Raw genomic sequence first — 113939 nt, 5'->3', positions numbered from 1 at the left:
GGTCGCGGCGGGGGCGCTCCTCGCCATGCCGTTCGTCGGCGAGCTCTGGCTGCTGGTCGTCGCCCTGTGCGTCTACGGTGTCGCGGCGGCCTTTCTCGGGACCGCTCCGGCGGCGGCCGTCGGAGACGCCGCTGGTGGTCGGGGAGGCCGGGCCGTCGCGGTCTTCCAGGCGACGTCCGATCTCGGCGCCATCGTCGGCCCGCTGGTCGCCGGCGCACTGCTCGACGCCTTCTCGTTCCCCGCGGCCTTCGGTTCCGCGGTCGTGCTCATGCTGCTCGTCCCCGTGCTCGCGGCCCGCATGCCGCGGGAGCACCGGAACCAGCCGGCGACCACCTAGCGGGACCGGAGTCGCAGACCCACCGAGGTGGTGATGCCCTCGCGCTGACCGCCGGAGTGCACGAGCTGCTCGCCGTCGACCGTCAGCTGGCTGGCGTGTTCCGCGAGTGCCGCGGCGACGATCGGGAGGCGGTGATCGAGTGGGAACCACACGGCGTCGTCGCCCAACGGTTCCAGGTCGGTGCGGTGGTGCACGAGTTCCGCGAACGGCACCCCGCTCCTCCGCGCCGCGACGATCGCGGCCTCGTGCATGCGGAGGTGGTCAGGGTGCCCGTACCCGCCACCGTGGTCGTAGCTGATCACCAGGTCCGGCGAGACGTGTCCGATGAGCGCGACGAGGTCGTCGGCGACGAAGTCGAGCGGAGCGAGTGAGAACGCGCCGGGGGAGACGTCGTCAGCGGGGCCGGCGAGTCCCTCGCGCACCCACCGCATGCCAGAGTCCACGTACCGCGTCGACGTCCCCGGCCGGGCCGCCGGACCCGTCCCCAACCAGAACTGCTCGGCCACGCCGAGCGTCCGGCAGGCGGCGGCGAGCTCCGACTCGCGGTGGGACGCGAGTGCAGCGGAGCCGGCGAGGGACCGGAGCGGGCCGTCGACGACCTCGCCGCGCTCGCCTCGCGTGGCCGTCACGAGGACGACGCGAGCCCCCTTGTCGACGAGCTCGGCGATGAGCGCACCCGAGGCGAGCGTCTCGTCGTCGGGGTGCGCGTGGGCGAACAGGACGGTGCGCCCGCTGTCGACGAGCGGGAGGAGTCCGCGGTTCACGAGACGGAGGTCGCCGGAGCGGTGGCGGCGGCCGGAGTGGTGTCGAGCAGGGTCCGGTAGACGTCGACGAGGGCGTCTCCCGAGCGCTGCCAGTCGAACCGCTCTGCCCGACGTCGCGCTGCCGAACCGAGTTGCGCGAGCCGCTCCGGGTCGCCGAGGATGGACGAGACCGCGGCGCCCCAGACCTGCGGGTCGCGGGAGTCGATGACGATGCCCGTCTCGCCGTCGACGACGGCCTCCCGCAAGCCGCCCGAGGCCGCCACGACGGTGGGCACGCCGCTCGCCGCGGCTTCCAGTGCGACGAGACCGTACGTCTCCGAATGGGAGGGGACGAGCACGAGCGTGCTCTCGCGGAATAGCGTGGCGAGCCCGACGCGCGACTGCGGCCCGACGAATCGGACGTCGTCGGCGACGCCGAGGTCGCGGGCGAGGGCGGCGAGTTCCTCAGCGTAGCGGTCGTAGTCGACCGAGACGTCCCCGGCGATGACGAGTTCGGGGCGGAGCTCGGGCGCGACCGCGGCGATGGTCTCGATGGCGAGGTCGAAGCCCTTCAGCGGGTGCAGGCGACCGGCGACCACCGCGGTCGGACGACCTGCACGAGGACCGTCGAGCGGGTGGAACAGCGTCCCGTCGACACCGGGTGGCACGATCGACACCCGATCGGGGCGGGCTCCGAGCCGGGTGATCGCGGTGTCGGCCTCGGCCGCGCTGATCGCGACGACTGCGTCCGACTCCGCGGCGAGCCGTGCCTCGCCGGCCAGGCGCCCGGGGGACTCGGCGCGCTCGCCGTGCGAGAGCGGCGTGGTGGACTCGGCGGCGATGCTGTGGAAGCTCTGCACGTGCGGGATCCCCAGCTCCCGCGCGAGGGGAAGTGCGGCCATGCCGGAGAACCAGTGGTGGGCGTGTAGGACGTCGTATCGCGGCAGTCGGGCGAGTTCCGAGCGGAAGTCCTCGACGAATTCCTCATGCCGACCCTTCGCGACCGGCTCGACGGGACCGGCGTCGAGGAAGCGCAGGGTCACGCCGGGGGCGAGGGAGGCGGCGGACGGCTGGTCGGCCGAAGACCGCCGGGTGATGACGTCGACCTCGTGGCCCGCTGCGCCCATCGCGACGGCCTGATGACGGACCACGACGTTCATCCCGCCGGCATCACCGGAACCCGGCTCGTCACCGGGACTGGTGTGGAGCGAGATCATCGCGATGCGGAGGGGCTGGGGTTGCGAGGGCACCAGACGAGCCTAGTAGCCGTGGGCGTCCCGGCCCCTCGTGACGGAGACACCGGAACGTGCTCGCGCATCCGACGCCGGAGCGTGAGAATGTCGCGAGACGAGCGCGACGATGCGCCCGCCCAGGCGAAAGGGACGATCATGACGACGCTCAACCCGTACCTCGGCTTCCGCGGGACAGCCCGCGAGGCGATGGAGTTCTATCAGGGGGTCTTCGGCGGCGAGCTGCTGCTCTCGACCTTCCGTGACTTCGGTGCCGAGGTCGAACCGGACGAGCTGGATCTGGTCATGCACGCCCAGCTCACGGGTGATGCTGGTGTGGTCTTCATGGCGTCGGACACCCCGAAGCACATGGACTATCGCGAGGGCAGCAACTTCTCGATGTCGCTGAGCGGGCCGGACACTGACGAGGCCCGACTCCGCGAGTACTTCGAGCGGCTCTCGGATGGCGGCACCGTCCAGCAGCCGCTGAGCGTGGCCCCCTGGGGCGACTCCTTCGGCATGGTGCAGGACCGCTTCGGGGTCGCTTGGATGGTGAACATCGCCGCGCCGGCAGCCGCGTAGCCGGGGAACCCTTCCAGCTGGAGACGCCCGGCGAGGGACCTCCCGTTCCGGTGATCTTCTCCCGGTCCCTGAGCTTGTCGAAGGGCTCGCGTAGGCACTTCGACAGGCTCAGTGACCGGGAGAAGTGCACTCGCATTCACTCCGTTCGCCGAGCAACCCTCTCCGGTCCCTGAGCCTGTCGATGGGCGCGCCAGAGACCCCGCGAAGCCGGTATCTCTCTTCCGGTCCCTGAGCTTGTCGAAGGGCGCACGAGCAACCTCCTGCTCCGGTGATCCTCTCCCGGTCCCTGAGTAACCTCTTCCGGTCCCTGAGCCTGTCGAAGGGCACACGAGCGACCTCCAGCTCCGGTGATCCTTTCCCGGTCCCTGAGTAACCTCTTCCGGTCCCTGAGCCTGTCGAAGGGCACACGAGGGACTTCCACAACCGGAACCACTTACCATCTGGAATGTCAGTGGTCCATGGTGAACTTGTTCCATGACCGAGACCACCTCCGCCGCCGCGATCCGCGCTGGCGACGAGTACGCCGCGCAGCTGGCTGAATTCTCGGACGAGTGGGCGGAGCTCCACCGGCAGCAGGCCGTCCTGGACGCGCGGAAGGCGTGCCTCCTTGCCCGCTCCGCCGCCTATGCCGACGCGTTCGCGGACGCCACGGTCCCGGCCATCTTCCCGCCGGCTGAACGTCAGGCCCTCTCCCGCCGGTCGACGTGTGCGGCCCTCGCGATGGCGACCCGAATACCGGAACGGACGATCCAGCGTGCGACGAACGACGCCGAACGCCTCGTCAACGACGCTCCAGCCGTGCTCGAATCACTCGAGGCCGGTCGCATCTCCGCCCGGCACGCCCAGGTGATCACCGACCAGCTCTGCGACGTCCCGACCGCTGGCCGGGCGGTGTTCCTCGAACAGGTTCTCGTCGTCGCCGAGCGCACCACTGTCGCTGGCCTCCGCACGAGCGCCCGCGTCCTGCGCGAGCGCCTCCACCCCGAATCCATCACGACACGCGCAACCCGCTCCGAGGCTGACCGTCGGGCGGAGTTCGAGCCCGCAGCGGACGGTATGGCCTGGGTGCACCTCTTCACCACGGCGCCGATCGCCCAGGGGCTCGTCGAGCGGGTCGAAGCCGCCGCGGCGGAGTCGCGCGCTGCCGGCGACACCCGCACGTGCGCGCAGCTGCAAGCGGATGCCCTGGCGGCACTCGCCCTCACCGGCGTGACCCCGGACGACGTGATGTCGAGCCCGGTGCTCCCGCACCCGATCGAGGTCCAGGAGCACATCAAGCACCGTGCAGATCACCGTCCCGGCATTGAGCATGGCCGGTGTCAGCGACGCCCCGGCCACTCTCGACGGCTATGGCCCGATCGACCCGGAGACCGCCGCACGTATCGCGGTGAACGCGCCCAGCTTCACCCGGGTCCTCGTCCAACCGGAAACCGGTGCGGTCCTCTCCGTCGGGCGGAATCAATACCGGGTCCCGGCCGATCTGCAGCGCGCGGTGCGGCTGCGGGACGGCACCTGTCGGGCACCGGGCTGCGGCAGGCGCACCAGGGCCTGCGATCTCGATCACTCGGTCGCGTGGGAAGACGGCGGGACGACAGATGTCGGGAACCTCGCCTGTCTCTGTCGGCATCACCACCGGATGAAGCATCTGCCCGGGTGGAACCTCGACCACGGTCCCGGCGGCGTGCTCGACTGGACGACACCCGACGGGAAGCACCACCGGACGGAACCGGATCCCGCACCGTTCTGACTTGCCGCGGCGTACTCAGATCGAAGGGTTCCTCGTGGGCACTTCGACAAGCTCAGTGAGCGGGAAAGGTGCGCCCGGAACGATGAGGCGTCCTCGTGGGCACTTCGACAAGCTCAATGACCGGAAGAAGTTCACCGTGAACGTTTCGGTCCCTGAGCCTGTCGAAGGGTTCTTCGTGGGCACTTCGACAAGCTCAGTGACCGGGAAACGTCTGTCCGCACCGCTTCGGTCCCCGAGCCGACACCTGTCTCGGACAGCTGTCCGAGAAGTCGTGGTACACTGGTGGGAATGCCTCGCACATCAGGAGTTCCCGCCCTCGGTGTCGAGCAGTCCACCACTGAACGTCCCGCTCCGCCGTCGCGCGTCGAGCGCTTCGCTCCCGTCCTCCGAGTGACGGGCGACCCACGTGCCGAGCGCACCAGGCAGACGATCTTCGACGCCGTCGCCACCATCCTCGCCGGTCGGCCGGAACGCGTGTCCGTCGGCGACATCGTCCGGGTCGCCGGCATCAGCCGCAGCTCGTTCTACGCACACTTCTCCAGCCTCGACGACCTCACCGCGGCCTACCTACGGGTGCAGTTCGCCGGCCTTGCCGCGTCCGGTGTCTCGGTGCGTCCCGCGGGCGAGTCGCTGGGCAGCGCCGAGCGCGCCCGCGAAGCCTACCGACGCCTCGTCGCCCAACTCCTCGAAGACGCACCGCTCTACTCGAGCGTGCTCGAGCTCCCCGTCGCCCGCAGCGCGTTCGACGACCTCGTCGGCGAGCACGCCGACCACCTCATCGGCTCGCTGCTCGAGCGCACCGAGGTCCCGGTCGGCATCCCGGCGGGCCTCGTCTCCGCCTATGTCGCTGGTGGCACGCTCTCCCTCGTCGACGGCTGGCGCCGCGGACGCATCGACGTCTCGGACGACGAACTGGTCGAAGCCCTGGTCGCCCTGCTGCCCGCCTGGTTGCTCGACGAACGACCCGTCGGCGCGTCACCGCCACCACCGACCCCTGAGCCATCCGGCCGCTGAGCCGCCGGAGCACGACGACGCCGGTGCGCGAGTACCGGTGACGACCTGAGAAGAGAAGAGGAACCATGCAGTTCATCGTTGGAGAGACCCTGGTCTACCCGCACCACGGAGCGGTCACCATCACCGAGTTGTCGAAGGTGACGATCAAGGGTGTCGAGCAGGACGTCATGACGCTTCGCGTGCACACGTCCGAGCTCACCATCAAGCTGCCGATCGCGAACGCCGACCTCGTCGGTGTGCGCGACGTCATCGACCACGACGGCGTCCAGGCCGTCTACGGCGTGCTCCGCGAGCCGTTCGTCGAGGAGCCCGGCAACTGGTCGCGTCGGTACAAGGCCAACCAGGAGAAGATGGCCAGTGGTAACGTCCACCGCGTCGGCGAGGTCGTCCGCGACCTGTGGCGTCGCGACCAGGACAGCGGCGTGTCGGCCGGCGAGAAGCGCATGCTCCAGAAGGCGCGCCAGGTGCTCGTCTCCGAACTCGCGCTCGCGCAGTCGATGACGGACGAAGAGGCGTCCGCGGGCCTCGACGAGGTGCTCGCCTCGTCGANGGGGCGCTCCTCGTCGTCGTGGAGGGTGCCTCAGCCCCCGGTGTTGCCACTCACGATCGCCAGCACGCCGACGACCGCGATGGCGATGATGGGACCGAACGACAGGGCGGCCTTGGTGACCGTCCAGGCACGGCTCTCGCGTTCCGGTGCCGGCAGTTCGGCGGGCGACACGTAGACCGGGGCCTGCCCACCGTCACCGGAAGCGCCGCCGCTGAGCTGCAACACCCGCGTGTCCGTCCACGCTCGTCCGTCGAAGTGGACCTGGCGTTCCTCGTCGGTCGGGTGCGGGTACCAGCCCGCGGCTTCGGCCTGCGACGGCTTGTCCCGCTGGAACCGCAGCACCCTCGAGTCGCCCCAGGTCTCGCCGTCGAAGTGGAGTTCCTTCGTCGGGTCGTCGGGGTGCGGGTACCAGCCTGCGGTCGTAGCCATCCCTCAAGTATGACAGCGGGATCGGGGATGCCGAGACCGTCCGATGGGCGGCAGAATGGAGACAATCATGACGACGACACCGCGACCTCGAGCCCCACGTCCACAGATCATCCTCGAGGTGGTCCGCAGTTCCTGGGTCACACCGCACCTCGTGCGCCTCACCCTCGGCGGTCCCGGCTTCGCCGACTTCCAGCCCAAGGACGCCACCGACAGCTACGTGAAGATCTCCTTCGCCAAGCCCGAACTCGGCCTCGAGCCGCCGTACGACCTCGCGGCGCTCCGCGAGACGCTGGCACCCGCCGACCTCCCGGTCACCCGCACCTACACGGTGCGACGCGTGGACCAGGCGGCGGGCGCCATGGACATCGACTTCGTGGTGCACGGTGTTGAGGGGATCGCCGGCCCGTGGGCCGCTGCCGCGCAGCCGGGAGACCGCGTCGTGCTCGCCGGACCCGGCGGTGCCTACCGACCCGACCCGACCGCCGACTGGCACCTCTTCGCGGGCGACGAGTCGGCGATCCCCGCGATCGCCGCCGCCCTCGAGGCGCTCCCGGCGGACGCGAAAGGGCTTGCGTTCCTCGAGATCGGTGGCCGGGACGACCTCGTCGACCTCGACCACCCGGCCGGGGTGCAGCTCATCTGGGTCGGCCGTGCGGCCCGCGACGAATCGACGGCTGCGCTCCTCGCGACAGCCATCAGCGGACACCCGTGGCCCGACGGACGCGTGCAGGTCTTCGCCCACGGCGAGCGGGAGTCGATGAAAGCACTGCGCGAGGTGTTCCTCACCCAACGAGGGCTCGACCGCTCCCAGCTGTCACTGTCCGGGTACTGGGCCTACGGACGCACGGAGGACCGCTTCCAGGCGGAGAAGCGCGAACCGATCGGGGTCGTCCTGCCGACGTCGTGACGCTTCGCCCCGCCCCGGCGCCGCGCTGCGGGCGGGCGCGGGACTCAGTGCGAGGGGTCGGCCGGCTTGCTCCGCGTCCGGCGGACCCGCGACGGACGCTCGACGCGCGCGCGGATGTCCGGTGGAACGAGGTCGAGCAGCTGATCGCGCCGCAACGGGAGGTCGAGCAGGCTGAGTTTCATCCGGCCCTTGCGCGAGTGCCGGCTCGGGTCGAGACGGACGACGTTGGCTGCGTCGCGCACGAGCCGGACGGTCACGACCGCGCCACTTGCAACATCGGCGAGGACCTGGCCGTCGATCTCGACGGCGGCCTGCTTGGTCGCCGTCCCGATCGAGAACTGCAGGCGCTCCGCCGGCCCGAGGATGAAGGAGCGGTCGATGCCCGACATCGGGGCGACCGGCGTCACGACGGTGGCGGCGACGGCGGGGGAGAGCACCGGTCCGCCGGCCGCGTAGTTGTAGGCGGTCGATCCGGTCGGGGTGGCGATCACGATCGCATCGGCTTTGAAGTACCCGTAGGCGGTGCCGTCCACGGCGAGGTCGGCCATGACCACGCCGGTTCCCGGGCGCCGGGCGATGGAGACGTCGTTGAAGGCGAGGAGATGGGCGACCTGCTCGCCGGTGGTGATCGTCACCTCGAGGCCGTGGTGCGGTTCGAGGGAGAACTCGTTGTCGCTGACCCGTTGGAGCGCCTCCGCGAGTGCGGCCGGTTCGACCTCCACGAGGAAGCCGACGTTGCCGTAGTTGACGCCGAGCACCGGTGCGGACCGGCCGGCGAGCAGCCGCATCGCCCCGAGCATCGTGCCGTCGCCGCCCATCGCCACGGCGACGTCGACCGACGACGCGAAGGCGTCCTCGTCGAGCAGTTCGACGTCGTCGCCGAGCCGGTTGGCCTCGGCGCGGAGTCCGACGAGGCGCGCGCCGTGTTCGAGCTGCCATGAGCGGAGGATGCGGACGGAGTCGTCGATGTTCTTCGTCGGGTGCGTGATGAGGCCGATCGTCATCGACGGCCCGGTGGGGTGCTTCGTGCGAGTGGTGGTCACCCGTCGAGCATAGGCCGATCGCCTGACAGCGCGACCGGGACTCGAGCGCCCAGCGGGCAGCAGCGTGGCTCGCGACCGACGCGCGCCGGACCCGGTTTGGGATACTGGAGGGAGCCGGTCCGCCGTGATCCTCGCGGGGCGCCGAGCGTGGAGGAACGACATGAGCGATGTGACCGAGCACCCTGGCCGACCACGGCGGGCGGGGCGGCTGAAGCCGATCCTCATCGGAATCCTCTGTGCGGTGCTCGTCGTCGTCCTCGGGTTCGTCGTCTGGACCCAGATCGTCATGCAGGGCACCCGTCCCGCCGCACTCGCGGTGTGGGAGGACCCCGCGGTCTCCGTCACCGACGTCGGCGACGCCGTGGTCCTCGCCCCGACCGCGGACGCCGAGCGTCCTGCCTCCGGTACCGGTCTCGTCTTCATCCCCGGGGCGAAGGTCGACCCGTACGCCTACCTGTACAAGCTGTCCGGCGTCGTCGAGGAGGCCGGCGTGACCGTGGTCATCACGAAGCCGTCGCTCAACCTGGCGTTCTTCGACCAACGGCCGCTGGAGACGTTCACCGCCGCCGCCCCGGACGTCGACACCTGGTTCGTCGGTGGCCACTCACTCGGTGGGGTGCGCGCCTGCCAGCTCGCGGAGGATCCCGCAGTGACGGGTCTCGTCCTGTTCGGGAGTTACTGCGCGAACGACCTCTCCGGCTCGTCCCTCGAGGTGCTGAGCCTCGCGGGGAGCGACGACGGACTGAGTACCCCGGAGAAGGTCGCCGACGCGCGCGTCCGGTTGCCCGCTGACGCGACGATGATCGAGATCGAGGGGGCGAACCACGCGAGCTTCGGTGACTACGGGGTGCAGCCCGGCGACGGTACGGCGACGATCTCCACCGATGAGGCCCGCTCCGAGATCACGCGGGATCTGGTCGAGCTGCTCGGCTGAGCGTAGGGGTTGGCCCCGGCGGTCCGCAGGGACCCTGGCGATCAGCCCTTCGGGACAGGCGGCCCGACGACGAGCAGGGCCGTGAAGACGGCGACGACCACGAGGCCGCCGACGACCACGAGCAGGATCGGGTGTCGGACGAGCCAGCGCGTCAGGCGGTCGAGCACGCGCTGGTCGCGCGGGTCGGCGCCCGCCTCGCGGCGCCACGCCCCGTCGAGTCGGCCGGTGCGGTCCGCCCAGAGGTCGAAGGGGATGGTCGCGTACGGGACGACGGCGCTCACGAGGCCCGCAAGGATCGTGCCGATGGGCCAGCGCTGGTTGATCCCGATGAGCAGGACCGTCGCGCCGTACACGAGGAACACGAAGCCGTGCAGCGCGCCACCGATGCTCACGCCGAGGTCGGTCGTCTTCGTGACGTACTTGAGGATCATCCCGATGATGAGCAGGGTCCAGGTGATCGCCTCGGCGATCGCGATCAGGCGGAAGAGGCGGCGCGGCGACACAGGGGCTCCAAGGCTCGGGGTGCAGGTCTTCCAGCTTGCCAGGGACGGCTGAGAAGGCGCTCCCAGCCGGCGTCCGGTTCTGCCACCCTGGGTGGATCGGGAATACCCGTCGCAGTGACGGGGTTCACCGATATGTATGCAAACACATACAATCGCCGTGACAGCTCGCGGCGAGCCACACGACGTTGGAGAACCCCATGACCACACCCCTCGAGTTCGGCATCGACACCTTCGGTGACGTCACGGTCGACGCCGACGGCGCGCCACTGTCCCAGGCGCAGGTCCTGCGCAACGTCGTGGAGCAGGGCGTCCACGCTGAGGCGGTCGGCCTCGACTTCATCGGCGTGGGGGAGCACCACCGCGAGGACTTCGCGGTCTCGTCACCCGAGGTCGTGCTGGCGGCGATCGCGGCCCGCACCGAGCGCATCCATCTCGGTTCCGCGGTCACGGTGCTGAGCTCCGACGACCCGGTTCGGGTCTACCAGCGGTTCGCGACGCTCGACGGCATCTCCGGAGGGCGGGCCGAGGCCATCCTGGGCCGCGGATCCTTCACCGAGTCGTTCCCGCTCTTCGGGTACGAGCTGTCGCAGTACGAGGAGCTCTTCGAGGAGAAGCTCGAGCTGTTCGTCGCACTCCTCGAGCAGGAACCGGTCACCTGGTCGGGCAAGACGCGCGCGCCGCTCCGGGAGCAGTCGGTCTACCCCCGAGTGGAGCACGGGAAGCTGAAGACGTGGGTCGGTGTCGGCGGCAGCCCCGAGTCGGTCGTGCGGACCGCCCGGTACGGCCTGCCGATGATGCTGGCCGTGATCGGTGGTGGGCCGCTGCGGTTCGCCCCCTTCGTCGACCTCTACCACCGCGCGCTCGCGCAGTTCCAGCTGCCGACCCAGCCCGTCGGCATGCACTCGCCCGCGCACATCGCCGAGACCGATGAGCTCGCGCAGGAGCAGCTCTGGCCGCACTACCGGGCTATGATGGACCGGATCGGCCGCGAGCGGGGCTGGAGCCCGATGACGCGCGGGCACTTCGAGCAGGAGGCCGGCCCGGAGGGTGCGCTGTTCGTCGGTTCGCCCGAGACGGTCGCACGGAAGGTCGCGACCGCGGTCGACGGCTTGGGGCTGTCCCGCGTGGATCTGAAGATCAGCAACGGTTCGCTGTCGCACGAGCACCTCATGGACAGCATCGGTCTGTACGGGTCCGCGGTCGTCCCTCGCGTCCGTGAACTGCTCGCCGAGACCTCGACCGCCTGATCCGGCTCAGCGGATGGCCGGCGCACGGTAGGGCATCGTCAGGGTCAGGACGGTGCCGCCGGTCTCGTCGTCGGCTGCAGGGCCGACCCTGAGGGACCCGCCGAACGCGTCGGCCCGTCGATCCAGTTGCAGCAGGCCGCCGGAAGGTTCGGCGTCCTCGCGGAGACCGGAGCCGTTGTCGACGACGCGCAGCTCGACGGTGCCCGCCATCGCCCCTCGCCGCTCGGTGGCGGGCGACGAGACCCGGAGGTCCACGACGAGTCGGTCGGCCGCCCCGTGGGTCAGTGCGTTCGTCACGGCCTCCTCGAGCGTGCGGACGACGACCGCGCGCTCCGCGGTCGTGAAGACGTTGTCGATCGGGTCGTCGAGCAGCCGGAATACCGGAGAGACGTCGAGACTGGTGGTGATCGACGGGGGGAGCCGCTGCAGGATCGCGCGGATGCTCGGTGCGATCCCGACCTCGAGCAGCGGCGGTGACAGGAGCCGGCTGAGTTCGCGCACGTCGCGCTCGCGCACGGTGCGGAGTTCCTCGCCGAGCGACCGCAGGGTCCTGGCCGCATCCGACCCGACGTCCGGGCCGCCCTGCTCGAGGGCCGTGGTGACGGATGCGAGCTGGGCGCTGATGAGGACGAGGTGCTGCTGCAGGGTGCCGTGCAGGCCTTCCGCGACCTCCCGCTTCACCCGCAGCTCCTCACCCTGAAGGGACTGGAGGGCGAGGTCGGCCCGGTGTCGCTGATCGGCGTGCGCACGCTCCTCCTCGCGGGCGCGTCGCCGGGCGGCACTGAGGCTGAACCCGAACGTCGCGCAGACCGCCAGGGCGAGCGTCGTCGTCCCGGCTTCGACGAGGACCGTCTGCAGGCTCGGGTCGCGGTACACGCCCAGCAGGAGCTGGAGTCCGCTGCGCAGCAGCCCCGTCAGCATCGCCACGAGGAGGACACCCGCGAGCACTTTCGGGCGCCACCACTCGTGCAGCGACGGACCCCACCTCGACCACAGCAGGAGTGCGAGCACGAGGATCGCCGCGCTCAGCGAGACGAGGTTCGCGGTGACCCGTTCGGCGAGCATGCCACGCGTCCCGCCCGGGGCGACCCAGGTGTAGATGTAGACGCTCTGGAACGACACGGCGAGTCCGAAGACCGCTGCCATGGCGCCACTGGCCGTGATGAACGCCCGGCTGTCGCTCCAGCGCTCAGCGCGAGGGGTCCGGGCCTCCTGGGTCATGGGTCCATTCTGACCTGCCGTGCGCGCCACCGCCGACATCGACGTGCGGCCCGTCGGGAGCTTCCCCCTCGGTCGTTCCCCGGTCGATCCGGGATACTCGGAACATGCACCACCAGTCGCACTCCGACCCTTCGCCCGCCGCGCTGTCCACGGTCGGTGACGCGACGACGGACGCCGCGACCACCAGGCCGCTGCGTGTCGGGGTGATCGAGGATCAGCCGCTGCTCGGCGGCATGCTCGCCGAGCTGCTGGACGGGGCGCCAGGCGTGGAGTTCGTCGGGCGTGCCGGTACGGTCGCCGAGGCCCGCAGGCTCTTCCTCCCGGGAACGGTGGACGTGCTGACCATGGACATCGAGCTGCCCGACGGCAACGGGGTGAGCCTCGGCGTCTCCCTCCGCCGTGCGCAACCCGGCCTCGGTGTCGTCCTGCTGTCCGCCTACGACCTCATGGACATGCTGCTCGAGATGCCGGCGGACGTCCGCGACGGCTGGAGCTACCTGTCGAAGACCTCGTCACTCACGCGCGAGATCCTGCTCGAGGCCATCCGGGTCTCCGCTCGTGGCGAGACGATGCTCGATCCCGAACTCATCGACCGGACCCGGCCCAGAGCGGGGTCGAGTCTCGAGTCGCTCACCGATCGGCAGTACGCCGTGCTGCAGCTGCTCGCGACCGGTCGCTCGAACACGGGGATCGCGACCAGGCTCGGGATCGCGGAGAAGTCCGTCCAGAACCACCTCACGGCGATCTACGCCGCACTCGGGATCGAGCACGACACCTCGAGCAACCCTCGGGTCTCGGCCGTCCTCGCCCTCCTCGCCGAATCCGGCCGCTTGTCCTGACGGGACGTCCGCGGTCGATGCGCGGGCTCAGCGTCCGCGGTCCGGTGCTTCGAGGTCGTCCACCGTCCGATCAGGGCGCCACCCACGCCAGACCGGGTGCCTGAACCGTCCGTCCGGTGTCCACTCGCTGAAGCGGACCTCCCCGATGAGGACCGGTTCCACCCAGTTGGCGTCGGCCGCGTCGGCCGGCGGGACACCCACGAGGGCCGTCGATGCCCGGCCCAGCCGTTCGAAGCGGAGCGCGGTCGCCGCCAACTCCCGATCGCTGAAGCCGCTTCCGACCCGTCCCGCGTAGTGCAGCAACCCGTCCGAGCCCGGCACCCCGAGCAGGAGCGACCCGATCCCACCTGAGCGCCCGCCCCGACCGGGACGCCAGCCGGCCACGACGACCTCCTCCATGCGTTCGTGCTTGAACTTGACCCAGGTGCTGCTGCGCCGACCCGGGCGGTAGCGTCCGTCGAGCTCCTTCGCCATCACCCCCTCCAACCGCAACCCCCGACTCACCTCGAGCGCATCGTCGAGCGAGCCGTCGATCGTCGGTGGCACCTGGACGACGGTCCCGGATCCGATCGTCCGCTCGAGCAGTTCGCGACGCTCCCGGTAGGGCAGCTCCGTCCGATCCGTGTCGTCCAGCGCGAGCAGGTCGAACAGCAGCAGCCGGACCGGCGTCCGACGGCGCTCCCGTTCGACGTCCCGCTCCGCGGTGAGCTGCATCCGACGCTGCAGCAGCGAGAAGTCGGGACGGCCGTCAGGACCCGACGCCACGATCTCGCCGTCGAGGACGACCGCACGGCCGGCGAGCGACGCCGCGAGTTCCTCGACCACCTCCGGGTACGCCGCCGTGAGGTCCTTGCCGTTCCGGCTCGACAACCGCACCCGCCCCGTCGAGCCGTCGACGCTCGCGATCGCACGGATGCCGTCCCACTTCATCTCGAACGCCCAGGATCCGTCGTCGACCAGCTCGCCGGGTGCCGCGACACTCGCGAGCATGGGGGTGGGGATCCCCCGAGGCCGTGCGACCGGGGGAGCCGGCGGGTCGCCCGGGGCGCGCATCCGGTGGATGAGCCACGACGGCGCCTCCCGTCCCGTCCCGCCCGCGGTCCGGATGAGCGCGAACCGCATCGGCCCGCCGAGCGCACCTCCCGCCCGGCCGTGCAGGGTCCCGATGACCTCGTCGTCGCGCCACTTCTCCAGCTCGTAGGTGCCCGCGTCCCAGATGGTCACCTCACCGGCCCCGTACTCACCAGCAGGGATCGTGCCCTCGAAACTGCCGTACTCGATGGGGTGGTCCTCCGTGCGCACCGCCAGATGGTTGCTGCTCGGATCCGTCGGCACCCCCTTCGGCAGGGCCCAGGACACCAGCACGCCGTCGTGCTCGAGTCGGAAGTCATGGTGGAGTTTCCGGGCCTCGTGCCGCTGGATCACGAACGAGGGCGGCGTCCCGGCAGCGGGAGGCGCCGGCGGTCCTTCCGGGACGGGCTCGGGCGTCCGCTCCGCGTCCCGCTTCCGCCGGTACTCCACGAGCCGGTCCTCGTGTTCCGACGGGCGGATCGTGATCGACGGACGCGGGTCGCCGAGCACCCGCAACGGGTCCTCACCGTCCGCCAGCCGCTCGAGCACCGCAGGGAACTCCAGCTGCGCCAGCCCGGGATCGTCGAGCTCCTCCCACCGGCGGGGAGCCGCCACCGTCGGCCGTGACTGACCCCGCAACGAGAACGGCGCGATCGTCGTCTTCGACCCGTTGTTCTGACTCCAGTCGACGAAGACCCTCCCCGTGCGTCGCTGCTTCGACATCTCGCTCACCACGAGGCCCGGCTCGTCCGCAGCCAGCGCCCGCGCGAGCTCATGCGCCACGAGCGACACCTCCGCGGAACTCTGCCGACCGTCCAACGCCGCATACAGGTGGATCCCCTTGCTCCCACTCGTGAGCGGTACCGGATCCAACCCCATGTCCACCAACACCGCCCGCGCCAGGCCCGCGACCCCCGCGCACTCGGCGAGGGACACCCCCACACCCGGATCGAGGTCGAGGACGAGACGGTCGGGCGGTCGGCGCTCGCCGGATCGGTCGAACCGCCACTGCGGCACGTGCAGCTCGAGCGCACCCAGCTGCGCCAGCCACGTGAGTGTCGCGAGATCGTCGACGATCGGGTACTCGTTCGTGTGATCGCTGTGCTCGATGGGGAGCCGTTGGACCCAGTCGGGAGCCGAGGCGCCCAGGTCCTTCTGGAAGAACCCCGACTCCGGCGACGCAGCCGTGCCGACGCCGTGCACCCAGCGTTTCCGAGTCACCGGCCGATCGGCGAGGTGCGGGAGCAGGTGTTCGGCGACCGCGGCATAGTAGGCGAGGACCTCGGCCTTCGTCGTGCCGGTCTCGGGGTACAGCACCTTGTCGAGATGGGTGAGTTGGATCCGGCGTCCGTCGACGTCGACCCACTGCGTCTGCCCGCCGCCACCGCTCGTCCTCGCCATGGCGATCAGCCTGCCGCCCAGGGGCGTCAAGGGCTAGCCCTTGACGATGTTCCGGGTGTCTACTGGTCACCACGACAGCGCGGGCGGATCCGCCCGCGGACGGGAGCGGTCATGCGCGCGATCTGGAAGGGTGCGGTCACCTTCGGTCTGGTGAACGTCCCGGTGAAGGTGTACAGCGCCACGGAGGACCACGACCTCTCGTTGCACCAGGTCCACGACGCCGACGGCGGACGCATCCGGTACCAGCGCAAGTGCGAGGTCTGCGGGAAGGTCGTCAGCTACGACCACATCGACAAGGCCTACCAGGACGGCGAGCAGACGGTGGTCCTCACCGCCGACGACCTGGCGTCACTCCCCGAGGAACGCAGCCGCGAGATCGAGGTCGTCGAGTTCGTGCCGAGCGACGACCTCGACCCGATCATGTTCGACCGCAGCTACTTCCTCGAACCGGACTCCTCCTCGTCGAAGGCCTACGTCCTCCTCCGGCGGACGCTCGAGGAGACCGACCGCACGGCCATCGTGCGGTTCGCCCTCCGCCAGAAGACGCGTCTCGGTGCCCTCCGGGTGCGCGAGGACGTCATCCTCCTGCAGACACTGCTCTGGGAGGACGAGGTCCGGGAGGTGCGGTTCCCGGCCCTCGAGGAACGCGTCCGCATCTCCGCCAAGGAACTCGAGATGTCGGAGGCGCTCGTCGAGTCCTTCTCGTCCCGCTTCCGCCCGGACGCGTTCGTCGACGAATACCAGGCACAGCTCCGGAAGCTCATCGACGCGAAACTCGAGCAGGGCGACGCACTCGACACCGCCGCCACCTTCGGCGAGCAGCCCGAACCCGACGACGACACGGGCGCCGAGCCGATCGACCTCATGGAGGTGCTGCAACGCAGCATCGAACGGCAACGTGGCACGACCGGCGCGAAGACGGCGAGTGGAGCGAAACGGTCCGGCACCGCCAAGCCCGCCGCGACGAGCAGCTCGGCGAAGACCGGTACCGCGAAGACCGGTACCGCCAAGACGAGTGGCGCGAAGACCGCTACCGCCAAGACCGCGGCGTCGAAACCGTCGACCGCGACGAAACGCAAGAAGAGCGCCTGAGCGACGACGCCCGGGCTGAGAGGGAGCACGACATGATGGAGCACCGCGTCACCCCGTTCCTCTGGTACGACTCGCAAGCCGAGGAGGCGGCGACCTTCTACGTGTCACTGTTCCCCGACTCCCGGATCACCTCGGTGAGCCGCTACCCGGAGGGCGGACCCATGCCGGCCGGCCAGGCGATGGTCGTCGAGTTCGAGCTCGAGGGACTCCCCGTCAGCGCGATGAACGCCGGGCCCATCTTCTCGTTCACCGAGGCGTTCTCCTTCTCCGTCAGAGCCGACACCCAGGACGAGATCGACCGGCTCTGGGACGCCCTCATCGCCGACGGCGGCGCCCCGAGCCAATGCGGCTGGCTCAAGGACCGCTGGGGACTGTCCTGGCAGATCGTGCCAGGCATCCTCGCCGAACTGCAGAACGACCCCGACCGGGAACGCGCGGCACGGGCCATGCAATGCATGATGGGGCAGACCAAGTTCGTCATCGCCGAACTCGTCGCCGCAGCGGACGGTCGATAGCGGCTCCTCCACAACCGACCAACCGACGGGACACCGCCCCTCCGAGACGCCAACGCAGTCCACCGTCAGCAGCTCCTGACAGACTTGCCGCATGTCCCACCCCAGCGCGCCCACCCCCGCCCACCCCGAACCGACCCCCACCGGATCGGTCGCCGAGGCGACGGCGGCGCTCGCCGCACTCACGGGCGTTCCGGGGGCCACGTTCCACGACGGTCAACTCGAAGCGATCCTCGCGCTCGTCGACGAACATCGTCGTGCGCTCGTCGTCCAGCGCACCGGTTGGGGCAAGTCCGCCGTCTACTTCATCGCGACCGCCCTCCTGCGCCGACGGGGCGCCGGGCCGACGCTGCTGGTCTCGCCGTTGCTCGCGCTCATGCGCGACCAGGTGGCGGCCGCCGAGCGCGCCGGCGTGCGCGCTGTGGCGATCAACTCGGCGAACGCACACGAATGGGACGACGTCCGGGCGCGCCTGGAGGCCGACGAGGTCGACGTCCTGCTCGTGTCACCCGAGCGGCTCAACAATCCACGCTTCCGCGATGAACAGCTCCCGACCCTCGTGGCCCGCACGGGCATGCTGGTGGTGGACGAGGCGCACTGCATCTCCGACTGGGGACACGACTTCCGACCCGATTACCGGCGGCTCGCCGAACTGATCGGACGCCTCCCGGCCGAGGTCCCGGTTCTGGCGACCACCGCGACGGCCAACGCACGCGTCGTCCGCGACATCGCCGAGCAGCTCACCGCACCCGGCGCCGCAGGCTCCCACGGAGCCGAGGTGCTCACCATCCGCGGCTCGCTCGCGAGGGCGTCCCTCCGGCTCGGCGTGCTCCGGCTGCCGGAGTCCCGGGACCGCCTCACCTGGCTGCTCAGCCACCTCGGCGGGCTCACCGGGTCCGGCATCATCTACACGCTCACGGTGTCCGCCGCGGAGGACACCGCGCGGCTGCTGCGCGAGGCCGGTCACGAGGTCCGGGCCTACACGGGCCGGACCGATCCCGATGAACGCGAGGAGTCGGAGCGGCTCCTCAAGGAGAACCGCTTGAAGGCGCTGGTCGCGACGAGCGCGCTCGGCATGGGGTTCGATAAACCGGACCTCGGGTTCGTCGTGCATCTCGGCGCTCCGTCCTCGCCGGTCGCGTACTACCAGCAGGTCGGTCGCGCCGGCCGCGCCACCGAGCATGCCGACGTCCTGCTCCTGCCCGGGGCGGAGGACGAGGAGATCTGGCAGTACTTCGCGACCGCGTCGATGCCGGATGAAGCGCGGGCCACCGCGGTGCTCGACGCACTCGACAGTCAGCCGCGGTCCACGCCCGCGCTCGAGGCGCTCGTCAACCTGCGTCGCACACCCCTCGAACTCCTCCTCAAGGTGCTCGACGTCGACGGCGCGGTGCAGCGGGTGGCCGGGGGATGGGTGTCGACCGGGCAGCCGTGGGTCTACGACCGGGAGCGGTACCGGCGGATCGCCGAGGCCAGGGTGGCGGAGCAACAGGCGATGCTGGCTTACGAGCGGGGCGACGAGTGCAGGATGCTCGTGCTGCAACGTGAGCTCGACGACGCGAGCGCGGTGCCCTGTGGCCGGTGCGACCGCTGCGCCGGGCCGTGGTTCCCCACCGAACTCGACAGTGCGGCGGCCGCCTCCGCGTCGGAAGCGCTCGGTCGGGTCGGCGTGGAGCTCGAACCGCGGGCGCAGTGGCCCACGGGAGCCGACCGCCTCGGCGTCACCGCCGACGGCGCAGCGGTGAAGGGACGCATTGCGCTCGACGACCGCCTCGAGGCCGGGCGTGCGCTCGCTCGGCTCACCGACCTCGGCTGGGGTGGTGTGCTGCGTGAGCTCTTCGCCGCGGGTGCACCCGACGCTCCCGCCTCCCGCGCGGTCATCGACGCGAGTGTCCGCGTCCTGGCGGATTGGCCGTGGACGCAACGGCCGGCCGCCGTGGTCAGTGTGCCGTCACGGTCGCGTCCGCAGCTCGTCGACTCGGTGGCGAGGGGCATCGCGTCGCTCGGGCGACTGCCGTACCTCGGGGAGCTCGACCTCGTCGGCGACGGCCCGCGCGGTGGTCCCGGCGGCAACAGCGCCTACCGTCTGGCGGGCGTCTGGGACGCCTTCACCGTCGGATCCGAACTCCGGGCGCAGCTCGCAGCGCTCGAGGGCGCGCCGGTCCTGCTCGTCGACGACCGGGCCGACAGTCGGTGGACGCTCACCGTCGCCGGTCGCGCGCTCCGCCGCGCCGGATCCGGCCCGGTCCTCCCGTTCGCGCTCGGGATCGTGGGCTGATCGCCCATCAGCCCTCGTGGAGGCTGGAGCGGGTGTCCTTGGCCAGGTGCCGCGGCAGCAGGATCGTGCAGACGAGTCCGACGACGGCTGCTGCAGCGCAGATCGCGAAGCTCAGACGGAAGGCGTCCGCACTGGGTGTCGTGACAGCTCCGTCGGTGACGACCTGGGAGGCCAGGATGGCGCCGATCACCGCACTCGCGATCGTGGAACCGAGCGTCCGCATCACGGAGTTGAGTCCGTTGGACGCCGCCGTCTCGCTGGGCGGGACGGCACCCATGATGAGCGTCGGCATGGCGGCGTAGGCGAACCCCACCCCGAAGCCGACCGCGGTGGCTGTGAGCACGGTGTGCCAGACCTCGGTCATGAGTCCGATCGCGATCGCGTAGCCGACCGCGATGATCGTGATGCCGATCAGCAGGCTCAACCGGGCGCCCTTGGCCGCGGTCAGTCGAGCGGCGACCGGCGACATCGCCCACATGATGAGACCGCTGGGCATGAGGCAGAGGCTCGCGATGAGCATGTTCTGCCCGAGACCGACCCCGGTGCCGAGCGGCGCCTCGAGGATGCCCGGGAGGACGACCGTGCTGCCGAAGAAGGCGAAGCCGACCGTGATGGATGCGAGGTTCGTGAAGAGCACCGTCCGCCTGGCGGCGATGCGCAGGTCGACGAGCGGGCTGGAGGACCGTACCTCGAACCACCCCCAGAGCAGGAGCACGACGACGCCGCCGATCAAGCAGCTGAGGGTCCCGACGCTCGTCCAACCCCACTCGTTGCCTTTCGAGACGGCGAGGAGGATCGGGACGAGGCCGGCGGCGAGACCGATCGCGCCGATCCAGTCGAAACCGCCTTCGCTCCGGAGGGTGCTCACCGGGACGAAGCGCGCGACGAGGACGAAGCCGATGAGCCCGAGTGCACCCGCGACCCAGAACAGCACATGCCAGTCCAGGTACTGCGAGATCACGGCGGAGATCGGGAGACCGACGGCACCACCGATGCCGAGGGTGGCACTCACGAGCGCGACCGCGGGGCCGAGCCGCTTCGCGTGGAGCACGTCGCGCAGGATGCTGATGCCGAGCGGGATCACGCCCATCGCCATCCCCTGGAGGGCACGGGCGACGATGAGCGGGACGATCGTGGACGAGAAGGCGGCGAGCACCGATCCGGCCATCATGATCCCGAGCAGGATGAGCACCATCCGTCGTTTGCCGTAGAGGTCGCCGAGCCGACCGGCGATCGGGGTCGCGACCGCGGCCGACAGGAGCGTGGCCGTCACGACCCACATGCTGTCGGAGGCGTGCACGCCGAGGATCGTGGGAAGCGTCGGCACGAGTGGGGTGACGAGCGTCATCATGAACGCCGCGACGAGACCGGTGAACGCGAGGCTCGTGACGACCGCCCGCTCCGGAAGTGGTTTGCGGAGTGCCGCCCGCTCCTCGTCGCTGAGCCAGGGGCGCTCGGCCCCAGGCTGGTCCTCGTCGTGGTCGTCGGGCTGCGCTGAATCCTGCGTCACGGGTCCTGTTCCTGTGGAGAGTCGATGCGGCCGAGGCCACTCGGAGTCGAACACCGTCCGTCGGTGCGGTATTCCCGGCTCGGCCGGGCCGATGTCGTCCGGCCTCGTCGTCGACTCAGCGCGGGAGGCGGGGGATCGCCGCGATGAGCTGCTTCGTGTAGGCCTCGGCGGGATCGTGGAGGATCTGAGCGGTGGCGCCGGCCTCGACGACCTGCCCGTGGCGAAGGACCATCGTGCGTTCACACAGCGCTGCGACCGTGCCGAGATCGTGCGAGACCATGACGAGCGCCAGACCGTTCGAGGCCCGCAGCTCGGCGAGGAGCTCGATGATCTGGATCCGGGTGCTCATGTCGAGAGCACTGACAGGCTCGTCGGCGAGGAGGAGTCGGGGGTTCGGGACGATTGCGCGGGCGATGGCGATCCGCTGCCGCTGGCCGCCCGAGAACTCGTGCGGGAACCGCGACGCCGCGTCGGCGGGCAGTCCCACCGCCTCGAGCGCCTCGGACGCGCGGACGGCCGCCTGCTCGGTGGTCGCCAGACGGAGGGATCGCAGCGGTTCAGCAACGATGCGCCCGATGCGCTGCCGAGGATCGAGCGAGGAGTACGGATCCTGGAAGACGGCCTGCACCGATGCGCGGAACCGACGGACCCGTGTCCGATCGCGGGGGTCCAGTGCGCCACCGTCGAACCGGACCGAGCCCGTGGTCGGCCGGTCGAGGCCGAGCAGCAGCCGGAGGAGGGTGCTCTTACCGGCGCCGGACTGACCGACGATCCCGACGGCCTCTCCTGCGCCGACGGCCAGCGACACGTCGTCCAGGGCCTCCTGACCGCCGCGGTACCGGAAACCGACCGCATCCAGCTCGAGGATCGGCGTCGTCGTGATCGGTGCATCGGTCATCGTGGGTCCTCCAGCGCGTCGTCGAGCGCACGTGCGCTGGTGACCAGACGACGGGTGTCCACGTGCTGCGGTGCCGTCAGCACCTGCGCCACCGCGCCGCGTTCCACGGCCCGACCCTCGCTCAGCACGACGACCTCGTCGACCATGGTCGACACGACGGCGAGGTCGTGACTGATGAACAGGAGGGCCATGCCGCGTTCCCGGACGAGCCGGTCGATGAGCGCGAGCACCTCCGCCTGGACGGTCACGTCGAGCGCCGTCGTCGGCTCGTCCGCGATGAGGAGCTGCGGGCGACCGGCGAGCGCGATGGCGATCGCGATGCGCTGCCGCTGCCCGCCGGACAGCTCGTGGGGGTAGGAGGCGGCGATGCGCGCAGTGTCGGTGAGGGACACCTCGACGAGGGCTGCTTCGACGGCCTCCTTGAGCCGTTCGCCCCGGAGTCCCAGATGGCGACGCAGGGGCTCGGCGAGCTGAGCGCCGACCCGCATGAGCGGGTCGAGTGCGGTCAGCGGCTCCTGGAAGACGAGTCCGGCAACCCGACCGCGGAGTGGCCGCAGCGCGCGGTCCGGGGCACCGATCACCTGGGTGCCGGCCAGTTCGACGCTGCCGCTCGCGCTCAGCTGTTCGCCGAGCAGCCCGATCACCGCGAGGGAGGTCAAGGACTTCCCGGACCCGGAACCGCCGATGAGTCCGAGGCGACCCCCGGCGGCGATGGTCAGGTCCAGCCCGTCGAGGAGCGGCTGGTCAGCGCCGTCGGAAGCACCGCGCCGGACGCCTCGGGTGATGGTCAGTCCGGAGATGTCGAGGAGATCGCTCATGCGCCGCGCCTCCTCGTCGGATCGCCGAGGTCCCGCAGGCCGTCCGCGATGAAGTTCACGCCCACCACGAGCATCACCACGGCGACACCCGGAGCGATCGCGCCGACCGGTGCCGTCGTGACGGTGGCCTGGGCCTCCTGCAGCAGGCGTCCCCAGGAGGCGTTCGGCGGTGGCGCGCCGAGGCCGAGGTACGACAGGCTCGCTTCGGCGAGGACGGCGATGCCGAACTGCAGCGCGAGGTTGACGCTCAGGGTGGGCCAGATGTTCGGGAGCACATGCTGGCCGATGACACCGGCCCAGCTCGTCCCGGCAGTCCTGGCCGCGACCACGTACTGCTCGCTGAGGACCCGCTTCGTGAGGATCCGGGTCAGGCGGGCCACGATGGCCGACATGGCGAGTCCGATCGCGATGATGGCGGTGCCGAGTGACGCGCCCTGGGCTGCCACGATGAGCATGGCGAGCAGGAGCACCGGGAAGGCGATCACGACGTCGAGCGCGGCGGAGATCGTGTCGTCCAGCCAGGCCGACGCGAAGGCCGCAGCGAGTCCCACGGCGATACCGATGATCGCGCCGACCGCGACGGCCCCCGCCCCGGTCGCGAGCGCGATGCGCGCACCGATCATGAGCTGGGTCATCAAATCGCGACCGAGCTTGTCCGTACCGAGCCAGTGGGTGCCGGTCGGGCCTTCGAGACGACCGCCGGAGGTGTCCGTGGGGGCGAAGGGCAACCACACGAGCGAGACGGCCGCCAGGACGGCGATGACGCCGACGAGGACGAGTCCGACGGTCAGCGTCGCGGACCGGGCGCGGCGCCGCACCGGGCGTCGGTCGGCGAGCGCGGTCTGGGCGTCGACGGCGCTCATCGGAGCCCGTTCCCCGAGATCGAGGTGCGCAGACGCGGATCGATGAGCCGCTGCGCGATGTCGGCGACGAAGCCCGTCAGGAGGACGACGAGGGTCGAGACGAGGAGGATGCCCTGGATGTTCGGGTAGTCGTGCTGCTGGATCGCCGTCAGGAGCATCGACCCGAGGCCGGGCAGACTGAAGACGCTCTCGACCACGACGGCGCCGAGGAAGGTGGTGGCGAGCTCGATGCCGAGGATCGCCACGACGGGCACCGCCGCGTTCCGGGCGCCGTGTCGGAGCAGGGCCTCACCGAAGCCGGCTCCCTGCGCCCGTGCCGAGCGCAGATAGTCGCTCCCGACCACGTCGAGCGTGGCGGAGCGGACGTATCGGGTGATCGACGCACTCATGACGATGGCGATGGTGATGACCGGGAGGGCGAGGCTCGTGAGTGCCGCGGCAGGATCTGCCCAGTCGTCGCGAGGGAAGCCGCCGGACGGGAACAGTCGGAGCGTCACCGCGAACACGCTGACGAGCAGGATGCCGACCCAGAACACCGGCACGGCGATCCCGAGCTGCGAGAGGCCGGACAACGCGATGCCGTACCAGCGGTCGGCCCGGAGTGCGGACACGACACCGGCCACGAGGGCGAGCACCACGGCGAGGAGGAAGGCGAGGAGCGTCAGCGGCACGGTGACCTGGAGGCGCGACGCGATCTCGGGTCCGACCGGGAGCGAGCTCACGAACGAGGAACCGAGGTCGAGGGTGAGGACGCCGCCGAACCAGGCGGCGAACTGCTCGCCGAGCGGCCGGTCGGCTCCCACCTGCTCGCGCGCCGCGTCGATCTGCTCCTGCGTGGCGTTCACCGAGAGCAGGGCGTTCGACGGGTCGCCCGGCAGCAGCCGGAGCAGCACGAACAGCACCGTCATGGCGACGAGGAACGACACCACGAGGAACGCGGATCGGCGCAGCAGGTAAGCGAGCATGGTGGACCTCAGCGTAGCGAGGCCCGGGCCGACCGGGCGGTGCCGGTCGGCCCGGGCGACGACTACTTGCGGACGATGTCCGCCACGAAGAACTGCGAGTTCAGGCCGTTGACGCCGTACCCCGAGACGTCGCTCGCGGCGACGACGATCTGCGGGTAGAGGTAGAGCCACACGCTCGCCGCGTCCTCGGCGATCTGCTCGTTGACGAGCTTCAGCTTCGCCGTCTGCTCCTCGGTGGTCGTCGCCTGCTCGGCCTCCGACACCCACTGGGTCACCTCGGGGTTGTCGTAGCCCCAGTAGAAGTCCGGGTTGCCGTACCAGACGACGTCGCGGTCGTTCACGTGCTCCTGGAGTGTCGCCTGGAAGTCGCGTTCCTTGAACACCTTCGAGTACCACTCGTCCGCGCTGATCGTGTTGATCTCGACCGTGATGCCTACCTTCGCGAGTTCACTCTGGAGGAACTCGGCGACGGCCGGGTGCGGGTCGTAGCTCGGGGTGTCGAGGGTGAAGGTGAAGCCGTCGGCGAAGCCCGCTTCCGCGAGCTGCTGCTTGGCGAGCTCGGGGTCGTACGGGTTCACCTGCGTGAGGTCCTCGTACCAGGGGTCCGTCGGCGGGACCATCGACCCGATGAGCGTGCCGTAGTCGCCCCAGATCGACGAGAGCAGCTTCTTGGTGTCGATCGCGGAGTACACGGCCTTGCGGACGAGCGCCTGGTCGAACGGGGCGACCCGGTCGTTGAAGGCGAGCAGCTCCTTCGTCGTGGAGTCGCCGTCGGAGACGACGTAGTCCGCGTTGTCGGTGAACTGGCTCAGCTGGTCGGGGCTCTGCACGCTCGTGATGATGTCGATCTGCTTCGTGACGAGCGCATTGCTGAGCGCGGTCGCGTCGGTGAAGTAGGTGAAGACCACCTCCGCGTTCTTGGCGGGCTCACCCCAATAGTCGTCCCAGCGCTCGAGGCTCAGGGTGCTGCCGCGCTTCCAGTCGCCGAGCGTGTACGGACCCGTGCCGTCCTCGGTGGTCTTGAGGTCCTTCGCCGCGTCGTTGACGATCCAGACGTAGCTCAGGTTGTAGATGAAGGAGATGGAGCGCTCGGAGAGGGTGATGACGACGGTCTTGTCGTCGGGGGTCGCGATGCCGGAGATCACCGCGAAGCTGCTCTTCCGTGCCGACTGCGAGTCCTCGGCGGTCACGGCTTCGATGCTCGACTTCACGTCCGCCGAGGTGAGCGGGTCGCCGGAGTGGAAGGTGACGCCGTCCTTGAGGGTGAAGGTGTACGTCAGGCCGTCGTCGCTCACCGTGCTGTCGGCGGCGAGCACCGGTTCGACCTCGCCGTCGTCCGTGAGGCGGTACAGGCCCTCGTACACGTTGCCGGTGAAGGCCTCCGTGACGCCTTGGCCGCCGCCGCCGGTGTTGCTGAGGTTCTGCGGCTCGTAGAGCGAGCCGACGGCGATGGTCGCGTCGTCGCCCGTCGCCGAACTGCCACCACCACCGGCGCAGCCGGCGAGGGCGACGGCGGCGGCGACGGACAGGGCGACGAGCCCGATGGTTCTCTTCACGGATACTCCTGTGGTGTGGGGGTGATGATGCTGGTGCAGGCTGTGGGGTGCTGGGGGTCAGACGGCGTAGAGGTCGAAGCCCTCGCGGAACCGGACGATCCGTTCTCCGGCGAGGACGTCTCCGGCGAACCGGTTCTGCGGCGGCGGCATCGGACAGTTGTACTGCACGGAGAAGCCGCAGGGCGGCACGAACGCGCGGTTGAAGTCGAGGACGACCTCGCCCGCCGTGCCGAAGCCTCCGTCGTCGGTCCGCTGCACGAACAGGAACCGGCCGGCGCCGTAGGTGCCCGACTCGTCATCTCGGCCGTTCGTCGCGTCGCCGAACACGAGGAGGAGCGTGCCGCCGTCGTCGAAGGCGCTCATCGTGTACTCGACGCCGTCCCGAGTGAACGCGATGTCGCCGGGGACGACGAGCTCCCGTGATCCTCCGTTGTCTCGGATGTGCTCGAACGGCACGGTCCGCGAGCCGTCGACCGGCGTGAACCGCGCCGTCTGGACCCACGCGGCGTCGTACGGGAAGACCTCGATGCCGTCGAACGCGCGGATGGCGGGTGCGTTCGCGTCCCATCGGCGGATGCCGACCTCGTCCTGGCCCGTGTCGAGGTGGGTGCGGCGGAGCGTCGTCACCGTCACGCCGCTCGGCTGCTCGGCGGCGATGGCGGCTGCGGCTGCATCGACGGTGGCCGGCGTCTCCTCCGCGAGCCACCGCGTCTCGACGAGGGCGAGGTTGCCGAGTGGCGCGGTCACGGCGGCTCGACGGTCGTCGCGCCAGGCGTCGTGCTCGGCGATCGCGTTCGGCTGCGGGGCGGTGTGGATCGGCATGTCTCGATTCTCCGGATGACGACGGGCGGATCCCAATCGTGTGTCCTTCGGAGTCCAGCTCGTTTCGGGCGGGAACTATTCCCGAGCCCGGCGACGACCCGGCGCAGGACGGCGAGCGACGGGGTCGCGACGTTCTGGGAGGATGTCCTCATGAACGCCACGCTCGTCCGCATGCCCGCCGATCGACTGCGGGGGTGGATGCTCGCCGCGAACGCGCAGTACCGCCTCGAACGCATCGAGGCGGGGGAGACCGAGGCAGAGGCGACGGCGAAGGCTGCACAGTCCCTCGCCGAGACGTTCCCGGCCGGCCGACTCCAGGTCGGACACCTCGTCTTCGAGGTGGTCCTCGACGAAGCCGCGGTCGGCGTGCTCTGGATCGGACCGCGGAGCACGAGCCACCCGGACGAGTGGTGGGTCTGGGACGTGGAGATCGACGAGTCGTTCCGCGGGCGTGGGCTCGGCCGGCAGGCCATGCAGCTCGCCGAGACGGCGGCCAAGGAGCAGGGCGCGAAGACGCTCGGGCTGAACGTCTTCGGATTCAACCGGATCGCGCGCGGCCTGTACGAGTCGCTCGGCTACGAGACGATGGCCGTGCAGATGCGCAAGGCGCTCTAACGCGGGTCCAGCCCGTCGATCAGCTCGGTCATGACCCGGTCGGCGAGTGACGGAGGCTTCGGGTGCCCGTCGGCGGTGGTCCGCGAGGTCGTCGCCCGGTCGAGCGCGAGGACCTCACCGTGGAGGTGCTCCATCTTCGCGTCGAGCCTGGAGGCAGCCTCGGCGGCGTGCTTGAGCTCGGCGAGCAGGCTGTCCGGCACGGCCTTGTCGTACTTGTAGTAGATCTTGTGTTCGAGGCTCGCCCAGAAGTCCATGGCGATCGTCCGGAACTGGATCTCGACGGGCACCTGCACGACGCCGTCGGACATGAACACCGGAACCTCGACGATCACGTGGAGGCTCTGGTACCCGTTCGGCTTCGGGTTCGCGATGTAGTCCTTGACCTTCACCACGGTGATGTCCTGCTGGCTCGTCAGGAGTTCGAACACCTTGTACGTGTCGGAGATGAAGCTGCAGGTGACGCGGATGCCCGCGATGTCCGTGATGTGTTCGCGGATGTCGTCGATGTCCTGCCCGTACTGCTTGCGCTCGATCTTGCCGATGATGCTCTCCGGCGACTTCAACCGCGAGCTGATGTGCTCGATCGGGTTGTAGTCGTGGATCTGCGTGAACTCCTCCTTGAGGATGTTGAGCTTCGTGGTGATCTCGTCGATGCCGAACTTGTACAGCATCATGAACCGCGTGAACTCGTCCTTGAGGCGCTTCAGCTCCTCGAGGTTGTCCGACGACGTTGGTCCGGTCATGGGCGTGCGCTCCAGCTCTGTCTCCGACGGGCCGACGGCCCGCTCGCACTCTACTGAAGCGGCCTTGGAACGCCTCTCAGCCTCCTGTGAATCAGGACCGTCGCGAGCAGTTCAGTGCTGCAGGGCCGCGCGGCGACGTGACGAGGCCTGGAGCCGGCGGGCGCGCCCGGCGGTCAGCATCAGACCGAGGACGACCCCGGCGACGGCCCCGGACGTGTTCGCGAGGAGGTCGCGGGGATCGCTCACGCGTCCGGGGATCGCGAGTTGCGCGGCCTCGATGCCGACCGTCAGCGTGGCTGCGACGAGGATGGCGAGCCACCAGCGCCGCCGTCCGAGCAGGAGCAGGAAGAAGACGCCGATCGGGACGAACATGGCGATGTTCGCTCCGAATTCGAGGCGCTCGTAAGTGACCCACGCCGTCGACTCCCACCGGGCGAGGAGGTCGACGAGTCGGTACACGAGGGACTCGGTCCGGCCGTCGAAGGGCCGTGGGCCGAGGGTGATGGCCGCCACGAGCGCGAGGTATACCACGGTGAGGGTGCTGAGCACGGGATGGCGGCGGAACATCGGCCCAGCATGCCCGAGCCACCTTGGCGGCGCTTGAGTGTTCCCTGGACGGGGACGATGCGTCGCCGATGAGGCCGGTCGGGTCGTCAGCAGCGCGTCAGCGCCCTCGCAACCGCTCGATGTCGCGTCGTTCACGCTTCGTCGGTCGACCGGCGCCCCGGTCTCGGACGGCCACGACCTGCCGTTCCGCCGGCGTCGGCAGCGGGGGAGAGCGGTCGATGAGACATTCCGCCGCGACGTCCGCCCCGACCCGTTTCGCGATGAGGCGTCGGACCTCCACGACCCGGTCGAAGCCCGCCACGCGGAGTCGGACCTCGTCGCCGATCCTGACGGCCTGTGCCGGCTTCGCCCGCTCGCCGTTGACCCGGACGTGGCCGGCTCGGCAGGCGGTCGCGCCGGCCGAGCGGGTCTTCGTCAGCCGCACCGCCCAGATCCATGCGTCGACGCGCACGCTCGACGGGCTGTCCATCCTCCGATGGTAGAGCAGCCCATCGGTAGACTCGACCCGTGACTGACGGGGCGGGGCGCGGGGTTCGACGGACCGGTGAAGACCGCGTCGTCACCCTCCCCAATGCGCTCAGCGTCTTCCGGATCCTCCTCGTCCCGGTCTTCCTGATCCTCCTCGTGCAGGGGCAGGACCTGTTGGCTCTCGCGACGCTCGCGTTCTCGGGCGTCACCGACCTCCTCGACGGGTGGATCGCGCGACGGTTCGACCAGATTACGAAGCTCGGTCGACAACTCGATCCGGCCGCCGATCGCCTCTACATCCTCGCAGCGTTGATCGGTCTCGCGGCCCGCGGACTCATCCCGTGGTGGTTGCTCATCGTCGTCTTCGCCCGCGACCTGCTGCTCGTCGGGCTCGCCGTCGTCCTGCACCGGTCCGGTACGGGCGTGCTCCCGGTCATCCGCGTGGGGAAGTGGGGCACGGCACTCCTGTTCATCGGGCTCCCGGTCCTCATGCTCGGTCAGGCGTTCCCAGCCGTCGCGATGATCGCGACGCCGCTCGGTTGGGTGTCGGTGATCGCCGGAGCGACGCTCTACTGGTGGGCCGGCATCCTCTACCTGCTGCAGACCGTGCGCATCTCGGGGGATGCCCGTTCGAAGCAGCGGGAACGGGCCCGATCCGACGGATCACCCTCGACCGGGCGGCTCGACAGTGACGCCACATCGGATACGCTTGACGGAGAGGAGGTCGACGGTGGCTGAGCACGATGAGAAGTATCCCGCGACCGGGGCGTACACGCCGGGAGCTGTCGATGACGGTGCCCCGACGAGCGGCTCGGGCGATCGGGAAGTCGACACGACACTCACCTTCGGTGAAGACCTCGGAGCGGCCCTCGCGGCGATCGACTCCGACGTCACCGCTGAGGAGCACGAGGCGATCGCGGCCCTGCCGTCCGGTTCAGCGCTGCTGATCGTCCGTCGTGGTCCGAACGCCGGTGCGCGGTTCCTCCTCGACGCCGACGTCACCACCGTCGGACGTCACCCCGAGGCCGACATCTTCCTCGACGACGTCACGGTGTCGCGTCGGCACACCGAGTTCCACCGTCACGGGACCGCGTTCGAGATCCGCGATCTCAACTCCCTGAACGGCACGTACTTCGACGGTGTCCGCATCGACAAGGCGATCCTGCGCGACGCCGCCGAGGTGCAGATCGGCAAGTTCCGCCTCACCTTCTACGCGTCGCGGATCGACCTCGCCTCCCAGCTGGGAAGCTAGTGGCGGCAGCCAGCGCGAACGCGCGAAGCGACGGTGCTCCGCTGCTGAGCATCGGGCAGGTCCTCGCACGCCTCACTCCGGAGTTCCCCGAGCTGAGCAATTCGAAGCTCCGGTTCCTCGAGGAGCAGGGGCTGGTGTCCCCGGCACGGACGAAGTCGGGGTACCGGAAGTTCTCGAGCGATGACCTCGAACGCCTGCGGCTGATCCTGTCGATGCAGCGAGATCACTACTTCCCCCTCAAGGTCATCCGCACCTACCTCGTCGAGGTCGACGCGGGACGGTCGCCGCTGTTCCCTGGCAGTGGGCAAGCCGTCGGCGCGCCGTCGATCCACCCCGGGGTCCGCAGATTCTCGCGGAACGAGCTGATCCGCGAAGCCGGCGCCACCCCGATGCTCTTCAACGACGCCGTGAGCGCGTCGCTGATCCTGCCCGCCGAGAACTACGGCGAGGACGTCGCGTCCCTCCTGCGGATCCTCGTGGAGCTGCAGCGCTCCGGCATCGAACCACGGCACCTCCGCGGGTTCCGCGCCTCGATCGAGCGCGAGGTCGGGCTCATCGAGAGCGCGTTGAGCGCCGTCGCCAAGCGGAACGACGCCGCCGGCCGGGCACGTACCGCCGACCGGGCGCTGGAGATCGCCGCACAGCTCGAGGGTGTGCGGTCGAACCTCGTCCGCTCGGCACTCGAGCGACACCAATCCTCCTGATCGACCTCCCAGGGCGTAGACTGCCCTCATCCATCACGGCCAGGTCACAGTTCGATCACTCGTCACGACACGCCGTCCGTTTCGAACGGATGTCGCAGCGTTGACCGGGGCGGATCGGTAGCGTGGTGGGAGTGGTCAAGCCGGCTCGACGCCCCCGTCGAGACCGTACCGACCGTGCAGCGAACATCGAGGAGAAGCAGACATGAGTGAACTCAGTCGCGACGGGGCGTCACGGTACGGTGACCTCGGGCTGCTGTTCACCGACGGGCTTCCAGAACTCGAAGAGGGCCAGGGCTACCGCGGAGCGGTCGCCGCCCGTGCAGCCGGCATCAGCTACCGCCAGCTCGACTACTGGGCCCGGACGGGTCTGGTCGAGCCCACCGTCCGCGGTGCATCCGGATCCGGAACGCAGCGTCTCTACGGCTTCCGCGACATCCTCGTCCTCAAGCTCGTCAAGCGCCTGCTCGACACGGGCATCTCCCTGCAGCAGATCCGCACGGCAGTCGACCAGCTCCGCGAAGCGGGCATCGTCGACCTCGCCCAGACCACGCTCATGAGCGACGGCGCCAGTGTCTACCTCTGCACCTCGAACGACGAGGTCATCGACCTCGTCAGCCGCGGACAGGGCGTCTTCGGCATCGCCGTCGGCAAGGTGCTGCGCGAGGTGGAGTCCACGCTCATCGAGTTCGACGCACAGTCGGCCGACCCCATGGACGAGCTCGCAGCACGTCGCTCCGCTCGCAGCGCCTGACCCGAGCCGAAGGCGCCGGTCCCTGAGTCTGTCGAAGGGCTCACCGACGCGCGCCACACATTCCCTGAGCGCGCATCCCGGGGTACTGGGTGCTCCTGCCGGTCCTGGAGCTCCGGCCGGTCCATGAGCGCGCCTGCCGGTCCCTGAGCCTGTCGAAGGGCGACCCGAGCGAGCGCCTGGTCCGTGAGCCGACCGAACGGTCTCGCCGCGACCTCAGCTGTCGGTGGAGGGTGCCTCGACGGCAGCGGGACTCGTGACGGCAGCCGGCTCCGGGGGAGCGCCGTCGGCGTACTCGCCGACGCGGCCCGTGCGCAGCACGCGGTCGAGGAGCGAGTCGAAGTTCTTCGCCATCTCCTGCGCCGTGTCACCCGGCCACACGTGGACGGGCTTGGCGGCACCCTGAGCCTGCTGGAGTGACGTGCGCTCCAGCAGCTGCGGGTTGAGGATGAGGGGACCGAACATGTCGCGCAGTTCCTTGATGCGGAACTGGTGCTCCATCGACTGCGGACGCACCCGGTTGACGATGATGCCGAGCGGCTGCAGCCGGGGGCTCAGCCCACGACGGATCTCCTCGACGGCGCGGAGGGCGCGGTCGGCTGCGGAGACCGAGAACAGGCCCGGCTCCGTGACGACGGCGACGCGATCGCTCGCCGCCCAGGCGGTGCGGGTGAGCGCGTTGAGCGAGGGGGCGCTGTCGATGAGGACGAGGTCGTACTCCTCCTCGACGTGCGCGAGTGCCTCTTCCAGGCGCCAGATGTCGCGGATGCTGGGGTGCGGGCCGTCGAAGTTGATCGCAGACGGGCTGCCGATCATGACGTCCATCTTGCCCGGGTGGATCTTCGTCCAGCCGCTCGCCACGATCGCCTGCTCGACGATCTTCTTCTTCGGCGAGGTCAGCACGTCCGTCACCGTGAGGTGCCCTGCGACGTCGACGGCCATGCCGGTCGAGACGTCGGATTGGGGGTCGAGATCCACGACCAGCGTGCGGATGTCCTTCGAGAACGCGGCGGAAGCCAGGCCAAGGGTGACGGTGGTCTTGCCGACGCCCCCCTTCAGGGAGCTAACGCTGAGTACATGCACAAGGCTCAACGTTACCGTGACTAGGCTAGGGAATCTCAACGTTTGCTGAGTTGGCTGTTGTGGGAAGGGTTCCATGTTCAGGAAGATTCTTGTCGCCAATCGCGGAGAGATCGCCATCCGGGCGTTCCGTGCCGCGTACGAGCTGGGGGCGAAGACGGTTGCGGTGTTCCCCTATGAGGACCGCAACTCGATGCATCGGCTGAAGGCCGATGAGGCTTACCAGATCGGCACGGAGGGTCATCCGGTGCGCGCCTACCTCGACGTCTCGGAGATCATCCGCGTCGCGAAGGAGTCGGGCGCCGACGCGATCTACCCCGGGTACGGCTTCCTCTCCGAGAATCCGGAACTGGCCGAGGCCGCTCGAGCCGCCGGCATCACCTTCATCGGTCCGCCGTCCTCCGTCCTGGAGATGGCCGGCAACAAGGTGACCGCGAAGGAGCACGCCATAGCGGCCGGGGTCCCGGTCCTGAAGTCCACGCCGGCCAGCCGCGACATCGAAGAGTTGCTCGCCGGTGCCGCCGACATCGGGTTCCCGATCTTCGCGAAGGCGGTCGCCGGTGGTGGTGGACGAGGCATGCGCCGCGTCGACAACGCCGAGGACCTCCGCGGCGCCCTCGAGGCCGCCATGCGTGAGGCGGACAGCGCCTTCGGCGACCCGACGATGTTCCTCGAGCAGGCCGTCGTCCGCCCCCGGCACATCGAGGTCCAGATCCTGGCGAGCGCCGACGGCGAGACCATCCACCTCTTCGAGCGCGACTGCTCGGTGCAGCGCCGGCACCAGAAGGTCGTCGAGATCGCGCCGGCCCCGAACCTCGACGAGGACACTCGTCAGGCCATGTACCGCGATGCCATCGCGTTCGCCAAGTCGATCGGCTACGTCAACGCCGGGACGGTCGAGTTCCTCCTCGACACCGCGGGGGAGCGGGCCGGACAGCACGTGTTCATCGAGATGAACCCGCGTATCCAGGTCGAGCACACCGTGACCGAGGAGGTCACCGACGTCGACCTCGTCCAGTCGCAGATGCGCATCGCCGCCGGCGAGTCGCTCGGCGACCTCGGCCTCACGCAGGAGTCCCTGCACCTCCGCGGCTTCGCGCTCCAGTGCCGCATCACCACCGAGGACCCCACGGCTGGCTTCCGTCCAGACACCGGGAAGATCACGACCTACCGCTCTCCGGGCGGCGGCGGCATCCGACTCGACGGCGGCACGGTCGCCTCCGGTGCACAGATCAGTCCCCACTTCGACTCGATGCTCGCGAAGCTCACCTGCCGTGGGCGCACCTTCGAGGCGGCCGTCACGCGAGCCAAGCGCGCCCTCGCCGAGTTCCGCATCCGCGGCGTCTCCACGAACATCCCCTTCCTGCAGGCGGTCCTCGAGGACGCCTCGTTCGTGGCCGGCGACCTCAGCACCTCCTTCATCGACGAGCGTCCGCAGCTCCTGCGCGGGCACGTCTCGAAGGACCGCGGGACGAAGATCGTCAACTGGCTCGCCGACGTCACGGTCAACCAGCCCAACGGGTCGCGTCCGTCCGGCGCGGACCCGGGCGACAAGCTGCCCGCGATCGACATCACCACCGACGCCCCGGCCGGCTCGCGTCAGCGACTGCTCGAGCTCGGCCCGAAGGGCTTCGCTGACGCCCTCCGCGCTCAGACCGCCCTCGCCGTGACCGAGACCACCTTCCGCGACGCCCACCAGTCGCTCTTGGCCACGCGCGTCCGGACGAAGGACCTCCTGGCGGTCGCACCGTTCGTCTCCCGGCTCACCCCCGAACTGCTGTCCGTCGAGGCCTGGGGTGGCGCGACGTACGACGTGGCCCTCCGCTTCCTCGGTGAGGAGCCGTGGGAGCGACTGGCCTCGCTGCGGCAGGCGATGCCGAACATCGCGATCCAGATGCTGCTGCGCGGCCGGAACACCGTCGGCTACACGCCGTATCCCACGGAGGTGACGAACGCCTTCGTGCGGGAGGCCGCCGACACCGGGATCGACATCTTCCGGATCTTCGACGCCCTCAACGACGTGTCGCAGATGCGCCCCGCCATCGATGCGGTCCTGGAGACGGGGACGACCGTCGCGGAGGTCGCCGTCTGCTACACCGGTGACCTGCTGAACCCGGCCGAGAACCTCTACACCCTCGACTACTACCTCCGTCTCGCCGAGAAGATCGTCGAGTCCGGTGCCCACGTGCTCGCCATCAAGGACATGGCGGGGCTCCTCCGTCCGTCCGCGGCGGCCAAGCTCGTCGCGGCGTTCCGCGAGCGGTTCGACCTGCCGGTCCACGTGCACACGCACGACACCCCTGGTGGACAGTTGGCGACCCTCCTCGCGGCGAGCAACGCGGGCGCCGACGCCGTCGATGTCGCGAGCGCGCCGATGGCCGGCACGACGAGTCAGCCGTCCGCGTCCTCGCTGGTCGCCGCGCTGGCCCACACGGAGCGCGACACCGGCATCTCCCTGCAGGGGATCGCCGACCTCGAGCCCTACTGGGAGGCCGTCCGCGCGATGTACCGGCCGTTCGAGTCAGGACTCGCGGGCCCGACCGGTCGCGTGTACACGCACGAGATCCCGGGCGGTCAGCTGTCGAACCTCCGCCAGCAGGCGATCGCCCTGGGACTCGCAGACCACTTCGAGCTCATCGAGGACATGTACGCGGCCTCCAACAAGATCCTCGGTCGGGTGCCCAAGGTGACCCCGTCGAGCAAGGTCGTCGGCGACCTCGCGCTCCACCTCGCCGCCGTCAAGGCGGACCCGGCCGACTTCGAGGCCAACCCCGACAAGTACGACGTCCCGGACTCCGTCGTGGGGTTCATGGCGGGCGAACTCGGGGAACTCCCGGGCGGATGGCCAGAGCCGTTCCGCTCGAAGGTCCTCGCCGGTCGTTCGGTCGACATCGGGATCACGCCGATCTCCGCTGAAGATCAGGCCGCACTCGACGGCGAGTCCGCCGAGCGCCGCTCGACCCTCAACCGGTTGTTGTTCCCGGCGCCGACCAAGCAGTTCGAGCAGCAGCGCGACCTGTACGGCGACCTCTCCGTCGTCGACACCGCCGACTACCTGTACGGCCTCGAGCCGGGCATGGAGCACGTCGTCGAGATCGACAAGGGCGTCCGGCTGTTCGTCGGGCTCGAAGCGATCGGTGCGGCCGACGAGAAGGGCATGCGCACCGTCATGGCGACCCTCAACGGTCAGTTGCGACCGGTGTTCGTCCGCGACCGCAGCATCGAGGTCGACTCCCGCGCTGCCGAGAAGGCCGACACCTCCGTCCCCGGCCAGGTGGCCGCGCCGTTCTCCGGCGTCGTGACCGTCAAGGTCGCCGTCGGCGACCGCGTCGAGGCGGGCCAGCCGGTCGCCTCGATCGAGGCCATGAAGATGGAGGCGGCGATCACGACCGCCGTCGCCGGCATCGTCGAGCGCCTCGCCATCCCGGCGACCCAGCAGGTCGAGGCGGGCGACCTGCTCGTCGTCGTGAAGCCGAGCGCCTGACTCTCCCGAGACCGGCCGCGTCCCTCCTCGAGGCGACGCGGCCGGTCTCCGCGTCCACCACACCTGTCCCGCCCGGAAGGATCCAACCCGTGACGACACGACCCATCAGACACTTCGGTGACCCGGTCCTGAAGGCTCCGACGGCCGAGGTCGTCACGATCGACGACGACATCCGCAGCCTCGTCCGCGATCTCGTGGACAGCGTGGAGCTCCCCGGTCGTGCCGGCGTCGCCGCCACGCAGATCGGCGTCGGACTCCGCGTGTTCAGCTACAACGTCGACGGCGTCATCGGGTACCTCATCAACCCGAAGCTCGTCGAGGTGCGCGGTGAACTCGAGGAGATCGGCGAGGGCTGCCTGTCGGTGCCCGGGCTCTGGTTCCCGACGCCGCGCCATCCCTACGCGCGTGCCGTCGGCATCGACCTCGACGGGCAGGAGCTCGTCGTCGAGGGTGAAGGACTCCTCGCCCAGGCGCTGCAGCACGAGACCGACCACCTCGACGGCATGCTCTACCTCGACCGATTGTCGAAGGAGCACCGTCGCGAGGCGATGAAGCAGGTCCGCGAGAGCGACTGGTTCTAGACGCCGGTCGACGGGCCCGGCGGTCGTCGACCGACCGCCGAGCCCGTCGAGGCGCTACTTCAGGGACATCCCCTGGGTCTCGGGCGAACCCGCTCCGAGGTACATGCCCTCGATCGTCTCCGCGAAGTCCTTGAGGATCACGTTCCGCTTGATGCTGAGCTTCGGCGTGAGGTGACCGCTCGCCTCCGTGAGCTCGTCGTCGAGGATGACGAACTTGCGGATCGACTCCGCGCGGGACACCTTGGTGTTGGCCTCGTCGATGGCGCGCTGGACGGCGGCGAGCACTGCGGGGTTCCGAGCAGCCTCGGCGGCGCTCATCGACGCGTCCTGGCCGTTGTTGGCGAGCCATGACGGCAGCATCTCGGTGTCGAGCGTGATGAGGGCGCTGATGAACGGCTTCTGATCGCCGACGACGACGACCTGTCCGACGACCGGGGTCGCGCGGATCGGGTCCTCGAGCGCCGCCGGGGCGACGTTCTTCCCGCCGGCGGTGACGATGATCTCCTTCTTCCGCCCGGTGATCGTGAGGAAGCCGTCGGCGTCGAAGGACCCGATGTCGCCGGTGCGGAACCAGCCGTCGTCGAAGGCCTCCGCCGTCGCCTCGGGGTTCTGCCAGTACTCCTTGAAGACGTTGATCCCACGCACCTCGACCTCGCCGTCGTCGGCGATGCGGAGCGAGACGCCGGGGAGTGCCGGTCCGACCGTGCCGATCTTCGACTTCTGGGCGAGGTTGACCGTTGCAGGCGCGGTGGTCTCGGTGAGGCCGTAGCCCTCGAGGATCACGATGCCGAGCGCGTGGAAGAAGTGGCCGAGTCGCGGACCGAGTGGAGCGCTGCCGGAGACCGCGTAGCGCACCCGGCCGCCCATGGCCGTGCGGATCTTCGACAGCACGAGGCGGTCGAGGACCCGGAACTTCATCTTCAGGCCGAACGGCACGGAACCGCTCTCCAGGGCCTTCGAGTAGGCGATCCCGGTCTCGGCGGCTGCGCGGAAGATCTTGCCCTTGCCGCCGGCCTCGGCCTTCTGCTCGGAGGAGTTGTAGACCTTCTCGAAGACCCGGGGGACCGCGAGGAGGAACGTCGGCTTGAAGGTGCCGAGCGAGGGGAGCAGCTGCTTCGTGTCCGGCTGGTGGCCTGTCTTCACGCCGGAGTGCACGCACAGCACGGCGATGAAGCGCGCGAAGATGTGCGCCGTCGTGATGAAGAGGAGGGTGGAGGCGCCGGGAGCGGACACGACGTCCTTGAGTGCGACGGCCGAGTTCCGCGACAATTCGACGAAGTTGGAGTGGGTGAGGACGCAGCCCTTCGGCCGGCCGGTCGAGCCGGAGGTGTAGATGAGGGTCGCCATGTCGGAACCCACCGCGAGGTTGCGGCGGCGTTCGATCTCCTCGTCGGGGACGTCGACGCCGGCGGCCGCGATCTTGTCGAGGTCTCCGAGGTCGATCTGCCAGACCCGTGCCACATCGGGGAGGTCGCCGTGCACCTCGTCGAAGCGGGCGAACTGGTCGGGCGTCTCGACCAGCACGCTCGTCGCTCCCGAGTCGCTGAGGATCCACTGCACCTGGCTCGGCGAGCTGGTCTCGTAGATCGGGACGAGGAGTGCTCCGGCGAACCACACGGCGAAGTCGATGAGGGTCCACTCGTACCGGGTCTTGCACATGAGCCCGATCTTGTCGCCGGGTTCGATCCCCGCGGCGACGAGCCCCTTCGCCAGGGCGACGACCTGGGCGTGGAACTCGGCGGTGGTCACGTCCACCCACTCCGACCCGCGGGGAACGGCGAACAGTGCGGCGTCGGGCGCAGCAGCCAGGCGCTTCACGAGCAGATCGGTCGCATTGGCGGATGGGTCTGCTGCGACGACTGCAGGGACGTCGAACTGTTCCACGGCAACTCCTTCGGTACCAGGTCGGCAAGATGTGGCTCCATCCTAGAGCACGGGTGTTTGCGCGGTTTCTGTGGCGCGCAGACGCTCAGTAGACTCGACTGCGGCGCGCGGGCGACCGACTCTACTGACGGTCGGTCACACGCCGCTGCCGGTATCGGCGACATCAGGACAGGGAGACGGCACCGTTATGGCAAACGCGATCGGCATCGACATCGGCGGGACGAAGATCGCGGGCGGGGTCGTCGACGACGACGGCCGGATCCTCGCGGCCGGGCGCACGCCGACGCAGGCCTCCGATCCCGACGCCATCATCGACGACGTCGTCGCCATGGTCCGGTCCTTGGACGACGGCAGCATCTCGAGCGTCGGCGTCGCCGCCCCCGGGTTCTTCGACGCCACTCGCTCGACCGTCTACTACTCGCCGAACATCGCCTGGCGGAACGAACCCCTGCAGGCCCGGCTGGCCGCGCGGTTGCCCGACAAGGTCGTGACCATCGAGAACGACGCGAACGCCGCGGGTTGGGCCGAGTTCCGGTTCGGTGCGGGGCGCGAGGAACGCAGCATGGTCATGGTGACGATCGGCACGGGTGTCGGCGGAGCGATCGTCCTCGACGACCGGCTCCTCACCGGTGGCTTCGGCAGCGGTGCGGAACTGGGACACATGCGCCTCATCCCGGACGGTCTGCCCTGCGGCTGCGGCGCGCGTGGCTGCGTCGAGCAGTACTGCTCGGGGAACGCGTTGCTCCGACTCGCGAACGAGGCAGCGGACGCCGGTGGCGACGGTGCCGCCCTCGCCCGAGCCCGGGTGGCGGCCGGCGGGCTGCTGAACGGACACCACGTCTCCGCCCTGCTCGAGTCCGGTGATCCCGGCGCCCTCCGGTGCCTCAACGAGCTCGCCGATCTGCTGGGGCAGGCCCTCGCGAGCATGTCGGCCATCCTCGACCCCAACATCTTCGTGATCGGCGGCGGCGTCGCCCAGGCCGGCGACCTCCTCCTGGACCCCGTTCGTGAGGCGTTCCTGACGCACCTCCCGGCGCGCGGGTTCCACCCGGAGCCGTCCTTCAGCATCGCGCAGCTCGTGAACGACGCCGGTGTCATCGGCGCCGGCGATCTCGCCAGGAGCGCCCTCGTCCTCGGCTGACGACGACGGCAAGACGGAGGAGCACGATGTTCTACTGGTTCATGAAGTACCTGGTCGCCGGCCCGATCCTGAAGTCGATCTTCCGGCCGTGGGTGATCGGCGCCGAGAACATCCCGGAGCACGGCGGCGCGATCATCGCCAGCAACCACCTGTCCTTCATCGACTCGGTGATCCTCCCGCTGTGCGTCGATCGGCGGATCTCCTTCCTGGCCAAGAGCGAGTACTTCCGCGGCAAGGGCTTCGGCGGCTGGGCCACGAAGACCTTCATGCTCGGCACGGGGCAACTCCCGATCGACCGGTCGGGAGGCAAGGCCTCCGAAGCCTCGCTCAACACCGGACTCGCGGTCCTCGGCGGCGGTCACCTGCTCGGGATCTACCCGGAAGGCACGCGCAGTCCCGACGGGACGATGTACCGAGGCCGCACCGGGGTCGCGCGGATGGTGCTCGAGGCCGGGGTCCCCATCGTCCCCGTCGCGATGATCGACACCGAGAAGGTCATGCCCATCGGCACGAAGCTGCCCCGGATCCGTCGGATCGGGATCGTCATCGGCAAGCCGCTCGACTTCTCGCGGTTCGAGGGTATGGAGGGGGACCGCTTCATCCTCCGCAGCGTCACGGACGAGTTGATGGTCGAGCTCCGCAAGCTCTCGGGCCAGGACTATCGCGACGTCTACGCCACGAGCGTCAAGGAGCGCGCCGCGTCGGCGTGACGCTAAGCTGAAAAACCGGGCCGCGATCGCGGTCCGTTCCCCCTTCCGGGCGGGCTCCGGAGCGCGTCCGGTCGAAGAGAAACAGGAAATCCGTGTCCCACGCTACAGAACCAGTCGTCATGGCCGAACCCTCGGTGATCGCCGGACTGGACTATTGGCGTGAGCTGCCGATCAAGCAGCAGCCGTCATGGCCGGACCAGGCCGCGGTGGCGCGTGCCTCCGCCGAACTCGCGACGCTCCCTCCGCTCGTCTTCGCCGGCGAGGTCGACATCCTGCGCGACCGGTTGGCCCGGGCGGCGAGCGGCAATGCATTCCTGCTCCAGGGCGGCGACTGCGCGGAGACCTTCGCCGGTGCGACGGCCGAGCAGATCCGCAACCGTGTGAAGACGGTCCTGCAGATGGCCGTCGTGCTCACGTACGGTGCGTCGATGCCGGTCGTCAAGATGGGCCGGATGGCCGGGCAGTTCGCCAAGCCGCGCTCCAACGACTCCGAGACGCGGGGCGACGTCACCCTGCCCGCCTACCGCGGCGACATCGTCAACGGCTACGACTTCACCCCGGAGTCGCGCACGGCCGACCCCGCTCGGCTCGTCAAGGGTTACCACACCTCCGCATCGACGCTGAACCTCATCCGGGCGTTCACCCAGGGCGGGTTCGCCGACCTCCGCGAGGTCCACAGCTGGAACAAGGGGTTCGCCGCCAACCCGGTGAACCACCGGTACGAGGGACTGGCGCGCGACATCGATCGTGCGATCAAGTTCATGGAGGCGGCCGGAGCCGACTTCGACCAGCTGCGCGGTGTGGAGTTCTACTCGAGCCACGAGGCGCTGCTCATGGACTACGAGCGACCGATGACGCGGATCGACTCGCGGACCGGGACGCCGTACAACACCTCGGCCCACTTCGTGTGGATCGGTGAGCGGACCCGTGAGCTCGACGGCGCGCACGTGGACTTCCTGTCGCGCGTGCGCAACCCGATCGGCGTGAAGCTCGGCCCCACCACCTCGGCCGACGACATGCTGCGTCTCATCGACAAGCTCGACCCCGAGCGCGAGCCCGGGCGCCTGACGTTCATCACGCGGATGGGTGCGGGCAAGATCAGGGACGCCCTGCCTCCGCTGCTCGAGGCGATCAAGGGTGCCGACGCGACGCCGCTCTGGGTCACCGATCCGATGCACGGCAACGGACTCACGACGCCCACCGGCTACAAGACGCGTCGCTTCGACGACGTCGTGGACGAGGTCAAGGGGTTCTTCGAAGCCCACCGCGCCGCAGGGACGCACCCCGGCGGCATCCACGTCGAGCTCACCGGCGACGACGTCACCGAGTGCCTGGGCGGCTCCGAGCAGATCGACGAGGCCACCCTGGCGACGCGGTACGAGTCGCTGTGCGATCCTCGCCTCAACCACATGCAGTCGCTGGAGCTCGCCTTCCTCGTGGCGGAGGAGCTCGCCGCCGCGAAGTAAGTCTCACACGACGAAGCGCCCATGCCGGGTTCGGCATGGGCGCTTCGTCGTCCGCGACACCTACGCCTGGGAGATCCTGACCAGGTTGCCCGACGGGTCGCGGAACGCGCAGTCGCGCGCGCCCCAGCCCATCTCCTTCGGTTCCTGGAGCACGTCTGCGCCGGACGCGCGGACCCGTTCGAACGTGGCGTCGAGGTCGTCGGCTCGGAAGACGAGCATCGGCAGCACCCCCTTCGTGAGGAGGGCCTGCAGCGCGTCCCCGTCAGCCTGCGAACGACCCGCGTGCGGTTCGGAGACGACGATGTCGAGGCCGGGCTGCGCGTCGCTGCCGAGCGTCACCCACCGGAAGCCGCCGTTGGCGACGTCGTTCCGGACCTCGAGTCCGAGTGCGTCGGCGTAGAAGGCGATGGCCTCGTCCACGTCGTTCACCGTGATGTTGCAGTACTGGAGCGAGATCGTCATGACGACGACGTTACGCCGGGCGCTGGAGGCCCGCTTCTCCGATCCTGCTCGATCCACTCGGACCGGACACCCGGCGATGGGCAGGCCTCGTGGTCGTCTTGGCGACGCAGTCCGGCATCGCGTCGACCGCATGATGTTCGCGCCGACGGTACGCGCTCGGCGTCTCGCCCGTGATGGCGGTGAAGGCCGAGCTGAACGATCCGAGCGAGGTGGCCCCGACGGCAAGAGCGGCGTCCGTCACCGAGCTCCCCGCCCGGAGGAGCGCCATCGCCCGTTCGATCCGACGGGTCATGAGGTGGCCGTACGGCGTCTCGCCGTAGACCGCACGGAACCGCCTCGCGAAATGCGACGGCGACATGTGCGCCGTCGATGCCATCAGCGGCACGTCGAGCGGTTCGGCGTAGTCGCGGTCGATCAGGTCGCGCGCCCGTCGGAGGCAGGCGAGTTCGGCGAGGTCCTCCGGGCTCATGCGGCGAGCGTAGCAGGACGGCGGCGGCTCGTTCCGACGAGCGGATGAGCGCCGTCCGACCGGGTCACAGACCGAAGTCGGTGATGTTGACGGTCGAGCCCTTCTTGACGGACTTGCCCGCCGGGGGATCGGTCTTCTTCACCTTGAAGATGTCGCGGAAGGCCTCTGCCACGGCGATGTCGCCGACGGTGAATCCGGCGTCCTGCAGTGCTTTGATGGCTTGATTGATCGTCTGGCCGGTGGTGTCGGGGACGGCGACCAACTCGACGCCCTTGGACACGATCAACGTCACGTCGTCGCCCGGGATGAACGCCGTCTCGTTCCCGTCCGCATCGGTCTTGGCCTGGATGCCGATGACCTGCCCCGCGGGGATCGTGTCGTCGAACGCCTCGTCGGAGGTGCCCACGCCGAGCCCGACGGATTCGAGGGCGTCGCGCGCCTGGTCCGGTGTCATCCCCGAGACCGAGGGCACCTGTCCGGCCGACACGAGCAACGTCACCGTGGAGCCTTGAAAGGACGGCCCGCCCTGGCTGTAGTCGGCTCCCGAGGTCGCGTCGGTCGCCGCGAGCACGATGTCCTTCGCGATGCTCGGGTCGAACTGCTGGTTCACGGTGCCGACGGCGACGCCGAGCGCGTCCAACTGCTGTTCGGCGTCGGACTGTGCGAGCCCGGCGAGGACCGGGATGTCCACCGGCTGCGGTCCCTGGGAGACGAGGACCGTGACGGAGCTGCCCTTGTCGATCTTCGACCCGGACGGCGGATCGCTGCCGGCGACCGTGCCGGCCGGGACGGTGAGGCTGAACGTCGCGCCTTCGACGGGCACGAAGCCCAGCTCCACGAGTTTGGCGGACGCCTGGTCGAAACTCCCGTCGGCGACGTTCGGGACCTCGACGAGCGAGCCGGGGCCCTGGCCGAAGTACCATCCGGTCCCACCGGCGAGCGCGGCGAGCATGAGGACGATCGTGAACAGCGCGACGCCCACGCGGCTGCGCTTGCGCGCCTTCGTGGCGAGCTTGCCCGGACCGTCCGTCGCGTCGGCGCGCACCGGGACCTGCTGCGGTTTGGTGTTGCGGCCGATGACCTGGGTGACGTCGTCGGCGTGCTCGCTCGAGTAGGAGGCCGGCATGACGATCGTGGGTTGCGCCCCGGTGGCGACCGAGGTGAACCCGAGACTGGACTCGATGGACCGCAGGCGCTCGAGCATCTCGCCGGCGTTCGACGGACGATCGTCCGGTTCGCGCTCGGTGGCCCAGAAGACGAGGTCGTCGAGTTCCTTCGGGACGGCGGGGTTCTTGGCGCTCGGTGCGGGGACCGATTCGTTGGCGTGCTGGTAGGCGATCTGCATCGGCTGCTCGCCCTTGTAGGGCTGCTCGCCGGTGAGCATCTCGTAGAGCATGATCCCGAGCGCGTAGATGTCGCTCCGCGCGTCGGCCTGTCCACGGGTGACGAGTTCGGGGGAGAGGTAGGCGATCGTGCCGAGGAGCGCTTGGCCGGTGGCCGTGTTCGCGCTCGCGGCTCTCGCGAGGCCGAAGTCGCCGATCTTGATTCGTCCGTCGTCAGCGAGGAGGACGTTCTCCGGCTTGACGTCGCGGTGGACGATGCCGGCGCGGTGCGCGGCGGCGAGTCCGGACAGTACGGCGTCGAGGATGTCGGCGGCCTGCCGAGGGGTCAGCGTGCCGTTGTCGCGGATGAGGTCGCGGAGGGTGATCCCCGGCAGGTGCTCCATGACGAGGTACGCCATGTCGGAGTCCTGGCCCTGGTCGAACACGCTGACGACGTGCGGGTTCGCGAGCCGCGCGGCGGAGCGCGCCTCCTGGATGAAGCGGTTCTTGAACGTCGTGTCGTCCGAGAGGTGGCCGTGCATGACCTTGATCGCGACGCGCCGTTCCAGCCGGAGGTCCGTGGCGAGGTAGACCGTCGCCATGCCGCCACGGGCGATGCGTGAGCGCACCTGATATCTCCCGTCGAGGAGACGGCCGATCATCGGATCGGTCTGCTGGTTGCTACTCACCAGTCGAGTGTATGGAACGTCGAGCGCGAAGAGCTGTCAACACCCCGGGAGGGCGGCGAGGCGCCTGGATCGTTACCCGAACGCGATCCGACGGCGCCGATCGGAGCGTGGTCGTGGCAGACTGCTGTGCGTGACTGAGCAGAATTCCGAACTCGTGTGGTTCACCCTTCCCGATCTGGCGACCGAACTCGGGCTGCCGATCCGACGCATCCGCCAGTACCTCGAGGAGCGCGACCTCCTCGCCGTCCGACGTGACGGCGTGCTGCAGGTGCCGTCGTCGTTCATCGCGGACGGTGGGCCGGTGCACAACCTGCGCGGCACGCTCACGCTGCTGTCCGACAACGGCTTCGACGACGAGGCCGCGATGGTCTGGATGCTCGAGGACGACGACGCGATCGGGACCTCGCCGATCGAAGCCCTCCGCGAGGGACGTCGGTCCGAGGTTCGCCGGGTGGCTCAGGCGCTGGCCTGATCCCACGCCGTCCGAGCCGGACCGCTCAGGTCTCGCGGCGTGCGACCGCGACCGCGAGGCCGCGCAGGTGGGCCCGGGCGTCGTCGTTGATCGGAGCCTCGCCCAATGCGGAGAGCGCCCGTGCGACGTGGTCCTGGATGAGCTTCTCCACCTGGTCGACGGCCCCGCTGTCGCGGATGGTCGCCTGGAGCAGGCCGATCTGGTCGTCGTCGAGTTCGGGATCCCCGAGCAGTTCGTCGAGGATGGCGCGCGCGCCCGGCTGGAGGGCCTCCCGCGTGAGCGCGATGAGGATGGTGCGCTTCCCCTCGCGGAGGTCGTCGCCACTCGGTTTGCCGGTGACGGCGGGATCGCCGTAGACGCCGAGGAGGTCGTCGCGCAGCTGGAAGGCGATGCCGAGGGGGAGGCCGTACCCGCGGAGCGACGCGAGCTGCTGCTCGTTCCCGCCGCCGAGGAGCGCCCCGAGCGCGAGCGGGGACTCGATGCTGTACTTGGCCGATTTGAAGATCAGGACGCGCTCGGCCCGGCGGCGGTGTTCGTCGTCGGCGGCGTCGCGCCAGGCGCGCTCCTCGAGGATGTCGAGGTACTGGCCGGCCGTGACCTCGGTTCGCATCCGGTTGAACTCGGCCCGCGCTGCGCGAGCGGCGGTGCGGTCGTCCAGCTGGTCGAGTCCGTCGTCGAGGAGTTCGTCGCTCCAGCCGAGGAGCAGGTCGCCGAGGAGTGTGGCGGCTCCGGTGCCGAAGGTGGTCGGGTCGCCGTCCCATCGGCTGCGACGGTGCAACTCCGCGAAGGAGACGTGAGCCGACGGTGCACCCCGGCGGGTGTCGGAGTTGTCGATGATGTCGTCGTGGACGAGCGCTGCGGCGTGGAACAGCTCGAGTGCTCCACAGGTCGCGATGACGGTCTCGAGGCCGCCCTGACCGCTGGCGTGCCTCCCGGTCGAGACGGCCTGCCAGCCCCTGAAGCAGAACTGTGCTCGGAACCGCTTCCCACCGCTGAGAAATTCCCGGGAGAAGTCGAGGAACGGGGAGAGCTCCGGGCCGATCTGCGCGACAATGGAGCTTCGCGAGGAGAGAAAGTCGGAGAGCCCGCGGCCCACCAGGGTGGCGAGTTCATTGCTTTCGATCACGCACCTAGCCTAGTCATGCTTCGGTGGCTAGACTCGATCAACAACGTCGCGTCGTGTGACCTTGAGGGGAATCAGATGCCACTTTCAGAGCAGGAGCAACGGCTCCTCGATGAGATGGAACGCCACCTCTACCGCAGCGATGCCGATTTCGTCTCCAAGGTCAGCGCTGGCGCGGGCAAACCGAGTTACCGCGGAATCGCGCTCGGCTCCCTCATCGCGGTGGTCGGGGCGATCGGCCTCGTGCTCGGAGTCGTGATCCAGCAGCCCATCGTCGGTCTGCTCGGGTTCGCGATCATGCTCACGGGCGTGCTCGTGGCGACCAAGCCGACCCGGGCTCCACTCGAACAGCCGCGTCCTCGTCAGGCTGCTCCGGCCGGCCAGAAGTCCTCGCGTCTGATGGACCGCTTCAACGACCGCTGGGACAAGCGTCAGTCGGGCGACGAGCGGTAACGATGCCAGGTCTCCCGGTCGCTCCGCGGCCGGCCACTTGACTCCACTTCCCTCCCTCGCGGCGGCGCCGCGCCACGACTCCAAACGGGGCCGATCTTCGGATCGGCCCCGTTTCGTCGTTTCAGGCCCTCCCTGATCGTCCCGGGTATGGCAAAGCCCCTCCATTTCCCTCCACCCCGCAGAGTCTTGACTTTGCGGGGTTTTTTCATGGACAAATTGTCCGATGTGGAGGAATGTGCTGCATTGGTGGGGCAAAGTGGAGTAAAGTGGAGCCCAACCAAGATGTTGGCCAGAACGATTGGGGGCGGGGGCGTATGTTCCTCGGTAGTCACGCCCCCAAACTCGACGAAAAAGGCCGCATCATCCTGCCGGCGAAGTTCCGCGATGAGCTCTCCGGCGGGGTCGTCATGACCCGAGGCCAGGAGCACTGCATCTACGTCTTCAGCACGCGGGAGTTCGAGGCGCTCCACGAGAAGATCCGCCAGGCTCCGGTCACCAGCAAGCAGGCCCGCGACTACCTGCGCGTGTTCCTCTCCGGAGCGAGCGCCGAGACCCCCGACAAGCAGCACCGCGTGACCATTCCGTCCAACCTCCGCCAGTACGCCGGGCTCAGCCGCGACCTCGTGGTCATCGGCGCCGGCAGCCGCGCGGAGATCTGGGACGCCGAGGCATGGGAGTCCTACCTCGCCGAACAGGAGAGCGTCTTCTCCGAGACTGCCGAGGAGGTGATCCCCGGACTCTTCTAGTGCCCTGCCCCCTGACTCCCAGCCGTCCCGCCCTGACACACTTCCCCGGTGCCAGGTCGGAGCCCGCCCTGACACACTTCCCCGGTGCCAGGTCGGAACGGATGGGGATCAGGGGTCAGGGACCGTCCGGATTACGCATATGGCCATCAACGACATCCACACCCCGGTCCTCCTCGAGCGATGCATCGAGTTGCTCGCCCCCGCCGTGTCCCACGAGGGTGCGGTCCTCATCGACGCCACGCTCGGCATGGCGGGCCACGCCGAAGCGATGCTCGAGCGGTTCCCGCAGTTGACCCTCATCGGGCTCGACCGCGACCTCGATGCACTCGACATCGCTCAGGAGCGGCTCGAGCGCTTCGGGTCGCGAGCCCGGTTCGTCAAAGCCGTCTACGACGACATCGACGAGGCGGCCGAGGAGCTCGGGTTCCCACAGGTGGACGGGATCCTGTTCGACCTCGGTGTCTCCTCACTGCAACTCGATCGGACCGAACGCGGCTTCTCGTACTCGCAGGACGCGCCCCTCGACATGCGGATGGACGCCTCGAGCGAGCTGACGGCGGAGACGATCCTCGCCACCTACGACGAGGTCGCGCTTCGGAAGATCTTCTGGGAGTACGGCGACGAGAAGTTGGCGCAGCGCTACGCACGCCGCATCGTCGAGGAACGCCAGCAGCGACCCCTGACGAGTTCCGGTCAGCTCGTCGAACTCATCGATCGAGCCACTCCGGCGGCCGCACGTCGCACCGGACACCCGGCCAAGCGGGTCTTCCAGGCACTGCGCATCGAGGTCAACGCGGAGCTGTCGGTCCTCGAGGCCGCCGTACCCCGCGCCCTCGACCTGCTGCGGGTCGGAGGCCGGATCGTGTTCCTGTCCTACCAGTCGCTCGAGGACCGGATCGTCAAGCGCGAGCTTCAGGCGCGGGCGAAGTCGACCACGCCGGCGGGGCTGCCCGTCGAGCTCCCGGAGCACAGCGCGGAGCTGAAGCTCCTCGTCAAGGGCGCCGAACTCGCCACCGAGGCCGAGATCGACGAGAACCCCAGAGCGAAACCCGTGCGACTCCGCGCGGCTGAACGGCTGAGGAGGCCAGCATGAGCGGAGCGACCGCAGCACTCGATCTCGCACCTGAACGGCTCGGACGCGCTCGGCCACAGCCGACCCGGACGGCCCCCGAACGGCAGCACATCCGTGCGGTCACGACCGGGGCACGCTCGAAGCTCCGACCACGGCCGATGTACGCTGTCGTCGTCGTCGGTGCGGTCGTCGCCATCGTCGTCGGCCAGTTGCTGCTCAGCGTCGGGTTGAGCCAGGGTGCGTACCAGATCCAGCAGCTCGAGGGGAAGCAGGTCGAACTCGGCCGCACCTCGGCCGCGCTGGCCGAGGACCTCGACCGCCTGGCCTCCCCGCAGTACCTCGCCGTGAACGCGCAGGCGCTCGGCATGGTGGGCAACTCGCTCCCGACCTACCTCCGGCTCTCCGACGGTGCTGTGCTGGGGACGCCCACGCCGGCGTCGGCGAGCACGAGTCCGATCTTCAACGCCGCCCTCGTGCCGAACGCACAGGCCGCGACGCTCCCGCTCGTCGGCGGACAGAACGCCGCCGCCGCAGACGGCGCGTCGAGCCAGGAAGCGGTCACCCCGCCCGTACCGTTGCAGGACGGGCTGCCGTCGCCGACCACACGATGACCGGACGGCTCACGGTGGAGGACGACGCCCTGCTCGGAGGTGCGACGTCGGGAGAGGACGCGGTGCGGGCATCATGGTGAGACACACGAAGACCACGCGCCGACGCCTCGCGTTCACCATCGTCGCGGTCTCCATCGTGATGACGCTCTTCGTCCTCCGTCTGGTCGACATCCAGGTGGTCCGCGCGAGTGCCTTGAGCGCCGAATCCCTCGAGAAGACCGAGACGGGCGACACGATCCTCGCCACCCGCGGCAGCATCCTCGCCTCCGACGGTTCGGTGCTCGCCGAAGCCGTCATGCGCTACAGCATGGCGGCATCCCCGAAGGACGCAGGCCCGTTCGAGCGCGACGTCGACGGCAGCGAGCAGACGATCACCCTCGAGCAGGCGACGAACGAGATCGGCGCGATCATCGGGAAGCCCGGTCCGGAGGTCCTCGCGCTCATCACGGACGCCCTCGCCGCGGACAAGGACTCGCTCTACGCCCTCATCGCCAAGAAGCTCACGCTCGACCAGCTCCGAGCGCTCAAGGCACTGGAGATCCCGTGGACGACCTTCAAGGAGGAGCCCTACCGGGTGTACCCGAACGGTGCTGTCGCCGGCAACATCGTCGGCTTCGTGGGCGAGGAGGGCGAGGCCCAGGCGGGCGTCGAACTCATGGAGAACTCCTGCCTCGCCGGCAAGGACGGTCGCACGACGTACGAGAAGGGCAGCGGCGGTCTCCCGCTCCCCGGCACCACGGTGACGAAGCCGGCGAAGGACGGCGGCGACGTCGTGCTCACGCTCGACAAGGACATCCAGTGGTTCTCGCAGCAGTCGCTCGCCGCGCAGGCCGAAGCGGTCGGTGCGAGCTGGGGCGTCGTCACGGTGATGGAGGTCAAGACCGGCAAGCTCCTCGCCGTCGCCGAGTACCCGGCCGTCGACCCCGGCAACGTCAGCGCGACGCCGTCCGAAGACCGAGGCTCACGGGCCTTCGCCGCGCCGTTCGAACCGGGATCGACGTACAAGTCGCTCACCGCCGCGGCGCTCATCGACCAGGGTGTCGCGAACCCGAACTCCCAGGTGGTCGCTCCATTCCGGTACAAGCCCTCGAACGGTGCCGACATCAACGACAGCGAGTTCCACGCGGATCTGAACCTCACCCTGTCGGGTGTCATGGTCGAATCGTCCAACACGGGGATCTCGCAGTTCGGCGAGAAGATGAGCGCCGACACCCGCTACGCCTACTTCCAGAAGTTCGGTCAGCTGCAGAAGACCGAGGTCGGCTTCCCGAGCGAGTCCGGTGGCCTCATGGCGGACCCAGCGGACTGGGACAACCAGACGGATTACGCGACCATGTTCGGTCAGGGCTTCTCGACGACCGCGATTCAGGGCGCCAGTCTGTACCAGACGATCGCGAACGGCGGTGTCCGCATGCCCGTCCAGCTGGTCGAGGGTTGCCGGAACGCCGACGGCACCATGACCGACGTCCCCGACGCGACCGGAACCCAGGTCGTCTCCGCCGACGCGGCGAAGCAGGTCAGCGACATGCTCGAGATGGTCGACCAGGAGAGCTGGGTGGCCAAGAACGTCGACGTCCCCGGCTACCGGGTGGCGATGAAGACCGGCACCGCACAGCAGCCCGACGGCGATGGAGGCTACAGCTCGAGCTACCTCGTCTCGATGGCCGGTTTCGCTCCTGCAGAGGCGCCGCAGTTCGTCGTTTCGGTGAACCTGGCCGACCCGGTTAAGATGAATTCATCGGCTGCAGTCGCTCCCATCTTCCGGGATGTGACCACCCAGGTGCTGAAGAGCAGGGGAGTGCAGCCGTCCACGGAGCCGGCACCGAACCTGCCGCTCAGTTTTTGAACGACCTCATGAAGGATGGGCTCAGCGTGAACAATCAGGGCCCGATCAGCCTCAGGCCGGAACATCCGCAACGGCGGGCGCTCTCGCAGCTGGTGACCGAATTCGACCTCGACCTGCACGGCTCGGCCGACGGCGTCGAGATCAGCGGTGTCAGCCTGAGCTCCGGTGCCGTCGAGCCCGGTGACCTCTACATCGGCATGCCGGGTGTCCGCGCCCATGGCGCCGCATACGCCGAGCAGGCGAAGGAACGCGGCGCCGTCGCGGTGCTGACGGACGACGCCGGACGAGACCTGGCCGCAGCGGCCGGCCTGCCGATCATCGTCGTGCCCGAGCCGCGTGCCGCCCTCGGGCACCTCGCAGCCTGGGTGTACCGCACCGCCGAGGAGCCGCCGACGCTGTTCGGTGTGACCGGCACCAACGGCAAGACGAGCGTGGTCTACCTCCTGAGCGGCATGCTCGCGCAACTCGGGATCGTCTCCGGGCTGAGCTCCACTGCGGAGCGGCGCATCGGCGAGCTCGCGGTGACGAGCTCCCTCACCACGCCGGAGGCCAGTGAGCTGCACGCGTTGCTCGCACGCATGCGCGAGTCCGAAGTGCGCGCGGTCGCCATCGAGGTCTCCGCCCAGGCGCTGACCAGGCACCGCGTCGACGGCATCGTCTTCGACGTCGTCGGCTTCACCAACCTCAGTCACGATCACTTCGACGACTACGGCGACTTCGACGAGTACTTCGCGGCCAAGCGGGAGCTGTTCGAACCCGATCGCGCACGACGTGGTGTCGTCACGATCGATTCCGAGTGGGGCGGCCGACTCGTCGAGCAGAGCCGGATCCCGGTGACGACCCTGACGACCCGCCCGGAGGTCGACGCCGACTGGCGCATGACGATCCTCGAGGAGACCGCCGGCTCCACGACGTTCCGACTCGACGGCCCCGGCGACCGGGTGCTGGTGACGAGCGTGCCCCTGCTCGGCTGGTTCATGGCGGCGAACGCCGCGCTCGCGATCGTGATGCTCGTCGAGTCCGGCGTGGAGTTCGACATGATCGCCCAGGCCCTCGAACGGGACGGTGGGATCGACGCCTACATCCCCGGGCGGGCCGAGCGGATCAGTGGCGACCGCGGCCCGGTCGTGTACATCGACTACGGGCACAGTCCCGACGCGTTCCTCAACACCCTCGCAGCCATCCGCGCCGTCACGCCGGGCCGCGTGATCATGGTGTTCGGCGCCGACGGAGACCGCGACACGACGAAGCGTCGCGACATGGGTGCGATCGCTGCACGGGGTGCCGACGTCGTGGTGGTCACCGACTTCCACCCACGGAGCGAGGACCCGGCGTCGATCCGACGCGTGCTCCTCGAGGCCGCCCGCGAAGCCGCGCCGCACGGCGAGCTGCACGAGGTCGCCGATCCGGCGACCGCCTTCCGCACGGCGCTGGCGCTTGCCGGTCAGGGCGACACCATCCTGTACGCCGGACCGGGGCATGAGGACTACCACGAGGTCGCCGGTGTGAAGCTCCCGTACTCGGCGCGCGACGACTCGCGTGAGGCGCTGCGAGAGGCAGGGTGGCTCTGATGATCGACCTGACCCTCACCGAGATCGCTGCTGCGACCGACGGCCGACTGATCCCCGGTTCGGCGGACCCCGGCCTCGTCGTGTCCGGCCTCGCCGACACCGACTCCCGACTCATCACGCCCGGCGACATCTTCGTCGCGAAGCCCGGCGAGGAGACCGACGGACACCTGTTCGCGGATGCGGCGGTCGCGAACGGCGCCGCCCTGCTCATCGTCGAACGGGAACTGGCCGTCGCCGTGCCGCAGATCGTCGTCGAGCACTCCGTGACCGCGCTCGGCGCCCTCGCCACCGAGGTCATCTCGAGGGTGCGCGCGCTCGGACGACTCCGGATCGTCGGCATCACCGGATCCAACGGCAAGACCACGACCAAGAACCTCCTGGCCGCGGTCCTCGAGCGGGTCGGCGAGACGGTCAGCCCGAAGGCCTCCTTCAACAACGAGGTCGGTGCACCGATCACCATGCTGCGCGTGACGAACGAGACGCGGTTCCTCGTCGCGGAGATGGGTGCCAGCGGCATCGGCGAGATCGCCCGACTCATCCGCATGGCGAAGCCCGACATCGGCGTGGTCCTGAAGGTCGGACTCGCCCACGCGGGGGAGTTCGGTGGGATCGAAGCGACCGTCACGGCGAAGACCGAGATGGTGTCCGAGCTGCTCCCGGAGGACGTCGCCGTCCTCAACCTCGACGATCCACGGGTGGCGGGCATGGCCGACGCCACCCGGGCACGCGTGCTCTGGTTCGGCCTCGACGGTCGCGCCGCCGTTCGCGCGACCGACATCGTCGCGACGGCGTCCGGAACCGCGTTCACGCTGCACCTGCCCGACGGTTCCTCTGCGCCCGTCCGCTTCAAGGTGCTCGGCGAGCACCACGTCATGAACGCCCTCGCCGCGGCCGCAGCCGCCCACGAACTCGGTGGGGAGATCGACCTGATCGTCGACGCCCTCGAGAGCGTGAGCCGGGCGGAGCGCTGGCGGATGGAGCCCCTCGGTGGACGCGACGACGTGTCCATCATCAACGACGCCTACAACGCCAGCCCCGACTCGATGTCGGCCGCCATCCGGACCCTCGCCCAGATCGGTGCTGAACGCGGCCGGACCATCGCGGTCCTCGGCGCCATGAGCGAACTGGGCGACTGGGCGGGCGAGGAACACGACCGGATCGGGCTCCAGGTCGTCCGGCTCGGCATCGGCCGCCTCGTCGTGGTCGGCCCCGAGGCCCGCCGCATGCACATCACCGCGATCAACGAAGGGTCGTGGGACGGGGAGTCGGTGTACTTCGCGACCGCGGACGAGGCGTTCGCGTACTTGAGCGCGGAGATCGCCCCGGGCGACACCGTGCTCGTCAAATCGTCGAACGCGGCCGGACTCCGGTTGCTGGGCGATCGACTGGGGGAGTTGTACGCATGAGAGTCCTGTTGGCCGCGGGAGCGATCTCGCTGGCGTTCTCCCTCTTCCTGACCCCGCTCTTCATCAGAGCGTTCCGCAAGCTGGCCTGGGGCCAGTTCATCCGCGACGACGGACCGCAGAGCCACCACACGAAGCGCGGGACCGCGACGATGGGCGGCGTCATCATCATCGTCGGCACCCTCGTCGGTTTCTTCGCGAGCTATCTGATCTTCCAGGAACAGGTCGGCGTCTCGGCGCTCCTCGTCCTGCTGATGATGGTCGGTCTCGGCATCGTCGGGTTCATCGACGACTTCCTGAAGGTGCGGAAGAAGCAGAGTCTCGGCCTCGGCGGGTGGGCGAAGGTCGCCGGACAGCTCATCGTCGCGACGGTCTTCGCCGTCCTCGCGATCAACTTCCCGAACACCGAGGGGTTCACCCCGGCGTCGACCAACATCTCGATCATCCGCGACATCCCGATCAACTTCATGGCGATCGGCATCCCGGTGATCGGCATCCTGCTCTACATCCTCTGGACCTCGGTGATCGTGGCTGCGACGTCGAACGGTGTGAACGTCACCGACGGGCTCGACGGGCTGGCCACCGGCGCCTCGATCCTCGCGATCGGCTCGTACATCATCATCGGGTTCTGGCAGTTCAACCAGTCGTGCTTCAGCTCCTCGCTCGCCTCCGACGTGGCGTACAAGTGCTACGACGTCCGGGACCCGCTCGATCTCGCCGTGGTCGCGGCGGCGATCGTGGGCGCGCTCATCGGGTTCCTCTGGTGGAACACCTCGCCGGCGCAGATCTTCATGGGTGACAGCGGTTCGTTGGCGCTCGGTGGAGCGCTCGCGGCTCTGGCCATCCTCAGCAAGACCGAGCTCCTCCTGGTGCTCGTCGGTGGGCTGTTCGTGATCGAGGCCGGTTCGGTGATCGTGCAGCGCGCCTACTTCAAGGTCACCCACGGCAAGCGCATCTTCCTCATGAGCCCCATCCACCACCACTTCGAACTCAAGGGTTGGGCCGAGGTCACCGTCGTCGTCCGATTCTGGATCATCGGTGGTCTGCTCGTCGCCGCGGGTGTGGGTTCCTTCTACCTCGAGTGGTTGAGCCGTTGAGCGCCGAGCGCCTCGACGGACTCCGGAGCTGGCACGCCGACTGGCGGGGACTCCGGGTCGCCGTCCTGGGGCTCGGGATGACCGGGTTCTCCGTCGCCGACACGCTCACCGAGCTCGGCTCGGAGGTACTGGTCCTGGCAGGCGAGGCCGCGGACGAACGCGCCGAACTCGTCGGCGTCATCGGTGCGCGGCTCATCCAGCGGGACCTGTCGACCGTTCCGTCCGAGCTCGTCGAGTTCGCTCCGGAACTCGTCGTCGTCTCACCCGGATTCCACCCCGACCACTCCGTCGTCACCTGGGCACAGGCGACCGGGGTCGCCGTCTGGGGCGACATCGAGCTCGCCTGGCGGGTCCGCGACAAGGTCGGCACCCCGGCCGAGTGGATCTGCGTCACGGGCACGAACGGCAAGACCACGACCGTTCAGCTGACGGCGTCGATGCTCGTCGAGGCGGGCTTCCGCGCGGCGCCCTGCGGCAACATCGGCGTCCCGGTCCTGGACGCCGTCCGTGATCCGCAGGGCTTCGACTTCTTCGTCGTCGAGCTCTCGAGTTACCAGTTGCACACCCTCGGCCTGCAGGGCGGTCGGAGCATCGTCTCACCGCTCGCCAGCGTCTGCCTGAACCTCGCCGACGACCACCTCGACTGGCACGGCTCCGCCGAGGCGTACCGGGCGGCGAAGGCCGTGGTGTACGAGAACACGAAGGTCGCGTGCGTCTACAACCGCGCTGACGCGGCGACGATGTCGATGGTCGAGGAGGCCGAGGTCGTCGACGGTGCCCGCGCCGTCGGGTTCGGCCTCGACGTCCCCGGACCGAGCGACTTCGGCGTCGTGGACGGCATCCTGGTCGACCGCGCGTTCCTCGACGACCGTCGGACGAGCGCCCTCGAGATCACGACGGTCGAAGCGCTCGCCCAGCGCGGGCTCGCCGCCCCGCACATCGTCGCCAACATCCTGGCGGCAGCGGCACTCGCCCGGGCCGCCGGCATCACGGTCGAGGCCGTGCGCGACACCCTGCTGTCGTTCGGTCTGGACGCGCACCGGATCCAGCTCATCGCCCGGAGGCTCGAGGTGGACTGGATCGACGACTCGAAGGCCACCAACCCGCACGCCGCCGACGCATCGCTCGCCGCCTACCGTTCGGTGGTGTGGATCGTCGGAGGCCTGTTGAAGGGCGTCTCGATCGATCGTCTGGTGGAGCGGCACGCCGACCACCTGCGCGCGGCCGTCGTGATCGGCGCCGACCGCTCGGAGGTCCTCGCGGCATTCGCGCGACACGCGCCGACGTTGACCGTCATCGAGGTCGACGCAGCGGAGACTGAACACGTCATGCCGGAGGCCGTTCGCCGGGCCGCCGAGGTCGCGCAGGCAGGGGACACCGTGCTCCTCGCTCCTGCAGCCGCCTCGATGGACCAGTTCACGGACTACGGGCACCGTGGTCGCCTGTTCCAGGCCGCCGTCGAAGCAGAGCTGGGAGGTGAGGCGGATGATCGATCCGCCTCGCGCTGACCCGCGCCGCGTGCGGTCGTCGTCGTCCCGGATGATGGGGACCGCCTCAGGTAGTGGGACACCCGACGCGCCGACGTCGCCGAGAGGCATGTCGAGTGCGCGGATCTCGCTGGGCAAGGTGCTGCGTCCGGAGTCGAAGAACTACTTCCTCCTGCTGGGTGTCACCCTCTTCCTCGTCGGGCTCGGGCTCGTCATGGTGCTGTCCTCGTCCTCCGTCGAGTCCTACGAAGCCGGCGACGGGTATTTCGGGCTGTTCTGGCGCCAGGCGACGTTCGCGATGATCGGTGTCCCGCTCATGCTGATCGTGAGCCGCTTCCCGGCACGGTTCTGGAAGAAGTGGGCGTGGGTGTTCCTCCTCGTCGCGATGGGCCTGCAACTGCTCGTCTTCACACCGCTCGGCTACGAGATCGGCGGCAACCGCAACTGGATCGAGATCGGCGGCTTCACCGCGCAGCCCTCGGAAGCGGTCAAGCTCGCGCTGGTCGTGTGGCTCGGGCTCGTGCTGACGATCAAGCAACCGCGTCTCCTCGAGTGGAAGCACGCCCTGATCCCGGTCATCCCCTTCGCCGGTCTCTCCATCGGCCTCGTCCTGCTCGGTGGCGACCTCGGTACCGTCGTGATCATGGCCCTCATCGTGTTCTCGGCGCTGTACTTCGCCGGAGTGCGACTGCGCTACATCGCGATCCCGGTGGTCGCTGGGGCTGTGCTGTTCCTCATCATGGCCGTCACGAGCGCCAACCGCATGCAGCGCATCATGGCGTTCTTCGGCGACGGCAAGGGCGACTACGAGAACGCCGACTGGCAGTCGACCCACGGCACGTGGGCGCTGGCGAACGGCGGCCTCTGGGGCGTCGGTCTCGGCAACTCGCGCGCGAAGTACGGGTGGCTGCCGGCGATCTCGAACGACTTCATCTTCGCGGCGATCGGCGAGGAGCTGGGCCTCATCGGCGCCGTCCTCGTCCTCGGGCTGTTCGTCTTCCTCGCCGTCATGTTCATCCGGGTGATCCGTACCAGCGACGACTCCTTCGTCCGGATCACCACCGGCGCCATCATGGCCTGGATCATCGGCCAGGCACTCGTGAACATCGGCGTCGTCCTCGGAGTCCTCCCGGTGCTCGGCGTGCCGTTACCACTCCTGTCCTCGGGCGGCACGGCGCTGCTCACCACCCTCGTCGCGATCGGGATCGTCCTGTCGTTCGCCCGGGAGCGGGGGCGCCCCGCGTCCCAGCAGTCCCGTCGGTCACCCGCTCGACGTCCCCAATCCTCCGGAGTCACCCGATGACCACCTACCTTCTCGCCGGCGGCGGCACCGCCGGCCATGTCAATCCGCTGTTGGCGGTGGCCGACGGACTCCGCGCCAGAGACCCTGAAGCGACGATCCTCGTCGTCGGCACGGCGGAGGGCCTTGAGGCTCGACTCGTCCCGGAACGCGGTTACGAGTTGCTCACGATCCCCAAACTGCCCTTCCCCCGCCGTCCGAACATCGACGCACTCCGCTTCCCCAGTCGCCTCCGCCGGGCGGTCGCAGCCGTCGTCGCGATGATCCGGGAGCACCGCGTGGACGTGGTGATCGGTTTCGGTGGCTACGCGGCCGCGCCGGCGTACACGGCGGCCAGGCGCGCCGGCGTCCCGCTGGTCATCCACGAAGCGAACGCGCGTCCAGGCCTCGCGAACCGACTCGGTGCGAGGTACACGCCCTACGTCGGTGTCGCCTTCCACCACACGCCCATCCGCAACGCACGCTTCGTCGGCATGCCGCTGCGTCGCGAGATCGAGGAGTTGGACCGCGAGACGCTCCGGCCGGCGGCCCTCGCCGAGTTCGGCCTCGTGTCGGACCGACCGCTGCTGCTCGTCACCGGCGGTTCGCTCGGCGCGAGACGGATCAACGCGACGATGAGTCAGAGCGCCGAAGACGTCGTCGCGGCCGGCTGGCAGGTGCTCCACATCACGGGTGCGAAGAGCGAGATCTCGGATCCGGGTGTCGACCACTACCACCTGCTCGAGTACTGCTCCCGGATGGAGCTCGCCATCGCCGCAGCCGACTTCGCGGTGTCGCGTGCGGGCAGCGCCACGGTCAGCGAGCTGTGTGCGGTCGGGCTGCCGGCCGTCTACGTGCCCTATCCGGTCGGCAACGGTGAGCAGCGCTTCAACGCCGCCGACGTCGTGCGTGCCGGGGGAGCGGTTATGGTAGATGACGCGCAGTTCGTGCCGGCCTGGGTGCATGAGCACCTCGTCCCGTTGCTGAGCGATCGGCACCGGGTCGACGACCTGGCCGCCCAATCCATGAGCGTCGGTGTCTCCGACGGCACGGCTCGCGTCATCGCCCTCATCGATGAGGCGCTCCAACCATCGGTGCAGCGCGTGCGCGGCCGGTGATCCAGTCTTCCCAGAAAGCGTGACACCGTGATCAAGCCAGACCCCACCGTCGAGATCCCCGCCGACCTCGGCGTCGTGCACTTCGTCGGCATCGGCGGCAGCGGGATGAGCGGCATCGCACGGTTGTTCGTGAGCGCCGGATCACGCGTGACCGGCTCGGACGTGCGCGAGTCGAAGAACATCGACGCCCTCCGCGAACTCGGGGTCCCGGTCGCCATCGGCCACGATGCGCAGAACGTCGGTGATGCGGACACCCTCGTCGTGACCGGAGCGCTGTGGGCGGACAACCCCGAGTACCTGCTCGCGAAGGAACGGGGTCTGACGATCCTGCACCGGTCGCAGGCGCTCGCGTGGCTGACCTCCGGTACGCGACTCATCTCCGTCGCGGGGGCACACGGGAAGACGACGTCGACCGGCATGATCATCACGGCGCTCCTGGAGCTCGGTGCCGACCCCAGCTTCGTCAACGGTGGCGTGATCGAGTCCCTCGGGCTGAGCTCGGCCCGCGGCGCCGGAGAACTGTTCGTCGTCGAGGCGGACGAGTCCGACGGTTCGTTCCTGCTCTACGACACGGCCGTCGCGCTCATCACGAACATCGACCCCGACCACTTGGACCACTACGGCTCGCTCGAAGCGTTCGAGCAGGCGTTCGTGACCTTCGCCCAGCAGGCACGCGAACTCGTCGTCATCTCCTCGGACGACGCCGGCGCGGTCCGGATCACCCCGGCGCTCCGCGCGGCCGCCGACGGCAAACGCGTGCTGACCTTCGGAGAGGCCGCCGACGCGGACGTCCGACTGCACGACGTCGGCTCCACCGGCCCGGTCTCGTTCCAGCTCAGCTACGAGGGCACCAGCTACGCGGCGACACTCCGCGTGCCCGGGCGCCACAACGCCATCAACGCGGCCGGCGCCTTCGCGGTCCTCGTCGGTGTCGGGTTCGACCCGGCGGACGCGCTCCGAGGTATCACCGCCTTCGGCGGGACGCAGCGTCGATTCGAACTGCACGGTGTCGTCGACGGTGTGAGCGTCTACGACGATTACGCGCACCACCCCACCGAGGTCGCCGCCGCCCTCGCCGCAGCGCGCACGGTGGTCGGCGACGGACGCATCATCGCGGTCCACCAGCCGCATCTGTACAGCCGGACCCGCCTGTTCGCCCAGGAGTTCGCCGACGCCCTCGAACGGTACGCCGACCACACGGTCGTGCTCGAGGTCTACGGCGCGCGCGAGGACCCCGAGCCCGGTGTGACCGGTGCGACCGTGTCGACCCGGTTCTCCGACGCGGACCGCGTCGCATACATCGACGACTGGCAGCGCGCCGCGGACTACACGGCGACGGTCGTGCGACCCGGCGACTTCGTCATCACGCTCGGATGTGGCGACGTCTATCGGATCGTGCCGCAGCTCCTCGAGGCCATCGCCGGTCGCGAGTCCGTCTGATGGGCGTCCGGTGAAACGCCCGGACGGCTTCGACCCCGCGGCCAGCCCGCGCCCCGAGCGTCAGACGCGACCGTCGGCGTCCGCGCCGGTGGACCGCGCCGGCGCGCCTGCTGAGCCCGTCGCCGAGCAGGAGACGGACGTCATCGAACTGGACGCCGCGCGGCTCCGGCCGAAGCGGTCGGGTGCCGGCGCACCGTCCCAGCCGTCGGGCTCGAAGTCGAAGGCGAAGTCGAAGTCGGCCTCATCGACGCCGGCACCATCGTCGAAGGTCGACGCGAAACCGGCGGCGGCGTCCTCCGCCTCGGCGACGGCGACCCTGGAGCGCCCGGACGAACCGGAGGATGAGGCGTTCCTCACCCCGCGTGAGGCCGCCAAGCTGCGACGTCGTCACGAACGCCAGGAGATCCGTCGGTTCACGGCCCGCAAGCGCGGCCGCCACCGTCCGTGGGTGATCGCGGCCGCGATCCTCGGCGTCCTGATCGTCGTCTCGCTCGCCGGAGCCTATTCGCCGCTGCTGGCCGTCCGGTCCATCGAGGTCGTCGGTGCGAGCCGGGTGAACCAGGCCGAGATCACCGAGGCGCTCAGCGACCAGCTGGGTCGCCCACTCGCACTGGTCGACGCGGGAGCCGTCAAGGCGGTGCTCGTCGGATACCCGCTCATCGCGAGTTACTCCCTCGAATCCCAGCCCCCGAGCACACTCGTCGTGCGGATCGTCGAACGCGAACCGGTGGGTGTGCTGCAGTCCGGATCGGTGTACACCCTGGTCGATGCAGCCGGGGTCACGATCGAGCGCAGCGACCAGCCGATCGCCGGGTATCCGACGCTCATGGTCACCGGCGGCCCGACCTCCAAGGGCTTCGTCGCCGCGGCCGCGGTGATCCGGGCGCTCCCGACGGATCTCCGCGCCCGCGTGGCGTCGGTCTCGGCGTCGACCGCGGACGACGTCACCCTCACGCTCGTGGACTCGCCCGCCGAGGTCGTGTGGGGGAGTGCGGAGGACTCGGTCCTGAAAGCGCGGATCCTCGCGACCACGATGGCGGCCACCGACCCGTCCCAGGTGAACCAGTACGACGTGTCGTCGCCGTCCGCCGCGATCGTCCGCTGAGGAAGCGCACCGGGATATTCCCGTCGATGTGCCGACACGCCCGGAAGCGTCCCGACACGGTCGGGGCTGGGCCCTAACGTCGTGCTCAGGACAGAAAATGCATACGCAGCATAACTTTAAACCTTAACTAGAGGTTGAGAGTTCTCACGGAGGCCTGAAGTGACTACAAACCAGAACTACCTCGCCGTCATCAAGGTCGTCGGTATCGGCGGCGGCGGTGTCAACGCGGTCAACCGCATGATCGAGCTCGGCCTCCGAGGCGTGGAATTCATCGCCATCAACACGGACGCGCAAGCGCTGCTGATGAGCGATGCCGACGTCAAGCTCGACGTCGGCCGCGAGATCACCCGCGGCCTCGGCGCCGGTGCCGACCCCGAGGTCGGACGCCGTGCGGCGGAGGATCACGCCGAGGAGATCGAAGAGGCCATCGCCGGCGCCGACATGGTGTTCGTCACCGCCGGTGAGGGTGGCGGTACCGGAACCGGTGGCGCACCCGTCGTGGCGCGGATCGCGAAGTCGATCGGTGCGCTGACCATCGGTGTCGTGACGAAGCCGTTCGGTTTCGAGGGTCGTCGCCGTCAGGCCCAGGCCGAGCTCGGCGTCGCCCGCCTGAAGGAGGAGGTCGACACGCTCATCGTCGTGCCGAACGACCGCCTGCTGGAGATCAGCGACCGCGGGATCAGCATGCTCGAGGCGTTCGCGACCGCCGACCAGGTGCTCCTCGCCGGTGTCCAGGGGATCACCGACCTCATCACCACGCCCGGCCTCATCAACCTCGACTTCGCCGACGTCAAGTCGGTCATGCAGGGAGCCGGCTCCGCCCTCATGGGTATCGGCTCCTCGCGGGGCGCGGACCGTGCCATCAAGGCGGCTGAACTCGCCGTCGCCTCCCCGCTGCTCGAAGCGAGCATCGAGGGCGCCCACGGTGTCCTGCTGTCCATCCAGGGTGGCTCGAACCTCGGCATCTTCGAGATCAACGACGCCGCCAAGCTCGTCCAGGAGGCCGTGCATCCCGAGGCGAACATCATCTTCGGTGCGGTCGTCGACGACACCCTCGGCGACGAGGTGCGCGTGACGGTCATCGCCGCCGGATTCGACGGTGGCGAGCCCCTCACCAGGACGGCTGCTTCACCGGCCGACGCGGTCATCTCCGGCGGCGTCATGAGCACCTCGGACGAGGCGCCCAGCGCTCCGATCAGCACCTCGGCCAACACGGCCTCCGAGTCGTCCGAGCACCGCTCGGCGCCTGCTGCGGCACCGGTCGCCTCGGGTGGCGACTGGGGCTCCAGGCAGAACGCGTCCTCGCCCTTCTCCGGTGCGACGCACCGTCAACCCGATGCGGTCGTCGAGACCGCCGTCGTCGACCCCTCGTTCGACGACGAGGGTGAGCTGGACATCCCCGACTTCCTGAAGTAGTGGGCGACACGATCACCCCGGCCGGGTCGGGCTCTTCGGAGCCCGATCCGGCTCTGCTCGATCGCCTCGCCGCGATCCGCGGCCGCGTCGCAGACGCTGCCCGTGTAGCCGGGCGCGCCGACGAGCCGACACTCATCGTCGTGACGAAGTTCCATCCGGTCGCACTCGTGGAGCAGCTCGCGGCCGCGGGGGTCACCGACGTGGGGGAGAACCGACACCCGGAGGCCCGCGACAAGGCCGAGGTGGCCGCCGGACTCGGGTTGCGGTGGCACTTCATCGGCCAGTTGCAGACGAACAAGGCCAAGCAGGTGCGCCGATACGTCGACGCCGTGCACTCGGTGGACCGTCCCGAACTCCTGCGCGCGCTGTCGTCACCGGACCGCCTCCTCGAGGTGTTCCTCCAGGTGAACCTGACCGACGACCCGGGTCGCGGCGGTGTGGTCGGCGACGAGGCGCTGGAAGCGCTCGCCACGGAGGCGCTCGAAGCCGAAGGCGTCCTCCTGCGAGGCGTGATGGCCGTCGCCCCGCTCGACGAGCCGCCGGCCGCCGCGTTCGCGCGGGTCGTCACGGCGTCCGCGCGGGTGCGATCCCTCGCTCCGCAGGCCGACGGCCTGTCGATCGGGATGAGCCACGACTACGTCGAGGCGATCGAAGCGGGCGCGACACACCTACGCATCGGCACGGCAATCACCGGGAATCGTCCGGTGTGACGTTAATCTCGAAGGTGCAAGGACCGCAGATCACGGAGGAAACGATGTCGAACCCACTGAAGAAGACCATGGTGTACCTCGGGCTCGCCGACGATGATCTCGAGTACGAGCAGCAGCACGCTGCCCAGGCCGAGCCCACGCAGCAGGCCGAGCCTCGCCGGGCAGAACGTCCCGAGCGCGCAGAGCGTGTCGAGCGCGTCGAGAAGGCCGCTCCCGTGACCCCGCTGCGCAAGCCGGTCCCGGTCCGTCAGCCGGTCGCCCCGAGCTCCGACCTCAACGAGATCCTCACGGTGCACCCCAAGCAGTACCGCGATGCTCAGATCATCGCCGAGAGCTTCCGCGACGGTGTCCCGGTCATCATCAACCTCTCCCAGATGAGCGACGGCGACGCCCGACGCCTCATCGACTTCGCCAGTGGCCTCTCGCAGGGCCTCTACGGGAAGATCGAGCGAGTGACGAGCAAGGTCTTCCTGCTCTCGCCCGAGCACGTCGCCGTTTCCGGCGACAACGGGCAGGGCGCACCGGAAGCGACCGAGGCGACCTTCTTCGCTCAGTCATAATCGAGGGGTGGCTTCTCTCATCTCCGTGATCGGCACGATCCTCTATCTCGCGCTGCTCCTGTACTTCTTCGTCCTTTGGGCGCGGTTCATCCTCGACCTGGCTCGGGTACTCCGCCCGCAGTGGCGACCGTCGGGCGTCGGCCTGGTCCTCGCCGAGCTCAGTTTCACGGTCACCGACCCGCCGATCCGGTTCTTCCGACGTGTCCTGCCGCGCGTCGCGGTCGGTCCCGTCGCGCTCGACTTCGGTTGGACGCTGACGATGCTGTGTTGCATCATCGCGATGACGCTCGTCCAGCTCCTGTAGCCGCCGACGTCGGAGCCCGCGCAGGGTTCGCGACGATTGTGCGGCTACGATAGAACGCCCGTCACCTGACGGGAAGCTCCGACGCTGACAACATGTCTCACCCACTGGGTCAGACTTTGCTAGCGTGGGGGCGTTGTACACAGATTTTCGATTCGACAGTGAAGGTGGTTCGCTATGGCGCTCACTCCCGAAGACGTGGTCCAGAAGCGGTTTCAGCAGACCAAGTTCCGCGAAGGCTACGACCAGGACGAGGTGGACGACTTCCTCGACGAGGTCGTCGTCGAACTGCGTCGCCTCATCCAGGAGAAGGACGAGGTCCAGCAGAAGCTGACCGCGGCCGAGGCCAAGGTCGCCGAGCTGCAGAAGGGCGGCTCCTCCGCTCCCGCCGCGCTCGCAAAGGCTGAGCCCGCTCCCGCACCGGCTCCGGTCGTCGCACCCGCAGCGGCTCCTGCCGCCGAGTCGACCGACAACACGGCCGAGAGCTCCAACAACCTCCTGCAGCTGGCCCGCCGTCTGCACGACGAGCACGTCGCAGAGGGCGCTCAGCGTCGCGACGCACTCATCGCCGAGGGTCACGCGACCGCGGCACGTGTCGTCGCCGAGGCCGAGGCCAAGCAGCGCGCACAGATGCAGATCCTCGAGCAGGAGCGCTCCGTGCTGGAGCACAAGATCGACGAGCTGCGCAACTTCGAGCGTGAGTACCGCTCGCAGCTCCGCGGCTACATCGAGGGTCAGCTGAAGGACCTCGACGCCTCGTCGTCGAGCTCCGCACCCGATGCGAAGTCCGGCGTCACCGCCGACAGCGCAGCGGTCTAGCGCAGACACCCGGTTGTCTCCCGCATCACCGTCGAAGGCCAGCGCCAGGACTCTTGCAGTCCTGGCGCTGGTTGCCGTCGTGGCCTATTCGGCCGATCAGTTCACGAAGTTCCTCGTCACCACCAACCTGACGGTCGGTGAGTCCGTCCCCGTCTTCGGACAGGCGCTGGTCCTGTACTTCGTCAAGAACTCGGGTGCCGCCTTCTCGCTGGGGGCCGGCTACACCTGGATCTTCTCGATCCTCGCCGCGGTCGTCGTCGTCGTCATCGTCTGGTTCGCGCGCCGCATCCGTTCGCGTGCGTGGGCGATCGTCTTCGGTCTGCTCCTCGGCGGCGTGCTCGGCAACCTGACCGACCGCCTCTTCCGAGAGCCGTCCTTCGGCCTCGGCCACGTCGTCGACTTCATCTCGACGCCCTGGATGCTCCCCGCGATCTACAACGTGGCCGACATCTGCATCGTGGTCAGCATGGCGCTGTTCATCCTCCTGACGCTCTTCGGTGTCAACCTCGACGGCACGCGCACGACGCGAGCGAGTGAACGGGCCGCCCAGGAGGCGGAGGACCGCGAGGCCGAAGCCGACGCGGCCACCCTCGATCCTGCGGAGCCTGGCGACGCGAGCCCGGACGCAGGTCGCCCGTGAACGAGTCCCGCAGCCTGTACGTCCCCGACGGACTCGACGGCGAGCGCGTCGACGCCGGACTCGCCAAGCTCCTGGGCTTCTCGCGCAGCTACGCAGCCGAGGTGGCCTTGGCCGGCGGTGTGACCATGAACGGGAAGTCGGTCGACAAGTCCGATCGCCTGCTCGGCGGCGCCTGGCTCGAGATCGAATGGACGCCTCGACGGGAGGCCGTGATCGTCCCGATCGCCGTCCCCGACCTCGGCATCGTCCACGACGACGACGAGATCGTCGTCGTCGACAAGCCTGCGGGCGTCGCGGCGCATCCCTCGGTCGGTTGGGAGGGACCGACGGTGCTCGGCGCCCTCGCGGCGGCGGGCTTCCGCATCTCGACCTCGGGAGCCGCCGAGCGCGCGGGCATCGTCCATCGGCTGGACGCAGGGACGAGCGGCCTCATGGTCGTCGCGAAGACCGAGCGGGCCTACACCTGGCTCAAACGGGCCTTCCACGACCGCGAGGTCGAGAAGATCTACCGCGCTGTGGTGCAGGGGCATCCCGATCCACTCGCCGGCACCATCGACGGACCGATCGGCCGCCATCCACGTCACGACTGGCGGTTCGCCGTGACCGCCGACGGCAAGCCGTCGATCACGCACTACGAGACGCTCGAGGCGTTCCCGTACGCCTCGCTGCTCGAGGTGCACCTGGAGACCGGCCGCACCCACCAGATCCGCGTGCACATGGCGGCCCAGCGGCACCCCTGCGTCGGCGACGCGATGTACGGAGCAGACGCTGCGCTCTCAGCGCGGCTGGGGCTCACCCGCCAGTGGCTCCACGCCACGAAGCTCGGGTTCGCCCACCCGGCCACGGGGGAGTTCGTGCGGTTCGAGGCTGCCTATCCGGCGGACCTCCAGCACGCCCTGTCCGTGCTCGAACTCGACTGAACCGACGCCCAGCCCTCCCGGCGCCATGCGTGACGACGTCGCCGGAGCCGACCGTCGGCGGTGACGGTTAGGCTGGATCACAGACCACCTCGGCGTCCGCGCCGAACCCCACAGCACGATCCCCGGAGGCGCCGTCCGTGCCCACGTCCACCGATTCGTTCGTCCATCTGCACGTCCACAGCGAGTACTCGATGCTCGACGGAGCAGCCCGCGTGAAGCCGCTCATCCAGGCCGCGGTCGAGCAGGGGATGCCCGCCGTCGCCGTGACCGACCACGGCAACATGTTCGGCGCCTTCGACTTCTGGCGTACGGCGACCGATGCCGGTATCAAGCCGATCATCGGCACCGAGGCGTACATCACCCCGGGGACCGCGCGCGGCGACCGGACGAGGATCAAGTGGGGCGACGGCGGGGGAGACGACGTCTCCGGCGCCGGCGCCTACACCCACATGACCTTGCTCTCGGAGACCACCGAGGGGATGCACAACCTCTTCCGGCTCTCGTCGAAGGCGTCGATCGAGGGGTACTACTTCAAGCCACGCATGGACCGCGAGATCCTGAGCCAGTACAGCGCCGGCCTCATCGCGACGACCGGCTGCCCGAGCGGCGAGGTGCAGACGAGACTCCGTCTCGGTCAGTACGACGAGGCGGTCAAGGCCGCGGCGGACTTCCGCGACATCTTCGGCGCGGAGAACTACTTCTGCGAGATCATGGACCACGGGCTCGGGATCGAGCGCAGGATCATGGCCGACCTCATCAGGCTGTCCAAAGACCTCGGTCTCCCGCTCCTCGCGACGAACGACCTCCACTACACGCACGCCGCGGACGCCAAAGCCCACGCCGCCCTCCTCTGCGTGCAGTCCGGCTCCACCCTCAACGACCCGAACCGGTTCAAGTTCGACGCCGACGAGTTCTACCTGAAGTCCGCGGACGAGATGCGCCGACTGTTCCGCGAGTACCCCGAGGCGTGCGACAACACCCTCGCGATCGCCGAGCGGTGCGACGTCGCCTTCGACACCTCGGCCAACTACATGCCGCGGTTCCCCGTGCCGGAGGGCGAGAACGAGGAGAGCTGGTTCATCAAGGAGGTCGAGACCGGGCTGAACCTGCGGTACCCGAACGGGATCCCAGCCGACGTCCGGGAACGGGCGAACTACGAGACGCGCGTCATCGTGCAGATGGGTTTCCCCGGGTACTTCCTCGTCGTCGCCGACTTCATCCAGTGGTCGAAGCGCAACGGCATCCGCGTCGGTCCCGGTCGTGGTTCCGGTGCGGGCTCCATGGCCGCGTACGCGATGCAGATCACCGACCTCGACCCGCTCCGCCACGGGCTCATCTTCGAGCGGTTCCTCAACCCCGACCGCGTGTCGATGCCCGACTTCGACGTCGACTTCGACGACCGCCGCCGCGGCGAGGTCATCAAGTACGTCACCGAGAAGTACGGCGACGAGCGCGTCGCGCAGATCGTCACCTACGGCACCATCAAGGCCAAGCAGGCGCTCAAGGACTCGTCGCGCGTCCTCGGCTTCCCGTTCGGCATGGGCGACAAACTGACGAAGGCCATGCCGCCGGCGGTCATGGGCAAGGACATCCCGCTCGAGGGCATCCTCGACACCAAGCACCCGCGGTACAAGGAGGCGGTCGACCTCCGTGGCATCCTCGACACCGACCCGGAAGCGCGGACCGTCTTCGAGACCGCGCTCGGCATCGAGAACCTGAAGCGCCAGTGGGGTGTCCACGCGGCCGGCGTGATCATGTCGAGCGACCCGCTCATCGACATCATCCCGATCATGAAGCGCGAGCAGGACGGCCAGATCGTCACGCAGTTCGACTACCCGGCGTGCGAGTCCCTCGGATTGATCAAGATGGACTTCCTCGGGTTGCGCAACCTGACGATCATCAACGACGCCCTCGACAACATCAAGAGCAACCGCGACATCGAACTCGTCCTCGAAGACCTCGAACTCGACGACCGCGGTGCGTACGAACTCCTGTCCCGAGGCGACACCCTCGGGGTGTTCCAGCTCGACGGCGGACCGATGCGCGCGCTGCTGCGCCTCATGAAACCCGACAACTTCGAGGACATCTCGGCGCTGATCGCGCTGTACCGGCCAGGGCCGATGGGCGCGAACTCGCACACGAACTACGCGCTGCGGAAGAACGGCCTCCAGGAGATCACCCCGATCCACCCGCAGCTCGAGGAGCCGCTCTCCGAGATCCTGTCGACGAGCTACGGCCTCATCATCTACCAGGAGCAGGTGATGGCGATCGCGCAGAAGGTCGCCGGCTTCTCCCTCGGGCAGGCCGACATCCTCCGTCGTGCGATGGGCAAGAAGAAGAAGTCCGAACTGGACAAGCAGTTCGAGGGCTTCTCCGGCGGCATGGTCGCGAACGGCTTCTCGATGGAGGCCGTCAACAAGCTGTGGGAGATCCTCCTCCCGTTCTCGGACTACGCGTTCAACAAAGCGCACTCCGCCGCCTACGGGGTCATCTCCTACTGGACGGCGTACCTCAAGGCGCACTACCCGGCCGAGTACATGGCCGGTCTGCTGACGAGTGTCGGCGACTCCAAGGACAAGATGGCGCTCTACCTCAACGAGTGCCGCCGCATGGGGATCCAGGTCCTGCCGCCCGACGTCAACGAGTCCATCGGGTTCTTCGCCGCAGTCGGGGAGGACATCCGGTTCGGTCTGGGTGCCGTCCGCAACGTCGGTTCGAACGTCGTGGAGCTCATCCGGCAGGCACGCGAGCGCGAGGGCAGGTTCACCTCCTTCCACGACTTCCTCCGCAAGGTGCCGCTGCCGGTGGCGAACAAGCGGACCATCGAGTCGCTCATCAAGGCCGGCGCGTTCGACTCCATGGGCGACAGCAGACGTGCGCTCTACGAGATCCACGAGGACGCCGTCGACTCGGTCGTGAAGGACAAGCGTGCCGAGGCGTCCGGGAGCATCGGCTTCGACTTCGACAGCCTGTTCGCCGAGGTCGGCGAAGTGCCGCTCGCGAGCGTCCCCGCGCGTCCTGACTGGAGCAAGCGCGACAAACTCAACTTCGAACGGGAGATGCTGGGGCTGTACGTCTCGGACCACCCGCTGGCCGGACTCGAGATCGAGTTGGCGAAGCACGCCACGACGACCATCACCGACCTCATGACCTCCGAGGGCATGGACGGCGAGACCGTCGTGATCTCGGGGCTCGTCACGAGTGTCCAGCACCGGATCGCCAAGGCCTCCGGCAACCAGTACGGCATGATCCAGGTCGAGGACTTCGGCGGCGAGATGACCGCCATGTTCATGGGCAAGGCGTACCAGGAGTTCGCATCCGAACTCGTCGGCGACTCGATCGTGGTGGTCCGCGGACGGGTCAGTGTCCGAGACGACGGGATGAACCTCCACGCATACAGCATCTTCTCGCCCGAACTGCCCGAGGCCGGTGCCGACCGTATGCTCCAGCTGTCGATGGCCGACGCCCGGGCGACGACCGAGACGGTGACCACGCTCAGCGACGTGCTGACGCGGCACGCTGGATCGACCGAGGTCCGACTGAAGCTCATCCGAGGCGAGATCGCGCGGGTGTTCGAGCTGCCCCATCGCGTCAGCCTCTCGTCCGGACTCTTCGGCGAGCTGAAGTCCCTGCTCGGCCCGAACTGTCTCGGCTGACCCCGCCCGGACGCGGGCGGCAGCCGGGACGGACCGCTGCGGACGATAGGCTGTGACGGCCATGATCACCACCATTGACCTCAGGGGAGTGCGGCCGAGCCGCACCGAGCTCCTGGACATGCTGCCCCGTCCCGTCGTCGACATCACCGCGGCAGCGCATGCCGCTCAGGCGCTGATCGACGACGTCCGAGCGGACGGTTCCGAGGCGCTCTCGGCGCAGGCAGACCGGTTCGACGGGGGACGCCCCGAGCGGATCCGCGTCCCACAGGCCGAGATCGACGCGGCCGTCACAGCGCTCGAGCCGGCCGTGCGCGCCGCGCTCGTGGAGGCCATCGACCGGGTCCGGACCGCCACGGGAGCGCAGGTCCCGCCGGAGCGCACGACCGAGCTCGCCGACGGCGCGACCGTCGTGCAGCGCTGGGCCCCGGTCGGCCGTGTCGGCCTCTACGTCCCGGGCGGGAAGGCCGTCTACCCCTCGAGTGTCGTCATGAACGTCGTACCGGCCCAGGAGGCCGGCGTCGGCTCCGTGGCGCTCGCTTCGCCCCCGCAGCGCGAGTTCGGCGGCCGCGTCCACCCGACGATCCTCGGCGCCGCCGGGCTGCTCGGGGTGACCGAGGTCTACGCCATGGGCGGCGCCGGAGCGATCGGTGCGTTCGCCTACGGAGTACCCGACCTCGCCCTCGACCCGGTCGACGTCGTGACCGGCCCGGGCAACATCTTCGTGGCGGCCGCCAAGCGCCTCGTGAAGGGGCAGGTGGGGATCGACGCCGAAGCCGGGACCACCGAGATCCTGGTCATCGCGGACGCCGGGGCCGATGCCCGGCTCGTCGCAGCCGACCTCGTGAGCCAGGCGGAACACGACGAGGCGGCGGCATCGTTGCTCGTCACCGACAGTGCGGCGCTCGCCACCGCGGTGGAGGAGTGGCTGCAGCGGTACGCCGCAGGCACCCGTCACGGAGCGCGCGTCGTCGAGGCCCTGGGCGGGCCGCAGTCGGCCATCGTGCTCGTCGACGACCTCGAGGCGGCCGTGGCGTTCAGCAACGCGTACGGGCCGGAGCACCTCGAGGTGCAGACCCGCGACCCGGAGTCGCTCCTCGGCGCCATCACCAACGCCGGCGCGATCTTCCTCGGCGACCACACCCCGGTGAGCCTCGGCGACTATCTGGCCGGGTCGAACCACGTCCTCCCGACGGGCGGCCAGGCGCGGTTCTCCTCGGGCCTCGGAGCCTTCACCTTCCTCCGGCCGCAGCAGGTCGTCCGGTACGACGAACCGGCGCTCCGTCAGGTCTCGGCCCACATCGTCGCCCTCTCAGGCTCGGAGGACCTGCCGGCGCACGGCGAGGCGGTGACGGCCCGCTTCGGGCTCGTCGATGCCGAGATCCGTGCTGCGGACGACACCACCGCCCCCACCACCCCCGAGGGAGCCCGCTGATGTACTGCCCGTTCTGCCGCCACCCGGATTCCCGTGTGATCGACTCGCGCACCAGCGACGACGGACTCGCCATCCGCCGACGCCGGCAGTGCCCCGAGTGCGGAAGGCGCTTCAGCACCATGGAGACCTCGAGTCTCGGCGTGATCAAGCGCTCCGGCGTGGTGGAGCCCTTCAGCCGGGAGAAGGTCGTGAGCGGTGTCCGCAAGGCCTGCCAGGGCCGCCCGGTGACGGACTCCGACCTCGCCGTCCTGGCTCAGCGGGTGGAGGAGTCCATCCGCGCCACCGGCGCGTCGCAGATCGACGCGAACGACATCGGTCTGGCGATCCTCGCGCCGTTACGTGAGTTGGACGAGGTCGCGTACCTCCGCTTCGCCAGTGTCTACCAGGCCTTCGAATCGCTCGACGACTTCGAGTCCGCGATCGCGCTGCTCCGCGTCGAGCACGCTTCCGGTGCCGCCCCCGTGCCGTCCGAGGAGCTCTGAGCCGTGTACCGCTTCCTCTTCGCCCAGGTGCTGTCCAAGCTCGATCCCGAACGCGCACACCACCTGGCTTTCGACGTCATCCGTTCGCTTCCCGCCACCGGCCTCGGCCCCGTCATCAGGCGCTGGACGGCGCCGCGACTCGACCAGTCGGTGGAGACGCTGGGGCTGCGGTTCGAGACCCCGTTCGGTGTCGCCGCCGGCTTCGACAAGGACGGCAAGGGCGTCCTCGGCCTCGGGCTCCTCGGGTTCGGCCATGTCGAGGTGGGCACGATCACGGCGATCCCGCAGCCGGGCAATCCCAAGCCCCGATTGTTCCGACTCATCGCCGATCGGGCGGTCGTCAACCGCATGGGCTTCAACAACGGGGGAGCCGACCAGGCCAGGCGTCGGCTCGAACGGACCGCGCGGGTGAGCCGCCGACCCGTCCTCGGCGTGAACATCGGCAAGAGCCGTGTCGTGGACGTCGCCGACGCCACGGCCGACTACGTCCGGAGCGCGACGCTCCTCGCGCCTGTGGCCGACTACCTCGTGGTCAACGTCAGCTCGCCGAACACCCCGGGGCTTCGCGGCCTCCAGGAGCTCGACCAGCTTGCACCGCTGCTCGAGGCCGTCCGTGCCGCCGCCGGTTCGACGCCGTTACTCGTCAAGATCGCACCCGACCTCAGCGATGCGGAGGTCGACCGCATCGCAGGGCTGGTCGTGGAACTCGGCCTGGACGGCGTCATCGCGACGAACACGACCATCTCTCGCGACGGCCTGGCCACCGATCCCGCCATCGTCGAGGCGGCCGGAGCCGGTGGGCTGTCCGGTGCACCGCTGGCCGCCCGCTCGCTCGTCGTCCTGCGGCGCATCCGGGCCATCGTGCCCCCGGAGTTGTGTGTCATCTCAGCCGGAGGCGTCGACACCGCCGAAGACGTCCGGGAGCGCCTGGCTGCAGGAGCAACCCTCGTGCAGGGCTACACGGCGTTCCTCTACCGCGGGCCGCTCTGGGCGAGACACATCAACCGCGGGCTCGACCGACTGGCTCGAACCGCCCGCTGATCGGCATAAGGCGCCATCGACGACGAACGCCCGCCGGTCTGGGACCGGCGGGCGTTCGTCGTTCGTGGGACTACTTGTTGGGGAACTGGCCGCGCTTGACCTGCGGTTTCGGCAGACGGAGCGGGCGCAGCTGCAGCGCGCGCATGGCGGCGTACCAGCGCACGCCACGCTCGTCCTGCCCGAACTTCGCCCGCAGCGCTTTCCGGACGCGGAAGCCGAGGAAGAAGCAGTCGGCGATCGCGATGATGAAGAACACCCAGAGGGTGAGCATGCCGTAGACCTGGATCTCGGGCACCGGCATGAAGGTGAGGATGATCACGAGGAACATCACCGGGATCATGAACTCGCCGATGTTGAACCGGGCGTCGACGTAGTCGCGGACGAACTTCTTCTGCGGACCGCGCTCGCGTGCCGGGAGGAACTTGTCGTCGCCGGCGGCCATGCCGGCCTGCGCCCGCCGCCGTGCTTCGGCCTGCTGCGCCTTCGCCGCCTTCGACGCCTCCTTGCGGTCGGAGGGGACGAGCGGACGCTTGTTCTGCGCCTCGCGTTCCGCCCGGGACGGGGTCGGTCGACCCTTCGCCTCCTTGGCGCCGCGGGCGAGGCGCTCAGCCGTCTGCGCTGCGGTCTCGACGATCGGCTCTGATGCCGGGGTGCTCTGCTGTTTGGCCACGATGGAACGTCCTTGATTCGGGGATTCCCTTAAGATTACTCGCATGACGACAGGTACCACGACGGAATCGACCCAAGACCCACGCAACGACCAGGAAGTCCTCGATCGGCTGCGCGAATCCGTCGCCGGTGCGTTGCCGTCGTCGATCGCCGATCTGTCGGCACTGGTCCGCATCCCCTCGGTGTCGTGGTCGGCGTTCGACGCGGCCGAGGTGGCGCGGAGTGCCGAAGCGGTCGCGGCGCTCGCCCGCGGTCTCGGTGTCTTCGACGAGGTCTCGGTGCGCCGGTCCGCCATCGACGGCGGAGCGGAGCTCGGACAGCCCGCCGTGCTGGCCCGCCGTGAACCACGGAACGGCCGACCGACCGTGCTGCTCTACGCGCACCACGACGTCCAGCCCCCCGGAAGCGACGACAAGTGGGACTCGCCGCCGTTCGAACCGACCGTCCGCGACGGCCGCATCTACGGACGGGGCGCGGCTGACGACAAGGCCGGCGTCATGTCCCACATCGCCGCGATCCGAGCCGTCACCGAGGTCCTCGGCTCCGACCTCGACCTCGGTATCGTGCTGTTCATCGAGGGCGAGGAGGAGTTCGGCTCGCGGTCCTTCGGTTCCTTCCTGGAGGAGCACCGCGACACCCTCGCTGCGGACGTGATCGTCGTCGCCGACAGCGACAACTGGGACGAGCGGACGCCGGCGCTGACGATCGGTCTGCGCGGCAACGTCACGTTCCGGCTGCGCGTGAAGACCCTCGACCACGCCTCCCACTCCGGGATGCTCGGGGGAGCGGTGCCGGATGCGATGCTAGCCACGGTCACCCTGCTCGCGACCCTGTGGGACGCCGACGGTTCGGTGGCGGTCGACGGACTCACCTCGCACGACGCCGTCACCCCGGAGTTCGACGAGGCGCAGCTCCGCGCCGAGTCAGGTCTGTCCGAGGGGGTCTCGCCCATCGGACGCGGCTCCATACTCAGCCGGATCTGGTCGCAGCCCGCGATCACCGTCACGGGCATCGACGCACCGTCGGTGGCCAACGCCTCGAACACGCTCATCCCGGAGGTGTCGGTGCGCATCAGTGCGCGGATCGCCCCCGGGCAGGATCCGGCCGAGGCCTACCGTGCACTCGAGGCCCACCTCCTCGCCAACAGCCCGTTCGGCGCACAGCTGACGATCGACGAGGTCGACCAGGGCAGCCCGTTCCTCGTTGACACGAGCGGTTGGGCCGTCGCCGAGGCGAAGCGCGCCATGGCCGACGCCTGGGAGGTCGAGCCCGTGGAGACGGGTGTCGGCGGGTCGATCCCGTTCATCGCCGACCTCGTCCGGGTCTTCCCGGACGCCCAGATCCTCGTCACCGGTGTCGAGGACCCGCACTCGCGCGCCCACAGCCCGAACGAGTCGCTGCACCTCGGCGTCTTCCAGAAGGCGATCCTCACGGAGGCGGTGCTCCTCGCTCGCCTGGCGGCCGCACCCCGCCCGTCCTCCGACGCGTAGACACGACGGACGCACCGCCGGAACCACGGGGTGCGTCCGGCGCGTCAGGCGGTAGAATCTCACACAGGCGTCGACCCGGCGCCGCCAGACCTCGCGAGGAGCATCATGAGCGACACCATCCTGACCGAGACCAAGATCGACGCGGCTCACGGCGTCGGCCTGTCCGACACGGCGGCGCAGAAGGTCAAGAGCCTCCTCGAGCAGGAGGGTCGCGACGACCTCCGTCTCCGCGTGGCCGTCCAGCCGGGTGGATGCTCGGGCCTCATCTACCAGCTGTACTTCGACGAGCGCATGCTCGACGGCGACGCCACGGTCGACTTCGACGGCGTCGAGGTCATCGTCGACAAGATGAGCGTCCCCTACCTCGACGGTGCCAAGATCGACTTCGAGGACACCATCCAGAAGCAGGGGTTCACCATCGACAACCCCAACGCCGAGGGCAGCTGCGCCTGCGGCGACAGCTTCCACTGAGCCAGATTCTTCCTGAAGGGGAAATTACCCGGTCCCGGGTGGTTTCCCCTTCGTCATTCCGGTCACGATCCCGCACCGCGGACGCGAATGGTCCGGCGTTCACCGCCCATCCCCACTAGACTGGGGGGCGATCCACAGGTGTGTATTCGAAAGGTTTCAGAGGTGCGCTCGACTCGTCGTCTCAGATGGGCTGCCATTCCGGTCGCAGCCACACTCGCCATAGTCCTGGCGGGTTGTACGCAGGCGGAACTGCATGGTTACCTGCCGGGATTCGTCGAGGGCGAATCTCCCGTCACGAACCACACGGACCGCATCGCGGGCCTGTGGGTGACGGCATGGCTGGTGCTGCTCGCAGTCGGTGTCATCACGTGGGGGCTCATCATCTGGGCCGTCATCGTGTACCGACGCCGCAAGGGGCAGACCGGTCTCCCGGTCCAGCTGCGGTACAACATGCCGATCGAGATCTTCTACACGATCGTCCCGCTCATCCTGGTCCTCGGCTTCTTCGCCTTCACGGCACGCGACCAGAACGCGATCGAGACCCAGTACGAGGATCCCGACGTGGCCATCGAGGTCTTCGCCAAGCAGTGGGCGTGGGACTTCGTGTACGACGAGGCCGTCAACGGTCAGGACGTCTGGACCGCGGGCGTGCAGGCCGATGAGAAGCCCGGTGGCGTCATCGACCAGGACGCACTCCCCACGCTCTACCTGCCCGTCGGCAAGACGGTGAAGATCGCGCTGCAGTCGCGCGACGTCATCCACTCCTTCTGGGTCATCGACTTCCTCTACAAGAAGGACATGATCCCGGGCAAGACGAACTACATGTCCTTCACCCCTGAGCGCGAGGGCACGTACGCCGGCAAGTGCGCCGAGCTCTGTGGCGAGTACCACTCGCTCATGCTCTTCAACGTGAAGGTCGTCTCGCAGGCCGAGTACGACAAGCACCTCGAAGACCTGGCCAAGTCGGGCAACATCGGCGACTACGGCACGGAATACGATCGCAACAGCAACCTCCCCGGCACCAAGGCGCCGGCAGGTCTCGAAGAGCACGGAGACGGGGAATGACCTCCACCACGCTTCCCGCAGGCCAGGCGAGCGTCGTCGGACGCACCTCGGTCGAGCGCAAGGGCAACATCCTGGTCAAGTGGATCACCTCCACCGACCACAAGACCATCGGGTACATGTACCTGATCGCCTCGTTCATCTTCTTCTGCCTCGGCGGCGTGATGGCGCTCATCATCCGAGCCCAGCTCTTCGAGCCCGGCGGCACGATCGTGGAGACGAAGGAGCAGTACAACCAGCTCTTCACGATGCACGGCACGATCATGCTCCTCATGTTCGCGACGCCGCTCTTCGCCGGGTTCGCGAACGCGCTCATGCCGCTGCAGATCGGCGCACCGGACGTCGCCTTCCCGCGTCTGAACGCCTTCGCGTTCTGGCTCTACGCCTTCGGTAGCCTCATCGCCGTCGGTGGCTTCCTCACCCCGCAGGGCGCCGCCGCCTTCGGCTGGTTCGCCTATGCGCCACTGTCGAGTACGACGTTCTCGCCAGGGCTCGGAGGCAATCTCTGGGTCCTCGGCCTGGCGCTCAGCGGCTTCGGCACCATCCTCGGTGGCGTCAACTTCATCACCACGATCATCACGATGCGCGCCCCCGGCATGACGATGTTCCGCATGCCGATCTTCACGTGGAACGTCCTCGTGACGTCCATCCTCGTCCTGATGGCGTTCCCGGTGCTCGCAGCGGCCCTCTTCGGCCTCGCAGCGGACCGCGTGTTCGACGCCCACATCTATGACGCGGCCAACGGCGGTGTCATCCTGTGGCAGCACCTGTTCTGGTTCTTCGGGCACCCCGAGGTCTACATCATCGCGCTGCCGTTCTTCGGCATCGTTTCCGAGATCTTCCCGGTGTTCAGCCGCAAGCCGATCTTCGGCTACAAGACCCTGATCTACGCGACGATCGCGATCGCTGCGCTCTCCGTGACCGTCTGGGCGCACCACATGTACGTCACCGGATCGGTGCTCCTGCCGTTCTTCGCCCTCATGACGATGCTCATCGCGGTTCCGACCGGCGTGAAGATCTTCAACTGGCTGGGCACGATGTGGCGCGGTTCGGTCACCTTCGAGACCCCGATGCTCTGGTCGATCGGCTTCCTGATCACCTTCGTCTTCGGCGGGCTCACCGGTGTCATCCTCGCCTCGCCGCCGCTCGACTTCCACGTCTCCGACTCCTACTTCGTCGTGGCGCACTTCCACTACGTCGTGTTCGGCACGGTCGTGTTCGCCATGTTCGCCGGCTTCTACTTCTGGTGGCCGAAGTGGACGGGCAAGATGCTCAACGAGAAGCTCGGCTACTGGCACTTCTGGCTGCTCTTCATCGGCTTCCACACGACGTTCCTCATCCAGCACTGGCTGGGCGTCATCGGGTTCCCGCGGCGCTATGCGACGTACTCGCCCGAGGACGGCTTCACCTGGATGAACCAGCTGTCGACCGTGGGCTCGTTCATCCTCGCCATCTCGCTGCTGCCCTTCTTCCTGAACGTGTACATCACGATCCGGAAGGCTCCTCGCGTCACCGAGGACGACCCGTGGGGTTACGGGGGATCGCTCGAGTGGGCGACCAGCTCGCCCCCGCCGCGTCACAACTTCGTCTCCATCCCGCGCATCCGCTCGGAGCGACCGGCCTTCGACCTCCACCACCCCGAGGTCGGTATCCCGGTCGGCGTCGGTCCCGCGAAGGACGCACCTGACGCACCCACGCTCGACATCGACGCCGGAAAGGTGAAGTAGCCGCCATGCGCGCCAATATCATCCTCTTCACGATCCTGACGGTGTTCTGCGCCCTCCTCTGCGCGGTCTACACGGTGTGGTCGCTCGTCGATCCGCTGCACGGTCGGGTCGAGTGGGTCGGCACGGTCACCCTGGCTCTCGCCGCGATCCTGAGTGCCTTCCTCGGCTTCTACCTCAGCCGGGTGCACAAGAGCCAGGGCGCCGAGCTCCCCGAGGACACGCTGACGGCGAACATCGACGACGGCGACCCGGAGATCGGGCACTTCAGCCCGTGGAGCTGGTGGCCCATCATCCTCGCCGGTGCGTGCGGTCTGCTCGTGCTCGGTCTGGCGGTCGGGTTCTGGATCGCGATCATCGGCATCCCGCTGGTCGTCATCGCGGTCGTCGGTTGGAACTACGAGTACTACCGCGGATACTTCGCACGCTGATGGTCGCCTCGTTCAGCATCCGTCGTGGTCAGCCCGACGACCGTTCAGCCGTCTTCGCGCTGGCCGGCCAGCTGATTACGGGGTCCATCCCGCCTGCCGCGGACGACTTCATGGCCGCATACAACAACGTCATGCGCCCTCGTGAAGACGAGACCAACGTGCTGTACGTCGCGGTCGACGAAGCGAACCGCGTCGTCGGTTACACCCTGATGACGGTGTCCCGGCTGCTGCACGCTGCCGGCCTCACCGCCCACCTGCAGGAGCTCGTCGTCGACGAGACGGCCCGCGGCGCCGGCATCGGTTCGGCCCTGGTCGAGGCGAACGAGCACTATGCCGTCGAACGCGGTGCGCGCCAGCTGACGATGTCCACCTCTCGAGCCGGCGACTTCTACCGTCGTCTCGGCTACAACGTGACGGCGGAGTTCTACAAGAAGATCCTCCCGCTGGGCTGATCCCCGAAGAGTCATCGAAGAGCCCCCGAGCCAAGCTCGGGGGCTCTTTCGTGTTCTGGTGCTCGCCTGGACGTGGAGAACGAGCAGCCGGCATTGGTGCGCGCACCCGCCCCGAAGGTCGTGATCGTCACCCTTCCGCCCGGCGAGGCTACTCCCGGTGGGCAGCCGTACTGGTGACGCCTCCTCATGCCTGATAGACCGGGGGAGCGCCCGCCGGTCCCTGAGGCTGTCGAGGGGTAGACGGCGCCCGCAGAGGATGCAGGGTGCGTATCAAAGAGACCTGGCGCAGAGGGGGAACCTGGCCCTGAGCCTGTCCGGGGGGGGGCACACGCCCCTGCAAAGGACTCAGGGTGCGTACGAAGAGACCTGGCGCATGCAGTCCGGTCCCTGAGCCCCGTCGAAGGGCAGCAGTAGTCCGGTGTCTCCTCAGTACGGCCCGATCACCCTGGGTCGTGAACGTCGCCCCCGGGGCAGGTCGATCGGCTCACATCGTCTGCTGTCGCGCAGGAATGCCGGTAACCACGGTGAGCGGACGCGGGTCCCTGAGCCTGTCGAAGGGCTCACCTCATCCGCACCGGCCTTCGGCGCCCGGAGAACGGGGGAGAGGGCTGCACGGACGTCCGCTATCGCACGCGTCTTGTCGCGGCGCAATTNTGGTCGCCGTGGGAACGTTCGATCTCGGTGTTCGTGACCGGAGCGATCCGATCCTCGAAGAACCAGCGGGACATCGCGGCGCGAGCCTTCTGGACACCGGTGATCTTGCCCTTGGCGTTCGGACGGATCATCAACGGCTTGTGGTCGTCGTAGCTCGCGAGGCGCCAGCGCTCGTACTCGTCGACGGGCTCGTGGACCTCGATGAACTCGCCACCGGGGAGGCGGACGATGCGCCCGGTCTCGTAGCCGTGGAGGAGGATCTCGCGGTCCTTCTTCTGCAGCGCCAGGCAGGTGCGCTTCGCGATGAAGTAGGCGATGAACGGTCCGAGGATGAGGATCGCCTGCAGCGTGTGGATCACGCCCTCCATCGTCACCTTGAAGTGGGTGGCGATGATGTCCGAGCTCGCAGCAGCCCAGAGGGCGGCGTAGAAGGTGACACCGGCAGCACCGATGGCGGTGCGGGTCGGCGCGTTGCGCGGACGGTCGAGGATGTGGTGCTCACGCTTGTCACCCGTGATCCACGCCTCGACGAACGGGTAGATGAACACCGTGACGATGAACAGACCCAGAACGAGGACGGGAAGGATGATGTTGAACGAGAACGTGTGATCCCAGAGGACGAACTCGAGGTGCGGCGGAACCAGTCGGAGCGCGCCGTCGGCGAACCCGATGTACCAGTCAGGCTGCGTACCCGCCGAGACCGGGGAGGGGTCGTACGGTCCGTAGTTCCAGATCGGGTTGATCGTGAACAGCGAGGCGATGAGCATCACGACACCGAAGACGATGAAGAAGAAGCCACCGGCCTTCGCCGCGTAGACGGGGAGGACGGGGAATCCGACCACGTTCTGCTCGGTGCGACCGGCGCCCGGGAACTGCGTGTGCTTGTGCACGACGACGAACACCAGGTGCAGGGCGATGAAGAGCAGCACCAGCGCCGGCAGGAGCAGGATGTGGAGCGTGTAGAGGCGGCCGACGATGTCGGTGCCCGGGAACTCCCCGCCGAAGAGCAGGAAGGTCGTCCACGTGCCGATGATGGGCAGACCCTTGACCATGCCGTCGATGATCCGCAGACCGTTACCGGAGAGCAGGTCGTCGGGCAGCGAGTACCCGGTGAAGCCCTCGGCCATGGCCAGGATGAACAGGACGAAACCGATCACCCAGTTCAGCTCACGCGGCTTGCGGAACGCACCGGTGAAGAAGATGCGCAGCATGTGGAGGCCGATGGACGCCACGAACAGCAGGGCCGCCCAGTGGTGCACCTGACGCATCAGGAGGCCGCCGCGGATGTCGAAGGAGATGTCGAGCGTCGACGCCATGGCGACGGACATCTCGATGTTCTTCAGCGGGACGAAGGACCCGTCGTAGTGGACCTCCGCCATCGATGCCTGGAAGAAGAAGGTGAGGAAGGAGCCCGACAGCAGGATGATGACGAAGCTGTAGAGCGCCACCTCGCCGAGGAGGAACGACCAGTGGTCGGGGAAGATCTTGCGGCCGAACTCCTTGACGGCGACCGAGATGGACGTCCGCTCTTCGAGGTAGTTCGCTGCGGCGCCGGTGAATCCACCGGAGCTCTTCGCCGGAGCGGCCTTGGCCTGCTCAGGGGTGCGTGTTGCGGTCGAGGTGCTCAATGACGCTCCCAGAAGCTCGGGCCGACAGGTTCGTGGAAGTCGCTCCGCGCGACGAGGTAGCCCTCGTCGTCGACGGTGATCGGCAGCTGCGGAAGCGGCCGGGCGGCCGGTCCGAAGATGACCGCGCAGTGGTTCGTGACATCGAACTGCGACTGGTGGCAGGGGCAGAGGAGGTGGTGCGTCTGCTGCTCGTAGAGAGCGACCGGGCAACCGACGTGCGTGCACACCTTGGAGTAGGCGACGATGCCGTCGTAGGACCAGTCCTTCTTCGACTCCTCCTCGACGAGGTCTTCGGGCTTCAGCCGCATGAGCAGCACGATCGCCTTCGCCTTCTCGTTGAGGACGTGATCGGCCTCGTGGAGGTTCTCGGGGATCACGTGGAACGCACTGCCGAGGGTCACGTCGGACGCCTTGATGGGCGTACCGGAAGGGTCACGGGCGAGGCGCGTGCCTTCCTTCCACATCGTGTGCTGCATGAGCTCGACGGGGTCTTCGTCGTACGGCGCGAGACCGCGGAACAACGCGATGCCCGGGAGCGGGAAGACGATGAGGGAGCCGATGAGGCTGTTGCGGATGAGCGCGCGTCGTCCGATGCCGGACTCGACGTTCGCCTGGTGCATGATCTCCACCGCGCGATCGCGGCTGGCCTGGTTGCCGCCGACCTTGTGACGGTAGTCGATGCCCTCTTCGTCGTGCATGAGGGCCTTGCCCCAGTGCACGGCGCCGATACCGATCGCGAGCAGGGCCAACGCCATGCCGAGACCGATGAACAGGTTGTTCAGGCGCACCGAGGCGATGTCCTCGGGCTCGATCGGGAACGCCATGTAGGCGGCGACCGCCCAGACGCTGCCGGCGATCGACAGGTAGAAGAGGGTGTAGACGGCGCGCTCGGCCCGCTTGTCCTTCTTGGGGTCGAGGTCCGTGACGCGCTTCCGGTGCGGAGGCAGGCCGGGGTCGACGACGGCGTCGCGGGAGATGACCCCGGTACCGGTCGCGACCTGCAGCTCCTGCCCGTGGGCGGACGGATCGGCAGACGAGTCGGCGGCTGGGTGACCCGAGCCGCTCGAGTTGTCGTGAGCCATGGTGCTCCTTCTTACGTGTTGTCGATCCGCGTCGGTCAGTTCGACTTCGCGGTGATCCAGACGGTGAGGGCCACGATCGAGCCGAGGCCGAAGATCCAGAGGAACAGGCCCTCGGAGACGGGGCCGAGCGAGCCGAGGTCGTTGCCGCCCGGTGACGGGTTCTTCTCCATGAACTTGAGCGCGGTGATGATGTCGCGCTTGTCCTCGGGGGAGAGGTTCATGTCGTTGAAGACGGGCATGTTCTGCGGGCCGGTGATCATGGCCTCGTAGATGTGGGCGGCGCTGACGCCGACGAGCGAGGGAGCGTACTTTCCCTCGGTCAGGGCGCCACCGGCGGCTGCGACGTTGTGGCACATCGCGCAGTTGATGCGGAAGAGCTGTGCGCCGTTCGAGGCGTCGCCCTCACCGTCGAGGTACTGCTCCTCGGGGATCTCCGGACCGGGTGCGACCGAGGCGACGTAGGCCGCGAGGGAGGAGATCTGCTCCTCGGTGAACTGCACGGGCTTCTCCGGGGCCTGCGGGCCCTGGTTCTGCAGCGGCATCCGGCCGGTGCCGACCTGGAAGTCGACGGCGGCGGCACCGACGCCGAGGAGGCTCGGTCCGGCGGTCGTGCCCTGCATGTCGAGGCCGTGGCAGGTGGCGCAGTTCGCGGAGAAGAGCTTCTCGCCCTCGTCGACGGAGGCCTGTGACTTGGCAGCGGCGACGGGCTCTGCGCTGGCCGTGCTGACGCTGACGGCTGCGTAGGCGCCACCGGTCACGAGGAGGCCGATCGCGAGCAGCGCCGCCGAGGCGAACGGGCTGCGGCGGCCGCTCTTGCGCGTGGCGCGGGCGGCCTTCTTGGACGCCTTGGTGGTCGTCGTCTGGGTGGGGTCAGTCTTCATGGAGTCAGTCATTCCGGGTCAGCGCAGGATGTAGATGACGAAGTAGAGGCCGATCCACACGACGTCGACGAAGTGCCAGTAGTACGAGACGACGATGGCGCTCGTCGCCTCCTTGTGGCCGAATCGTTTGACGGCGTAGGCACGGCCGATCACGAGGAGGAAGGCGATGAGGCCACCGGTCACGTGCAGGCCGTGGAAGCCGGTCGTGAGGTAGAACGCCGAGCCGTACGCGTTCGAGCTGAGGGAGATGCCCTCGCTGACGAGCGTCGCGTACTCGAGGATCTGGCCGGAGACGAACACGGCGCCCAGGGCGTAGGTGAGGAAGAACCACTCGACCATGCCCCACTTGCGCGGGCTCCAGCCCGTCATGCGGGGCTGCATGCGCTCCGCTGCGAAGACGCCGAACTGGCACGTGAACGACGAGGACACGAGGATGATCGTGTTGATCGTCGAGTACGGGACGTTCAGGCGACCGGCTTCGGCCGCCCACAGCTCGGGAGCCATCGATCGCAGCGTGAAGTAGATCGCGAAGAGGCCGGCGAAGAACATGACCTCGCTGCCCAGCCAGACGATCGTTCCAACCGCGACCGTGTTCGGTCGGTTGATCCGGGGCGCGCTCGGCGCAAGGTTGATTGAGGTGCTCGTCACCCCTCCATTATGGCCGAAAGCCGGAGCGGTTTTTCGCATTTCGGGGGCGGCGAGCACGCTCGGATCAGTAAGGCTAGCCTTATTTCCTGACCGGAATCTTCGGTTCTGCTGCGGGATTCATGTGATCTTCGCCTCCACAGGCCGCTCGAGGCGTCGGCGAGTCGCGCTTGTAAGATCGTCGACATGCCTCTCACGACCTGGCCGACGCTCATCGGCGACCTGCTCGCCGGAACCGATCTCAGTGTGTCGGAGTCGACGTGGGCGATGGAACGGATCATGACCGGTCAGGTGACGGACGCCCAGCTGGCCGGCTTCCTCATCGCGTTGCGTCGGAAGGGGGAGACGGTGGACGAGATCGTCGGGTTCCGCGACGCGATCCTCGACCACGCGAAGCCGCTCGTCGCCCCGTCTCGGGCCCTCGACATCGTCGGCACCGGCGGCGACCGCTTCGGCACGGTCAACATCTCGACGACCGCGTCCATCGTCGCGGCCGCGACGGGCATCCCGGTCATCAAGCACGGCAACCGCGCGGCGAGCTCCGCCTCGGGATCGAGCGACGTGCTCTCGGCGCTCGGCGTCGACCTCGCCCTGCCGACGGACCTGGTGGGGGAGGTGCTGGCGTCGACGGGCATCACCTTCGCGTACGCGGCGGCGTTCCACCCCGGTTTCGGCCACGCAGGGGCGGTTCGTGCGGAGCTCGGCGTGCCGACGGTCTTCAACTTCCTGGGCCCGCTCGTCAACCCGGCCCGCCCGGAGGCGTCGGCGGTCGGCGTCGCGCACGCCGACCGCATCCCGTTGTTCGTGGGCGTCTTCCAGACGCGCGGGGCGACCGCCCTCGTCTTCCGGGGCGACGACGGACTCGACGAACTGACGACGACGGGACACAGCCACCTCTGGGAGATCACCCGCGGAGCCGTCACCGAGCACGACCTGGATCCCCGGGAACTCGGCATCCGCCGTGCGTCGATCGACGATCTCATCGGCGGTGACGCCCAGCACAACGCCGGTGTCGTGCGCGCCACGCTGGCCGGCGAGGAGGGTCCCGTCCGCGACATCGTCCTGCTGAACGCCGCGGCCGGGATCGTGGCGTTCGAACTGTCGGAGGATCCGACGCAGGCCCAGCGGCCGATCCTCGAGCGGTTCGCCGCAGCGCTCGTGTCCGCCGCGGCCGTCATCGACTCGGGTGCGGCGACCGCGACACTCGACGCCTGGGTGGACGCCACCCGCACGCTCGGCTCGCGCTGATCCGCGCCGTGGCCGGGTCTTCCGGCCCTACCGGCGGTGGGCCGCAGCGCGTAGGTTGAGACCCGATGCCGGCGTACCCGGTCGGCGGACCCGAACCGATCTTGCAGGAGGATTCAATGAAGAAGCTCATCAATGATCCCAAGGACGTCGTCGTCGAGGCGGTGGCCGGTTTCGGCGTCGCGCACCCCGACCTCGTCACCGTGTCGCTCGACCCGGTGTTCATCGCCCGAGCCGATGCCCCGGTCGCCGGGAAGGTGGGGATCGTGAGCGGCGGTGGCAGCGGGCACGAACCCCTCCACGGCGGGTTCGTCGGATTCGGGATGCTCGACGCCGCCGTACCAGGCCCGGTGTTCACCTCGCCCACTCCGGACCCCATCCTCGCCGCCACGAAGGCTGTGGACGGTGGTGCCGGCGTCCTGCACATCGTCAAGAACTACACGGGCGACGTCCTCAACTTCGAGACCGCGGCGGACCTCGCGCTGGCCGAGGGCATCGAGGTGCGGTCGGTCATCGTCGACGACGACGTCGCGGTGAAGGACTCGCTCTACACGGCCGGGCGACGGGGTGTCGCCGGCACCGTCCTCGTGGAGAAGCTCGCCGGGGCACGTGCCGAGGCCGGGGGAGGACTCGACGAGGTCGCCGACCTCGCGACGAAGGTCAACGAGCGCACCCGCACGATGGGCGTGGCACTCACGCCGTGCGTCGTCCCGCACGCGGGCGAGCCGAGTTTCACCTTGGCCGACGACGAGATCGAGATCGGCATCGGGATCCACGGTGAGCCCGGCCGTGAACGCATCCCGCTGGAGCCCGCCGACCGGATCGTCGACCGGCTGCTCGCCGCCATCCTCGAGGACTTGCCGTACGCGCCGGGCGAGCGGGCCCTCGTCCTGGTGAACGGGATGGGCGGGACGCCGCAGGTCGAGCTCTTCATCGTCTTCCGCCGCGTGGCCGAGGCGCTCGCGGAGCGCGGGATCGAGGTGGCACGGTCGCTCGTGGGGAACTACACGACCAGCCTCGAGATGCAGGGTGTGTCGATCACCCTCCTGAAACTCGACGACGAACTGATCGAATTGTGGGACGCCCCGGTGCAGACCGCGGCGCTCCGGTGGGGACGGTAGACGGATGGGATTGGACGGAGCCTGGGCGATCGCCTGGATGCGGGGGAGTGCGGCGGTCGTCGCAGAGCATCGGGTGGAGCTGATCACGCTCGACCGCGACATCGGGGACGGTGACCATGGCGAGAACCTCGACCGCGGGTTCTCCGCGATCCTGCCGAAGCTCGACGAGCAGCCTGACGATGCGACGCCCGCGGACATCCTCAAGCTCGCCGCGACGACGCTCATCTCGACCGTCGGAGGCGCGAGCGGCCCGCTGTACGGCACCGCGCTGCTCAAGGCGTCGATCGCCGTGGGCGGCCAGGAGGACCTCGACGCCGATGCCGTCGTAGCCCTGCTGACGGCGGCACGCGACGGGATCGTGCTCCGTGGCAAGGCCGAGGTCGGCGACAAGACCATGGTCGACGCGTGGACACCCGCCGTGGACGCTGCATCAGCGGCGGCGGAGGCGGGGGAGTCGCCGGCACGGGTACTGGCCGCAGCCGCGGAGGCCGCGTGGGGTGGCGCCGCCGCGACCGAACCGCTCGTCGCCCGCAAGGGGCGTGCCAGCTACCTCGGTGAACGGGCCATCGGGCACCGCGACCCCGGGGCGCAGTCCACCTCCTACCTCCTGCAAGCGGCGGCTGCTGCCGCTGGGGAGGGTGCTGCATGAGCGGGGGAGCCGTCGGCCTCGTCTTCGTCTCGCACAGCGCGCTGATCGCGGAGGGGCTCATCGCCCTGGCGCGCCAGATGGCCCCCGACGCGGCCCTCGCCGCAGCCGGCGGTACCGATGACGGAGGGATCGGCACGAGCTTCGAGCTGGTGTCCGCCGGGATCGCCGCCGTGGACTCCGGGGCCGGGGTGGTGGTGCTGTGCGATCTGGGATCGGCGATCCTGACCGCTGAGACGGCACTCGACTTCCTCGACGACGACGTCCGAGGCCGGGTACGCATCGTCGACGCCCCGCTCGTCGAAGGCGGGGTCGCCGCAGCCGTGGCCGCGCAGACCGGCGCGTCGCTCGACGAGGTCGTGGACGCCGCGCGGTCTGCAGCCGGCGGTGACCCTGCCCAGCACGGCGCCGACGAGGCGACTCGGGCGGGTGGGTCCGACGACCCGACAGCGCCCCACGCCGCAGCCTCCGTGACCCTGCGGAACAAGGACGGGCTCCACGCTCGACCCGCTGCGGAGTTCGTGAAGCTGGCGAGCACGTTCGCGGCCAAGGTGGTCGTGAACGGGAAGGACGCCAAGAGCCTGCTCGGGATCATGTCACTGGGCCTCGTCAAAGGGGCGGTCGTGGAGCTGCAGGCGGACGGTCCGGACGCGGAGGATGCAATCGGGGCACTGGCGTCGCTCATCGAATCCGGCTTCGGAGAGGTCTGACGGGTCGCGCTCAGGGCGGAAGCAGGTCGGCGCCCCGTGCGCAACGGGGTGGTCGACGCCGACGGTCGGCGTAGCATGACCCGCATGAACGAGCAGACGAAGACGTCGGACACCGAAGACCGCCAGTGCACGGTCTGTGGCCATCCGCTCGCCGAGCACACCTTCGACCGTTCCTCCGGGCACGATCACTTCATGACCTGCCCGACGGGGGAGCGGCTTCCGGACCCGGCGCAGTCCGCCGTCCCGGTCAACGAGTTCGGGATGCCGCTCTGGGACCAGGACCCCGATCGACCTGCTCCGTCGGCCTGACGACCCGGTGGCCTACGCCGTCATCCGAGGAGGAGCAACGACCGGACGGCGACGCTGACACCCGTTGTGCTCGATGCCGGCGTCTCGTGCAGTGCGCTGCCGTCGACGAGCCAGCGCACCCATCGGACGAGCTGCTCCGGCGTGGCGTCGGAGCGGGCAGCGCTGGTGCGAACCGCCTCGGTGATGTGGTCGAGGAAGAAGCGGTCCACCATGTCCCGCTCGACCTCGAGGACGGCCGCCACGGCGTGGAGATGCGCCATCCCTTGGACCGCGCGAGCGAAACCGACCGTCTGGTCGGCGGCCCGTTGGCGGTCGAGTGCGCCGAGATAGGTGGTCAACGCAGGGCGCCCAGGCCCGGCTCGCGTGGCGAGGTGCAGTTGATCCTCGGTCCAGGCGGCGCTCACCCGCAGCAGCGTGACCAGGATGTCGAGCTTGGTGGGGAAGTAGTGGAACAGGGTCCCCGAGGAGATGTCCGCCGCCCGGCAGATGTCCGCCGTCGAGGTGGTCTCATACCCCTCGGTGGCGAAGCAGCGGTAGGCCGCAGCGAGGATCGCGGTCTGGCGCGCGGTGAACCGCTGTGGGTCGACGATTCTCGGCATGACTGCTCCCGTATTCCTAGAGCACTCACTCTAGAGCACGCACTCTATCAATTCGGTCCAGGTCAGAGGCGACTTCCCGGCTGAGCGATCATGTCGCGCAGCCCGGAGCGCAAGGCGGTGCTCCCTCACGGTCGGACGCTCGGCGGTCAGTTCGCCGCTGAGTCCGACGATGACGATCAACCCCTGGTTGGCAGTCGCCGACGCACACGCGTCCGTAGCGTCGATGGCACGAGGCAACCGCTACGAGCAGGAGGAAGACGCCATGACGATCGACGTGGAGGGGCTGACCAAAGCATACCGAGGCACGTACGCGGTGCGCGATGTGAGTTTCAGTGTCCAATCGGGCAAGGTCACCGGGTTCCTGGGGCCGAACGGCGCCGGCAAGTCCACGACGATGCGTTCGATCGTCGGGCTCGACCGTCCCACCGCTGGTCGTGCACGTATCGACGGCTCTGAGTACCGAGCGTTCGCCGCGCCGCTGCGCGAGGTCGGTGCTCTGCTGGACGCGAGGGCGGCGCACCGGTCGCGCTCGGCGCTGAACCACCTCGCCTCGATCGCGGCGACGCACCGCATTCCGCGCTCGCGCGTCGACGAGGTGCTCGAGGCGACGGGTCTCAGCGCGGTCGCCAGGAAGAAGGTCGGCGGGTTCTCCCTGGGGATGGGTCAGCGCTTGGGGATCGCCGCGGCACTGCTGGGCGATCCGGGCACGCTCATCCTCGACGAGCCGGTCAACGGCCTGGACCCCGAGGGCGTGACCTGGGTCCGGGAGCTCCTGGCCCGGCTGGCGGCCGAGGGGCGGACGGTGTTCCTGTCCTCGCACCTCCTGAACGAGCTCGCGCTCATCGCGGACCACGTGATCATCATCGGTCGCGGCGAGATCATCGCGGACGCTCCCATCGGTTCGCTCACCGAGCAGGGAGACGGTCGTGTCCGTGTTCGCGCCCTCGATGCGCCTGCACTCACTCGCCGGATCACCTCAGCGGGGGCGACCGTCGCGTCGAGCGAGCCGGGCGTGCTGGACGTGGAGGGCCTCTCCGCGGAGCAGATCGCCCGTGCCGCGCACGAGGCGGGAGTGCTGATCACTGAGCTGACGCCCCTGCGCCAGACCCTCGAAGAGGCCTACAACCGACTCACCCGCGACGCGCAGGAATTCGTCTCCGCCTGACGTCGCGTCCCCCTCGAAAGGACACCATCCTCATGAGCACCACCACCGGCATGGCCGCAGCACCCGTCGTGCGGCGCTTCTCCGCAAGCGATGTCAGCCTCGGCGGCACCATCGTCTCCGAATGGATCAAGTTCCGTGGACTCGCCTCGAACCACGTCCTCGCAGGATTCGCGTTCCTGCTGCTGACCGCGAACGGGATCGCGATGCCCTGGGCGTACGTCTTCCGCGACCGCGAGTCACCGAAGGCGGACTACGACGCCTACCCCGAGATGATCGTCGACAAGACCGGCTACGTCGGCATCGTCCTCGCGGTGCTCGCCGTCCTGATGATCACGAACGAGTACCGGTCCGCTCAGATCGGCACGACGCTGCTCGCGGTTCCGCGCCGGACGGCGGTGCTCGTCGCGAAGGCCTCGATCATCGCGGGTGTCTCGTTCCTCATCGGTGTCGTCAGCGCAGCCGTCGGGTTCGCGCTCGCGCCCATCATCCTGGCAGGGGGCGGGTACGGCTATGTGCTGGAGACACCCGACCTGGCGCGGTTGGTGCTCGGATCCGGGCTCTATCTGGCCACCATCAGCATCCTCGGAATCGCACTCGGCACCATCATCCGCAACGTCGTCGCCGCGGTGCTCGCGACGATCGTGTTCCTCCTCATCGTGCCGGTGATCCCGCAGATGTTCTCCGAATACGGCACCGAGATCACCCGCTTCTTCCCGATCCAGGCCGGCTCCCTGCTCCTCGCCCCGACCGGTACGGACCCGATGGGACCGTGGACCGGGTACGCCGTTCTGCTGATCTGGACGCTGGCGTCGTTCGTCGTCGCAGCGATCACGTTCCTTCGCCGGGACGCCTGAACGGTGCCCACGAGGTGCGCGAGGGAGAATGAGAGCCGAGCTCAGCGTGGAGGTGGCAAGGGTATGAGTGCGATCCAGCCGATCGTGGACGCCGCGGAGGTCGACCGTGTCCTCGGCACACGCATGCTGCGCTGGTTCAGCGCCCACCGGCGTGTGGTCGACGCACTGGTCGCTGGGACCTGTCTCCTGGTCCAGGCGCTCGGGCTGGTCCTGCCGGGTGCGCAATCGCTCTGGCCGGGGTTGCCGTTGGTGATCCTCTCGAGCGTGCTCCTGTTGTGGCGGCGTCGGTATCCGCGGGCGATTCTCGTCGCCGTCGCGCTCGCGAACACGGCGGGTGTGCTCTTGCCCGCCCCCGTCGCACCGGTGACGCTGCCCGCCGCCGTCGCGCTGTATACGGTAGCCGCCATGCTGCCCACCAGAGCCGCGCTGTCGGGCTACGTGGTCCTCGTGGGGCTCCCCGCTTCGGGACTGCTCGTCCGTCTGCTCATGACGGGGTCGACCCAGGCCCCGTCGTTGCTGGAACCGCTGGCGCTGCTCGCTCTTGCCGCAGGTGTCGCCGCCCGCGGTGTGACGCAGCGCCGAGCGGCCCTCACGCAACTCGTGAACCAACGACTCACCACGGCGCGGGTGGTGGAGCGGCAGCGGATCGCCGCGGAGATGCACGATGTCGTCGCCCACTCGCTGTCGACGATGATCTCCCTCGCGGACGGGGCGTCCAGCGGCTGGGAACGGCACCCCGGGCGGTCGGCCCGAGCGCTTGAGCAGCTGGGTGGTGTCGGGCGCAGCGCGCTGGGCGAGATGAACCGCGTCCTGCAGGTACTCCGAGAGGGCGATGCGGTGCTGGATCAGCGCCTGCATCGGTCGGGACACAACGTCTCCGACGTGGAGGAGGTCGTCGAAATCTTCCGCAGCACCGGCATGCCCGTCACGCTCACATGCTCCGGCGGGGCCATGCCGGAGCAGCCCGCTCTGGTGACGACGGTCTACCGGATCGTCCAGGAGTCGCTCACCAACGTGTTGCGGTACGCCGTCGGCCCCACGCGAGTCGAGGTCGGCATCGACGTGGCGCCCGGCACCGTCGCGGTGCGGGTCACCGACGACGGCCGCATCGACACCCACCGAACTCGTGCTCCGAGCCAGGGGAGTGGGCAGGGGCTCCCGGGTATCGCCGCTCGAGCCGCGGCGTACGGCGGCACGAGCGAAGCAGGTCCGTGCGCGGGCGGGGGCTGGTCGACGAGCGTGACGCTGCACATCGACCGAGGAGCAGCGACGTGAGCACGACCAGTCCCTCGATCATCAGCGTGCTGGTGGTGGACGACCAGGAACTCGTCCGGGTGGGCAGCGCGCTGACCCTGGATTCCGCGCCCGACATCGAGGTCGTGGGGGAGGCGGCGACAGGTGAGGAGGCGATTCGGCGTGCACGGGAACTGCGACCGGACGTCGTCCTCATGGATGTGCGGATGCCCGGCATGGGCGGCGTCGAAGCGACCAGGATCATCACCACGGTCCACCCGGCCACACGCGTCCTCATCCTCACCACCTTCGACATCGACGAGTACGCGTTCGGAGGCCTCCACGCCGGCGCCAGCGCCTTCCTGCTGAAGAGCACCCCACCAGACCAATTGCAGGAGGCTGTTCGGACGATCCATGCCGGCGATGCCGTCGTCGAACCCAGGATCACGAAGCGACTCATCGAGCACTATGCCTCCGGTGGACGGTCGCGCGAGCACGGGGGAGCAGGTGGGACAGCCCACCCGCTGGACCCGCTCAGCCCGCGCGAGCTCGACGTGTTCGGATGCATCGTCGTCGGGCTGTCGAATCGTGAGATCTCCGACGCACTCCACCTGTCGCCGTCCACGGTCAAAACGCACGTCAACCGGATCTTCGCCAAGTTGCACCTCCGCGACCGGGTCCACGCGGTGATCCTGGGACAGGACATCCGAACCCGAGCCGCGGGGCGGGGCTGATTCGGGTGAGTTGACATAATGTGCATTATCAGCTCTTTAAAGCCCGCCGCGAGCGGGGTCGGATCGGGTCACGTCGGCCTGCATCACCGACCTGAGGATCGCGATGGCGACCGGGGCGCGTCAGGAGCCGATGTACCGAGCGAGATGTTCTCCGGTCAGCGTCGAGCGATCGGCGACGAGCGCTGCGGGCGTCCCGGTGAACACCAGGCGTCCGCCGTCATGACCTGCGCCGGGTCCGAGGTCGACGATCCAGTCCGCATGCGCCATGACCGCCTGATGATGCTCGATGACGATGACCGACTTGCCGGAGTCCACCAACCGGTCCAGGAGCCCGAGCAGATTCTCCACATCGGCGAGGTGCAGGCCCGTCGTCGGCTCGTCCAGGATGTAGACCTCGCCCGAATCGGCCATCTGTGTCGCCAGCTTGAGTCGCTGTCGTTCACCTCCTGACAGGGTCGTCAACGGCTGTCCGAGGCTGACGTAGCCGAGCCCGACGTCGGCGAGTCGCGCCAGGATGACGTGCGCTGCGGGCGTCCGGGCCGGCCCGTCGGCGAAGAAGGCCTCGGCCTCCGTCACCGACATCGCGAGCACCTCGCTGATGTCCCGCTCCCCCAGCTGATATTCCAGAACGGAAGCATCGAACCGGCGGCCCTCGCACACCTCGCAGACGGTCGAGACGCTCGCCATGACGCCGAGATCGGTGAAGACGACCCCGGCGCCGTTGCAGTTCGGGCAGGCTCCCGCCGAGTTCGAGCTGAACAGCGCCGGCTTGACCCCGTTGGCCTTCGCGAACGCCTTGCGGATGGGCTCGAGCAGACCCGTGTACGTCGCCGGGTTACTGCGACGCGAGCCGCGGATCGGGCTCTGGTCGACCGTCACCACGCCGGGACGCCCGGCGACCGAGCCGTGGATGAGCGAGCTCTTGCCCGAGCCGGCGACTCCCGTGACGACCACGAGGACGCCGAGCGGCACGTCGACGTCGACGCCCTGCAGGTTGTGCCGGTCGGCGCCGCGGATCTCGATGACACCGGTCGGTCGACGCAACGCCGACTTGAGCGCGGCGCGGTCGTCGAAGTGGCGTCCGGTGAGCGTGTCGCTCGCCCGGAGGCCGTCCACACTCCCCTGGAACGTCACCTGTCCCCCGCCGGTCCCGGCTCCGGGGCCGAGGTCGACGACGTGGTCGGCGATCGTGATCGTCTCCGGCTTGTGCTCCACCACGAGGACGGTGTTCCCCTTGTCGCGGAGCCGGAGGAGCAGTTCGTTCATCCGCTGGATGTCATGCGGGTGCAGTCCGACGGTCGGCTCGTCGAACACGTAGGTCACGTCGGTGAGCGACGACCCCAGATGGCGGATCATCTTCGTCCGCTGCGCCTCCCCACCCGAGAGGGTGCCCGTCGTGCGGTCGAGTGACAGGTATCCCAGCCCGATGGCGACGAAGGAGTCCAGCGTCTCCTGGAGGACCGTCAGGAGCGGGCGCACCGACGGTTCGTCGAGCGCCCGGGTCCACGCCGCGAGGTCGCTGATCTGCATCGCGCACAGTTCGGCGATGTTCCGACCGGCGATGCGCGAACTCCGTGCGCCCTCGCTCAGGCGGGTCCCCTCACACGCCGGACACGTGGTGAAGGTGACGGCGCGGTCGACGAATGCGCGGATGTGCGGCTGCATCGCCTCACGGTCCTTCGAGAGGAACGACTTCTGCACCTTCGGGATCAGGCCCTCGTAGGTCATGTTGATGTCGCCGACCTTGACCTTCACCGGCTCCTTGTGGAGGAAGTCGTGGAGCTCCCGCTCCGTGTAGTCCTGGATGGGCTTGTCCGCGTCGAGGAATCCGGATCCGGTGAAGATCCGCACACCCCAGCCGTCGGGTGTGTAGCCGGGGATCGTGAGCGCGCCCTGGTTGAGCGACTTCGTGGCGTCGTAGAGCTGGGTACGGTCGATGTCGTTCACGGTCCCCATCCCCTCGCACCGCGGGCACATGCCGCCGGTGATCGAGAAGCTCCGCCGTTCCTTCGTGCTCTGTCCCCCGCGCTCGATGGTCACCGCCCCGGCGCCGCTGATCGAGGCGACGTTGAAGGAGAAGGCCTGCGGAGACCCGATGGACGGGTCTCCGATCCGACTGAAGAGGATGCGCAGCATGGTGTTCGCGTCGGTCGCCGTGCCCACCGTCGAACGTGAGTTCGCGCCCATCCGCTCCTGGTCGACGATGATCGCCGTGGTGAGTCCCTCGAGCACGTCGACGTCGGGCCGCGCCTGCGACGGCATGAAGCCCTGGACGAACGCGCTGTAGGTCTCGTTGATCATCCGCTGCGACTCGGCGGCGATCGTCCCGAAGACGAGCGAGCTCTTCCCCGAGCCGGACACACCCGTGAACAGGGTGAGGCGGCGCTTCGGGAGGTCGACGTCGACCTCGCGCAGATTGTGCTCGCGAGCACCCCTGACCCGGATGACGTCGTGGCTGTCGGCGGCCCTGGTGTGCATCGGCGTCTCGGTCATGGCGATCAGCGTATCCGTCGTCATCTGCTGGCGTCTCGCCTGGATCGGCACCGGGCCCGCGCGACCACGAAGGTCATGCTGTGAAACACCTGTGTGAATGCGTCACACTGGTGGAACGCACCCGGTCTGCTCGGGAGCGCCGCACTGTCCACCGTCAGGAGCCGACCATGTCCGAATCATCCACCACCACCTACACGCTGAACTCCGCCAAGCTGACCACGAGCCAGATCTCCGGTGTCCGATGGGCCTTCGCCGTCGGTGGGATCCTCACGATCCTCTTGGGTGTCTTCCTGCTGGTCGCGCCGAAGGCCTCGCTGGTCGCCGTCGCGTGGATCTTCGCCGTCTACTTCCTGATCGCCGGGATCGCCCGCATCACGCGTGGCGTCGTCGCCCGTGAGCACGGCGGACTCTGGCGGGTCCTCACGATCGTGTTCGGTGTGCTGCTGCTCGCCGCCGGCGTCTACATCTTCATCGATCCGCTGCTCGGCATCGGCGCACTCGTCTTCGTGATCGGTGTCTCCTGGATCGTCGAGGGCGTGGCCTCGTTGTTCGACTCGGCACCGGACGTGTCGCGGTGGATCACCATCCTCTACGGCGTCATCAGCGTCGTCGCCGGCGTGTTCGTGCTCGCGAACCCGCTGCTCGCCGCCGTGACCCTGCTGCTCGTCACCGCGTTCTTCCTCATCGCGGCCGGCGTCGTCGAGATCATCCAGGCGATCACCTTCGGCAAGCAGGTGAAGCGGGCCGGTCTCGCCGGCTGACCCGGGTGGCAGGACGACGAACGCCCGGCCCCTCGAGGGACCGGGCGTTCGTCGTGTCAGGATCGTCGCCTACTCGGCGATGAAGTCGCTCGTGTCCCCCACGTAGCGGGTGTGGTCCTCGGGGATCGGGTCCACGGCGGCCGAGGCGACCTCGGCCGCGAACTCGCCCACGTTGTAGAGACGACCGGCCGACTCCTTGCGGGAGCTGATCGCACCGGGGTTGGCGCGTTCGAGGAGGGTCGCGGTGATGGTCCCCTCGATCATGTCGCCCGAGACGACCACGAACTCGACACCGGCGGCGTCGAACTGGTCCTGCTTGGCGCGGAGCGCATCCTCGCCCGCGCGCTTGGAGGTCGCGACCGGCACGTACTCGGGCATCGTCGGCGTGGTCCGGATGAAGTGCGCCTGGTGGCTCGTGACGAACACGATCCGCGAGCCGGGGTGGAGGAGCGGGAGGGCCTGTTCGACGACGCTCACCTGTGCGTCACGGTTGAGCTGCATGGCGTAGTCCTCGGCCATGCCGCTCTCCATCCCTCCGGAGGCGTTCAGCACCAGGACGTCGAGGTCGCCGAGGTCGGCCTTCGTCGTCGCGAACATGGCGGCGACCGAGGCGGGGTCGGTGAGGTCGGCTCCGACCACCAGGGCCTGCACACCGAGGGCTCGCACCTCGTCGGCGAGCTTGACGGCGCGAGCCTCCTTGTTCCGGTAGTTGATCACGACGTTGGCGCCGGCACCGGCGAAGTACCGGATGGTGTCGGCACCGATGCCGCGGGACGAGCCCGTCACGAGGACGTTCTTCCCGGAGAGGGATCCGGCGGCCAGGGGGTTCGTCACGTGAGGGCTCCTTCAGATCTGGGGCCGCTCATCGGCGGCTGGTTCCAGCCAATGACCTTACCAACAACCGGCAGACGGATCCGGTTCGGTGGTCCACCCAGCTGATAGCGTTGAACCCGACCGGCGCACCGTCTCGCGCTCCCCCGGACTGCGAGGCGGCAGACGCGAGAGCCGATCCGGGAGGAATCCGCACCATGGACGTCATCACCGAGTACGCCTGGATCGCCTGGTTGGTCCTGATCCTCGTGTTCGTCATCATCGAGATCCTGTCGCTCGAGTTCACCTTCCTCATGCTCGCGCTCGGCGGCACCGTCGGGCTGCTCTCCGGCCTCCTCGGCGCTCCGTGGTGGCTCCAGCTACTCATCGCAGCCGCTGCCGCCCTCCTGCTCCTGTTGGCCGTCAGGCCGCCGCTGCTCCGAGCGCTGCAACGCGGCGCGGACCCGGCGAAGAGCAACGTCGACGCGCTCCTCGGCATGCCGGGACTCGTGCTCTCGACGGTGACCCCGCACGGTGGACAGGTGAAGCTCGGCAACGGCGAGGTCTGGACCGCCAGGACCCCGCACGACTCCCCCGCGTCGTCCCTCGAGCCCGGCACGCGCATCGTCCTGTCCGTCGTCGACGGTGCCACCGCCGTCGTCGTCCCCGTCCCAACCCACCCGGCACCGCTGGGCGAGCAGAAGGAGTAGTCGTGAACGACATCTCATCAGGAGCGATCATCGGCTGGGTGATCGCGGCCATCGTCGTCATCTTCGTGCTGGTGGTGCTGTTCCGATCCATCCGCATCATCCCGCAGGCGAGCGCCGGCGTGGTCGAGCGGCTCGGCAAGTACCACAAGACCCTCCTGCCGGGTCTGAACCTGCTCATCCCCTTCATCGACCGGTTGCGGCCGCTCATCGATCTGCGCGAGACCGTCGTCTCCTTCCCGCCGCAGCCGGTGATCACCGAGGACAACCTCGTCGTCTCGATCGACACGGTCGTCTACTTCCAGGTGACCGACGCCCGAGCCGCGACCTACGAGATCGCGAACTACCTGGGTGCCGTCGAGCAGCTGACCACGACCACGCTCCGAAACGTCGTCGGTGGGCTGAACCTCGAGGAGGCGCTGACGAGCCGCGACGAGATCAACAGCAAGCTCCGCATCGTGCTCGACGAGGCGACCGGCAAATGGGGTATCCGCGTCGGACGCGTCGAGCTCAAGGCGATCGACCCGCCGCTCTCCATCCAGGACTCCATGGAGAAGCAGATGAGGGCCGAGCGCGACCGTCGAGCCCTCATCCTCACCGCTGAGGGAACCAAGCAGTCGGCCATTCTGACGGCCGAGGGTGCGCGGCAGGCCGAGATCCTCCGCGCCGAGGGTGATGCCCAGGCAGCCGTGCTCCGTGCTCAGGGTGAGGCGTCCGCCATCCAGACGGTGTTCAAGGCCATCCACGACGGCGACCCCGACGAGAAGCTCCTGGGCTACCAGTACCTGCAGATGCTCCCGAAGCTCGCGGAAGGCCAGGCGAACAAGCTCTGGGTCATCCCGAGCGAACTGACCGAGGCGCTCAAGGGCATCGGCTCCGCCTTCGGGCCGGGGAACACCCGCGACCCTGCGGCCACGGCACGGGCGGCGGCCGCAGCTGCGCAGACGCCCTCCTTCACCACAGCGCCGGCCGCGTCACCCCAGACTCCACCGGCGCCGACGACCCCCGTCCAGCCCGAGGGCTGAGCACGCGGTGACGACAGCGGTCCTCCCCTACTTCCGTCCGGCCCGTCCTCGGGTCCTCGCCCATCGAGGGCTGGCCGGGCCGGGGGTTCCCGAGAACACGCTGTCGTCCTTCCGCCGTGCCCTGGCTGCCGGCGCCGAGTACGTCGAGACCGATGCGCACTGCACGCGCGACGGGCACGCCGTCCTCTTCCACGACCCGTCCCTGCGCCGCATCACGGGCGATCCGAGACCGATCGCCGACCTCGAACTCGCGGAACTCCAGCGGATCGACCTCGGCGGCGATCGCATCCCGACGTTGTCGGAGGCACTGGCAGAGTTCCCCGGGGCACGCTTCAACCTCGACATCAAGGCGGCGGCCGCGGCTGCACCGGCGGCCGCGGCGATCATCGGTGCCGGTGCGGCTGATCGGGTGCTCGTCACCTCCTTCGACGAGGGCAGACGTTCCGCGATCGTGCGGGCCGTCGGGCTGGAGGCCGGTGCCGACTCCGTGGCCTCATCCGCGTCGGCCCGGATCCTGCTCCGCGTCCTCCCCGCAGCCGCCCTCGGTCTCCGCGGAGCACTCCGCCGCTCGCTCGCCGATGTCCAGGCGCTCCAGGTGCCCGAACGGTTCCGCGGCGTGCCCGTCGTGACGAAGCGTCTCCTCGCACAGATGCACGCCCTCGGCATCGAGGTGCACGTGTGGACGGTCAACGACCCCGCAGACATGCGACGCCTACTGGATCTCGGCGTCGACGGCCTCGTCACCGACCGTTGCGATCTCGCGCTCGAGCTGGTCCGCTCGCGCTGACGGGTCAGGTCGCCACACCTGGCATCTCCGCAGCTGGGCAGGAGCTGAGAGCCGGATGGGTGAACGGAACAGTTTACCCAGCTTGTAGGTTTATAACTGTGGATGCCGAGCGAGAGGAGACCACACAATGGCAGATCGCAGTTTGCGCGGAATGCGCCTGGGCGCCCAGAGTCTACAAACGGAAGAGGGCGTCATATTCTCGGCGCGGAGCAACCACATCTACCGGTGTCAGAGTTGCGAGCGCGAGACCACCATGACCTTCGCCGCCGATGCGGAAGTCCCCGAACTGTGGGAGTGCCGCCATTGCGGTGCGGAGGCTGTCCTCCTCGTCGACTCGAAGCCCGTCGTCGTCGACCGCGGTGACGTGAAGACGCCCCGCAGCCACTGGGACATGCTGCTCGAGCGCCGCTCGCGCGATGAGCTCGAGGAGCTGCTCGAAGAGCGCCTCTCGTATCTCCGGGCCCGTCGCGGCCAGCAGAAGAGCGCGTGACACCGAGCTCCTGACAGGCCTCCCCTCGATCGGCTGATCCGGTATCGGATCAGCCGATCGTCATGTCCGGGGACGGTTCGAGACGCGCCGAGGTCTGGCGGCGAACCCGGCGAGGACCAGCGAGGCGAGTCCCATGCCACCGATGAACATCTCGAGCTGGTGACCGAAGGCCATCGACGGTGTGACCGTGTCCGCGAGCGGCACCTCGGAGACCATCGACCCGGGGCGGAAGGCCGGGATGCTGTCGATCGTCGAGCCGTCTGGGCCGATGATCTGACTGGTCCCCACGGTCGAGATGTTCACGACCGATCGTGCCGACTCGATCGCCCGGAGTCGAGCGATGGCCAGCTGCTGTTGATTCTCGTCCGTCTGCCCGAAGTCCGCGTTGTTGGTCTGGGCGAACACGATCCGCGCGCCGCCCGCCACCGCGTCGCGGGTGAGCTGGTCGTCGGCGATGTCGAAGCAGATGCTGATCCCTGCGAGCACGCCGTCGATGTCGAAGACGTTGTCCTTCGTACCCGGGGTGTACTCGCGCTGGATGAGGCCGATGAGGTCGGGTGCGAACGGCTCCCAGAACTTCCGGTCCGGGACGTATTCACCGAACGGGACCGGGTGCTTCTTGTCGTAGACGTCGCGGACGCCGTCCGAAGCGTCCCAGAGGAGTGACGAGTTGTAGTAGCGGTCGCCGCGTTGGGAGATCGCACCGACGACGAACGGTGCGTCCATGCGACGGCTCAACGCGTCGAGGGCCGCAGCCGATTGGGGAACCCGCTGCGGGTCGAGGTCTGCGCTGCCCTCGGGCCAGACCACGACGTCGACGTCCGCGTCGAGCACCTGCAACGTCTCGTCGATCTGGGTCTGCATGACGGTACCGGGTGCTGCGGCGTCGAAGTAGCCGGCGGGGCCGTTGCCCTGGATGGCAGCCACCCGCATGCTCCCGGTCGTCGCCGTCGGCCATGCCGGCACGACGAGCACCGCGATGACCGCGAGGACCGCGGTCCCGACCCGGCTGACCGTCGGGAGCTCCGCGGTCGCGGCGAGCTGCAGGGCGAGTGCCACGAGCAGCACCATGAGGAACGACAGCCCCGAGAACCCGACCCAGGCGACGAGCGGTGCGAACGGGCTCTCGGACTGGCTGAGTGCCATCCTCGCCCACGGGAATCCGCCGTAGGGCCAGGTGCTCACGAGCGTCTCGCGCGCGGTCCACAGGGCGGCGACGACCGCGGCGGTCAACCAGACCCGCCCCCCGATCCCGGGGAAGGCGCGCGGCACCCAGCGGTACGCCAGGGTGATGAGCACGGCCCCGAGCGCGAAGAAGATGGCCTCCAGCGTCGACAGTGCCGCCCACGGGACGGGACCCAGGTAGGCGGTCGCCCACTCGATGTGGATCAGATAGAAGGACTCCCCCGCCAGGAAGCCGACGAGGAGCGCGCCGCCGACGCTGCGCCCCATGAGGGTGAGGAGGACGAGGGCGATGCCGACGAACGTCAGGGGCCAGTCCCCGCGGTCCGGGAAGCCGGCGTCGAGGACCGGGCCGGCGGCGATGGCCACGACGGCCGCGAGCCAGAGCGGGAGCGGCGGACGACGGTCGACCAGCGCGTCGATCGGTCGGAGCCGGTCGCTCCGACGGTGCAGGGACCTCACAGCGAGCTGTACGCGACGATGCCGCGTCGGATCGAGTCCAGTGCCTCACGCGAATGACGGCCCACCGGTCCGTCGACGACGCGGAGTTGATCGAGCAGGTCGATGGTCTGCTTGCACCACCGCACGAAGTCGCCGGCGGCGAGTTCAGCCTCGATGAGCACCGTGTCGAGGTTCGCGCCCTTGGCCCACTGGTGCATCGCGAGGGAGAGGCCGGTCGAGATCGGGTTGCTCCCCGGGAGACGGTGCTCCCGTTCGCTGTCGTCGAGCCGACTCCAGAGGTCCTGCGTCCGTTCGAGCGCGGAGCGGAACGGGCCGCGGGGCAGGAAGCGCTCCGGGGTGTTCTGCTCCTCACGCCGTGGTTCGTACACGATCGCGGCGGCCATCGCCGCGAGGGATGCGGCATCGAGGTCGTTCCACGCACCGGTTCGCAGGCATTCCGCCACGAGGAGGTCCCGTTCTCCGTAGATGCGCTTCAAGGTGCGTCCGGGAGCCGCGACGACGACTGCGCCGTGCTCGTCGCGTGCCAGGTACTCGTACTCGAGCAGCACGTCGACGACCCGGTCGAACACACGAGCGACCGCGCCCGTCCGCGTCTGGATCTGCTGTCGCAGCTGGTCGGTCTGCTTCTTGAGCTTGAACCATCGTTCCGCCCAGCGAGCGTGGTCCTCGCGGTGCGGGCAGACGTGGCAGGCGTGAGCCCGCATGCGCTTGCGGAGTTCGGCGAGCTTGCGTTGGCGACGGTCCTTCGACGCGCGCGAGCCGTTCGGCTCGCCCTTGCGTTCGAGGTCCGTGAGCTCGCGCCGGATGCCCGCGTACTCAACGAAGTTCCCGAGGTGGCACGACATGGACTTCTCGTAGCCGGCGAGCGAGGACTCCTGCTCGCGCACCTTCCGGGCGATCCCGACGACGGCTCGGTCCGCCTGGAACTGCGCGAAGGACGACTCGAGGATCTGACGGGTGCGTTGACGGCCGAACTGGTCGATCAGGTTGACCGCCATGTTGTAGGTCGGGCGGAAGCTGGAGTTGAGCGGGTAGGTGCGTCGGGAGGCCAGCGAGGCGACGGACTGCGGGTGCAGCCCCTCGGTCCACTGGATCACGGCGTGGCCCTCGACGTCGATGCCACGGCGTCCGGCACGCCCCGTGATCTGGGTGTACTCCCCCGGGGTGATCGGGACGCGTGCCTCGCCGTTGAACTTCTCGAGCTTCTCGAGGACGACCGTCCTGGCCGGCATGTTGATGCCGAGCGCGAGGGTCTCGGTCGCGAAGACGACCTTCACGAGCTTCCGCCGGAAGAGCTCCTCGACGACCTCCTTGAACGCCGGCAGGAGACCGGCGTGGTGGGCGGCGACGCCCCGCTCCAGGCCGTCGAGCCACTCCCAGTAGCCGAGGACGGCGAGGTCCTCGTCGAGAAGGGTCCGGCAGTGCTCGTCGACGATCTGGCGGATCTCGTCGCGTTCGTGCGCCTCGGTCAGCCTGATGCCGGAACGGAGGACCTGCTTGACCGCCTGGTCGCACCCGACCCGGCTGAAGACGAAGAAGATCGCCGGGAGCAGGTGGTGGTCGTCGAGCATCTGGACGAAATGCCCGCGGTCGAGCTTCTCGGCCCGATGCGGGGCTCGGCGCTGGTTGTAGCGGCTGATGTCCTTGTACTGACGGCTGTTCGGTGCACGGCCGCCGAACTGCGCCATGCGGACGAGCTCGGGGTTGACCTGGTGGGTGTCGGCGAGGCTCGGCGCGGCGAACAGGTCGATGAGTTTGTTCCGCATCAGCACGTGCTGGGTGAGGGGCACCGGGCGCTCCTCGGACACGATGACGGCGGTGTCGCCGCGGACGGCCTGGAGCCAGTCACCGAACTCCTCGGCGTTCGAGACGGTCGCGCTCAACGACACCATCCGGACGGCCTGCGGGAGGTGGATGATGACCTCCTCCCACACCGCTCCGCGGAACCGGTCCGCCAGGTAATGGACCTCGTCCATGATGACGAAGGCGAGATCGGTCAGTGCGTCGGAGTCCGCGTACAGCATGTTGCGGAGGACCTCGGTCGTCATGACGACGATGCGGGCGTTGCCGTTCACGTTCGTATCGCCCGTGAGCAGGCCGACGTGCTCGGAACCGTACTCGGCGGTGAGCTCCTGGAACTTCTGGTTGCTGAGCGCCTTCATCGGCGTCGTGTAGAAGACCTTGCCGCGGTCGCCGTGCATGGCGAGGGCGATCGCGAACTCGGCGACGATGGTCTTGCCGGCCCCCGTCGGCGCTGCGACGAGGACGCTGCTGCCGTTCTCGATCCGCTCGCACGCCTCGAGCTGGAACGCGTCGAGGTCGAACCGCTGCTTCGCGCGGAACTCCTGGAGCCTCGGTGTCGCGTTCCGGACCGCCGCTGCCCGATATCGCTCGGCAGGGGAAGCGGTGTCGCTCATGCGAGCCCTGCGCTACCGAGTTCGGCGTCGATGCGTCGCTGCCGCTTGGCCGCACTGCGGTCGTGGAGGACGGCGACGCCGTAGGCCGCGAAGTACAAGAGGACCATCGGGATCGCCAGGACGAACATCGACACGATGTCGGCGGCGGGTGTGGCGATGGCCGTGAAGAGCACGATGACGAGGATCGCGACCCGCCATGCCTTGATGATCGCGGCTGCGGAGAGCACACCGACGAAGTTCAACAGGACGAGGAACACGGGCAGGACGAAGGCGACACCGACCGCGAGCACCAGCTTCAGGACGAAGTCGTAGTAGGTGGTGGCGTCGAGGAAGTTGGCCGCCGCCGTCGGGGTGAAGCCGAGCATGAGCTCGACGATGTGCGGCAACACGAACCAACCCGCGTAGCAGCCCGCGAGGAACAGCGGCACGGCGGTCGCGAAGAACCCGATCGCGTACTTCAGCTCCTTGCGCGTCAGGCCGGGCACGAGGAACGCCCAGATCTGGTAGAGCCACACCGGGCTGGACAGGACCACGCCTGTGGTGAGCGCGATCTTCATCCGCAGGTCGAACGCGCTCGTGACGTTGGTGAAGTTCAGGAACGCCTGCCCGCGATCCTCAGCGATGACGAGGATGGGAGCGCTCATCGCCTCGATGATCCACTCGGAGGCGATGAAGCCCGCGACCATGCCGACGATGATGCCGATGGCGGAGTAGAACAACCGCTTCCGCAACTCGACGAGGTGCTCGCCGAGGGACATCCGTCCTTCGCGGTTCTGTTTCTTGGGACGCTTCTCGGTCAGGGCCACGGCGACATCGTCCGTTCCTGAGCAGCGTGTTCGAGGCGCACTCGTCGGGGGCCAGGTGCTGGCGTCATCGGGCTCGGGTGGTCCTCAGGGTTACGGCTTGACCGGCGGGTCGGTCGGCTTCTGCGGGGCCGTCGCGGCCGGCGTCTGGTCGGCGGGTGCCGCACTCGCGGGCGGAACGGTTCCCGTCGCGTCGGGCGAGGCGGGCTCGTCGTCGCGCATGCTCTTGACCTCGCTCTTGAAGATCCGCATCGACTGGCCGACGCTGCGGGCGAGACCCGGGAGCTTCGGTGCTCCGAACAGCAGCAGGACGATGAGGAGGATGATGACGAGGTGCCACCCGGTGAATGCGTTGCCGAACATAGTCTTCGTTCCTGATCTTCGAGGTCGAGGTCCACTCACTCTACCCTGCATCTCCCGCTCTCCTGCCGGGAGTCTCGGGAGTCAGCTCCCGGATGTCGTGCGGTACTGCGCGAGACCGGCGGCCGCCCAATCGGCGACCGCGTCGCGCGCGTCCGCCGGGCCGAGCACGGTGATGAGCCCGGGGTGTGCGGCGACCAGTCGTTTGAGGCCGTGATGGTGCGCGAGGCGCAGGGTCGCGGTCACCTCGGCGTCGCTGTCCTCGCGGGCTGCGGGGCCGCCTGGCGCGCTGTCGACGGCGACCACGTAGTCGTCGATGAGCGGCAGGACCGAGCGTCGGACGAGCACGGTGACGTTGCGGTCAGAGTCGCTCGGCTCGAACAACGCGGTCGGGACGACGACGTCCGCTTCGCGGAACACGACCTCGGCGTCGGTCTCCCGGAGCTCGGTCATCCGATCGAGACGGAAGCGACGCGTCGCCTCGCGCAGGTGGCACCACCCGTAGAGGTACCAGTCCTGGTCCTGGGACTCGAGGCGCAGCGGGTCCACCAGCCTCGCCTCGGTCGCCCCACTCGCGTCGACGTAGTCGAACGCGACGCTGTGGCCGGCGGCCAGAGCCGACCGGATGATGCCGACCGCGTGTGCGGAGTAGGACTCGGTGACCGCGAGCTGGCCCGGTGCCGACGACGCCCCGCGGGCGAGCTTGGCCATCACGCCGCCGATGACGTCGCTGTCGACGAACTCGGGAAGGCGCTGGAGCGACTGCAGGCCGGCGATGAGGGCGGAGGCCTCGCGGGCTGAGAAGCGGGGACTGTCGTCGAGGGCGACCCGGTGGGTGAGGACGATCTCGTCGTCCTCCTCGAAGCTGCCCCAGTCGATGTCGAAGAGGTCGCCGGCGAGGTACTGCCGGGTGTCGCCCGGCACGCCGGACACCGTCAAGAGCTCGACCGCTTCTCGGATCTGGCGCGGGGACAGCCCGAAGTGCCGCGCGGCCTCGTCGACCGTGACCCGCTCGCGGTCGATGAGGTACGGCACGAGCGAGAGGAGGAAGATCAGCTTGTCCTGGGCGCGGGGCGCCGCCGGTCGCTTAGCCACGGGCGGTCTCCTCGGGGTGTGGTGCGTCGTCCGTCGAGCGGTGGCGGGCGACGACCAGCTCGAGTCTGGACGCCACGGCCTCGACGAGCGCCGGAGGGTCGAGGACGACGACCTCCGGGCCGAACCCGGCGAGCTCGTCGGCGAGGATGTGGTGGTCGAGGTACGGGATGGTGAGTTCCGTGCGCTCCGTGTCGCTGACGCCGTAGCGGTTGCCGAGGCGGGCCGCGGCGTCGGTTCCGGGCCGGACACGGACGAGGGCGCGCTGCGACGAGGACACACGGCGCAGGCCGTCGATCGCGTCGGCGGCGTGGTCGCGGGCGTCGGCGGGGAACGACTCCCCCGTCGGCTTGACCGGACCGACGATCCGCGACAGGAGGAACGTCCGGGGCTCGTCCACCGTCCGGTCGGTCGCGTAGAGGTGCCAGCGACCCTCGTGCTGGACGAGTGCCAGCGGTGCGACGGTGCGGACGCGTGGCCGGGCCTCGCCGGGCTTCAGGTAGGGGAAGGTGACCACTGACCGTCGTTCGAGCGCTGCGTCGAGCGGTTCGAACGAGGCCTCCCGGGTGCGGAGTCTCGGCGCGTATCCGATGATCGGTTCATCGGGCTCGATGCCGAGCGACCGCAACTTCGTCATCGCTCGCTGCGACTGGCCGGAGAGCGACCCCTCGCGCCACACGGTGGCTGCGAGCGACAGCAGCGACAGCTCCGCCGGGGTGAACCGGACGTCGGTGGGAAGCTCGTAGGCGCCCTTCGGGATCCGGTAGCGCATCGACTGGTTGTTGCCGGGTTCGCCCGGCTGCTCGATCGTCTCGAGCGGGACGCCGAGTTCGCGGATGTTGTCCTTGTCGCGCTCGAACTGTCGCTCGAGGCTGGCGTTGCCGCCGCCACTCGAATACTGCTGGCGGTACCCCTGGACGGTCGACAGGATCTCGTTCTTCGTCAGGCCGGTCTGCGTGGCGAGGAGCGCGAGCACGAGGCTGAAGAGTCGCTCCTCCACCGGGACCGGCTTCGGGGACTCGCGGGCTGAGGACACCGGTCCAGTCTACCGACGGACGGCCCGTCCCCCACCCGCGACGCGGGCGTGGGACGGGCCGTCTCCGAGGCGTGTCGGTTACTTCGCCGCGCGCTGGGTGCCGAGCACATCGATGACGAACACGAGTGTCGCGCCGGCCGGGACGCTGCCCGAACCCTGCTCGCCGTAGCCGTCCTTCGGCGCCACCACGAGGATGATCTGCGAGCCGACCTGCTGGCCGACGACCGCGTCGTTGAAGGCCTTGATCATCTGACCGCCGTCGGCCTGGAAGACGAGGGGCTGGCCCTTCTCCCAGCTGCTGTCGAAGACGCTCTTCTGATCCCACAGCACGCCGGTGTAGTTGACGATGACCTGGTCGCCGGCCTTGACCGTGGCACCGTCGCCGACACGGGACAGGGTGTGCTTCGTCTCGGTCGGGGCGGGGGCCGCCGGGATGGTGATACCGGGCTGACCGTTCGGAGCGGTCACGACGGAGGGGAACCCCGACGGGATCGGGCGCTCGGCACCGTCGGCCTTGGGCAGCGCCGCACCCTGGATGTCGGCGACGAGGATGATCGCGTCGTCCTTCTTGATGCCGTTCGCCTCGCTGCCACCGCTCGGGCCGAACGCGTCCTCGGGTGAGATCGCCGCGACGACGCGGGATCCGACCGTCGTGCAGGCGAACGCCTTCGCGAAGCCGGGGAGGCTTCCGGACAGGGCGATGAGGGTGCTCGCGGGCCCGCTGAAGTCCGTCTGCTGCAGGACATCGCCCGTGCGTCCGTTGAGGAGCATCAGGTTGAGGTTGACGGTGCCGTCGGCCGAGACCTGCTGACCGTCGCCCTGGATCACGACCTGGCGCTCCGTCGTCTTCGTGTACAGCGGCTTCGGGAGCTCCACCTTCGGGGTGGCGCCGAAGTCGCCCGACACGCTGATGAGCTTCGTCGCGTCGCCGGCGGACGCCGCGGTGTCGCACGAGGCCGAACCCGGCGCGGTGCACCCGGTGAGGGAGACGAGCAGGAGGCCTGCTGCGGCGATGAGAGCTGGTGCAGTGCGCACGGATCCTCGTTTCGGTGGTACGGGTGGGACGGCAGGTCGCCGTCGCACAGTTTAGTCGACGTGAACCGGGGTCAACGATCGTCGCCGAGCGGCGGCTCAGCGGCGGACGGTTCGACCGACCCGTCGGGCCCCGCGCTCTCGCCGTCGAGGCCCCGCGCACGGGACAGCTCGGCGCTCGCCCCGGCGCTCCTGGCGCGCTTCCGCAGGATCTTCGCGCTCGCGGAGCGTTCCCCGAGGGCGCCCGGCGTCCACAGCTCGACGTCCTCGGCGCTGAAGTCGCTCTTCGAGGCGCGTCGCTTGAGCTCGGGCAGGACCGTACCGGGCGCGAGCTTCCGTGCGGTGATGAGGAAGCCCGTGTGTCCGATCATCCGGTGGTCCGGTCGCACGGCGAGTCCCTCGACGTGCCACCCGCGCATCATGGTCTCGTTCGACTGGGGGTTCGTGAAGCCGCCCGTCCCTCGGATCGCCTCGGCGACCCGGGACAGCTGGGTGACGGTGGCGACGTAACAGAGGATCACGCCGCCGGGCTTCAGCGCCTCCCACGCGACGTCGAGGCACTCCCACGGTGCGAGCATGTCGAGCACCACGCGGTCGACGGATTCGGCGGGCATCGTGTCGGGCAGGGTCTCCTGGAGGTCGCCGACCGTGACCGACCAGTTCTGCGGGTCATAGCCGAAGAAGGTCGCGACGTTGCCGCGGGCGACGTCGGCGAACTCGTCCCGACGCTCGAAGGAGGCCAACCTGCCCGACGGTCCGATGGCCCGGAGGAGCCAGAGGGAGAGCGCACCGGAACCGACACCGGCCTCGACGACCGTCGCGCCAGGGAAGATGTCCGCCTGGCCGATGATCTCGGCCGCGTCCTTCGGGTAGATGATGGCGGCACCGCGAGGCATCGACATCACGAAGTCGACCAGCAGCGGCCGGAGCGCGAGGTGCTCGATGCCCTCGGTGTTGGCGACGACGCTGCCGTCCGGCAGGCCGATGATCGTGGTGTGCTCGATCATCCCGCGGTGCGTGTGGAAGACCTTGCCGGCCTCCAGCGTGATGGTGTTCTTCCGCCCCTTCGGTCCGGTCAGCTGCACGCGGTCACCCTCGCGGAAGGGGCCGCTGTTCGCCGGCTGGTGGTTCGCGCTCATCGCTGTGCTGCCTCTGTCTCGGGGTGGTGGGTGGTGCCGCTCGCGGTCGAGCGCAGCTCGGCGAGGTCGGCGACGGAGCGCCCGGCGAGGGTGTCCCAGGTGGTGTGGTGCGGGCCCTCGGGGATCGGCACGATGTGCGGGACGGACACGGCGATGGTCCCCGCCGCGAGCGCGGACGCGAGACCGGTGGCGGAGTCCTCGATCGCGATGCACTCGCGCGGGTCGACGCCGAGTGCTTCGGCGGCCCTGAGGTAGGGGTCCGGATGGGGCTTGGGCTGCTCGACCTCGTCGCCGGCGACGATGAGGCCGAATGCGTCGAACGGGATGCCGCTCGCGATGTCCTCGGCCATGGACCGGATCGACATGGTGACGAGTGCGGTCGGCACGCCGGCCTCCCGGAGCTCGTGGAGCAGCTCCTGGGCGCCGGGACGGAACGGGACGCCGCGTTCCTGGATGAGGCGCCGGACGTGGTCCGTGAGGTGGGCGACGATCGTGTCCGCGTCCAGCGCGACGCCGCGGCCCTGGAGCACGGCGGCGGAGTCCCAGAGTCCGTTCCCGACGAGCAGGAGGCCGTCCTCATGGGTCCAGGTGCCACCGTGGGCCGCGACCAGCTCGGTCTCGGCCTCCATCCAGTAGGGCTCGGTGTCGACGACGGTGCCGTCCATGTCCCAGAGGACTGCGGCAGGGAGGAGAGTGGTCACGGGGTGCCATGCTACCGGGTGGCGAAGCGCCTATCCTGGATGGATGGTCGCGGAAGGTCCCCGTGCACCGAGGAGTGAGACGTGACGGAAGACACCAAGGAGCCGCTGGGCGGTCGCCTGCTCGTCGTGGCGTTCGAGGGTTGGAACGATGCCGGCGAGGCGGCGAGCGGCGCGGTGCGCGTGCTTCGCGAGTCGCTCGCCCTCCGCCCGCTGCTCGAGATCGACCCGGAGCCCTACTACGACTACCAGTTCAACCGGCCGACTGTCGGCGTCGACGAGGACGGCAAGCGTTCGCTGACCTGGCCCGGTACCACGATCTCTGGGCCCGACCCCGAAGCGGCGAAGCCCGCGACCCCGCTGGCGGAGGACGCTGCGCTCCGGGTCAGCGAGGGCGGTGGCGACAACGTCTACGTGTTGCTCGGTGCCGAGCCCTCGCGCGGCTGGAAGGCGTTCGTCGACGAGATCCTCGCCGTGATCACCGAGCAGCGCATCACCGGCATGGTGATGCTCGGTGCGATGCTCGCCGACGTCCCGCACACGCGGCCCATCTCGGTCTTCGCCTCGAGCGAGAACGCGGAGCTGCGGCAGGCTCTGCAGCTCGAGCGCAGCACGTACGAGGGGCCGGTCGGCATTCTCAGTGTGCTGGCGGACGCCGCCGAGCGGCAGGGTGTCCAGAGTCTGTCGGTCTGGGCCTCGGTCCCCCACTACGTGCACAGCGCGCCCTCCCCGAAAGCCGTCCTGGCGCTGATCGACAAGCTCGAGGAGCTCATCGACGTCGTCATCCCCCGCGGAGCCCTCGTCGAGGAGTCCGGCGAGTGGCAGAGCGGGATCGACACGCTCGCCGCCGAAGACGAGGACATGGCCGCCTACATCCAGCAGCTGGAGCAGGCGCGCGACACCGTCGAGTCGCCCGAGGCGAGCGGCGAGGCGATCGCCAAGGAGTTCGAGCGGTACCTCCGTCGGGACGAGGGCAAGGGCGACGAGCCCTGGCGGAAGGACCGCGAGTAACCCGGTCCCATCGCCGCGGCGCGACTCCGGTGAGTCGCCGTCCTACTCAGCGCACGCCGAGGAGCGCGTCGACGGCCGACCGCGCGAGGTCGGCGTCGTCGACGCCGGTCGTCGCTGCGGCGTCGACGAGCGCGATGGCGCCCGGCGTGTCGAGGTCGTCCGCCAGGCGGACCCGCATCGCCTGCAGCAGCTCGACGGCGGAAGTGCCACCCGCGCTGTCCGTCGCGAAGGCCGAACGCCAGGTCCCGAGCCGACGATCGGCCAGGACGAGGTGCTCGTCGTGCCATTCCCAATCGCTGCGGTAGTGGTTCGCGAGGATCGCGAGCCGGATGGCCGAGGGGTCTGCTCCGTCGGCGGCCAAGCGTGAGACGAGGACGAGGTTGCCGAGGGACTTCGACATCTTGGTGCCCTCGTAGGCGACCATGCCGGCGTGGCTGAACACCTTGGCGAGCGGGCGACCGGACAGCGCTGCGGCGTGCCCGGCACTCAGATCGTGGTGCGGGAAGACGAGGTCGGAGCCGCCACCCTGGACCGTGAAGTCGGATCCGAGGTGCTGGAGGGCGATCACCGAGCACTCGATGTGCCAGCCGGGGCGCCCTTGACCGACGGGTGACTCCCAGCTCGGCTCGCCGTCGCGCGCCGCCCGCCAGAGCAGTGGATCGAAGGCGTCGCGTTTCCCGGCGCGGTCGGGGTCTCCCCCGCGCTCGGCGAAGAACGCGGCCATCGTCGCTTCGTCGAGCCCGCTCTCCGCGCCGAGGTGCCAGACGTCGTCGGCCGCGGCGCGCACGTCGAAGTAGACGTCGTCTCCGGCTGCACTGTCCGGGGTGTCGACCGTGTAGGCGACACCGCGCTCGATGAGCAGCGCGACGGCGTCGGCGATCGGTCCGATGACCTCGGTGACCGCGACGTAGTCCTCGGGGGGAAGGATGCTGAGGCGTTCCATGTCGCTTCGGAAGAGTTCGACCTGGCTCGCTGCGAGTTCGACCCAGTCGACGCCGGTCGCGGTGGCCCGCTCGAGCAGCGGGTCGTCCACGTCGGTGACGTTCTGGGCGTAGTGCACCTCGTAGCCGGCGTCCAGCCAGACGCGCTGCAGGGTGTCGTAGGCGAGGTAGCTCGACGCGTGGCCGAGGTGGGTCGCGTCGTACGGCGTGATGCCGCAGACGTACAACCGCGCCGTGCGTTCGGCGGAGGCCTCGATGAGCCCGGCGCTCGGGGTGTCCCAGAGGCACGGGGCCGTGCCGGAGCCGGGCAGCTTCGGCACGACCGGGGCGGACCAGGCCCTCACGCGTTGATCACGCCCGTGCCGAGCAGCACCAGCAGGACGACGCCGAGCACGATGCGGTAGACGACGAAGGGCAGGAAGCTGCGCTTCGAGATGTAGCTCATGAAGAAGGCGATGACCGCGAGGCCGACGACGAAGGCGATGACGGTGGCCACGAGCGTCTCGACCGGTCCGTACGGGCTCGGCTCGCCGATGCTCTTGAAGACCTGGTAGAAGCCGCTGCCGAACACCGCGGGGATCGCGAGCAGGAA

The 113939-nt window shown here is 68.9% G+C and carries 109 protein-coding genes and 2 pseudogenes (2 of these 111 running past the window's edge); 69 read left to right on the top strand and 42 right to left on the bottom strand.

What is annotated here, in order from left to right:
- Window positions 1-337, top strand: the 3' end of a protein-coding gene (locus IFR14_RS12285; protein WP_079706054.1) for an MFS transporter. The gene continues 887 nt to the left of window position 1, outside the view; the window shows 337 of its 1224 coding nt (coding positions 888-1224); the start codon falls outside the window, past its left edge; its stop codon occupies window positions 335-337.
- Here IFR14_RS12285 and IFR14_RS12280 read toward each other — a convergent pair.
- Both IFR14_RS12280 and IFR14_RS12275 read right to left on the bottom strand, forming a co-directional pair.
- Entirely contained in the window at window positions 334-1101 is a 768-nt protein-coding gene (locus IFR14_RS12280) for a PIG-L deacetylase family protein (RefSeq protein ID WP_124769429.1), read from the bottom strand. The two genes, IFR14_RS12285 and IFR14_RS12280, sit on opposite strands and share 4 nt — an antisense overlap.
- Window positions 1098-2330: a glycosyltransferase gene (locus tag IFR14_RS12275; protein WP_191941154.1), complete on the bottom strand. Its 1233-nt coding sequence runs from the start codon at window positions 2328-2330 to the stop codon at window positions 1098-1100. Before IFR14_RS12275 ends, IFR14_RS12280 begins: the two co-directional genes overlap by 4 nt.
- Before the next feature lie 138 nt (window positions 2331-2468).
- On the opposite strand from IFR14_RS12275, the gene IFR14_RS12270 reads away from it, so the two are divergent.
- The 5 genes and pseudogenes from IFR14_RS12270 to IFR14_RS12250 all read left to right on the top strand — a co-directional run.
- Window positions 2469-2891: a VOC family protein gene (locus tag IFR14_RS12270; RefSeq protein WP_194718772.1), complete on the top strand. Its 423-nt coding sequence runs from the start codon at window positions 2469-2471 to the stop codon at window positions 2889-2891.
- Between the two features lie 474 nt (window positions 2892-3365).
- A pseudogene (locus IFR14_RS21555) lies at window positions 3366-4031 on the top strand (DUF222 domain-containing protein); the annotation flags it as partial.
- A 142-nt stretch (window positions 4032-4173) separates the two neighbouring features.
- Entirely contained in the window at window positions 4174-4638 is a 465-nt protein-coding gene (locus IFR14_RS21200; RefSeq protein ID WP_191941153.1) for an HNH endonuclease, read from the top strand.
- A 288-nt stretch (window positions 4639-4926) separates the two neighbouring features.
- Complete coding sequence (locus IFR14_RS12255) at window positions 4927-5652, top strand: TetR/AcrR family transcriptional regulator (RefSeq protein WP_124769425.1); 726 nt, start codon at window positions 4927-4929, stop codon at window positions 5650-5652.
- A gap of 65 nt (window positions 5653-5717) precedes the next feature.
- Window positions 5718-6201 (top strand): annotated as a pseudogene (locus IFR14_RS12250) (CarD family transcriptional regulator); the annotation flags it as partial.
- Window positions 6202-6232: 31 nt separating this feature from the next.
- On the opposite strand, the gene IFR14_RS20645 reads toward IFR14_RS12250, so the two are convergent.
- Window positions 6233-6631, bottom strand: coding sequence for a hypothetical protein (locus IFR14_RS20645; RefSeq protein ID WP_191941152.1), 399 nt, complete (start codon window positions 6629-6631; stop codon window positions 6233-6235).
- A 67-nt stretch (window positions 6632-6698) separates the two neighbouring features.
- Here IFR14_RS20645 and IFR14_RS12240 point away from each other — a divergent pair, with 67 nt between their 5' ends.
- Window positions 6699-7538, top strand: a complete 840-nt coding sequence (locus tag IFR14_RS12240) for a siderophore-interacting protein (RefSeq protein WP_191941151.1) — start codon at window positions 6699-6701, stop codon at window positions 7536-7538.
- Window positions 7539-7582: 44 nt separating this feature from the next.
- On the opposite strand, the gene IFR14_RS12235 is transcribed toward IFR14_RS12240, so the two are convergent.
- Window positions 7583-8581: an NAD(+)/NADH kinase gene (locus IFR14_RS12235; RefSeq protein ID WP_236555474.1), complete on the bottom strand. Its 999-nt coding sequence runs from the start codon at window positions 8579-8581 to the stop codon at window positions 7583-7585.
- Between the two features lie 160 nt (window positions 8582-8741).
- On the opposite strand from IFR14_RS12235, the gene IFR14_RS12230 reads away from it, so the two are divergent.
- Window positions 8742-9515, top strand: a complete 774-nt coding sequence (locus tag IFR14_RS12230; protein ID WP_191941150.1) for an alpha/beta hydrolase — start codon at window positions 8742-8744, stop codon at window positions 9513-9515.
- Between the two features lie 41 nt (window positions 9516-9556).
- On the opposite strand, the gene IFR14_RS12225 is transcribed toward IFR14_RS12230, so the two are convergent.
- Window positions 9557-10018, bottom strand: coding sequence for a DUF3817 domain-containing protein (locus IFR14_RS12225; RefSeq protein WP_191941149.1), 462 nt, complete (start codon window positions 10016-10018; stop codon window positions 9557-9559).
- Between the two features lie 197 nt (window positions 10019-10215).
- Between IFR14_RS12225 and IFR14_RS12220 the strand changes: the two genes are divergently transcribed.
- Complete coding sequence (locus tag IFR14_RS12220) at window positions 10216-11265, top strand: LLM class flavin-dependent oxidoreductase (RefSeq protein WP_079706043.1); 1050 nt, start codon at window positions 10216-10218, stop codon at window positions 11263-11265.
- Window positions 11266-11271: 6 nt separating this feature from the next.
- On the opposite strand, the gene IFR14_RS12215 is transcribed toward IFR14_RS12220, so the two are convergent.
- Window positions 11272-12486 (bottom strand): sensor histidine kinase, encoded by a 1215-nt coding sequence (locus IFR14_RS12215; protein ID WP_191941148.1) that lies wholly within the window; start codon window positions 12484-12486, stop codon window positions 11272-11274.
- Between the two features lie 104 nt (window positions 12487-12590).
- Here IFR14_RS12215 and IFR14_RS12210 point away from each other — a divergent pair, with 104 nt between their 5' ends.
- Entirely contained in the window at window positions 12591-13325 is a 735-nt protein-coding gene (locus IFR14_RS12210) for a response regulator transcription factor (protein ID WP_079706041.1), read from the top strand.
- A gap of 27 nt (window positions 13326-13352) precedes the next feature.
- On the opposite strand, the gene IFR14_RS12205 is transcribed toward IFR14_RS12210, so the two are convergent.
- Entirely contained in the window at window positions 13353-15797 is a 2445-nt protein-coding gene (locus tag IFR14_RS12205) for an ATP-dependent DNA ligase (RefSeq protein WP_191941147.1), read from the bottom strand.
- A gap of 111 nt (window positions 15798-15908) precedes the next feature.
- Here IFR14_RS12205 and ku point away from each other — a divergent pair, with 111 nt between their 5' ends.
- The 3 genes from ku (at window position 15909) to IFR14_RS12190 (ending at window position 19679) form a co-directional block, all read left to right on the top strand.
- Window positions 15909-16889 (top strand): non-homologous end joining protein Ku, encoded by a 981-nt coding sequence (gene ku, locus IFR14_RS12200; RefSeq protein ID WP_191941146.1) that lies wholly within the window; start codon window positions 15909-15911, stop codon window positions 16887-16889.
- Window positions 16890-16921: 32 nt separating this feature from the next.
- Window positions 16922-17404, top strand: a complete 483-nt coding sequence (locus tag IFR14_RS12195) for a VOC family protein (RefSeq protein ID WP_371416572.1) — start codon at window positions 16922-16924, stop codon at window positions 17402-17404.
- Between the two features lie 91 nt (window positions 17405-17495).
- On the top strand, window positions 17496-19679 hold the full coding sequence (locus tag IFR14_RS12190; protein WP_191941145.1) for a RecQ family ATP-dependent DNA helicase: 2184 nt from the start codon (window positions 17496-17498) through the stop codon (window positions 19677-19679).
- 7 nt (window positions 19680-19686) lie between these two features.
- On the opposite strand, the gene IFR14_RS12185 is transcribed toward IFR14_RS12190, so the two are convergent.
- The 7 genes from IFR14_RS12185 to IFR14_RS12155 form a co-directional block, all read right to left on the bottom strand.
- Window positions 19687-21189, bottom strand: coding sequence for an MFS transporter (locus IFR14_RS12185; RefSeq protein ID WP_342365690.1), 1503 nt, complete (start codon window positions 21187-21189; stop codon window positions 19687-19689).
- Between the two features lie 115 nt (window positions 21190-21304).
- Window positions 21305-22087 carry an ABC transporter ATP-binding protein gene (locus IFR14_RS12180; protein ID WP_191941144.1) on the bottom strand — a complete coding sequence of 261 codons (783 nt, stop codon included), beginning with the start codon at window positions 22085-22087 and terminating at the stop codon, window positions 21305-21307.
- Window positions 22084-22905: an ATP-binding cassette domain-containing protein gene (locus IFR14_RS12175; protein ID WP_191941143.1), complete on the bottom strand. Its 822-nt coding sequence runs from the start codon at window positions 22903-22905 to the stop codon at window positions 22084-22086. The genes IFR14_RS12180 and IFR14_RS12175 overlap by 4 nt, the downstream gene beginning before the upstream one ends.
- The gene (locus IFR14_RS12170) at window positions 22902-23768 is read right to left on the bottom strand and encodes an ABC transporter permease (RefSeq protein WP_191941142.1); all 867 of its coding nucleotides are present in this window, start codon (window positions 23766-23768) and stop codon (window positions 22902-22904) included. Before IFR14_RS12170 ends, IFR14_RS12175 begins: the two co-directional genes overlap by 4 nt.
- The gene (locus IFR14_RS12165) at window positions 23765-24733 is read right to left on the bottom strand and encodes an ABC transporter permease (RefSeq protein ID WP_079706032.1); all 969 of its coding nucleotides are present in this window, start codon (window positions 24731-24733) and stop codon (window positions 23765-23767) included. The genes IFR14_RS12170 and IFR14_RS12165 overlap by 4 nt, the downstream gene beginning before the upstream one ends.
- A gap of 62 nt (window positions 24734-24795) precedes the next feature.
- Entirely contained in the window at window positions 24796-26289 is a 1494-nt protein-coding gene (locus IFR14_RS12160) for an ABC transporter substrate-binding protein (protein WP_191941141.1), read from the bottom strand.
- Between the two features lie 57 nt (window positions 26290-26346).
- Window positions 26347-27111: a DUF1684 domain-containing protein gene (locus IFR14_RS12155; RefSeq protein ID WP_124769413.1), complete on the bottom strand. Its 765-nt coding sequence runs from the start codon at window positions 27109-27111 to the stop codon at window positions 26347-26349.
- Window positions 27112-27261: 150 nt separating this feature from the next.
- On the opposite strand from IFR14_RS12155, the gene IFR14_RS12150 reads away from it, so the two are divergent.
- Window positions 27262-27726, top strand: a complete 465-nt coding sequence (locus IFR14_RS12150) for a GNAT family N-acetyltransferase (protein WP_086473201.1) — start codon at window positions 27262-27264, stop codon at window positions 27724-27726.
- On the opposite strand, the gene IFR14_RS12145 is transcribed toward IFR14_RS12150, so the two are convergent.
- The 3 genes from IFR14_RS12145 to IFR14_RS12135 form a co-directional block, all read right to left on the bottom strand.
- Window positions 27723-28469, bottom strand: coding sequence for a GTP pyrophosphokinase (locus IFR14_RS12145; RefSeq protein ID WP_082916274.1), 747 nt, complete (start codon window positions 28467-28469; stop codon window positions 27723-27725). The two genes, IFR14_RS12150 and IFR14_RS12145, sit on opposite strands and share 4 nt — an antisense overlap.
- A gap of 111 nt (window positions 28470-28580) precedes the next feature.
- Window positions 28581-29036 carry a VanZ family protein gene (locus tag IFR14_RS12140; protein WP_124769411.1) on the bottom strand — a complete coding sequence of 152 codons (456 nt, stop codon included), beginning with the start codon at window positions 29034-29036 and terminating at the stop codon, window positions 28581-28583.
- A 97-nt stretch (window positions 29037-29133) separates the two neighbouring features.
- On the bottom strand, window positions 29134-29505 hold the full coding sequence (locus IFR14_RS12135; protein ID WP_079706027.1) for an RNA-binding S4 domain-containing protein: 372 nt from the start codon (window positions 29503-29505) through the stop codon (window positions 29134-29136).
- 38 nt (window positions 29506-29543) lie between these two features.
- Here IFR14_RS12135 and IFR14_RS12130 point away from each other — a divergent pair, with 38 nt between their 5' ends.
- The 4 genes from IFR14_RS12130 (at window position 29544) to IFR14_RS12115 (ending at window position 32211) form a co-directional block, all read left to right on the top strand.
- Window positions 29544-30242 carry a CDP-alcohol phosphatidyltransferase family protein gene (locus IFR14_RS12130; RefSeq protein ID WP_191941140.1) on the top strand — a complete coding sequence of 233 codons (699 nt, stop codon included), beginning with the start codon at window positions 29544-29546 and terminating at the stop codon, window positions 30240-30242.
- A complete protein-coding gene (locus IFR14_RS21400) occupies window positions 30235-30756 on the top strand; it encodes an FHA domain-containing protein (protein WP_086473205.1) in 522 nt (173 codons plus the stop codon). Before IFR14_RS12130 ends, IFR14_RS21400 begins: the two co-directional genes overlap by 8 nt.
- Window positions 30756-31460, top strand: coding sequence for a transcriptional regulator FtsR (gene ftsR, locus IFR14_RS12120; protein WP_079706024.1), 705 nt, complete (start codon window positions 30756-30758; stop codon window positions 31458-31460). Before IFR14_RS21400 ends, ftsR begins: the two co-directional genes overlap by 1 nt.
- A 202-nt stretch (window positions 31461-31662) precedes the next feature.
- On the top strand, window positions 31663-32211 hold the full coding sequence (locus IFR14_RS12115) for a MerR family transcriptional regulator (protein ID WP_064297014.1): 549 nt from the start codon (window positions 31663-31665) through the stop codon (window positions 32209-32211).
- Window positions 32212-32424: 213 nt separating this feature from the next.
- Here the strand turns inward: IFR14_RS12115 and IFR14_RS12110 are convergent, their stop codons facing one another.
- Window positions 32425-33291, bottom strand: coding sequence for a ParA family protein (locus IFR14_RS12110; RefSeq protein WP_079002579.1), 867 nt, complete (start codon window positions 33289-33291; stop codon window positions 32425-32427).
- A gap of 73 nt (window positions 33292-33364) precedes the next feature.
- On the opposite strand from IFR14_RS12110, the gene IFR14_RS12105 reads away from it, so the two are divergent.
- Together IFR14_RS12105 and IFR14_RS12100 are read left to right on the top strand one after the other, a co-directional pair.
- A complete protein-coding gene (locus IFR14_RS12105) occupies window positions 33365-36772 on the top strand; it encodes a pyruvate carboxylase (protein WP_191941139.1) in 3408 nt (1135 codons plus the stop codon).
- A gap of 89 nt (window positions 36773-36861) precedes the next feature.
- On the top strand, window positions 36862-37353 hold the full coding sequence (locus tag IFR14_RS12100; RefSeq protein WP_064297012.1) for a peptide deformylase: 492 nt from the start codon (window positions 36862-36864) through the stop codon (window positions 37351-37353).
- Between the two features lie 54 nt (window positions 37354-37407).
- Here IFR14_RS12100 and IFR14_RS12095 read toward each other — a convergent pair whose 3' ends face one another.
- The gene (locus tag IFR14_RS12095; protein ID WP_124769407.1) at window positions 37408-39237 is read right to left on the bottom strand and encodes an AMP-dependent synthetase/ligase; all 1830 of its coding nucleotides are present in this window, start codon (window positions 39235-39237) and stop codon (window positions 37408-37410) included.
- Window positions 39238-39424: 187 nt separating this feature from the next.
- Between IFR14_RS12095 and IFR14_RS12090 the strand changes: the two genes are divergently transcribed.
- From IFR14_RS12090 to IFR14_RS12080, 3 genes are all read left to right on the top strand, one after another.
- On the top strand, window positions 39425-40378 hold the full coding sequence (locus IFR14_RS12090; RefSeq protein WP_079706022.1) for an ROK family glucokinase: 954 nt from the start codon (window positions 39425-39427) through the stop codon (window positions 40376-40378).
- 26 nt (window positions 40379-40404) lie between these two features.
- Window positions 40405-41088, top strand: a complete 684-nt coding sequence (locus IFR14_RS12085; RefSeq protein WP_064297009.1) for a lysophospholipid acyltransferase family protein — start codon at window positions 40405-40407, stop codon at window positions 41086-41088.
- Between the two features lie 119 nt (window positions 41089-41207).
- Window positions 41208-42554 carry a class II 3-deoxy-7-phosphoheptulonate synthase gene (locus tag IFR14_RS12080; RefSeq protein WP_056005400.1) on the top strand — a complete coding sequence of 449 codons (1347 nt, stop codon included), beginning with the start codon at window positions 41208-41210 and terminating at the stop codon, window positions 42552-42554.
- Between the two features lie 60 nt (window positions 42555-42614).
- Here the strand turns inward: IFR14_RS12080 and IFR14_RS12075 are convergent, their stop codons facing one another.
- The 3 genes from IFR14_RS12075 to pknB all read right to left on the bottom strand — a co-directional run bounded on the left by IFR14_RS12075 (window position 42615) and on the right by pknB (window position 45496).
- Complete coding sequence (locus IFR14_RS12075; RefSeq protein ID WP_137241612.1) at window positions 42615-43016, bottom strand: VOC family protein; 402 nt, start codon at window positions 43014-43016, stop codon at window positions 42615-42617.
- Window positions 43017-43026: 10 nt separating this feature from the next.
- Complete coding sequence (locus IFR14_RS12070) at window positions 43027-43485, bottom strand: helix-turn-helix transcriptional regulator (protein WP_137241613.1); 459 nt, start codon at window positions 43483-43485, stop codon at window positions 43027-43029.
- 64 nt (window positions 43486-43549) lie between these two features.
- Entirely contained in the window at window positions 43550-45496 is a 1947-nt protein-coding gene (pknB, locus tag IFR14_RS12065) for a Stk1 family PASTA domain-containing Ser/Thr kinase (protein WP_085510970.1), read from the bottom strand.
- 130 nt (window positions 45497-45626) lie between these two features.
- Here pknB and IFR14_RS12060 point away from each other — a divergent pair, with 130 nt between their 5' ends.
- On the top strand, window positions 45627-45968 hold the full coding sequence (locus IFR14_RS12060; RefSeq protein ID WP_086473210.1) for an Rv2175c family DNA-binding protein: 342 nt from the start codon (window positions 45627-45629) through the stop codon (window positions 45966-45968).
- A gap of 25 nt (window positions 45969-45993) precedes the next feature.
- On the opposite strand, the gene IFR14_RS12055 is transcribed toward IFR14_RS12060, so the two are convergent.
- Complete coding sequence (locus IFR14_RS12055) at window positions 45994-47094, bottom strand: polyprenyl synthetase family protein (RefSeq protein ID WP_191941138.1); 1101 nt, start codon at window positions 47092-47094, stop codon at window positions 45994-45996.
- A gap of 75 nt (window positions 47095-47169) precedes the next feature.
- Between IFR14_RS12055 and IFR14_RS12050 the strand changes: the two genes are divergently transcribed.
- The 24 genes from IFR14_RS12050 to IFR14_RS11935 all read left to right on the top strand — a co-directional run bounded on the left by IFR14_RS12050 (window position 47170) and on the right by IFR14_RS11935 (window position 74296).
- Window positions 47170-47544 (top strand): DUF3040 domain-containing protein, encoded by a 375-nt coding sequence (locus tag IFR14_RS12050; RefSeq protein WP_064297004.1) that lies wholly within the window; start codon window positions 47170-47172, stop codon window positions 47542-47544.
- 314 nt (window positions 47545-47858) lie between these two features.
- Window positions 47859-48290: a division/cell wall cluster transcriptional repressor MraZ gene (mraZ, locus tag IFR14_RS12045; protein WP_064297003.1), complete on the top strand. Its 432-nt coding sequence runs from the start codon at window positions 47859-47861 to the stop codon at window positions 48288-48290.
- A gap of 139 nt (window positions 48291-48429) precedes the next feature.
- On the top strand, window positions 48430-49383 hold the full coding sequence (gene rsmH, locus IFR14_RS12040) for a 16S rRNA (cytosine(1402)-N(4))-methyltransferase RsmH (RefSeq protein WP_159878876.1): 954 nt from the start codon (window positions 48430-48432) through the stop codon (window positions 49381-49383).
- Complete coding sequence (locus IFR14_RS12035) at window positions 49380-49973, top strand: hypothetical protein (RefSeq protein WP_191941137.1); 594 nt, start codon at window positions 49380-49382, stop codon at window positions 49971-49973. The genes rsmH and IFR14_RS12035 overlap by 4 nt, the downstream gene beginning before the upstream one ends.
- A gap of 73 nt (window positions 49974-50046) precedes the next feature.
- Window positions 50047-51819 carry a peptidoglycan D,D-transpeptidase FtsI family protein gene (locus IFR14_RS12030; protein WP_191941136.1) on the top strand — a complete coding sequence of 591 codons (1773 nt, stop codon included), beginning with the start codon at window positions 50047-50049 and terminating at the stop codon, window positions 51817-51819.
- Window positions 51820-51845: 26 nt separating this feature from the next.
- Complete coding sequence (locus IFR14_RS12025; protein WP_240043842.1) at window positions 51846-53390, top strand: Mur ligase family protein; 1545 nt, start codon at window positions 51846-51848, stop codon at window positions 53388-53390.
- Window positions 53390-54796, top strand: coding sequence for a UDP-N-acetylmuramoyl-tripeptide--D-alanyl-D-alanine ligase (locus IFR14_RS12020; protein ID WP_191941135.1), 1407 nt, complete (start codon window positions 53390-53392; stop codon window positions 54794-54796). Before IFR14_RS12025 ends, IFR14_RS12020 begins: the two co-directional genes overlap by 1 nt.
- Window positions 54793-55890 carry a phospho-N-acetylmuramoyl-pentapeptide-transferase gene (mraY, locus tag IFR14_RS12015; protein ID WP_086473215.1) on the top strand — a complete coding sequence of 366 codons (1098 nt, stop codon included), beginning with the start codon at window positions 54793-54795 and terminating at the stop codon, window positions 55888-55890. Before IFR14_RS12020 ends, mraY begins: the two co-directional genes overlap by 4 nt.
- Window positions 55887-57398 (top strand): UDP-N-acetylmuramoyl-L-alanine--D-glutamate ligase, encoded by a 1512-nt coding sequence (gene murD, locus IFR14_RS12010; protein WP_137241619.1) that lies wholly within the window; start codon window positions 55887-55889, stop codon window positions 57396-57398. Before mraY ends, murD begins: the two co-directional genes overlap by 4 nt.
- 88 nt (window positions 57399-57486) lie before the next feature.
- Window positions 57487-58680, top strand: coding sequence for a putative lipid II flippase FtsW (gene ftsW / locus IFR14_RS12005; RefSeq protein ID WP_228498104.1), 1194 nt, complete (start codon window positions 57487-57489; stop codon window positions 58678-58680).
- On the top strand, window positions 58677-59774 hold the full coding sequence (locus IFR14_RS12000; RefSeq protein ID WP_137241621.1) for a UDP-N-acetylglucosamine--N-acetylmuramyl-(pentapeptide) pyrophosphoryl-undecaprenol N-acetylglucosamine transferase: 1098 nt from the start codon (window positions 58677-58679) through the stop codon (window positions 59772-59774). Before ftsW ends, IFR14_RS12000 begins: the two co-directional genes overlap by 4 nt.
- Window positions 59775-59801: 27 nt before the next feature.
- Complete coding sequence (murC, locus tag IFR14_RS11995; RefSeq protein WP_137241622.1) at window positions 59802-61214, top strand: UDP-N-acetylmuramate--L-alanine ligase; 1413 nt, start codon at window positions 59802-59804, stop codon at window positions 61212-61214.
- Window positions 61215-61224: 10 nt separating this feature from the next.
- Window positions 61225-62319: an FtsQ-type POTRA domain-containing protein gene (locus tag IFR14_RS21395; RefSeq protein ID WP_161578515.1), complete on the top strand. Its 1095-nt coding sequence runs from the start codon at window positions 61225-61227 to the stop codon at window positions 62317-62319.
- A gap of 159 nt (window positions 62320-62478) precedes the next feature.
- Window positions 62479-63735: a cell division protein FtsZ gene (gene ftsZ / locus IFR14_RS11985; protein WP_137241624.1), complete on the top strand. Its 1257-nt coding sequence runs from the start codon at window positions 62479-62481 to the stop codon at window positions 63733-63735.
- Window positions 63735-64445 carry a YggS family pyridoxal phosphate-dependent enzyme gene (locus IFR14_RS11980; RefSeq protein ID WP_342365689.1) on the top strand — a complete coding sequence of 237 codons (711 nt, stop codon included), beginning with the start codon at window positions 63735-63737 and terminating at the stop codon, window positions 64443-64445. Before ftsZ ends, IFR14_RS11980 begins: the two co-directional genes overlap by 1 nt.
- A gap of 44 nt (window positions 64446-64489) precedes the next feature.
- The gene (locus IFR14_RS11975; protein ID WP_064296992.1) at window positions 64490-65005 is read left to right on the top strand and encodes a cell division protein SepF; all 516 of its coding nucleotides are present in this window, start codon (window positions 64490-64492) and stop codon (window positions 65003-65005) included.
- Window positions 65006-65012: 7 nt separating this feature from the next.
- Window positions 65013-65309: a YggT family protein gene (locus IFR14_RS11970; protein ID WP_064296991.1), complete on the top strand. Its 297-nt coding sequence runs from the start codon at window positions 65013-65015 to the stop codon at window positions 65307-65309.
- A 174-nt stretch (window positions 65310-65483) separates the two neighbouring features.
- On the top strand, window positions 65484-66125 hold the full coding sequence (locus IFR14_RS11965; RefSeq protein ID WP_079706011.1) for a DivIVA domain-containing protein: 642 nt from the start codon (window positions 65484-65486) through the stop codon (window positions 66123-66125).
- Window positions 66085-66765 (top strand): signal peptidase II, encoded by a 681-nt coding sequence (gene lspA / locus IFR14_RS11960; protein ID WP_137241625.1) that lies wholly within the window; start codon window positions 66085-66087, stop codon window positions 66763-66765. Before IFR14_RS11965 ends, lspA begins: the two co-directional genes overlap by 41 nt.
- Window positions 66762-67685: an RluA family pseudouridine synthase gene (locus IFR14_RS11955; RefSeq protein ID WP_079706009.1), complete on the top strand. Its 924-nt coding sequence runs from the start codon at window positions 66762-66764 to the stop codon at window positions 67683-67685. Before lspA ends, IFR14_RS11955 begins: the two co-directional genes overlap by 4 nt.
- A gap of 191 nt (window positions 67686-67876) precedes the next feature.
- Complete coding sequence (dnaE, locus tag IFR14_RS11950) at window positions 67877-71341, top strand: DNA polymerase III subunit alpha (RefSeq protein WP_194718966.1); 3465 nt, start codon at window positions 67877-67879, stop codon at window positions 71339-71341.
- Window positions 71342-71402: 61 nt separating this feature from the next.
- Complete coding sequence (gene hisD, locus IFR14_RS11945; protein ID WP_191941134.1) at window positions 71403-72773, top strand: histidinol dehydrogenase; 1371 nt, start codon at window positions 71403-71405, stop codon at window positions 72771-72773.
- Window positions 72773-73255 (top strand): transcriptional regulator NrdR, encoded by a 483-nt coding sequence (nrdR, locus tag IFR14_RS11940; RefSeq protein WP_064296987.1) that lies wholly within the window; start codon window positions 72773-72775, stop codon window positions 73253-73255. Before hisD ends, nrdR begins: the two co-directional genes overlap by 1 nt.
- A gap of 3 nt (window positions 73256-73258) precedes the next feature.
- On the top strand, window positions 73259-74296 hold the full coding sequence (locus tag IFR14_RS11935; protein ID WP_191941133.1) for a quinone-dependent dihydroorotate dehydrogenase: 1038 nt from the start codon (window positions 73259-73261) through the stop codon (window positions 74294-74296).
- A 70-nt stretch (window positions 74297-74366) separates the two neighbouring features.
- Here the strand turns inward: IFR14_RS11935 and IFR14_RS11930 are convergent, their stop codons facing one another.
- A complete protein-coding gene (locus tag IFR14_RS11930) occupies window positions 74367-74966 on the bottom strand; it encodes a DUF3043 domain-containing protein (protein ID WP_064296985.1) in 600 nt (199 codons plus the stop codon).
- Window positions 74967-75009: 43 nt separating this feature from the next.
- Between IFR14_RS11930 and IFR14_RS11925 the strand changes: the two genes are divergently transcribed.
- From IFR14_RS11925 to IFR14_RS11900, 6 genes are all read left to right on the top strand, one after another.
- On the top strand, window positions 75010-76455 hold the full coding sequence (locus IFR14_RS11925; protein WP_191941132.1) for a dipeptidase: 1446 nt from the start codon (window positions 75010-75012) through the stop codon (window positions 76453-76455).
- A 105-nt stretch (window positions 76456-76560) separates the two neighbouring features.
- Entirely contained in the window at window positions 76561-76926 is a 366-nt protein-coding gene (gene erpA / locus IFR14_RS11920; protein ID WP_064296983.1) for an iron-sulfur cluster insertion protein ErpA, read from the top strand.
- A 162-nt stretch (window positions 76927-77088) separates the two neighbouring features.
- Complete coding sequence (gene ctaC, locus IFR14_RS11915) at window positions 77089-77991, top strand: aa3-type cytochrome oxidase subunit II (protein WP_191941131.1); 903 nt, start codon at window positions 77089-77091, stop codon at window positions 77989-77991.
- Complete coding sequence (gene ctaD, locus IFR14_RS11910; protein WP_064296981.1) at window positions 77988-79715, top strand: aa3-type cytochrome oxidase subunit I; 1728 nt, start codon at window positions 77988-77990, stop codon at window positions 79713-79715. The genes ctaC and ctaD overlap by 4 nt, the downstream gene beginning before the upstream one ends.
- Before the next feature lie 5 nt (window positions 79716-79720).
- A complete protein-coding gene (locus IFR14_RS11905) occupies window positions 79721-80143 on the top strand; it encodes a cytochrome c oxidase subunit 4 (protein WP_064296980.1) in 423 nt (140 codons plus the stop codon).
- A complete protein-coding gene (locus tag IFR14_RS11900; protein ID WP_064296979.1) occupies window positions 80143-80595 on the top strand; it encodes a GNAT family N-acetyltransferase in 453 nt (150 codons plus the stop codon). The genes IFR14_RS11905 and IFR14_RS11900 overlap by 1 nt, the downstream gene beginning before the upstream one ends.
- A gap of 654 nt (window positions 80596-81249) precedes the next feature.
- On the opposite strand, the gene qcrB is transcribed toward IFR14_RS11900, so the two are convergent.
- From qcrB to ctaE, 4 genes are all read right to left on the bottom strand, one after another.
- Window positions 81250-82877: cytochrome bc1 complex cytochrome b subunit (gene qcrB / locus IFR14_RS11895; protein WP_249406911.1), on the bottom strand; the 1628-nt coding region annotated here is incomplete at its 3' end.
- On the bottom strand, window positions 82874-83959 hold the full coding sequence (qcrA, locus tag IFR14_RS11890) for a cytochrome bc1 complex Rieske iron-sulfur subunit (protein WP_085510950.1): 1086 nt from the start codon (window positions 83957-83959) through the stop codon (window positions 82874-82876). The genes qcrA and qcrB, both read right to left, overlap by 4 nt.
- 35 nt (window positions 83960-83994) lie before the next feature.
- Window positions 83995-84840: a cytochrome bc1 complex diheme cytochrome c subunit gene (gene qcrC / locus IFR14_RS11885; RefSeq protein WP_064296976.1), complete on the bottom strand. Its 846-nt coding sequence runs from the start codon at window positions 84838-84840 to the stop codon at window positions 83995-83997.
- Between the two features lie 18 nt (window positions 84841-84858).
- Entirely contained in the window at window positions 84859-85488 is a 630-nt protein-coding gene (gene ctaE, locus IFR14_RS11880) for an aa3-type cytochrome oxidase subunit III (protein WP_428844491.1), read from the bottom strand.
- A gap of 183 nt (window positions 85489-85671) precedes the next feature.
- On the opposite strand from ctaE, the gene trpD reads away from it, so the two are divergent.
- From trpD to IFR14_RS11855, 5 genes are all read left to right on the top strand, one after another.
- A complete protein-coding gene (gene trpD, locus IFR14_RS11875) occupies window positions 85672-86733 on the top strand; it encodes an anthranilate phosphoribosyltransferase (RefSeq protein WP_086473228.1) in 1062 nt (353 codons plus the stop codon).
- A 116-nt stretch (window positions 86734-86849) separates the two neighbouring features.
- On the top strand, window positions 86850-87851 hold the full coding sequence (dhaK, locus tag IFR14_RS11870) for a dihydroxyacetone kinase subunit DhaK (protein WP_191941129.1): 1002 nt from the start codon (window positions 86850-86852) through the stop codon (window positions 87849-87851).
- A 4-nt stretch (window positions 87852-87855) separates the two neighbouring features.
- On the top strand, window positions 87856-88500 hold the full coding sequence (gene dhaL / locus IFR14_RS11865) for a dihydroxyacetone kinase subunit DhaL (RefSeq protein ID WP_191941128.1): 645 nt from the start codon (window positions 87856-87858) through the stop codon (window positions 88498-88500).
- Window positions 88497-89207, top strand: a complete 711-nt coding sequence (dhaM, locus tag IFR14_RS11860; RefSeq protein ID WP_191941127.1) for a dihydroxyacetone kinase phosphoryl donor subunit DhaM — start codon at window positions 88497-88499, stop codon at window positions 89205-89207. The genes dhaL and dhaM overlap by 4 nt, the downstream gene beginning before the upstream one ends.
- Window positions 89208-89291: 84 nt before the next feature.
- Window positions 89292-89516, top strand: coding sequence for a hypothetical protein (locus IFR14_RS11855; protein ID WP_133059937.1), 225 nt, complete (start codon window positions 89292-89294; stop codon window positions 89514-89516).
- A 20-nt stretch (window positions 89517-89536) separates the two neighbouring features.
- Here the strand turns inward: IFR14_RS11855 and IFR14_RS20615 are convergent, their stop codons facing one another.
- Window positions 89537-90115, bottom strand: coding sequence for a TetR/AcrR family transcriptional regulator (locus IFR14_RS20615; RefSeq protein ID WP_198425042.1), 579 nt, complete (start codon window positions 90113-90115; stop codon window positions 89537-89539).
- A 262-nt stretch (window positions 90116-90377) separates the two neighbouring features.
- Between IFR14_RS20615 and IFR14_RS11845 the strand changes: the two genes are divergently transcribed.
- The 4 genes from IFR14_RS11845 (at window position 90378) to IFR14_RS20900 (ending at window position 94101) form a co-directional block, all read left to right on the top strand.
- Window positions 90378-91280 carry an ABC transporter ATP-binding protein gene (locus IFR14_RS11845; RefSeq protein ID WP_191941316.1) on the top strand — a complete coding sequence of 301 codons (903 nt, stop codon included), beginning with the start codon at window positions 90378-90380 and terminating at the stop codon, window positions 91278-91280.
- A 32-nt stretch (window positions 91281-91312) separates the two neighbouring features.
- Window positions 91313-92134 carry an ABC transporter permease gene (locus IFR14_RS11840; protein ID WP_191941126.1) on the top strand — a complete coding sequence of 274 codons (822 nt, stop codon included), beginning with the start codon at window positions 91313-91315 and terminating at the stop codon, window positions 92132-92134.
- Window positions 92135-92197: 63 nt separating this feature from the next.
- Window positions 92198-93409 (top strand): sensor histidine kinase, encoded by a 1212-nt coding sequence (locus IFR14_RS20905; protein ID WP_137241639.1) that lies wholly within the window; start codon window positions 92198-92200, stop codon window positions 93407-93409.
- A complete protein-coding gene (locus tag IFR14_RS20900) occupies window positions 93406-94101 on the top strand; it encodes a response regulator transcription factor (protein WP_229938910.1) in 696 nt (231 codons plus the stop codon). Before IFR14_RS20905 ends, IFR14_RS20900 begins: the two co-directional genes overlap by 4 nt.
- A gap of 120 nt (window positions 94102-94221) precedes the next feature.
- On the opposite strand, the gene IFR14_RS11830 is transcribed toward IFR14_RS20900, so the two are convergent.
- On the bottom strand, window positions 94222-96594 hold the full coding sequence (locus IFR14_RS11830; protein ID WP_191941125.1) for an ATP-binding cassette domain-containing protein: 2373 nt from the start codon (window positions 96592-96594) through the stop codon (window positions 94222-94224).
- Between the two features lie 167 nt (window positions 96595-96761).
- Between IFR14_RS11830 and IFR14_RS11825 the strand changes: the two genes are divergently transcribed.
- A complete protein-coding gene (locus IFR14_RS11825) occupies window positions 96762-97355 on the top strand; it encodes an HdeD family acid-resistance protein (RefSeq protein ID WP_137241640.1) in 594 nt (197 codons plus the stop codon).
- 69 nt (window positions 97356-97424) lie between these two features.
- Here the strand turns inward: IFR14_RS11825 and IFR14_RS11820 are convergent, their stop codons facing one another.
- Window positions 97425-98189, bottom strand: coding sequence for an SDR family oxidoreductase (locus IFR14_RS11820; RefSeq protein WP_137241641.1), 765 nt, complete (start codon window positions 98187-98189; stop codon window positions 97425-97427).
- A gap of 194 nt (window positions 98190-98383) precedes the next feature.
- Between IFR14_RS11820 and IFR14_RS11815 the strand changes: the two genes are divergently transcribed.
- The 4 genes from IFR14_RS11815 (at window position 98384) to IFR14_RS11800 (ending at window position 101174) form a co-directional block, all read left to right on the top strand.
- A complete protein-coding gene (locus IFR14_RS11815) occupies window positions 98384-98875 on the top strand; it encodes an NfeD family protein (RefSeq protein WP_064296968.1) in 492 nt (163 codons plus the stop codon).
- Between the two features lie 2 nt (window positions 98876-98877).
- The gene (locus IFR14_RS11810) at window positions 98878-99897 is read left to right on the top strand and encodes an SPFH domain-containing protein (protein ID WP_124769383.1); all 1020 of its coding nucleotides are present in this window, start codon (window positions 98878-98880) and stop codon (window positions 99895-99897) included.
- Between the two features lie 7 nt (window positions 99898-99904).
- On the top strand, window positions 99905-100684 hold the full coding sequence (locus IFR14_RS11805; RefSeq protein ID WP_191941124.1) for a glycerophosphodiester phosphodiesterase family protein: 780 nt from the start codon (window positions 99905-99907) through the stop codon (window positions 100682-100684).
- 127 nt (window positions 100685-100811) lie between these two features.
- The gene (locus IFR14_RS11800) at window positions 100812-101174 is read left to right on the top strand and encodes an RNA polymerase-binding protein RbpA (RefSeq protein WP_064296965.1); all 363 of its coding nucleotides are present in this window, start codon (window positions 100812-100814) and stop codon (window positions 101172-101174) included.
- Between the two features lie 60 nt (window positions 101175-101234).
- Here the strand turns inward: IFR14_RS11800 and lnt are convergent, their stop codons facing one another.
- From lnt to IFR14_RS11755, 9 genes are all read right to left on the bottom strand, one after another.
- Window positions 101235-102818, bottom strand: coding sequence for an apolipoprotein N-acyltransferase (lnt, locus tag IFR14_RS11795; RefSeq protein ID WP_240043846.1), 1584 nt, complete (start codon window positions 102816-102818; stop codon window positions 101235-101237).
- Entirely contained in the window at window positions 102815-105235 is a 2421-nt protein-coding gene (locus IFR14_RS11790; RefSeq protein WP_137241643.1) for a DEAD/DEAH box helicase, read from the bottom strand. The genes lnt and IFR14_RS11790 overlap by 4 nt, the downstream gene beginning before the upstream one ends.
- Window positions 105232-105993: a twin-arginine translocase subunit TatC gene (tatC, locus tag IFR14_RS11785; RefSeq protein ID WP_137243061.1), complete on the bottom strand. Its 762-nt coding sequence runs from the start codon at window positions 105991-105993 to the stop codon at window positions 105232-105234. The genes IFR14_RS11790 and tatC overlap by 4 nt, the downstream gene beginning before the upstream one ends.
- A gap of 138 nt (window positions 105994-106131) precedes the next feature.
- Complete coding sequence (gene tatA / locus IFR14_RS11780; protein ID WP_064296963.1) at window positions 106132-106401, bottom strand: Sec-independent protein translocase subunit TatA; 270 nt, start codon at window positions 106399-106401, stop codon at window positions 106132-106134.
- 81 nt (window positions 106402-106482) lie between these two features.
- A complete protein-coding gene (locus IFR14_RS11775; RefSeq protein WP_137241644.1) occupies window positions 106483-107493 on the bottom strand; it encodes a helix-turn-helix transcriptional regulator in 1011 nt (336 codons plus the stop codon).
- Window positions 107486-108526 carry a helix-turn-helix transcriptional regulator gene (locus IFR14_RS11770; RefSeq protein WP_137241645.1) on the bottom strand — a complete coding sequence of 347 codons (1041 nt, stop codon included), beginning with the start codon at window positions 108524-108526 and terminating at the stop codon, window positions 107486-107488. Before IFR14_RS11770 ends, IFR14_RS11775 begins: the two co-directional genes overlap by 8 nt.
- A gap of 78 nt (window positions 108527-108604) precedes the next feature.
- Window positions 108605-109561, bottom strand: coding sequence for an FKBP-type peptidyl-prolyl cis-trans isomerase (locus tag IFR14_RS11765; protein ID WP_137241646.1), 957 nt, complete (start codon window positions 109559-109561; stop codon window positions 108605-108607).
- A gap of 71 nt (window positions 109562-109632) precedes the next feature.
- A complete protein-coding gene (locus IFR14_RS11760) occupies window positions 109633-110697 on the bottom strand; it encodes a tRNA (adenine-N1)-methyltransferase (protein ID WP_086473243.1) in 1065 nt (354 codons plus the stop codon).
- On the bottom strand, window positions 110694-111398 hold the full coding sequence (locus IFR14_RS11755; RefSeq protein WP_342365687.1) for an HAD family hydrolase: 705 nt from the start codon (window positions 111396-111398) through the stop codon (window positions 110694-110696). The genes IFR14_RS11760 and IFR14_RS11755 overlap by 4 nt, the downstream gene beginning before the upstream one ends.
- 81 nt (window positions 111399-111479) lie before the next feature.
- Here IFR14_RS11755 and IFR14_RS11750 point away from each other — a divergent pair, with 81 nt between their 5' ends.
- Complete coding sequence (locus IFR14_RS11750) at window positions 111480-112406, top strand: proteasome assembly chaperone family protein (RefSeq protein WP_191941123.1); 927 nt, start codon at window positions 111480-111482, stop codon at window positions 112404-112406.
- Between the two features lie 46 nt (window positions 112407-112452).
- Here IFR14_RS11750 and mshC read toward each other — a convergent pair whose 3' ends face one another.
- Complete coding sequence (mshC, locus tag IFR14_RS11745) at window positions 112453-113691, bottom strand: cysteine--1-D-myo-inosityl 2-amino-2-deoxy-alpha-D-glucopyranoside ligase (RefSeq protein WP_086473244.1); 1239 nt, start codon at window positions 113689-113691, stop codon at window positions 112453-112455.
- A protein-coding gene (locus IFR14_RS11740; RefSeq protein WP_086473245.1) for an undecaprenyl-diphosphate phosphatase crosses the window boundary here: on the bottom strand, window positions 113688-113939 show its end. 573 nt of this gene lie beyond the right edge of the window; 252 of the gene's 825 nt are visible here — the last part of the coding sequence; its start codon lies off the right edge, out of view; it ends in the stop codon at window positions 113688-113690. The genes mshC and IFR14_RS11740 overlap by 4 nt, the downstream gene beginning before the upstream one ends.

The organism is Plantibacter sp. CFBP 8775, from assembly GCF_014839505.1.
Classification (GTDB): domain Bacteria; phylum Actinomycetota; class Actinomycetes; order Actinomycetales; family Microbacteriaceae; genus Plantibacter; species Plantibacter auratus.
The sequence above is the reverse complement of the archived record's forward strand: the minus strand, read 5'-3'. Positions and strand labels throughout refer to the sequence as shown.

What these genes read in the sequence shown, in the direction of transcription:
- IFR14_RS12270 (WP_194718772.1), top strand. Translation starts at nt 2,469, where the DNA reads ATGACGACGCTCAACCCGTACCTCGGCTTCCGCGGGACAGCCCGCGAG.
- IFR14_RS12255 (WP_124769425.1), top strand. Translation starts at nt 4,927, where the DNA reads ATGCCTCGCACATCAGGAGTTCCCGCCCTCGGTGTCGAGCAGTCCACC.
- IFR14_RS20645 (WP_191941152.1), bottom strand. Translation starts at nt 6,631, where the DNA reads ATGGCTACGACCGCAGGCTGGTACCCGCACCCCGACGACCCGACGAAG.
- IFR14_RS12240 (WP_191941151.1), top strand. Translation starts at nt 6,699, where the DNA reads ATGACGACGACACCGCGACCTCGAGCCCCACGTCCACAGATCATCCTC.
- IFR14_RS12230 (WP_191941150.1), top strand. Translation starts at nt 8,742, where the DNA reads ATGAGCGATGTGACCGAGCACCCTGGCCGACCACGGCGGGCGGGGCGG.
- IFR14_RS12220 (WP_079706043.1), top strand. Translation starts at nt 10,216, where the DNA reads ATGACCACACCCCTCGAGTTCGGCATCGACACCTTCGGTGACGTCACG.
- IFR14_RS12215 (WP_191941148.1), bottom strand. Translation starts at nt 12,486, where the DNA reads ATGACCCAGGAGGCCCGGACCCCTCGCGCTGAGCGCTGGAGCGACAGC.
- IFR14_RS12210 (WP_079706041.1), top strand. Translation starts at nt 12,591, where the DNA reads ATGCACCACCAGTCGCACTCCGACCCTTCGCCCGCCGCGCTGTCCACG.
- IFR14_RS12205 (WP_191941147.1), bottom strand. Translation starts at nt 15,797, where the DNA reads ATGGCGAGGACGAGCGGTGGCGGCGGGCAGACGCAGTGGGTCGACGTC.
- ku (WP_191941146.1), top strand. Translation starts at nt 15,909, where the DNA reads ATGCGCGCGATCTGGAAGGGTGCGGTCACCTTCGGTCTGGTGAACGTC.
- IFR14_RS12195 (WP_371416572.1), top strand. Translation starts at nt 16,922, where the DNA reads ATGATGGAGCACCGCGTCACCCCGTTCCTCTGGTACGACTCGCAAGCC.
- IFR14_RS12190 (WP_191941145.1), top strand. Translation starts at nt 17,496, where the DNA reads ATGTCCCACCCCAGCGCGCCCACCCCCGCCCACCCCGAACCGACCCCC.
- IFR14_RS12180 (WP_191941144.1), bottom strand. Translation starts at nt 22,087, where the DNA reads ATGACCGATGCACCGATCACGACGACGCCGATCCTCGAGCTGGATGCG.
- IFR14_RS12175 (WP_191941143.1), bottom strand. Translation starts at nt 22,905, where the DNA reads ATGAGCGATCTCCTCGACATCTCCGGACTGACCATCACCCGAGGCGTC.
- IFR14_RS12170 (WP_191941142.1), bottom strand. Translation starts at nt 23,768, where the DNA reads ATGAGCGCCGTCGACGCCCAGACCGCGCTCGCCGACCGACGCCCGGTG.
- IFR14_RS12165 (WP_079706032.1), bottom strand. Translation starts at nt 24,733, where the DNA reads ATGCTCGCTTACCTGCTGCGCCGATCCGCGTTCCTCGTGGTGTCGTTC.
- IFR14_RS12155 (WP_124769413.1), bottom strand. Translation starts at nt 27,111, where the DNA reads ATGCCGATCCACACCGCCCCGCAGCCGAACGCGATCGCCGAGCACGAC.
- IFR14_RS12150 (WP_086473201.1), top strand. Translation starts at nt 27,262, where the DNA reads ATGAACGCCACGCTCGTCCGCATGCCCGCCGATCGACTGCGGGGGTGG.
- IFR14_RS12145 (WP_082916274.1), bottom strand. Translation starts at nt 28,469, where the DNA reads ATGACCGGACCAACGTCGTCGGACAACCTCGAGGAGCTGAAGCGCCTC.
- IFR14_RS12140 (WP_124769411.1), bottom strand. Translation starts at nt 29,036, where the DNA reads ATGTTCCGCCGCCATCCCGTGCTCAGCACCCTCACCGTGGTATACCTC.
- IFR14_RS12135 (WP_079706027.1), bottom strand. Translation starts at nt 29,505, where the DNA reads ATGGACAGCCCGTCGAGCGTGCGCGTCGACGCATGGATCTGGGCGGTG.
- IFR14_RS12115 (WP_064297014.1), top strand. Translation starts at nt 31,663, where the DNA reads ATGAGTGAACTCAGTCGCGACGGGGCGTCACGGTACGGTGACCTCGGG.
- IFR14_RS12105 (WP_191941139.1), top strand. Translation starts at nt 33,365, where the DNA reads ATGTTCAGGAAGATTCTTGTCGCCAATCGCGGAGAGATCGCCATCCGG.
- IFR14_RS12090 (WP_079706022.1), top strand. Translation starts at nt 39,425, where the DNA reads ATGGCAAACGCGATCGGCATCGACATCGGCGGGACGAAGATCGCGGGC.
- IFR14_RS12085 (WP_064297009.1), top strand. Translation starts at nt 40,405, where the DNA reads ATGTTCTACTGGTTCATGAAGTACCTGGTCGCCGGCCCGATCCTGAAG.
- IFR14_RS12080 (WP_056005400.1), top strand. Translation starts at nt 41,208, where the DNA reads ATGGCCGAACCCTCGGTGATCGCCGGACTGGACTATTGGCGTGAGCTG.
- IFR14_RS12075 (WP_137241612.1), bottom strand. Translation starts at nt 43,016, where the DNA reads ATGACGATCTCGCTCCAGTACTGCAACATCACGGTGAACGACGTGGAC.
- IFR14_RS12070 (WP_137241613.1), bottom strand. Translation starts at nt 43,485, where the DNA reads ATGAGCCCGGAGGACCTCGCCGAACTCGCCTGCCTCCGACGGGCGCGC.
- IFR14_RS12050 (WP_064297004.1), top strand. Translation starts at nt 47,170, where the DNA reads ATGCCACTTTCAGAGCAGGAGCAACGGCTCCTCGATGAGATGGAACGC.
- mraZ (WP_064297003.1), top strand. Translation starts at nt 47,859, where the DNA reads ATGTTCCTCGGTAGTCACGCCCCCAAACTCGACGAAAAAGGCCGCATC.
- rsmH (WP_159878876.1), top strand. Translation starts at nt 48,430, where the DNA reads ATGGCCATCAACGACATCCACACCCCGGTCCTCCTCGAGCGATGCATC.
- IFR14_RS12035 (WP_191941137.1), top strand. Translation starts at nt 49,380, where the DNA reads ATGAGCGGAGCGACCGCAGCACTCGATCTCGCACCTGAACGGCTCGGA.
- IFR14_RS12030 (WP_191941136.1), top strand. Translation starts at nt 50,047, where the DNA reads ATGGTGAGACACACGAAGACCACGCGCCGACGCCTCGCGTTCACCATC.
- IFR14_RS12020 (WP_191941135.1), top strand. Translation starts at nt 53,390, where the DNA reads ATGATCGACCTGACCCTCACCGAGATCGCTGCTGCGACCGACGGCCGA.
- mraY (WP_086473215.1), top strand. Translation starts at nt 54,793, where the DNA reads ATGAGAGTCCTGTTGGCCGCGGGAGCGATCTCGCTGGCGTTCTCCCTC.
- ftsW (WP_228498104.1), top strand. Translation starts at nt 57,487, where the DNA reads ATGTCGAGTGCGCGGATCTCGCTGGGCAAGGTGCTGCGTCCGGAGTCG.
- IFR14_RS12000 (WP_137241621.1), top strand. Translation starts at nt 58,677, where the DNA reads ATGACCACCTACCTTCTCGCCGGCGGCGGCACCGCCGGCCATGTCAAT.
- IFR14_RS11975 (WP_064296992.1), top strand. Translation starts at nt 64,490, where the DNA reads ATGTCGAACCCACTGAAGAAGACCATGGTGTACCTCGGGCTCGCCGAC.
- IFR14_RS11965 (WP_079706011.1), top strand. Translation starts at nt 65,484, where the DNA reads ATGGCGCTCACTCCCGAAGACGTGGTCCAGAAGCGGTTTCAGCAGACC.
- lspA (WP_137241625.1), top strand. Translation starts at nt 66,085, where the DNA reads ATGCGAAGTCCGGCGTCACCGCCGACAGCGCAGCGGTCTAGCGCAGAC.
- dnaE (WP_194718966.1), top strand. Translation starts at nt 67,877, where the DNA reads ATGCTCGACGGAGCAGCCCGCGTGAAGCCGCTCATCCAGGCCGCGGTC.
- hisD (WP_191941134.1), top strand. Translation starts at nt 71,403, where the DNA reads ATGATCACCACCATTGACCTCAGGGGAGTGCGGCCGAGCCGCACCGAG.
- nrdR (WP_064296987.1), top strand. Translation starts at nt 72,773, where the DNA reads ATGTACTGCCCGTTCTGCCGCCACCCGGATTCCCGTGTGATCGACTCG.
- IFR14_RS11925 (WP_191941132.1), top strand. Translation starts at nt 75,010, where the DNA reads ATGACGACAGGTACCACGACGGAATCGACCCAAGACCCACGCAACGAC.
- erpA (WP_064296983.1), top strand. Translation starts at nt 76,561, where the DNA reads ATGAGCGACACCATCCTGACCGAGACCAAGATCGACGCGGCTCACGGC.
- ctaD (WP_064296981.1), top strand. Translation starts at nt 77,988, where the DNA reads ATGACCTCCACCACGCTTCCCGCAGGCCAGGCGAGCGTCGTCGGACGC.
- IFR14_RS11905 (WP_064296980.1), top strand. Translation starts at nt 79,721, where the DNA reads ATGCGCGCCAATATCATCCTCTTCACGATCCTGACGGTGTTCTGCGCC.
- IFR14_RS11900 (WP_064296979.1), top strand. Translation starts at nt 80,143, where the DNA reads ATGGTCGCCTCGTTCAGCATCCGTCGTGGTCAGCCCGACGACCGTTCA.
- qcrA (WP_085510950.1), bottom strand. Translation starts at nt 83,959, where the DNA reads ATGGCTCACGACAACTCGAGCGGCTCGGGTCACCCAGCCGCCGACTCG.
- qcrC (WP_064296976.1), bottom strand. Translation starts at nt 84,840, where the DNA reads ATGAAGACTGACCCCACCCAGACGACGACCACCAAGGCGTCCAAGAAG.
- trpD (WP_086473228.1), top strand. Translation starts at nt 85,672, where the DNA reads ATGCCTCTCACGACCTGGCCGACGCTCATCGGCGACCTGCTCGCCGGA.
- dhaK (WP_191941129.1), top strand. Translation starts at nt 86,850, where the DNA reads ATGAAGAAGCTCATCAATGATCCCAAGGACGTCGTCGTCGAGGCGGTG.
- dhaL (WP_191941128.1), top strand. Translation starts at nt 87,856, where the DNA reads ATGGGATTGGACGGAGCCTGGGCGATCGCCTGGATGCGGGGGAGTGCG.
- dhaM (WP_191941127.1), top strand. Translation starts at nt 88,497, where the DNA reads ATGAGCGGGGGAGCCGTCGGCCTCGTCTTCGTCTCGCACAGCGCGCTG.
- IFR14_RS11855 (WP_133059937.1), top strand. Translation starts at nt 89,292, where the DNA reads ATGAACGAGCAGACGAAGACGTCGGACACCGAAGACCGCCAGTGCACG.
- IFR14_RS20615 (WP_198425042.1), bottom strand. Translation starts at nt 90,115, where the DNA reads ATGCCGAGAATCGTCGACCCACAGCGGTTCACCGCGCGCCAGACCGCG.
- IFR14_RS11845 (WP_191941316.1), top strand. Translation starts at nt 90,378, where the DNA reads ATGACGATCGACGTGGAGGGGCTGACCAAAGCATACCGAGGCACGTAC.
- IFR14_RS11840 (WP_191941126.1), top strand. Translation starts at nt 91,313, where the DNA reads ATGAGCACCACCACCGGCATGGCCGCAGCACCCGTCGTGCGGCGCTTC.
- IFR14_RS20905 (WP_137241639.1), top strand. Translation starts at nt 92,198, where the DNA reads ATGAGTGCGATCCAGCCGATCGTGGACGCCGCGGAGGTCGACCGTGTC.
- IFR14_RS11830 (WP_191941125.1), bottom strand. Translation starts at nt 96,594, where the DNA reads ATGACCGAGACGCCGATGCACACCAGGGCCGCCGACAGCCACGACGTC.
- IFR14_RS11825 (WP_137241640.1), top strand. Translation starts at nt 96,762, where the DNA reads ATGTCCGAATCATCCACCACCACCTACACGCTGAACTCCGCCAAGCTG.
- IFR14_RS11815 (WP_064296968.1), top strand. Translation starts at nt 98,384, where the DNA reads ATGGACGTCATCACCGAGTACGCCTGGATCGCCTGGTTGGTCCTGATC.
- IFR14_RS11800 (WP_064296965.1), top strand. Translation starts at nt 100,812, where the DNA reads ATGGCAGATCGCAGTTTGCGCGGAATGCGCCTGGGCGCCCAGAGTCTA.
- IFR14_RS11790 (WP_137241643.1), bottom strand. Translation starts at nt 105,235, where the DNA reads ATGAGCGACACCGCTTCCCCTGCCGAGCGATATCGGGCAGCGGCGGTC.
- tatC (WP_137243061.1), bottom strand. Translation starts at nt 105,993, where the DNA reads ATGTCCCTCGGCGAGCACCTCGTCGAGTTGCGGAAGCGGTTGTTCTAC.
- tatA (WP_064296963.1), bottom strand. Translation starts at nt 106,401, where the DNA reads ATGTTCGGCAACGCATTCACCGGGTGGCACCTCGTCATCATCCTCCTC.
- IFR14_RS11760 (WP_086473243.1), bottom strand. Translation starts at nt 110,697, where the DNA reads ATGAGCGCGAACCACCAGCCGGCGAACAGCGGCCCCTTCCGCGAGGGT.